The organism is Trichocoleus sp. FACHB-40 (assembly GCF_014695915.1).
Classification (GTDB): Bacteria; Cyanobacteriota; Cyanobacteriia; order Cyanobacteriales; family FACHB-T130; genus Funiculus; species Funiculus sociatus.
The window spans coordinates 57,158-160,891 of the sequence record NZ_JACJPF010000024.1; the positions used below are offsets into that span (position 1 = coordinate 57,158).

Here is a 103,734-nt window from a genome sequence, read left to right on the forward strand (position 1 = left end):
CCCGCCGTTCTTTGAGATAGTCTAGCTGTTCTGGGGTGTAGTAGTTTTCTACCATCATCGTGACCTCGATTAATTGAATAAATTCTTGGATAGAGATTGTTTCTGCGGATTGCAGATGAGCAGCGATCGCTTCCAGTCGCGCATAAAGCTGCTGCTGTAACTCCATCTGCTCCTTCAACCGGGAGAGGTGCAGTTGCACCACATGCTGAGGCGAAAACTGACTTTGCTCCAGACACTCTCGGATTTGTTCCAAGGAGAAGCCAATTTGCCGTAACGACACAATTTGCTGTAACCGGATGATGTCATCTTCGATATACAATCGGTAGCCTGTTTCCGTCCTTCGAGAAGGCGAGAGCAATCCAATCTCGTCGTAATAGTGCAATGTCCGAACGGAAACTCCTGTCTGTTTTGCCAGATCACCGACTTTCATTGCAACGGGTTGCATTTCTTTCCTCCTTGCCGCTCCGAGACAATTCCAATTGATAAATTCATGGTAAGAGCCTCACGTTGCGTGAGAGTCAAGGGGAAAAGCAAACAAATTAGCTATTGCATTCGTTACCCTGAAGAATGTACAGTGCCTCTTTATTCGTTAAGATGCCAAATTAGTGTGATTGGGGGTGTGAAACTTGGCTTTTCTAGCGTTTAACTCCAAGTGAGTACAGGTAACTTACAAGCAGAGCATCAACCTAAATTGCTGTAAGCGTGCAGCGATCCGGCTTGCGTGATGACACGAACTTGTCCCGATTTCATTTAATTCGGCACTGTACAGTCATGACTTATCTGCCGCTTCAAGATTATATTTTGCTCAACTATTACTAAGTTATAAATAAGTTTTGGATGTCAACCCTACAAATGTTTTAACGCTACTCTTTTAGGCTTTTATTCCCCTTCATCTACCTAGCGAACTACTTTTTATCATGCTAGGTACTGAAAAGCCATAATATAAATTTTAATTTTGGCAAAATATGCTTTAATTTGTAAAGGTTGCGCGAAACCGTTGCTCTATCAGTAGAACAAGCCTGGTAAGCTCATAGAGACAATGTTTAAGCTGCGGATCAAAAACCTGAAAGCGTTGTTAAAGGACAATTTTTTGACAAAATATGATGATGAAAGATAAACTCCTCAATTGGCTAAACCTGATTTTAGTAGCTGATGTATTCTTAGTATTCCTAAGCTTTGGATGGTTAGCGATCGCAGTCTTCGGTCACTCGGTCGGAGTTCCCCTTGGACTCGATTTATGGTACAAGCTTTGGCAACCATTGTTTACCCCAGCGCTTGGCGTTCTCATGGGAGGAGCAATTCTCAGTGCGTTGGTTAGCCAAATTTCCAAGCGACTGAACTCCAACTGAAGACGGGGAATGGGGAATGGGGAATAATTACCCATTATCAGATTAAAAAAATCACCCAATCGGGCGATCCTATCGTGCGAAGTCATCAAAAGGTCAGAGAAGCGAAGCTAGAGACAACAGAGGATTTACTTGTTTCTAGCCTCTAAAAGCCGCGAACTATGAAACGCGCAATTCTAGCGATCGCAACCTTGCTTCTGACCTCCAGTATTATCGCACCAGTGCAGGCGCAAACAGTTGAAACCCAATCTTCCAGGGAAATTGCTGCTGGTTTAACTCTAGCGCGTGCCGAAAGCGTACTGCAAAAATATTTTCAAGCGATCGCACTCCGAAACTATCAAGAAGCTTACAATCTGCTTTCTCCCCGCTATCGGGCGCAGATATCCTACGAGCAGTTCGTGAAGATGTATCGAGACTACATCATCAAAGGTGTCAGTATCAAGTCTGTGCAGCTAATGCCGGAGTTCTCGGCTAACAACGGCCACAAATTTGCTGTGGAGTACAGCGCCTCCTATATCCAGCCAGTTTTCTCTGCCAGTGATCAGGAGTTGCCCGAAGTTTACACCTTAGTTGCCCCGAACAGTTCAATTGGTGAATGGCTGATTGATGGTATTGGTACAGCCCCATAATCGATTTTAAATAAACGTAGGCTGGTTTGAGGGGAGTATTACTTGCTATATAACACTTAATACTCTTCATCAATTTGCATTTCTAAAACCCCCAGTTCGGCACGTCGCTGACTCAGTTCAAATTCCAAAGATTGAATTATTCTCAACAATTCCTGGCGACGAATTTCTGCACTTGTTTCCTGTATTTGCATATAAGCTTCAATATCAGGCCACAACTGCACTGCCCAATCTTTAGTAGCTGTTTTCAGTTCCCTAAAAACTTTAACTTCGGCATTCGGCTCAAGTGCAAAAAGGGCATATAATTGCACCTGATTTCCCTGCTTGCGTCCCTTCTTTTCGCAGAACAGATAAAGTCCTGGTTGTTGATAAGTTACCAAGTCGATTTGACTTACAAACGACCCTTCAATGGAATAGCCATCAGTCCGCGTCTTATCAATACCATCAATAATTTTGCACCAATTACCTTGGCGTGGCTTTAGGGTACTTTCCCATAAACCGGGCGCATTAAGAAAAGCACTTCTTATGCTAACTAGAACAGCTTCACTCATGGGGTTTGTATGTCAATACTTCTCGGTTAGAAAAAATTGTAGGTTGGACTCGTGTGCCAGCAAAACCCAACAAACCTAATATTAGTGTTGTGTTTCATTACCTCAATTCAACCTACTTGCTATTAGTTGAGATTTTCAATTTTATCAATAAATTTGAGAATCATAGATGCAAATTTTTCGGGGAAAAAGAGTACCCATTCGTGATATACTTCATCCACGACAATTAATTGCGAATCTTTGATATTTTGATAAAATTCGTGAGCAAATGAAACGGGAGTAAGCAAATCGTTCTTACCCCACAAAATTAGACAGGGTGATTCAATACTTGCCAACAGTGGTCTTAGGTCTTTTTCTATACCAATAAATCCCATATTTATAAGATTTTGAGTATTGGTAAAGCTGTTATAAAACAAGTTTTTAAAAACCTCAATCACAGGTTCAACCTTCATTTGCCACATTTGTGCAGGCATCTCAATTGCCCTTTTTGCAACAACTTCCAGCACGGAACCCAGAGGAATTCCCGTACTATCTGCTATTGTGAGACTGCGAACCATAGATGGCATTACGGCTGCCAATGCCATGCCTATTGCTCCGCCTTCGGAATGCCCAAGTACATGAACCTTTTTCAGATTCAGCGCCATTAAAAAATCAATTAATACCCGCCCATAATCTGTGTAATCTTGGATAATTTCAGGCGCGGTTGATTGTCCTAAACCTGGTAGTATAGGCGCGATAACGTGATAACGCTCCGATAAAATATTTAAGCTGGCTTGATAAGGTTCAACTAATAAACCCCAGCCGTGGATAAATAGTATAGGAGATAATCCTGATGCTACCCCTTTTTCAAAGTAGGTAATGCAACATTCCCCTAAATTAACTTGTTTTTCGATAAATTGTTGCTCCATTGAATTATCCTTTAACTTGTTGAGATGATTTTTAGGTAAATAGGTCGAGAAGCAATACTTCTCGGATAAGCGACAATTTGAGATCAAGTAGGTTGGGCCTGTGGGATAGCGAAACCCAACAAACCTAATATTATTTAGCATTGGGTAACTCTCACCTCAAACGCCACGCACCCCCGCGCACGGGGCTGGCTCCCCAACCTACAATTTTTCCTAACCGAGAAGTATTGGGTGAGAAGCAGATTTTATATAAGTTAACATAGTTGCCTAGATTTCTATTCTGTCTGAAGTTTGAATACCCAAGAATATGCAGTGTTCTCAATAAATGGAGGCACCTCTTTATCCTCATTCCCAGACCGCAGTCTGGGAATGAAAATAACATAACCATTTGTCGGGTGAGGTGCCTCAAACAAAGCTATAAACTACAAGTTCTTAAGTGACGGAAACGAGAACCCCTCCACTTTCATTTGCCATTTTGTCCACTGCGCTTAAGGCATATTTTCCTGGTTCCAGAGTGGCAAATGTGGTTCCTGCTGGAAGGATTCTTTGTAGCGTCCAGGTAGAACCATTCTGTTTATAAAGTGTCCAAGAACGAATATCGGCATTGGCAGCATTCCATGTTAGTTTGCCATCTTTCACCGCTACTCCGGCTGGGGGGGCTGGTGGTATTGTGTCTCGCCATGACATATTAGGAACGAGTGCTGGTTGGGTATAAGTTGAAGTTTTGAAGTTGTCGTAAATGCCCTGACGATTTTGGTTGAAAGCTTGCATACTGAAGAAGATATTCCCCAGTGACAAGTTATCACTCAAGTTGCGGGTAATTTGAACTTGCTTTTTAATCTCGTCAAGTGTCCAAGCTTTTCCGTCCAGCTGTCCTAAATTGTTACCTGCGTAAATGTGTCGGTCTTTGGGGTTGTTATCAGTCCACCACTTGAGTAAGACGGGGTAACTCTGGGCGGTTTGGTCGGTGCGCCAGTAGAGTTGTGGGGCTAGATAATCTATCCAACCTTGTTCTAGCCATTTTTTTGAGTCGGCATAAAGTACGCTGTAGGCATCTAGTCCTCTAATCTGCGGCGGTTGTCCGGGGCGATAAATACCAAAGGGACTAATACCAAATTTGACGTGGGATTTTGCTGCTTTAATGCCTGTGGAGAGGCGTTGAACCATTTGATTGACATTTTCTCGCCGCCAGTCGCCCAAGGATAGTTTTCCGCCACTCGCCTGATATGCGGCGTAGGTTTTGTTGTCGGGGAAGGATTTGCCTTCGATGGGATAGGGATAGAAGTAGTCATCTAAATGGACGCCATCTATGTCGTAGCGACGCACTACGTCGAGAATTACGTTGTATGCTCTGTCTTGAACTACTTTTAATCCGGGGTCCATCCACAGCTGATTTCCCCAGGGGTAAACGGCTTCGGGATTGGTGACAGAGATGTGAGGGCGGACGTTTGGCGGTAGCTTGGCGCTAACTTTGGCGCGGTAGGGGTTGAACCAAGCATGAAGTTCAATGTTGCGCTGGTGGCTTTGGGCGATCGCATACTCCAGAGGATCGTAAAATGGGTTTGGTGCCTTTCCCGGCGCTCCTGAGAGCCAATAGCTCCAAGGCTCTAATTGCGAAGCATAAAAGGCATCCCCTTCCGGTCGTACTTGCAAGATTAAAGCATTCAGCTTCATTGCTTGCATCCGGTCTAGAATTGCTCTTAATTCGGCTTTCTGTTGTTCAACGGGCAATCCCGGTTTGGAGGGCCAGTCACTGTTCCAGACTGTTGTTACCCACGCACCCCGAAATTCTCGCTGATGACTAACTTTAACTGTTTGCGGTAAAGTTCCCGGTCTTGGGGGAACGACGATATGGGGAGATGCAATTGCCGGAGCTTCATCTTGATACACTAAAGCTTGATAGATAAAAGCTGCAACATCAGCGCGAGTTGCTGCACCATTGGGATTTAGTAATTTTATATTCGGGTAGTTAACTACCATTCCCGCACTGGTAGCTACGGCTATATCATCTGTTGCATAGTTCGGAATTTGAGCAGCGTCTAAATATATTTGTGACAGTGATGTTTGGAGGTGAGGCTTTATATTGGCGGCAACTTCTAAGCCACTGGCTAGGGAAACTAAAACTTCTAGCTTGGAGATTCTGTTTGTCGGACGAAAGGTATTATTAGGAAAACCGCTGATAAATCCTCTTTCGTAAGCATTTACAATTGCCGCCCCTGCCCAGTAGCCAGAGGGAACATCGGCAAAGCGGACATATTTTCGCTTTACAGGTCTTACAAAGGCCTTGCTAATGGTAGTAGCAAATTCAGCGCGGGTCATTGATTGATTAGGGCGAAAAGTGCCATTGGGAAACCCGCTAATGATGCTACGTCTGGCGAGGGCTTCGATGAATAAACGCGCCCAATGATCTTGAATATCAGAGAATTGAGGAGGAGATGTAACCATAGTTTTTGCTAATTGCTAATGGCTAATTGCTAATTGTTTAAGATTTCTTAGCTGTTAGCTAGTTCAAAATTTGTTGCAATTCTTCGGAGATAACTTGCCGTTGTTCGGCATCATAACCCCATTTTGCTAAAAAAGGTTTGTATTCGCCTTCGCCAGTGATGGCACTTTCGAGCAAGCTTTGAGCCTGTTGGTACACTTGGGGAAGTTTAACCAGTTCTATGATACGGGCAGTACGCGATCGCACTCTATCGGAACCCTCAGCCATCTGGTGATTATCATTGCGACGATGGGTAATTGCCATCGTCGCAGACATTGCCAGATTTTTCACTAATAATTCGGAAACTGTGTCTGGATTTGATTGCAATGCCTGCACGACTTCCTGACTGGGATTGTCTGCAATTGTGCTTTCTGATGTTAGATAGTTGACAAAAAAGCCTCTGGCACCATTTTTAGTTTTCACTAATTCTGAGATTGCGGCGGCGATCGCGTCTGGCGATAATTCACCCGCTTGCATCCTATCGAGAATTGATTGGGTGAGGGCGATCGCTTCCTCAAATGTGACTGTTTCTGGAACTGTAAACGCAAATTCGCTCATCATCGTGCCTGAAACTCTTTCTCCTGCGATGATAGCCAATTTCGGGTAGTGCTAGAGTACCCATTCAGTAATTCTCAAAGAACTGCTCCCCAACCGGGTTGGTTCAGGGTGGTTTCATACAACCCTTAGAAAATATCGAAAATTGTGACATTTTGTAGGGGCATGGCAATGCCCCTACAAAATGTCAACTTAAGCCCTGGCGACTGGAAGTCACGGCTAAACAAACTCAGTGGGACTACCCTTTGGGAACGCTAAAGCGAACGCGGACTGACTACTTATCAAGGTTCTTTTAACCCGCGCAGGCGGGTTTTGTTTGTGTAGCTGCGGTTTCAACCGCCAAGCTAACTATAAATATGAGCTGGCTCATATTCGCACTCTTGAACCTCTGTCAGAGTGGAGATATCAGCAATCGGGAGGGTCAAGGATATGACCAATACTACTACCCTCAATTTTAAAACGGCTCCGGGGCATCAAGTTTTAGCAGCAGCTGGGAAGAAAATGTTGCGTCCGGGGGGAGGAATTGCCACAGAGAAACTGTTTCAATGGGCTGACTTCAAAGCAGGTGAGACAGTTCTAGAGTTAGCTTCTAGTTTTGGCTACAGCGCGATCGCATTAGCCCAAAGCTACGGCGTGCGAGTGGTCGGTGTGGAGAAAAACCCCGACAGCGTGGCGTGTGCGCGTGCCAACATTGCGGCGGCGGGTTTGGTGGGTCAGGTGGAGGTCATTGAGGGCGATATTTTCCGCCTGGATGCAATATCTGAGAAGTTTGATTACGTCTTAGCAGAAGCAATTCTGACGATGCAATCTCCATCAGGGAAGGCTAAAATTCTGCGTTCCATCCACGACCGCCTGAAGCCGGGAGGAAAATTTCTCTCTCATGAACTTTTAGCACGCGATCGCGAAGAACAAATTCACCGCGATTTAGCGCAGGTAATTCGCATGAATAGCACACCTTTATCAGAAACCAATTGGATAGCTGCTTTTTCCAGTGCTGGGTTAGAGGTACAGCAGCATCAAACTGGATCAATGGCATTGCTAAATCTGCGGCAAATGTTGCGGGATGAAGGGTTGCTAAATACGGCACGTATTTTGTGGAATGTGTTAACTAAACCTGCTATTCGCAGCCGAGTTCTGGAAATGCATCGCGTTTTCAGTCAATACCAGCAAGAGTTGGGATATATCGCTGTGTGCGCGCAGCCGGGGACTAGGGACTAGGGGCTGGGGACTAGGTAACATTCTTCCCAATCCCCAATTCCCAATCCCCAATCCCCAATCCCCATTCTTTGTTCATTAACCAAATCAACTATCAGGTGGAAAGTTAATTATGGCTTCTATAACAACAAACAGTACATCTTTCGTTAGTAATCTTCGAGAGCAGATTGAGTATCCAAAATCCGGAGTTTTGAGCAAGGTACTGATAAAAGACAACAACTGTCAACATACGCTTTTTTGTTTAGCAACCGGAACTGAGATTGCCGAACACACCTCAACTCGCAATGCCACAGTTACGGTTATCGAAGGACGAGGAATTCTAACTTTGGAAGGAAGAGAAATCCCCCTCCAAGCAGGTGTATTCGTCTTTATGCCTGCTAATGCCCCCCATGCTTTACAAGCTCAGGAAAATCTAGCGTTTTTGCTAACACTTTCTGAAAATCCTTCACATGAAAACTGAGGTAGCTCATAGTTGCCAAGTCTTCTCAAACACCATAATATCTGTAGTAGCAAACCAATAGACAATCATGCTTAACACTTTTACTGAACACCTCAATTTCTCCCAAGCCGAAATAGAAAAACTGCTTTCATTACGGTTGCAGGAGTTACTCAACACACCTAATTTTAAGGAGAAACTCGATAGTTTGAATATTGGGTTGCTGCAACAAACTTTACCCACCGCCGCCGCCGTTTTAGCCGATGAATTGCCACCCTTTTATAATTGGCTGAAAAACGAATTAGGACTAAAGCGCGTTCCAGATAGCCCTGACCATACTACCAAATGGGTTGTTAATTTTCTTAAACAGGAGGAAAGTCTGACGCGCTTGGTGGAACTGCATCGTCCAGTTCCGCGTCCAGCTTTGGAAGCCTCAATTCCTCGCTTAGTGGGGTTGTTTGACGATGTAGAAGATGCCCAAGTGCGTCAAGAATGGCAACAAGCGATCGCAGCCCTTTGTCTAGTTCTAGTTGTCGCCGCCCGTGAAGAGGCTCAGTCTCGTTTAGTTGCTGTCTAATTTTTGTTTAGGACTGTTGCACTGGTACTTTTTCCACCATTTTTCCCTCAATCTGCATCAGCCGAAATAGAGAGATACTATTAATTTAGTCTCTACAATCTTAGGGATGGTGTGTCGTGCGATCGCAAGTCTAATTACTATCGCCCTCTATTGTATAAAATGTACCATTTCAGGATTAGTTACTTCTGAAGAGGGAGGGCGATAGTAAATCCCAGGATTTCCATAAAGAAAAGAGTAAGAGGATACTAAAATGATCAGACTCCTCGTGAATTTCCTAGAAGCACTGTTGAACACTTTTTATCGCACTCGTGTATATCCGCGATTTTTTGTCTTAGAAACAGTTGCTCGCGTTCCCTACTTCGCCTACACCTCAGTTCTGCACCTGTATGAAACTATGGGTTGGTGGCGTAAGGCTGACTGGCTAAAAGTTCACTTTGCCGAATCTTGGAACGAATTACATCACCTACTAATTGCCGAGTCACTTGGCGGTAATCAATACTGGATTGATCGCTTTGTTGCTCATACGGGAGCCTTCGTTTACTACTGGATTATTGTCTTGGTATATATGGTGTCTCCCCGGTCTGCTTATAACTTCATGCAACAGGTGGAAGAACACGCCTACCACACTTATGACACTTTTCTGAAAGAGCATGGCGAGGAACTTAAAACTTTGCCAGCCCCAGAAGTAGCCATCGATTACTACCATAACGGCGACCTGTATCTATTTGATGAATTTCAAACTATGCGCGATCCCCAACAACGTCGTCCCCACATCGAAAATCTTTATGATGTGTTTTTTGCTATCCGAGATGACGAATTAGAACACGTCAAAACAATGATTGCTTGTCAGCAACCCGACGCTCAACAAACTTTCCAAAGTCCTCACAGCGCCAACAAACTACCTCTACCGGAATCAATTAGAGCTGCCATTGACGAGCGTACTGCTAACATTGCACAGCAGGCAGAAAAAGAGCGAGTAGAAATGTCGTAATTTTTGCGCTCAGAGCGATGACAATCTTTCTTTTTACGGTGAGGGCAATTATTGCTGTCTTTCCCTTTCCGGTTCCTACAACTAAAGCAGAATTAACTTGTAATGCTCACTCTAGCGGTACCAAGCCCTAACGCTAACTCCTTCTAATTCATCGGATGGCCCAACCTTAATTAAATAAGGTTGGGGATTTATATATATATCTGTTCAATTCTGCTGTGGATTTCACCAAAAACTTTGGTGGGCAGAATCCACTGTTTTCAGCTAGGCTAAAGAAATAGATTGAGAGATTAAAGTAGAATGTCTACAGATAACAAATTATACACTTTAAAGCTTTTGTTTGATAATTCGCAAGTTTCTTTGGAAGAACTTAAACAAAAGACCGAGGAGGTACTTCAAAAATTCCTCCCCAACGATATCAATTTATCAGTAGAAGCTAACTCCACGTCTTTGAAGTTGATAATAAAAGGAAAACTAGAAATTGTTGATGATTGTCATGACAAAATAAATAAGAAACTTATTGGAGAATCTCAACTTAAATGCAAGCGTTTACTTGATGAGGTAGGTGATGAGATACGACAGCAAGCATATCCCATCTTATCAGCTATAGAGCAACGCTTTCGAGTATTTGTTAGCCAAGCTCTCATAGAAGTTTCTGGATTTGATTGGTGGCATACTACAGCTCCTGCTAAGCTTCAGAGTAAAGTCCAGCCAATTCATGAGAAGCATCAGGAAGATGGTATACCCCTCGATCCTTTAGAATGTACTCAATTTGATGAATTAATTGAACTTATCACTGCTGAAACATCCGAATGGTCAGAAAGCAGAGGACTAACTGTAAGCGATCTTACCGAGCTACTTTTAGATTGTGAATCACTTGAAGAAGTCAGAGCTAAACTTATAAATAAAACTAAAAAAAATGTATTTTGGGATGCTTTTGCTCAGTATTTTGAAGATAAAAAACAATGGGAAAAACTTAAAAAATCCATCAATTATGTAATAAATGAGCGTCATAAAGTAATGCACCATCGACCGATACGTTTTGGTGCAATCAAGGCTTTACAGGCTAAAAAAAAAGAAATTTTTGCTTTACTTGATGGCGCTAAACCTGAGTTGTCTGAGACAGAGCGTATAGAAGCAAAACAGGATATTCAAGAAGCCTGCAAGAGAGGGCTAGGGTTGGGAGAATATATACAAGCATCTCCACTGCCAAAAAATATTATCGAACAAATCCAACAAGCTGTACTACCGTCCGCACTGCCAAAAAATATTATCGAACAAATCCAACAAGCTGTACTACCGTCCGCACTGCCAAAAAATATTATCGAACAAATCCAACAAGCTGTACTACCGTCTCCACTGCCAAAAAATATTATCGAACAAATCCAACAAGCTGCACTACCGTCCGCACTGCCAAAAAATATTATCGAACAAATCCAACAAGCTGCACTACCGTCTCCACTGCCAAAAAATATTATCGAACAAGCTGCACAACAGCAGCTCTCTGGGCAGGAAATTTTAGGATTACTGAAACCAAAAAATAAAAAATCAGAATTGAATGCTAAACCAGAAGTTGAACAGGAGGAATATCCTAACTTAGATATAAACAATGAGGATGATAATTCTAAGCATTGAATCATTGAATTATCATACCTAACATCAGCGGAGAGCGCGATCACGCTTCTCTGTTCAGGAATGATAAACGCGATCGCTCCCACCGTTTATTCAAAGTTGGGGAGTTTTTGGTAGGAGCCGAGCGCGTATAAACTGATATTTGAAAAAGAGCGATCGCTTATCACAAAGGGTCAAAATTTAAAATTGTTTCCTCAATGTTTTGGGTAAATTTTACCAGTTCTTCAGTAATTCCAAAAAGTTTATCAGCACGGATGAAGATTTCCCAGGCACGAACGCACATGAAGCCGATACCAATCACTGCAAGAGGAACGGCAGCGTAACCAAGTAGAGCAGCAATTGGTGGGAAAAGCATACAGAGGCACATCAAAATAGCTGTAATTACACCACCAGCCACTCCAGCTTCTGCTGTTGCAACTCCAACGTTACGAATTAGCTCTTCTTGCGTAATTTTTCCTTCAGCAAAGGACAGTGAATTTTCTAAAGTTGAGAATACAAGTTCAATAACCGCTGCTACCAAAGCACCTTGAACAGCAGCTCCAATCACTTGCTCTACACTTGCTTTGAAAGCTGCATCGCCAAGCACTTTACGTGCTGCTGCAAGTTCTTCAGAAGTCATATCAACTCCACCACGAGATCGGTTGATTCGGAAGTTCTCGAAGATGCCATTTGAAGCTTCTTTGCCTCCACCGTTAACGTGCGCTTTTATATGGCTCCAATCTTTATCGTTACAAAACTCGCGAATCGCTTCATATCCTTGAGCGCGAATTTGTGCTGGAATCGTCTCATACACTTTGGCAGCTTCTTGAACATTGCGAATGCCTTCGCGTACTCCAGCTCGCGCAAATTTCAGTTGCAAATTGCGAGGTAAGCTTTCAAATTTAATGTTGTGAGCAACTTTGAATGCCTCGTGTGCAGCAATTGTTGCAGCACCAGTGACTGAGCTAGAAGCCTTTTGAGCTTCAATAATTACATTACTCGCAGCTTCTTGGGTTGTTGAGACCGCCTCTGATACTGCATTTTGGGTAGCTGACGCAATCTCTGATGCGGTTTCTTGAAGTGTAGAAGCTATAGAAGTGACTGAGTTGGAAACCTGTTGAATTGCACTACTTGTAGCCTCTTGGGTTGTTGAGAGTGCTTCTGAGACTGCACTTTGAGTAGTGGATACAACCTCTGATGCGGTTTCTTGAAACGTTGAAGCTACAGCTTCTATTTCCTGAATGTTAATTTTGAACATCTGTTTGCTTAGTACAAAAATTCCCTAGATAACTACTAGCCATGACCAGGTTCCGTACAAAGCAGCTCAGATTTAATGGACGGGATCGCCTCTTAAATTCCCTGGAACTACTGTGCAATTACGCTCTAGCCTTGTAGCATTCAACATGAGTTAGCTCTATTTAAAGCTACTATTTCTGAAGTCGTCAATGACGGCAACCCAAACTTCATTAAAACTTCTAAAATATTGAATTTTGTAAGCAAATTTTTCACATAAATAGAATCTGCGTGAAGCGAAGCTATCCCGCAGGGAATCGCATCTTCCCTCTTGTGCAACGATAAACGCGATCACACTTTATCCAGCTCTCGACTGAAGGGGAGTACCCACGGTTGTTATAGTTATCTCAAAGCCTCAGAGAGATAATGATGCAAATTACGCTCGATCTCCCCGAAGAATTGGTATCGCAACTGAATTCGCTAGGAGACAAACTACCACAAATCCTGGAATTGGGACTGCATGAGTTGAACGCAAGTTCTCAAACGGGTTTTGCAGGTGTAGCCGAAATATTGAAATTTTTAGCAACACTTCCCACACCCGAAGAAATTATTGCCCTGCGTCCCTCCGAAGCACTGCAAGCTGAGATTAGTAGCCTGCTAGAGAAGAACCGCGCCCAAAGTCTAACGCTTGCTGAAGCACAGAGTTGGGAACAGTATCAGTACCTTGAACACCTAATTCGGATGGCGAAGGCGAAAGCATACCTAAAACTCAAGAAATTGAGTCAAGGATGAGCAGTACATATATCCCATCCGCACGACGACGCCTCATTTACGATCGTGGGAAAGGATGCTGCGAATATTGCCGGATTTCGGAAGGTGAGCATAACCGATCGCATCTTCCCTCCTCTGCAACCATAAATGCGATCGCACTTTTCCCTCTTCTACAACGCTTCCGCGCGATCGCATTTTCTCCTCTGCATTAAAGGAAAGCGATCGCTCTATGTCATTAGCCAGAGCATCAAATTACTATCAGAGGGTAGATAATTCCTTGGTGTTATTGAGTGTAAGTTAATTAAAAGATGTAAAAATATTAACTGAAACTATGCCAGTAAAGAACAAACAAGGTTCATCCACAGACCAAATGAGTGAAGCGATCGCTACAGCAACTCAAATGGCTGCTTGTGCGGCTAAGTGGGGTTCTAATGTAGCAATGGTTACAGCAGAAGAAATTACAAATACTACCACTGCTGTCAGCAAATCGGCGGTACCTGCGGCTGTGCAATTCGTGGAGCAGGGGACGGAAACGGTAGGCAGAATCGTTACTCCTATCGCTGAAAATCCGTTAATCAAATATGCTGCCAAAGTACCAGGCATTAATGTGTTAATGACTGCCCTCGGTCAAGTTGATGTCGAGAAGGCTCAGAATGAGGTAGACAAGCTGCGACAAGAATATCCTTTAGAAAAACCTGAGCAACTGGCTAACCGAATTATGGTCGATACTGCCCTAAAAGCGGGGGGAATTGGATTAGCTACTAACTTTTTGCCTCCTTTAGCGCTTGCTTTGTTCGGGATCGAGCTAGCTGCGATCGCAGCACTGCAATCTGAGATGATTTATCGCATTGCTGCGGCATACGGATTTCCGCTAAAAGATCCCACACGCCGGGGCGAAGTCTTGGTAATTTTCGGTTTGTCTGTGGGAAGTTCTGGAGTCCTCAAAGGCGGGCTGAGTTTTGTGGAACTCATCCCTGTAATCGGTGCTGTGGTTGGAGCGTCGAGTAACGCTAGTTTGATTTACTCTCTAGGATATGTTGCCAGCCGCTTCTATGAAGCAAAGAGAAATTCTGCTGCAAGTAGCGTAGGCTCTAGCAGTTAATCTCAGCAGTAATGTTGTTGCTTCCTATCGTACTGGTTTCTCTGGCGTGAGGCGATCGCAACAATAGGGACAGGAAATGTCTTCTTGATAATGAGGGGAAGTTTTTTCAGCTTCCGAGATGGGATACCCGCAACTGGGACACATTTGGTGAGTTCCTAGCGAATACCGCCAATGCAGAATAAAGTAACTCTCCCACTCTTACGGGCAATAACCTTTGCTCTCACTAAGCCCCAATCCTTGTACTTGCAAAGGAGCCAACGAGCCAATATGTCACCATTTCTCCCTTCCCTTTGACCTTGATAGCGCCTCGTTTCTGGAACACATACTTATCCTTGAGTCGCTCATAGGTGGCTTCCGTCACCTGAATGCTTCCTGCTTGGCCGGAAGACTCCATGCGCGAAGCAATATTGACGGCATCTCCCCACAAGTCATAGATAAATTTCTTCGTGCCAATGACTCCAGCGATGACAATGCCTGTATTAATGCCAATGCGGATTTGAACGTTCACACCTCCTTCAGTTCGCAAGCGCTCGATCGCAGCTTGCATTGCCAGTGCCATATCTGCGATCGCTTCGGCATGATCGGCTCTGGGAATTGGTAGCCCAGCGGCTACCATGTAGGCATCGCCAATCGTCTTGATTTTTTCTAATCCCAACTGTTGAGCCAGTGCGTCGAAGGTGCAAAAAATCTGATTAAGTAAATTAACCAGCTCAATCGGTTTTAAGCGAGCCGATAGGGGCGTAAACCCAACAAGATCGGCAAACATAATTGTCACCTCGTTGAATTGTTCAGCGATCGCACCTGGATTTTGTTTGAGCTGCTTAGCGATTGCCTCTGGCAAAATATTGAGCAATAACTGTTCTGACTTTTGCCCGGAGTCCGCCAGTTCCTCTATGGCTTGTTCGAGTCGATCGGATTGTACCAAGATCGATTTCTCAAAAACATCAAGCAACTGCGTCAAAGTCGCTACCTGGGATTTAAGCTGCGCTATCTCCCGCTCAGTGTTTCTTGTGAATATTTGCCCACAGGGCGTAGCAGATTCATCTTTTTGAGCGAAGACAGCTCCTCGATCGAAAGGCAGCAGTGCTGTCTTTACGTTCAGCGCCAGAGTGCTGAACATTTGAGCTGTGCTGTGAGGAATCTGGACTTTCAAGAACATGATGATTGCAAACAGATTGCCCGAAGGTAATAGACCACCAAACCCCAACACAGCCTTGATTCCGAATGGAATCACAAAGGAGTCCTGGGCGGGAATATAGGGGTTGCCAATCGCTTCAGGCACATAGAAAACGTTGTATTTCCTCTGCTCGATTTCTACTAAAAGATTCGGGTCAGGGTTGATAACTGTTTTTATATCTAAGCCAAGCTGTCTGATGAGTTGTGAGATCATCGGCATCTTTTCAACTACAGATTCGCTTGCCAGTGGAATAGCTTTGTGTCCAACGGATGTGTGTCTTGAGTTCCATTCCGTTTGTTCTCCTACCGTTGCCAGTGCAGTCATGCACTTCATGGCAGGCAAAGGGGGATAGTCGCCCAACATACTACGGGCATATTCGGCAAGTTCGGCTTCTAAGTCTTCATAAGGGTGAGTTTTGAACAAACGGACGAGGGCGCAAGATTTCTCACCAGTTGGCTTAGTACAGAAATTTTCGTAAAAATACCTAACAATTCTGTTACTCGCCTCTTCCATACTTTCAGCCCCCAAGCCGAACTGGCGTAGAGCCAACCCGCATTCCACCATGTCCCTTAAAGTGAATCTCGTCAAGTCGTACATCTGACTTCCTCGTCGATTTGGAAATTGGGGTGCTGTTGAATACCGCTCTTGTGTCAAACTGGGCGATCGCAACAGTAGGGACAAGAAACATTCTCTTGATAATGAGGTGAAGTTTTATCGGCTTCCGAGATAGGATGCCCGCAACTTTGGCACATTTCATGAGTTCCTATCTCCAAACCCTCACGTAAAGCAACACGTTGATCGAAGACAAAACATTCCCCTTGCCACAGACTTTCTTCTGGGGGAACTTCCTCTAAATACTTGAGAATACCGCCTTTGAGGTGATACACCTCTTGGAAGCCTTTAGCCATCATGAATGATGTCGCTTTTTCGCAGCGAATGCCGCCAGTGCAGAATAAAGCAACTTTTTTATGTTTGCTGGGATCGAGGTCGCTGCGAACATAGTCGGGAAATTGGCGGAATGAGGCAGTTTTGGGATTTTGCGCTCCTTGAAAAGTACCAATCGACACCTCATAATCGTTGCGGGTGTCTATAATCGTTACTTCTGGATCTGAAATCAGTTCGTTCCACTTCTTCGGACTGACATAGGTGCCGACGCGATCGCTTGGATCAATTTGAGGCAATCCCAAGGTGACAATTTCTTTCTTCAACCGCACCTTCATCCTGTCAAATGGTGGAGAATCGGCATAAGACTCTTTATGCTCTAAGTCAACCAGACGGGGATCTGAACGTAAAAACGATAGCACCGAGTCAATTGCCTGACGCGATCCTGCAATCGTCCCGTTAATGCCTTCTGCTGCAAGCAATATCGTCCCTCTAATACCCTGTGCTTCGCAGTGCAATAACAAGGGATATCGCTTCTCGGCAAAGTCCGGCAACTTGACGAATTTATAGAAAGTTACAACAACTTGGCTCATTTTCCCCCTCCACCCGAAGGAGTAGAAATATTTTCCTCTAGTTTCCCATCTAACCTAACAAAGGAAGCTTTACGATGGCTTGCGTCTAGATATTTTTTCCTTTACCCCCTTTACTCATCCAAAGATATGAGCTAATATAACAAAAGTGGGTTTAGTTCCTACTGAAATTTCGGGGGTTTAGCTCAGTTGGTAGAGCGCCTGCTTTGCAAGCAGGATGTCAGCGGTTCGAGTCCGCTAACCTCCATTAGTTTTACAAGAAAAATACAATTCTATGTACCAATTTTAGGCGCTTAGGATTCATTGTCTGGCTGTCGTACATAGATTGGTACACAAAATTGGTACGCGGGGCTAAAACATCTCTGGTAGCTTAGGGCTGCTCTGCAAGTGTCCCGCGTAATGTTCAAATAAAACTTTAGGGTTATGTCCCGTCTGTTGCGCGATAAGCATTGGGCTGATGCCCCGCTCTAGGGCATGACTAATGAAAGTGTGGCGGGTGCTATAGGGCTTCCGGTGGGGAATATTTTGATCTCTTAAGACTAAAGACCATCTTTTATAAAAACCGTGTTCGTCAATGGGCTTGCCGTTCCAAGTAAAAACAAGCTCACTAGCGCTTTGAAGCTTCAGGGATGTCAACATTTCGGATAAAGACTCTGGTAGCCAGAGGGTTCTGGTTTTCCTATTTTTAGGCGGTTTTCTCTTTCCCTCCCTGGTTAGCTGTGATGTGATTGCAGCCCGATCGCATTTTTCATTCAGATCGCTCCAACGCAGCCCTCTAGCCTCTCCGGTTCGACAACCTGTTGCAAAGAGAAACCGGACGAAAGGGAGGAGCTGAGGATACAGGTTTCTAAAACCCTCAAATATAAGCTCAACCTCATTACTGCTAAAAGGGGTAGGGCTTTCTTGCGCTGGTGGCTTAATTAACTTAGCTACTTCAGTCCAGGGATTCTCGGTTACATATCCATTGTCAATTGCCCAATCCCAGCAAGCCTTAATTGCCTCTAATTTACGCCGCTGGGTTTCTGATCCGGCTTGTGGTTTGAGCCATCCTGCAAATTGGATGGATTGATTTTTGGTGATACTACCAGCGGGGGTATCGCCAAAATACTCTAGTATCTTTTTCGTCGGTTTATACCATTTAATCGTTCTGGCATCGCAGAATCTAGATTTATATTCCAGCCAATCTGTAAACAATTCTGCACAGTTTAATTGAGCTAGTGGCTTTTTCAAGGAAGGGTGAGGCTTGTATCTAGAAAGTGAGGAATCAAAATTCCCATCCTGAATATCAGCTTCAATTTGCAAAAGTACCCGATCTGCTTTAATGCGGTTAGATTTGCTTTCTTTTAGCCCTAGCGAGAGGCAATGCCGTTTGCCTTGGTAAGTGAATCTAACTCGAAGCCATCCTGCGTTAGATTCAACCTTCATTGCCGACCCTCCAAACTTAGTGAATTTGTTCAACGTTGTAATAGAAATCTTTGTACAGCCACTCCTCACAAGTGTCTGGCTCAAACTCGTAAAACTCTGTGTAATTCATTGATTGAGCGGCAGCCCAAAGCAGATATTTATTTCCAAGTCGTTTGGGAATTATCCAGTCTCCTCTGGATCGGGTAACGTACAGAACCCGACATCCATCCGATGTCTTGAAATAAACGTAAGGCAATGGTTCTGAACTAGCCCACCCCGCTGCTTCCCACATTGGCCGGTGGAATGAATCCGCCCATTTCACAGATAGATAGGATAATCCCTCAAAATTAAGTAATCTAAATTCGTAGGGCAAGGGCCAGGGTTTAACCCACCAATTGCAGGTATCCCAATTAACACAAGCTTTCCCTCTTAAAGCCCCCATTGACGAGCAATCTAGAGATAAAGGGCATGGTCGTCTTTTAGCCATTTAATACCTCCTTTTCTTCCTCTGCTTTAAGGGCATGATTAACGAGTTCTTGTAGGGCGTAATGGCTAAGATGCAAGCCCCAAACATCTTTATCAGACCTGTAAAGTAATCTGGTTTGTACGTGATAGTGGCTAATAGATAAAAGCCTTAAAGGCCTTTCCCTTTCGCGCTTTGCCTCAACTAAATCAAAATATCGTTTGATTAGCACTAATCCGCTATCTGTTTGCATTGTCTTGAAAAGGCATTCAAATGGGTAATGAAAGTTGCCCTAGCCGCTCTCGTTTAAGGCGTTTTTTCAACGGCATTGCTTTAAGGTCATAGCGGCAATGGCATCCTGAACAGAGGGCTTTTAAATTGGATGGGTCACAGTTGGCGGGAATATGATCTAGGTGAGCCACTGTGAGAGTGAACCTTTGGGGATGTGCCATGACTTCATCCCAAGGCTGATTTCTGCGTTTACAAAACTCTACGAGGGTTTCTCCTGGGCGGCGGCATTGTCTACCGCATTCCCGACACAGCCAGTTAGCTGCTTGTTTAATTTGCGTGGCTATTTCGTCCCAATTCGGAGGGTAGAGGCTGCGATCCATTGGCATATCAATCCCCCTTAAATTCGCTATCAACTCCGGATTTAAACCAGCTGATAGCTACTTCAAAGAATGTGAAGGATAGCTGGATAGGCTCTGATTCAGCTCTATCTGGACGAATCACAACTACTTCTATTCCTTCGCGTGTTGCCCTGAATCGCCCCTCCCAGCCTTTGTATTTACAGATTGTTGGCTCGGCTATCTCAATCTTTTTGAGTTCACTTAAGCGCTGTCTCAAGCGGTCAATTCGCATTGAATTGCCGCGAGGTTTTGCCTCTACTTTCTGTAGCGCTAATCTCACATCGTCAGTAGATGCCTCGGCTAGAGCTGAATCAAACAATCTATTTTTAAGTGGGGTGTTGATTAGAGCGTGGAGGGGTGTGGGATTCTCGGCACCAGGAGCGGCGATCGCGTTCTCCCCCTCGGCACCAGGAGCGGCGATCGCTAACTCAGAATTAGAAACAGCCTTTTCAATTCCGTCTAATTGCGTATGGGTGTGGGTGCAACTCGTCACCGTGTACTCAGTACCCTCGAAGAAGACTTTCTGCCCAATAGCGAAGGGAGCCGGTGGCTGTTCGTAGGGTTTCTCTATCTTTTCGTGATACCAGGGTTGAGGAGGATGATCACCCATGATCACCTGATGATCACCCTCAATGATCACCCCTGGAACTTCCTGTTCACAGGGGTTCCCAGCATCGGCCGACATCTGATCATTAATGTCGGCCGATTTTTCTGTGGAAAAGTTTGAGCTTTCAATGATCGGAGGCCGGCCGATCCCCGAAAGTATTGTTAAGCCTTCATCTTGGGGGTGATCATCAAGGGTGATCATTGGGTGATCATCGGGGTGATCATCGGCATCGATGCTAGATGCTTTTAACTCAGCCTTAATCTTGGCGATCTTGTCTCTGTCGGGTGGTGTATGCGTCGGAAAACCATCACCGTCCAGAGCAATCCAGTATCCTTTAGCACCAGAGGGCAGACGCTTACAGCTAATTTCACCATCTCTGGCCAGCTGACTAGCGCAACGCCGGATGCTGTCGAGATGACCTCCGATTTCTTCCTGAATCTCTGCGGATTCATAGGTCACATTGGGATGGGATTGGAGGAAACCGACAATCTTATCCTTGATGGTTAAATTTGAGGTGTCTTCCTCTTCCCCCTGCTTGCCCAGTAGTAGCCAAGAGTTGTCCTCTGGGTCAAAGAGCAATTCATAAATCCCTGGCGCTCTTGACCTGGACTTCTCTACCTTTAGCAGTCGGTTGAGTGAGTCGGGGCGTTGAGCATCGCACTTGGCGGCAACGCAGAAAACATCGCTTACAGCATTAACGATCGCCGTGGTTCCCCTCGGCTTTGACCCGTCGCTTACGGCATGGTGAATAATGCTGATGTGAATGCCTAATTCTTGCGCCAAAGCCTTCAATAAGAGAATAGGACGGGCGTAGGGAACGTCATTTTCTGAGTAGATTGAGTTGGAGCTAACTGCTGTTAGGGAGTCGATAACTACCCAGTTGATGCCGAGTTCGATAATTTCTTTCTTTAGCTGTTGGATGTGATCAACTGTCCACCGTGACTTGCACATGATGGGCATATCGTCGGTGATGCCCCTGGCGTTGAAAGCTTCGAGCATATCCCCTTGGCTCTCGTCCGTCTGGACTAGCAAGATATTTCTACTTCTAGCTGTGACAGGGAAGCCATTCCACGATTGACCATTAGCGACGCTATGAATTAGGTCATAGATGAGTCTTGTTTTACCAACTCCTCCCTTCCCGTAGAAGAGAGAAACCTTACCTTCGGAGAGAAAGCCATGCAAGAACCAACGGTTTACAGATGCCCCGTATTTCTTGCGAAATTCCGCTAAAGGGATAGCGGGTTCGTTCTCGTCGTTAATGAGGTGCTTATAGTAAATTGTCTCCAACTGACCAACCGACAATCCAGAACTTTTAGCAATATCGATCAACTTGAAATAGCGAAGAGAAGGATTCTCTTCTTCTAATTCCAATTTTGATACTTGATCAATAATTTGTTGATGCTTGAATGCTTTAGCATCTCTTAGTCCGCCGTCTAAGGCTGTCTGGGTTGTGTAGTAAGCTTGTTCTTGTACCCAGCTAACTAATTCCTGCAAGTCTGTGGAAGTTTCGTAGCCAGCACTACTTATCTCACTTCCTAATTGGATTACTCTTCTTCTTAGGTATTTCTCAATAATTAGCTCAGCGTACTGGTCAATATTAATCGCTGAGATTGTGCAATCGACTAATTGAGCCAGTTTGCTTTGCCCACCTATTGAATCAAGTAATCCTCGGTCATAAAGATAAGTAGTAACTTGCATTAAATCGGGTTGTCTTCCGAGTCCAAAAACTGATAGAATGGCTCTATATATTTGTTGATGGCTCTTTAGGGCGAAGTGTTCTGAAAGGAGTTTATCCGCGACCATAGAGACTGATTGTGGATAGCTTAGGATTCCTCCCAAAACCATTTCCTCCGCCTCTACATTCATTGGAGGCAGTCTGTCGCTAGTTACAAAAGAATTTACAGCAATCATTGTTTATTACCTCTAGTTATTGGCGATCGCTTTCCTTCCTGGTTTAGGCGATCGCCTTTTCTTTGGGTCAAAATTCGTCGTCGTCTTCGTCACCGCTCTGGTCAAAAGGGATATCGTCCGCTTCCTCCTTTTTCTGATTTGAGTCGGCATACGATGCTTGGATTTGCCCCAGTTCAATCATTAGCTCTTGTTGGAGGGCGGTGCCGAGAACCTTCTCTTCATAAAGGACTGGTGATCGTGTCATCTTCCAGTAGCCATTGGGTTTCTCGTAGCCATTTTCGTAATCGGGATAGATGAAAATCTTTCTCTTTAGAAAGGTGATTTCACCTATTGCTGTAATTTTTTTGTAGCTGCGCTTGACCTCAATCTTTAGCGCTTCTTGAAGTTCTAAACTCAGAACCCAGCTAAGCTCCTGCCGGAATAAATCACAGGCTATTTGGTCTATTTGCTTTTGAGCTTCCAGGCGGAGAGCTGTCAGGTTTCTGACATGAGCCTGATGCTCTGGGTACATTCCGCCGATCATGCTTTCTAGATCAGTAATCTGCGTCATCTTCATTCTCATCCTTGTAAGAATATTCAGCCTCAACAGCTTTTGCTGCTGGTAGCTCCCAGCGCTGCACAGGTGTTGGCTGGTGGTTTGAGCCGTAGCCAATTGCTACTTGCTCGGTGACTGGTGTGATGCAGTAAACAGCCGAGGGAGCATAGAACTGGGTGGCAGCGGGTTTACCGTCTGTGGTTGGGATATCTAATCTCAGAAAGTTTGCCCCGGCGATCGCTTGTTCTTTTAAGTAGCCGCCTAACTTGCGATGCCCCAGGAGTTCGATAATCACCCAGCCTTCAAAAGTTCCTTCTGTAGTTTCCATGTGGTGTAGTAAACGTTAAATTTGATGAGCCTTAATCCAGTCGGAAAATCCGACAAGCATGGGCATAATTGTCCCGTCTGGGAAAACAAAGCAACGACCTGGTTGAAGCTTTGTTGCTTCACAGGCGATCGCACGAATAGCAAGCTTCAGTTCCAGGGGCTGATTGTTAATAGAGTCCAAATCGTTTAGCTGACTCATGAGGCGATCGCGTTCTCCTCTGGCATGACATCTAAAGCTGATTGCTCCAGCAGTTTCCATAGGCATTCAGCTTCATCATCGGAAAGCACTATAGAAGGAAGTATTTGAAAAAATATCTCCAAGGTTGAGCCGGTCGCATCGTACTCGGCATGGGCGATCGCATCCAAATTTATGATCCTGCCGCCAACACGGACGAGCGGTGACTCCATCCGTAAATTTGGAATAACGAATTTGTCTCCTATCCGTATCATGCTCATGGTTTCTCCTGTCGGTTGTGGTTGAGGGATGAGTTTTCGAGCTAGTTGTCATGGCGAGGGCTGGTGCTTATTTGCGGGGGGACAGACCTATCTTCCGCCTTGTACCAATTCGCTCTAAACTGCTTATCCCCTTGGTGGGAGGATTAAGGAGGGTAGTCCAGACCTGGAAATTCGGGACTGCCCTCTAATGTTGTATCTGCTGAGGACTCAGATTGACAAGTCAATTTGAGATGTTATGATGATATGTCAAGACCGACTGAAAGACAACCGTCTTCTGATAAGGATAAAAAAAGCGTGTTAAGGCAGCTGAGAGAAAGGGCAGGACTAACTAGAGAAGAACTGATCACACGGCTGGGAAACCGCGTCTCACTTGCAACTCTAGCCCGATGGGAAACGAAGCCATCAGAACCGTCAATGACTCGTCAAGAGTGGGCGGATTTTTGTGAAGCTATCGGCATTCGTTTTGAGGATCTGCCCAAAAATCTCGCTACCTGGGTTTCAACCGATACCAAGGATACGAACTAACGGTCGTTTCCATAGAAAAAGCCGGGGCAACAACCAAGCCCCGGCTCTCCAGACATCTACTAATCAGAGGAGGTATTTATTTATTTACTAATTAATTGACCTTGCAGCCGTTGAACTTCTAAGTTCGCCTTTCTAATGTAATCAACATTCCGCTCAACCTGTTTTTGCAATGCGTCCCGCTCATCCTGGCAGACTTTCAAATCTTTCTTTGCCTGACGCAGCTCAGCCCACACGGGCCAACGGCAGAAAACCAAAATCAGAAACGTAAATACGCTTGTATAAGGAAAACACGCCAAACCGTATATCACCCAACGACTTGCCCCTTTTTTAATCCCAACCTTTTTGACGAAGAACCACCATAAGAGGCACCAAACAACCAAAGCAATGATAGTGGCTAAAACATTGACAATAAATGTCCCTGAATCGTAAGAGGAATATCCAGAACTGTAAAAACGACTACTCATAACACTCACTGAGTAACGACTCTTTACCTAGTAATCCCAAAAACTGCTAATGACTAACGCCCAATAACCAAGAACTGATCCAATGGAACGGCTAATCAATCCCGGCTTTATCTTTAATCAGATCCGTAGATACAACCTGTCCCGTAAACAAACCTACAAAGATGCAGCTCTTGTTGCAGTTGGCATTCACGTAGGTCTACTGGAGAGGAAAAATATTGTATTGCGCCATTTGAGCGAAGAACAGCGCCGAATGATGATCTACTTCCTGCAACAGTTCTGCCGCAACGAAGGCGTTGACATCATCATCAAATAGCCCAGAATTAATTTAGTTGTGAACCGAAAAACCCAGTGAAGATACTAATCAACTCCACAAACCTAATCTATGCTTTGCATCGGGATAATTTTCAGAGTTCTCGCCTGAACGCAAACATTAGGGACGGCATTAAATTTGAAATTCATCCATTCCCCTTCAAAAATGCCCTTCTTTTGATCTACCGCTATTTAGAAGGAGGAGATATGGATTATGAGATTGTCAAAGTTGACGAGAGAGGAGTAGGTTGCTACGGGACTCAAACCACCTATTCGGCTGGATTCTATACTCCTGAAACGCTTTGTAAACGAGCGCAAGAAGATTTCAACTTAATTGAAGGTGATGAAGTTGATGCAGAATTTGAGCATTTGATACTCAATTGGCAAGGACTACAACGCTGACCTTGCCATCAAATAGTCAAATCAAAAGCCAGCAGTATTGCTCGAAAGGCTGCTGCTGGCTAACACCCCAAAACCCAGTGAAGGAAGGAGCTTTATTAATTATGCGCCTAATTTTTATTAATTCAAGCGTTACAGGCAATCGTGACCGAGCCGTGAGCGACTTATGACTGCCGCTCACAACTCGCTCATAAGTCGGTCACAGGTTGCTGCCTATGGATGAAATTATCCCGGAAGAAGTTTCTTGGGTAGCACGCTCACAAGCCAGAAAGCTGCTGAACATTTCTGATGCCCAACTACGGCGCGATCAGTCAGTCCTACTGGAATTAAAAACAACAGGATTCGACTATAAACGTTGTGACAAAGGGTTCACTAGAGATTCCCTTCTGGCTCTCTGGGAATTTCGCAAATTAATCCAGCTCAAAGGTCGCAGTCGTGCGATCGCAGAAATCAACTCAACAATGGAGCAATACTATGAACGCAGCTGATAAGAAAGCAATTGAACAAGCCAAGAAAAATAAGGATGCCGAGGATGGACGTAAACGCAGCCAAGCCAATGCCGATCAAGGTGTTGATAACATTCAATACAAATTAGATGAAGCACGTTCAGCCGTCCGCGATTCCACAAAAAGTTATATTGTCGGGGGCGGGATTTCGGACGCGCTTCAAGACATTGCTAACGGTGACTTTGGGGATATTAGCAACGAGATTTTTGATTCCCTCAATGCGTTTGTAGATGGTATCCACAACGTTCGCTTGACGTTGGAGGCAGCAGAAAGTGACCCAAAATACTTGCTGCCCTCCGAATCCAGCAATTTATCCTCCTTGCCCTCCTACTCCACCGCAAAAGCCAAGGGGAGATAGAGATGTTTAATTTCATCTATCAAAAGCTCTCGCAATGGTGGGCAGCATCCACCGCCACTCCAGGCTACTCTGCTTCCGTCCTTTGCGACGGCGTGCCATTCTTCTAAAAATTCAAATTTTGTCAGTAGCCAGGGGTCATAGTTTCCACGCTTCGCCCCCTGGCACTGGCTCCAAACCTACAGAAAGGAGACATTTTGATCATGGCAGATTTTGAAGTCGGTTTTCCCGATGGGCAATACATGGCCCACGGTGTCGATACCGCCACCGCACTGAAACTCGGCGATATCTTTCGCCGCGGCGATGACCCACAGCCAACCATTGATGCAATCGAAGACGAAGAAGTGCGGACGGTCGCACAGCGAATAAGCGATCGCCTTTCAACTCACTCAGCGCGGGGGAAAGGAGCATGAAATACGCGATCGCTTTTCTAATCGGAGGCGTGCTGGTAGCTCCTGGCTTTCATCCATGTAGCACCAGAATGTCTCCCCACCAACTCGCCAAGGGGATGCACCAGGAGGCAAGCGCAACATGAAAGACAGCAGCGATTTAACAGTCCCTCTGGCAATACTCACAGCATTCCTTGGGTGGCAGCTATACACCAATCACGCCCACACTCAGAAACTCCAACATACCCTCGGCATCTGCCAGCAACGGGAACAGCGCACAGACCAGATGATAGATAAACTTCGCGGATTCAACCAATAAAACAACGCCCTCAGCTATCGCCTGGGGGCTATTACCTTGTAAGGAAACATCATGGAATTTGGAAAAAAAGGCGGCGCAATCGTCAAATACGAAGGGAAGAAGTCAGGCATTCACAAAGTCCAAGCGCTAGATCCAACACTCGTTGGATTGACAAAAAACTACTTCAATATCGACCTGAAAGAGCTGCCAAACATGACCGATCAGCAGCTTGCGGAATATGCTGACAGGGCGCAAGCAATGGACAGGTTGCTTGAGGTATTGCCAATACTTGAAAAACATTTCAAAACTCTCATCGAAGGTCAGGTTAAATACGAGCAATTCGTAGCCGAGATTCAAAAGGATGCTGCTAAAGCTGCTAAACAAATCGATCAGCAGATATTGAATGTCTTTCTTGCGGGGAAGGGCTACCAAGACCATTTAAAACTCATGGGGGATAAAGCGCGTCACGGCGTGCTGAAGTTGCAGTCTGAGAGCCGCAGTGCCTTAAGCCTAGAGCGTCTGGACTTCCAAACCGCACTCCAATTAGTACAGCGGCGACATCAAACCGGAGCGCAACGGATTCAAGAAAGAATCCCTCTCATGGAACGGCGCGAAGCAAGTGCTGAACAGTCCAGAAAGGAATCCGAAGCACGAAAAGACCTGCTTAATAATGGCACCAGTTCCAACTCAAACAACAAAGGATTCTGGCAGGGAATAGGCGATTGGTTCTCAGGTAAATAACTAGAGGAAGCTGATGTTTAATCCTAATGATGATCATCAGCCTCCCTCCGAGGCTGATTTTGTTTCTGAAGAATCCACACACACCTTCTATAAAGCAGCTGGCAACCTGTCAGAATTTGGGCTTTACTTTTCCGGTGGATTGGCGCTGGCATTACTATCCAGGCTCATTCCTGGGATGTTGGTAGCCTATGCAATGCTGCTAGGACTCACCGCTGGGTACATTGCTCTGGCGCTAGGACGCGACAGACGAGAGAGCGCAGTTATCGGACTTGCAATCGGTGCTTCAGTTATCGCAGGCTTCTGGGATGCGATCGCCTCTCTGGTTGCCATAGCAAACCCAATCCTCCTGATATCCATCCCCACAGTTTTTGTGTGCCTAGCGACTTTGTGGAGGGTACGCAAATGAACCCAAAATTAATGATGCTCTCCGCTTTCGGAGTAGGAATATTAGGCGCGTCTATTGCGACAGCGGGCAATTTTGATGGGCGCTTGATTTATTGCCAGCCATCGCCGGCGGGATGCGCCGAACGTTCAGTACCCGACTGGGTGCGTTTAAACGTGCCGGCGGAAAATGTGCGACGGGAACCGGGCGCAGCGGGTTGGAAATTGAGCGGAGCATTACTTGCTATCTCTGGCTTTGGGGTGTCGATGACTTTAGCGCGATCGCTTGCGTCCCAAGAAGCCACAGCGCAAAAGTATCAGAGCGTCTGGGAAGGTGTCAGCCTCCAGAAACTAAGGATTCAATCACAGGCAGAACTGGAAGCCTTCAACCAGCAAGCAATGATTCAAGCAGCTGAAGCGTCTTATGCGGTTTTAGAACCCTACGACCAACCCCTGCTAGATGGGCGGGACTCACTCGACGTTACCAACCAAATTGAAGCCACCGTCACACCTGAACCACAGACCGAGACAGCTCCCAATCTTCTACCCTGGCTTAAAAGCTTCCTCTCTAGCACTTCTCTAGCGTGGGGGAATCAAGGTGGCGGCAAGAGTTGGTTTGTACGATTGTTAGCTCTTAAAAAAGTCCAGATGGGCTACAGATTAATGGTGTTCGACCCTAACAGCAACGCTACTGAGTGGCGAGGAGTGGAGCTGTACAACACCTATAGCGCGATAGAGGAGCAGATGAGATGGTATGTAAGAGAAGTCATGGGAAGGTACGAAGATTTTGGGAAATCAACTGTCACTGAGGAAGAGTGGCGATCGCAACTTTGGAAAGATGGGAAGGCCGTCTCTGTAATCTGCGAAGAGGCGACCACCTACGCCGATTTTATTGAAGACAAGGAACTCCTAACCAAGTTCGCCAAAGTCTCTGCCACCCTGTCACGGAAGCAAGAAATGCCCGTTACTTTCGTAGCGCACAATAACACCCAAAGCTGTCTAGGCGATATCAAGGGACTAGCTAATCTGATTGCCCGGATGCAGCAAATACAACTCCTGGCAACGACTGATCCGGAGACTTCCCAGCCCGTCGCCAGCGGTAAGGCACTAATTCGGCTTGACGGCTCAACTGAATGGGTAGAAGTGGACACGCCCAAAATTGAGCGAAAAATTACAAACTTCAAAGTAGAAAAGGAAAGTGATCGCCCTCCCCAACCCGTCCAAGACAGTTCCCCCGACAACCTCTGGGAAGCTGCACGGCAACGCCTGGAAGCGACGTATAAGCAAGATACGGCTGGGGATACGGTAGATACGAGCGTATCTAGCCAAGATGCTGACACAGTGGACGATTCAGGCGATGAGGATACGCCGGATACGTATCCAGAAGGGCATGGTTTCCCGCCCCAAAAGCAGCTCCTAACCATGCTGAAGGATACGGAGTTACCGCCTGGGAGATTTATCAAGGAAGCCTTGAAAGCGACCAAAACAGAAAGGTATAGGGCAGCTAAGAGAGCGATCGCATTCGTGCTGCGGCGGCATGGTGATTTTAAGTTGATGGAAAAATTCAAGGACTGTTTATGAACATAGAGCTAAGTAAACGAGACAAGCTGCTACTAGCGATCGCCGCCCTAGTCGAGGTAGATGACAGGCAGGGCGGACGCAGAAATGAGATAAATTTTTCAGGCTCACTGCTCACCAGTGAGAACATGAATTACCTGGCTGAGCAGTGCGAGGGAATGTGGGACTGGACAGAGCAGCAGTTGATAAACAGCGCTTCTGCCTGGCTCGAAAAATTAGGAGGTGATGATGAATAGCCTTGAATTTTGTGATCGCTTTCTCCGAGACGGATGGTGTGAGCGTGATTTGCAAATGCTTATTCAAAAACAACTCCGCCAGCGGGGAATGTTTTTAGCTCCCCACGAAGTACGAATCAAAACGCCCACTGCCACCAGGCGCATCGACTTAGCAACATGGCTCTGTAACTACGAGGTGAAGAAGTATCTTACCCGCGAGGCAATATTTCATGCCGCCGCTCAGACGGAACTCTACAACCACTATGTCCCTAAACTTTTGTGGATAATCCCCAAGCGCCGCGTAGTTATTGGGCTTGCACCCAGCGACCCCCGCGACTATGAAGCAGCCCGGAAAGTCGCGGAAGACTTCCGGGCTATGGGCGTGAATGTGATTTTTGTAAACGAGACGGGGCTAACCCTCAATTCCCCAGAACTAAAAACTCTGATAGGAATACTGGCGCTAATTTTTTGCTCTGTTGCGATACTTTCTTTTCTACTGGTTCAAGCCTTATGAACAAACCGGACTACGAATCAATGAGCGATTGGGAACTATTAGCCCATCTGTCATATTGCTATCAAGTACAAGCGAATGATGAAGGTAGAAAGTTAATAAGAGAAGCTGTAGAACCGGAAATCTTTGAGCTGATAACCCACCCTGACGTACAAAAAACCGCAGAACAGTATTCACAATCAAAGCACCAATGAGACATAGAACCCGCAGAAGAATCAAAAATATTGTGATAGGAACTATTGCAACCTCTTGCATATTTGGCTTTCTCACCCTATTAATCCAGCCCAAACAAATTAATAGAGGAATGCTTCTAGGATTTGGCTTTGGACTGTGTTGCGGGGTTCGCCTCACCGAAGATTAAAGGCTTCCCAAAATACGCCAAGTTTGCATCCCAACGACACCATCGCTTACCAAACCTCGTTCGCGTTGGAATTGAATCACAGCAGCAGCGGTTTTCTTCCCAAAAATTCCATCGGCAGGAACTATCTTTAGTTTTAACTGAATTTTACGGACATCTTCACCGCGGCTGCCTTCCCTTAAACTTCTGCCAGGAGTAGGGAGTTCTGAAATATTTTCCAACCTTTCAAAACCTGGCACCGCATAAAATCCATCGCATGAAGTGGATAGAAGCGCTATCTCAGTTTCTTTCCCCCACTGCCCATCTTCAATAATTCGCCGATCTGGATGGTTGTAGTTCCAAAGCTGTTGAAAAGCTTTAATAGAAAGCCACGCTAAATTCTTGCATTTTGTCCCCTCAAAATCAAAGTGCATTGGATCAAATGAGCCTATCCAATCCCAACCATACCGCTCTAAATAGGGCTTCCATCCCTGAGCATCTTCAATATCTAAAGCCAGTCCAGTATTATGATTACTTCGTCCTGGGACGGCTGCGGCAGTAATCCCACATCGTCGATTTTTGTAGTGAGTGTAAAGAATCGCTTGTTGCGCCAATGAGCGGTAGGCACTATTGACAATCATCTTCTTCCGACGAATAGCGATCGCCTTTTCTAGAGCCTCCACAGCTGGCGCTTGCAAAAATGGGTGGCACCCTGCGCCACAAGCCACATTCAAATGGGAAAAATCGACTAACAGACCTGGTGCAATGCGGTTGATTTGATGAATCAGCTGATAGTCCAACGGGCGAACACCCGATGTTGAACAAGAAGTATATTGAGCAATTGATGAAGTCATAGCTTAAATATGGTGAAGCTGCCCTAAGAAAGCCTTCGCCGCTTTGGTCATTGCGGAGAGCCACGCATCCGGATCTAAAACGTTGATAGAAAAATCCGGATCGGGCAAACTGGCAATTGATTTTACTACCCTCCGACAAATCGCTTGAGGATAGCGATCATGCCCTGTCCAACCTGAGAGAATCCCTTCCAAATCAAACGCCCAGATCCCAATACACTCCAATTTGATGCGCCCGTTAATCGGGAAGCGAGAGATTTTCTGAACCCAGAAAAGATGAGTAACAACTTTGTTAGGTTGCCAAAGTAGGAGGCGTTTGGCTTCGTCGGTAAGTGTGTGTCGCCCTGGCGAAGAGCCAGATTTTTTACCACGAAGCTTTTCCTCATTATCAATTTGGTGCTTAACTCGGCGGAATGAGTCAATGGCAACCAAAAAATCATTCTCCCCCTGTCGTGGAATGATTCTCCAGGTATCAACGCTTCCGATGGTATCTCGCTCCAAGCGGACAAGCCCGCAGGCTGGGAAGGAGAATCGCTCAAGGATAACTGGGGACGGGTGTTTGTGTCCTCGGCGGATGAGTCGGCGAATCCATCTTCTGATTCCATCTATCCAGCTCCTAGAGTTTGAAGCCACATTTTTAAATTATTTAAGTAAATTGCCGATTTTTTCAGCCAGTGTGTCTCGTGTTGCGTAGATTGCGAGTCCTGTTCCGAGGGCGGATGCGATCGCTTCCAACGGCACCCCCTGCCACCCCTGCCATTCAATTTTGCGGGTACAATCTCCCTTCTGACACTGATAGTCAACCCTCAAAGAAAATAGACACGCCACGACCAGCACAGAAGGGATGGTTGCCGCGAGAGCTAAAACTGAGTAGCCCCGCCCAACAGCGGATTTATTCCGATTCGGGCAATCTATCGGGCAATCAGATTTACTGCTTTCGATCTGCATAAATTAAAGTCCCGTGGTTCTATAGCGCCCGCTCATCGGCTCTTGTTCAATCAAATCGAGTAGTTCAAGCTCAAATAAAATCCCTAATACCTGACCAGAGGGCATATCTACATAAGTAAGAATTGTGTCCAGTGTCCGGTAGTCTGTGGACAAAGCATGATACACAAATCGCTGTTCTTGAGTCAAATTCGCTCTAGCTGAGGGCGGATTCGGCGCCGGCGGCGGCGCGATAGCCGAAACATTAACCAACTTATCTAAGGAGTAAATAAACAACTCAGCCAAAAAGTCTAAGTTTTTATCTCCATAAAGCCAGGGCTGGAAGTAGCCGCCAGAGGTGCCTTTCTTTTTAGGAACCGCCTTGTATCCAATCCGACGAACCAGATTTTCGTCTGGTCTGTAAGTCGCAGGGGAATCTGGCTGAGTTACGCGCAGATAGTGAAAGCCACCGGGCAAATCGTACTGTTTTAATCGGCGCGTGTTCGGGTCTTGGTTTGTCGCTAGTACAGTAGTACCCCCGACAACCGGGAAAGGATGTAATTCGCTACTAGATGCAATGGCAGAAAACCTGCTCATTTTCCCGATCCAAAAGTCAGAGGGACTGGAAGCATAGTAGTATATGTCCGCCAGTAGCCCGTAAACCTCCGGATAGTAAGTTCGGTCTTCAATGGTTTTAGTGACAACCGAGGCAATCTTAGAACGGATAGTCACAGCCTCGAAAGGGTTAATCGCTTCCCCTAACATCTGCCAATCATCACTCGTAGGCAAAACGCTAAACAAATGATTTCCGAGACTGACCCACGCCATTTAAAACCCTAAAATTTCTAGATTTGCATCAGCAGTGGCGAGGTAGAGATCCATATTCTGTTCCCAAAATTCGCAGATATCTAGATAAGTTTCTAAGTCCATCTCACCGCCAAGAAACATTGAAAGCGCTGTATTAATTTCATAAACCTTTTGAAATTCGCGCTCCAAATCAACTCCGTTACCGGGAATGAGAATCGTTTCCACGCTAAGAGCGCTTTCAATAGAATCTTGCATCATCTATCTCAGCCTAAAAGCTTCAGGACGGAATGAGACACGGCGAGAAATACCCGTCGCTGGAGCAACACCTGCAACTTGTCCAGCGAGGCGCTGAAATGCTTCGTATTGGCCCTCCGTTGCTGCATCAGCATCGGTCGCACCAAACGGGATTGTATAAGATTCCGTTGCTGCTTTCTTATACTCTAGTCCGGTGATCTGGCTGACCGGAGTAGTAGTAGAAGCATTATTGACCACAGCGACAATCAGTTTGGCTGAATTAAATCCAGCAGAAGGAGTGTTGGCGGTGTCGATGTCTCTATGTCCTAATGTCAGTGCAGTTAACCCGTTTGCGGTAATTTGGGCATTTGCTCGACCCGTTACCCCAGAGGCATAAATTGTTGCCGCAGCGGGAGTCGCAGCCAACACCCCAAAAGCACGAATGCCAATTTTAACCGTTCCTTGCCGCGCTTGAGATGTTGCGTTATAAGTCGCAGTCCCAGAACGGAATGCCTGATATTTAGTAATAACTGGGCCGGTAGCCTTTAGCGTTTTAGCTGCATATTGCAGCCTTGAAAATCGTTTCATTTTTGCCTCCCCTAATTAATTAATCGGTTTACTGTTTAGGGGCAATCGCTTCACCGACTTTGATCGGAAGCATCGCCGTAACGGAAGCCGTAGCCATGCTGTAAAGCTTCCCGTCCGGACTCAAGCGGGGTGGTTGCATAGCTGGTGCAGTAAAGGCAGCTATGCGCTCACCAGCTGGCAGGGGCGATCCATCTCCAGCATTAATTTCTTGCTGAGCAGCGGCAGCAACTTGAATCAGTTTGTAGATCAGCTCAACCACAGCAGATTCACTCAAGTCACCGACCGGGCGACCGATAAAAGCACTCACGTTCATCATCACTTGACCGCGATCGACTAGAAAACTATCAGCGGCAACATCAGGGGCGCTTGTCAGCGATTCAAAAGAAATCTCATGCATAAAAGTAAAAACTTAACTTAAGGGCTGCTCCAAAGATGGCATTTGATAATCAAAATCGTCAATACGGGTAAACCCTTAGCTGCCAAGGGTTTAAAAGATTTAGGAGTTTACTGGAGAGGTGCACCTCTCCGAGAATGATTATCAGAATATGTATAATAAGAAAAATATCTTGTGCAGGAGTTAACAAATTGAAACACATTCAGACTCGCTCAACTACCTTCAAAAACTTGTTAGACCTATCTACTAAATAAATCGGCTCAGACAATCCATCTAAAACTAAATAGGCATACTGAAACCGGACTGTCACTGAAGGACGAATTTGAGCCAACTTCACCGACTGACCTAAAATCGTTTCCCTGCCTGGATTTTGAGGAAATGCTTTAGCTGGATTAGCATTTTGAATAATATTCATATATTCCCACTCTGGAGAGAATTTACGAATATCTAAAATCTGTTCAATGATTCGCCTGGCCTCACCCTCCGAAGAACATAAAAGCTGCAATTGATACCCTAATTCCCAATCGGTATAAGAATACATTACTTTACCTTTACTCCAAGTAAATCCTCCCCCTGTAGCAAATTTTTGCCTAATAATTGATGCTAAAGATTTAATTTCTGCATCCGTGATTGTGGTAGTTTTTCTATCCATAATCCGAAAGCTTATCTCTCCCTCAATTGCTGTAGACCCATCCTGATTAAAATAAAGAAATACCTGGGGTCTATTACGGCGTTTTACACTATTCTTTCCTGTCGAAATTTGTCCACTTTTCTGACTTTCTAATAATTGATATTCCGCCAAAACTTGTGTTATTGTCGGTTTTAATAAAGAAGAAGGTCCTTTTAGAATAATTCTGTTCATGTTCAATTACAACTACGCACGTAACAAAATTATATCAATTCCAGCTAACGACGCAAGCATAATAACTGTATTTGAAAATCCCTCCCTTTCTACCTTTACTTCCCAAAATCCTACTAAATCAATCGTCTCAGTAAACTGCTTTTTAAAAAACTTTTGGGCATACGCTGAAATGAACAGCTTAGAACCCGCACCCTTTCCGGAGTTTGCACTTACCGACACCGAAAGTCAAAAGCGCCAAAAGACTCTAGACATTGAATGGGGAGCAAGCACCCCGAAAAAGCGACTCGATATACTAATAGCCGAAAGCGGTGGCCCTTGGCAGGTAGTAGGTGCGGTTTCCCTTTTAAAGTCTTACGGCTATCCAGGGCGTAACTACAGATTAATTGACACTTTCACTGACACCCTAGCTTTTGAGATGGGAAACGGGATGAAGTTAGGGGTGAGAGTTGTAAATATGGGTTATGGTCTATTGGCTAATACCGATGTACTGACTCTACACATGGGATGGATTGAGGAATATGTGGAGGACGAGGTATTAAATTATCAATTAGCCATTTCAGAACACATGATCAACGGGGTTTGTAATGGTCGGTTAGAACTACAACCGATATCAATTAATATTGGTAATATAACGGGTGCTAACGCTCTTTATTTTAATCCCCACGAGGGGAATAAAATAGGAATTTACAACGAGGGTAGTGACTCATTTAAAATAATGAGTTTTTCAACAGTTACAGCGAATTTAGCTAGTTTAGCTGTTAATACTATTTATGATGTATTCGCTTATGACGACGATGGCAGTTTAAATCTTCAATTAGTTGCCTGGACTAACGCCACAAATAGAGCAAGCGAAATTACTTTAATAAAAGGCGTTTGGTGTTGGGTATCAAATCCAGGTAGGAGGTATTTGGGAACAATCCGCACCTCTGGCGCGGGACAGTCCGAAGACTCTACCTTGCGCCGATTTGTGTGGAATATTCAGAATAGGAGGTTGAAAAAATTAAGCGCTTTAGAGGTTAGTGCATCATGGGGAGGAATAGCGGGATGGAGAGCAGCTAATGCGGGTACTACTGTAGGAGTACAAAGAGTAGAAGCGGTTTTTGGAATGGTAGAAAATAGTTTTCGCGCTACTCATATAGGGGCGTTTCGGGCGACAACTATTACAGACAATGCGGTTGGAATAGGAATAAATAGTACCTCTGTTAACTCTGCTGAATTAGGAGGGCGGCAAACTTCAACGGGTAACTATGTAGAACAATCAATAGCAGAATATAGCGGTATTCCACCGATAGGTTACGTCTATTTTCAGCGGTTAGAATTTGGCGGGGCTACGACTACGTGGTTTGGGAATAATAACCCAGGAATAATTAAAGCTGGAATGTTAGCAGAGGGTTTTTTCTAATGGATTTACGCGACCCGTTTTCACCAGAAAGAATGAGCGAGGTCAACGATTTAGGAGATTTCACAGTTCCTTATCGTTACTTTGGGAGAGAGGACTATAAAAACTTAAAATATAGATATCAAAGGCTGGACAATTACTCTAAGGGAATTATCATTAGATTACTTAATAATAATGGTTAGACAGACACGCAACAACGGATTGCATTCTGACACATTGCCGAGAAATACTATTATTGAAGTCCCCGATGATGAGAGCTGGGCCGACAAATACAACGACGATATCCGCGACACAATCCGCGACACGCCGAGAGATACTATCCGCGACACAATCCGCGACACGCCGAGAGATACAATTCGCGATACGCCGAGAGACACTATCCGCGACACAATCCGCGATACGCCGAGCGACACAATCCGGGATAGACCCCGGATTAGCTCCCAACCAACACGCATACAGGAAACAGTCAAACCCTGGATCGACACACCGAACCGGACAACTAGACCTAGATCGCTTCCTAATCTCCCTTGGGTTGAGATAGTAGAGCAACAAAAAGGTTTGACTCCAATTAGTAATACAGGATTTTATCGCTCTCCAGACGAACCCGCAGATCCCCGCGACTGTAACCGATACCCAGATTCGCCTTACTGCGGCGGGATACCTCTAGACTTTGCGCCAATATCGTTAGATCCTGCGGTCGTGGTTAATTCTTGCGGTCAAGTCGTGGGAATTCAAATTAACCCGGTTGTGGCTTTTGTGAAGTTGCCGCCAGTCCAGCTGATACGAGTTGATCCAAATTGCGATCCGATCCCAGAGCCACCGCCACCACCACCACCGCCACCGCCAACAAAACCAACAACAAAGCCGCCACCACCACCAGCGCCAACACCAATAAGCTTTGAGTGTTTTGAAGGGACTTACACCTTTGAAAATTCTAGTAACAATTATGCTTCTTACTATCTGCCAATGATAGAAGACATAGAAAACTTTATCAATAATAGCAATGAATTTGATTCAATAACGGAACATACTTTTGTTTATGATCCAGCTACAACACTACCAGACACATTAGGTAGAACTACTAGAATAGTAGATAAAGTAAATTTAATTTTTTATGATGATGTCCCTAATTTATTTGTTTCTGTAGATGGTTTTTTTCAAGCAAGAGATCCAGAGGAGGAAAGTGGCTTTAGATATGTATCAGTACATCCGTATGGATACACAATCCGAACCAATTATCTAAGCTACGATGGAAACACCCCCCGCGAATTTCCGCACATATTTGTAGATAAAGAATATTTTGTTAGTTTTTTCATTCCTAACTTTACCTGCGATAACGGGGAACCTCCAACCCCCTTAAATGAGCCACCACCACCGCCGCCGCCACCTGATAGAGGCAGACCGTCACCACCACCACCACCGAGGCCCTGTTGTATGAGTTGCTGCCCGTCTTCTCCTAATCCAACTTCTGACGCACTTCTGCGATTGATTTATATGGAAGTGCTTAATACTAAAGCTAAAGTTAATGCGCTAACAGAAAGAATTGAAACTATAGAAGAAAACGTTGGAGACTTCCCAAGAACAATTCAAGTATTTGATTATGATGAAACGACAAAAGGTGTACAGCCTGTAGCTTTACAAGTAGCTTCTATTGCTGAATCTATCCCGGTTCTAGCAGCTAGAACTGAGAAAGTAGCGAAGCTTATCGGAGTTGATGAATTCCCCGCTCAAATACCAGAAAGCTTAATTACAAAAGATGAAGGCTGGCTAGGGAATATGATTCCTAATCAGCCCGTGTACGAAAATAACATAGCTTCAGTTTTAGGAAGAGTTATCAAATATGTAGATGAAATTGCAGGTCAATTCGAAATACCAATTGAAATAAAAGACGCTGACCCGACAACGCCAGGGGCGCAACCAGTGGGATTAAAAATATCTAATATCGCTGAGGGATTGGGAGAATTAATTCTACTCGGCTTGCAAACTTCTATCAATTCCGAAACGCTCCTTAATATGGCGACTCGGAACCTATTAGAAACGGGGCAGATTAAACAAATGGGAGTTAAAATTCACGGACAAACGGAGGCGATAACATCATTTTTGGGCTTCAATACAAAGGATGACACTAGGCAGATGCCGCTACTGTTCACCATTGGGAAAACTTCAATGGATGAACTATTGCAAGAGAGTTACGTAAATGTAACTGTGCCTGAGTTTGACGAAAAATTAGATTTAAAGGACATCTTGGCAGATTTAACCCAATCCGCCGCCATTACTCGTGCTGTTCATTGGCGCAAAATTAATATGGGTGATGCTGTGAACATGAAAGACCAGATAATGAGTCTATGGCGCGGTCAGAAGAACACAGCGGATAAAATTAATGAAACCGCAGACGATTTAGATAGTTTTATTAATAGTGCTGAGATAGGATTTACAGATACACCCGGCATTACGGATAACATCAATCCCTACGGTAGACCTTACGACCAACGCCCACGTATCCGAGAAATCGGAGTCACTAGCGACACACAGACATAGATGCCACTATCATTTGACCTCGCACAACTAAAAAGCCGAGCTGCTAGAGCCGTCGCTACTGGTTCAAGTAATGGGGTGCGGCGGTTCGCTGTCTCTGGAATGCGAGATAGTGAGCCTGATTCAGGGGGACTCGTTCAAAAGCTTTGGAATGGGTTCTTAAGGTTTGGCGGGAGTTTACTAACTAAAGTCTGGGAATCTCTGAGCGTTGCCTTAAGTTTTAGTTTTACTTTGCTCTGGAGTGTCATCGTTAGCGTTTCACAATACATCTGGAATTTCAACTGGAACGTTACGGAGGCGCAAAACAACCAACAGATACAAAGTCTTTTCACTTCTCTGGCAGGGAGTGCGGGAACAACTTTAGGGAACGCTGTCGGCTGGCTTGCTTGCGGCGCCATCCCTGGAATGGTGATAGCAAGTTTCAATGAGCCGCTGGGGTTATATGTACTCAAAAACGTCGGAGAGGAAGCGGCGGAAGAAATCGCGGCGAACCTCGCTAACTTAATCAGGCAGACGGCGATTCAAGGTAGCCAAGTGCTGCTGAGTTGGATGTATACCCAGGTTAGAAAATTCTGGAGAAAAGAAGACAGCGTGTTTCGTCAGGAGCTAATGAAGACGGGAAAACTCAAAAAAGAAGATATAGATAAGGCGATAGCCGATAGAAATAAGCCTTGGAGTTTTGCAAGTGCGTCTGAAGAAGCGATAGAAGCTATCCCCAATGAAACCTTAAGAACATTTGTAGAAAATTTCTTTGAGGAAGCCGCCGACGCTTGCATCGAAGCGGGGTATGTTGTCGCCGGGGCGGTCGATTCTTATATGGCATCCGCCAAAGTTGCTAATCAAGGGCTGTTAGGGCCAGAACGTACAGTAGAAATTTTGTTAGATCGTTCTACTGAACCAGATCCACAGCCCACTACTTAATTACTTGCTCTAATTGTCAAATCAGCAAGTTATCTCTGCCCGACCAAAATATAAGGGTTTTAACGTTAGTGGTACAGCTTATTGGTACATAGAGTTTAATATTAACAGGTAGACACCTTAAGCAGCAATGCTCGGAGGGTTAAATGTTACCTGCTTTGCAAGCAGGATGTCAGCGGTTCGAGTCCGCTAACCTCCATTTCGCACTCTCTCAAGCATGGAGTTCTGAGGTGCCGGAAGCGATCGCTTCTAATTTTTCCGCATCCAATACTGTAATCTTACCACCGCGACTGTAAGTCACAACCGACTTCAAACTCTTGAACATTCGCACGCACTCCTCGTAAGTGATGCCAATACTCCGCGCTATTTGATAATAGGAAAGCTTCACCTTCAAAGATGCGCCAGTGGGGGTTGGTTCGGTTCCTTGAGATGCAAAATACTGAATAAACCGCGCTAAGCGTACAATTGCCCTTTCAGAAACCAATCCATGCACCGTGTCATGGAGTTGTTGCAATCGAGAATTGAAAACCATCAGCATTCGCAAGGAAATTTCTGGGGTTTGCCTAATTGCTTCTAAGAGGGCATCTCGTTGTACTGTAAGAATTATTGAATCACACTCAGCTGTCACCATCGCCGGAGAAATTCCATCACCCAATAAGGCGGGTGCAGCGAAAATTTCCCCCGGTGGTAGGGTACGCAGAATCGTTTCTTTGCCTGTTGTTGCAGTTTTGGTGATTTGCAAAGAGCCACCCAACAAGGCGTATAGTTTAGGAGGTAAGCGATCGCCTTCATGTAAGACTATCTCCCCTTTGCTATATTTCTGTACTTGGGTGTAAGGTTGTAAATGTTCTAATTCCGCAGGAGTTAGATCCACAAAAACCCGAATCTCAGAAAGTTGCTCGACTGTTGCCTGCATTATCTCTTAGTGTTACATTTAGCGGGCTAGGAAAATGTTACCAATTTGTGTCATATCCACATTTCCCCCAGTGATGATGACACCAATCTTTGCATCTGTAACAACTCCTGAAAGTAAAGCAGCTGCTGCTAAAGCGCCTGTGGGTTCTACGACAATCTTTAGGCGTTCCCCCAAGAAAAACATGGTGCTGCGGATGGCTTCTTCAGAAACTGTCACCATATCATCAACATAATGCAACACCAGGGGAAAGGTAATTTTCCCTAAACAGGGGGTGCGTGCGCCATCGGCGATGGTGTCAGGATTGGTAACAGTATGCAGCGTTTTGGTGTGAAACGATCGCGTAGCATCGTCGGCGCCTTCGGGTTCTACGCCGATGACTCGACAATTGGGTGAAAAAGCTTTGGTAGCGATCGCGCAGCCGGATAATAAACCACCGCCACCGCAACAAACTAGCACTAAGTCTAATTTTCCAACTTCCTGAATCAGTTCTAAAGCTGTTGTACCTTGTCCTGCTACCACATGAGGATGATCGTAGGGGGGAATTAGGGTGAGATGGCGATCGCTGACCATATCTTTCGCCAAAGCTTCCCGCGTCGTTTCCTGACGATTGTACAAAATTACTTCAGCACCATAACCGCGAGTTGCGGCTTGCTTCACTGCTGGTGCATCATCAGGGATGATGATGGTAGTGCGAATGCCTAGCAGTTGTCCAGCAAGCGCGATCGCTTGGGCATGATTTCCCGATGAATACGTCAAAACGCCGCTTTGCTTTTGTGCTTTTGATAACTGCACCATTGCATTGTACGCACCCCGAAACTTAAACGAACCTGTGCGTTGAAAATTCTCGCACTTGAAGAAGACTTGGGAGTTTGTGCGCTGATTGACAGTTTTTGAGGTCAACACAGGTGTACGGTGGGCAATACCGCTAAGGCGCACCGCAGCAGCTTCCACGTCGGCGATGGTAACGGATAATACCATTTTGGATTTTGGATTGGTAATTGGGGGTTCTTTGTCAGCAAAGGGTGCGATCGCGATCGCATCCTTGGTTGGCATTCCTGAGTAAAAATTATAAACTTACTCTAAGTAGAGATTTTTTCTTTTATCTTTTCCCGTAAGCTTACCAAAGGTAAGCCAAAAATATCTAATTTTCTACTGCTTTTTTTTTGCGGACAAAAGCTGTAAGTTTTTTTTATTTAGCAGCAAACACAAAAATTAGTTAATATCCACTACATTTTTTAATCTTATCTCCCCTCTCAACAAACTGAAGACACCCGAACAGGGCATTTTAATCTTTACTGTTATGCAACTTCACAACCAGCCCAATTGTTCTTTAGTTTTAGAACAAGCGATTGACCGTCACTTGTTAACTGTTGCTCGTGACAACCCTCTACCAGAAGTCATAGCTAGTCTTCAGTCTGGAGATTCGAGCAGGTGTGCTTTAGTGATGGAGGAGTCCCGGTTAGTTGGGTTGTTTAGCGAGCATAATATTATACCCCTTAACCTAGCACAAAGGTCTTTAGAAAAGGTTAAAGTTGCTGAGGTGATGACGACACCCGTTATTACCCTAAATATATCAAATTTACCAGATATTTTTATATTATCTTCATTATTGCAACAACATCAAATTCACCATCTGCCTGTAGTAGGCGATCGGGATCAAATATTGGGAGTAATCACCCCTCAAAGTATTTGCCGAGTGCTGGAAAAAGAAATTTCAAATCTTAATTCTGCATTTGCCAATTTGAAATCTGCGAAAGGGGAAAATTTGGGCAGCGTCACCCAGAATAGATCAAAAGGTAGCGATAAAATCGGACTTATAGCCCCAGACGCAAGCTGGCAACAGGCGCAGGAAAAATTAGCAATTCCACTAGAAGCACCTGCAACTTACCTAAAAGAACCTTATGAAACTCTATCAGTTAAAGTTACCGACGAGCAGCATAGTTTTAAGACTCTCTTAGCAAGAGAGAGACAGTATAAGTCGGTTGTTGACAACGTTAAAGAAGTATTTTTCCAGACAGATACAGCAGGTTTATGGACATTTTTAAATTCTGCATGGACAGAAATTACTGGATTCAGCATCGAAGAAAGCATCGATACAAATTTTCTAAATTATATCCATCCTGAAGATCGCCAACATAATCTAGAGCTATTTCAACTATTGATTAATCGAGAGAAAGACTATTGCAAACATGAGATTAGGTACTTGACAAAAGATGGTGATTACAGATGGATGGAGGTTCATGTAAGTCTGACATTGGCTGACGACAATGCGATATTGGGTACTTCCGGTAGGCTGAACGATATCACGGAGCGCAAGCAAGCTGAATTTGCTTTGCAGGAAAGCGAACTACGGTTCCGCTCCTTAGTTTCCAATATTCCCGGCGTAGTTTATCGCTCTGGCTACGATTCGGACTGGACAATGGAGTTTATCAGCGATGCGATCGCAGAAATTTCTGGCTATCCACCTAGTGACTTTATTCACAACAAAATTCGCACTTTCGCTAGTATTATTCATCCCGAAGACACAGCCAATTGTGAAAATTTAGTTTTGAAAGCCGTGAAAGAGAGACAACTGTTTCTCGCTGAATATCGGATTATTCGAGCAGATGGCAGCATCAGATGGGTCTATGATAGAGGTCAAGGATTCTTTGGTGATGATGGGAGCGTACTTTGGCTCGACGGGGCAATTTTTGATATCACTGAACGCAAGCGAGCCGAAGCAGAATTAGAAAAGTCAAATCAGCGGACTATTAAAATTTTAGAAAGTATCACAGATGCTTTTTTTGCCCTCGATAAATCGTGGTGCTTCACTTACTTAAACTCAAAAGCCGAGCAGTACTTATTAAAAACCAGAGACGAATTAATTGGCAAATGTATCTGGGACGAGTTGCCAGAGGTAGTTAATTCTAACTTGATAAAGCAATATCACAAAGCTGTATCCGAAAATATTACAATTCATTTTGAGACATTTTATGGGTCATCAAATACCTGGTATCAGTTACAAGTTTATCCTTATGAAGATGGCTTAAGCGTTTACTTCCATGACATTACTGAGCGTAAACAAGCAGAAGTTGCACTGCAAGAAAGTGAGGCGCGATATCGTGCAGTTGTTGAAGATCAAACGGAAATGATCTGTCGCTTTTTGCCTGACGGAACCCTGAGTTTCGTCAACGACGCTTACTGTCGTTTCTTCAACAAACAGCCCGAAGAGTTAGTCGGGCAAACTTTTGCTCCCTTCATGTTAGAAGAGAAGCAAGAATGGATAACACAGGAAATGGCTTTTCTTACCCCAGAAAAATCAGTACTGAGTTACGAACATCAGGTAGTAATGCCAAGCAAGGAGATTTGCATTCAGCAGTGGACAAACCGGGCAATATTTAACGAATTTGGTCAGTTTGTCGAATTCCAGGCAGTCGGTCGGGATATCACTCTACGCAAAGCCACTGAGAAAGCACTGGCAAAACGCGAACGCCACTGGGCAGCATTGGTTGCAATTGGGCGTCGGTTATTGGTTTCCAACAACCAAGAAAGCTGCTATAAACAGGTGTTGAAAACGCTGGGGGCGGTTTCGCGTGCCAGCCGGATTTACGTGTTCGAGAACCACACAGATGAATCGGGTTGTCTGCGGATGAGTCAGCGTGCCGAGTGGTGCGCCGAGGGTGTCAACCCCGAAATTGACAATCCTTTGCTGCAAAACCTCTCTTATGACAACTATTTTCCTCGCTGGGCTAACCTATTGGCGCGGGGGAAAATCGTTTCTGGGGTAGTGGCGAAATTTCCAGAGTCAGAGCGTCAGATTTTAGAACCGCAGGGGATTCTTTCGATTTTAGTTTTGCCGATGATTGTTAATGATAAGTTGTTTGGCTTTATGGGCTTTGATAATTGCCATGAAGCTCGCCCCTGGGCTTCATCAGATGTGGATATTCTCCGAGCGGCAGCAACGGCAATATCTATGTACCAACAACGCACACTTGCGGAGTTGGCGCTGCGGGAGAGTGAGGAACGGTTCCGGCAGCTGGCAGAAAATATTGATGAGGTGTTCTGGATGACTAACCCTGATAAAACCCAGATTATCTATATTAGTTCTGCATTTGAGAAGATTTGGGGGCGCACCTGCGAGAGTTTGTATAACAATCCTAAATCTTGGGTGGAATCAATCCATCCAGAGGATCGCGATCGCATCTTTGCTCTCATTCGTAACAATTCCCAAGGGACTTTAAACGAAGAATATCGAATTGTGCGCCCCGATGGTTCGGTTCGCTGGATCTGGGATCGCGCCTTTCCCATCCGGAACGCCGCCGGAGAAATCTGCCGCATCACCGGGCTTGCAGAAGATATCACCGAACGCAAGTCGGCACAGCAGACTCTTTTACGCATCAGCGCCGCTGTGGAAAAATCTAGCGATGCTATTGGGATATCTGGTGTAAATGCTGAACCCATCTATATTAATGAAGCTTTTCGCAACTTATTCGGCTACGCATTGGATGAATTGGACACCTCTGGAGGTCTAGCGCTACTGTTCACCCAAAAAGCAGTTAACCAAGAGGTGTTCGCCACCGTCAGGGGCGGCAAATCTTGGAGAGGTGAAGTAGAGATGCGATCGCGTAGCGGCTGCATCATCCAAATTTCCCTCCGTACAGATGCCATCAAAGATACTTCCGGTCAAGTTGTTGGGTCAATTGCCATCTTTACTGACATCACCGAACGCCTGCAAGCCGAGCAAGCACTACGGGAGAGTGAGGAGAAGTATCGCAATCTTGTCGAACAAACCAACGATTGGGTGTGGGAAATGGATAGCAATGGTGTCTTTACCTACGTCAGCCCAAAAGCCTCTGAAATTGCCGGCTATCAAGTTGGGGAAATTCTTGGTAAGACTACTTTCAATTTTATGTCGCCGGATGAGGCAAACCGATTTCAATCAGTTCTCAACTACTTTGTTGCTGCACAGCAACCCTTCTCCAACCTAGAAAAAACTGTAATTCACAAAAACGGTCAATCAATTGTTTTAGAAAGCAGCGGTTCGCCTGTTTTTGAAAGCCAAGGTGTACTGCAAGGTTATCGCGGCATAAGTCGCGACATCACTGAGCGCCAAAAAGCCGACTCAGAAATCCGTTCATCACTGGAAAAAGAAAAAGAACTCAACGAACTAAAATCTCGCTTCGTCTCAATGGTTTCCCATGAGTTCCGTACTCCCCTAAGCACTATTTTGCTTTATACCGAATTGTTAGAACACTATGACCATAAGTGGGATGAGGAGCAAAAACGCCAGTATTTTCTCCGCATTCAAACTGCTATCAAGAATATGACTAATCTGCTAAATGATGTTTTAATCATCGGGAAAGCCGAAATTGGAAAACTACAATTTAGTCCAACGTTTCTAAATATAGATGGTTTCTGCCGCGACTTAGTGAGCGAAATGCAACTTACAGTAGGTAGCCAACAGACTATTATGTTGCAAAGCTCTAGCTGCTTTCAACAAGTTTATGTAGATGAACAACTTTTGCGGCAAATTTTTACAAACTTACTTTCAAATGCTCTGAAATATTCTCCCCAAGGAGGTGTAATTAATTTTTCCTATTATTTTCAAAATGAAAAATTAGTTTTTGAAGTCCAAGATGAGGGCATCGGTATTCCCATAGAAGACCAACAACATTTATTTGAAAGCTTCCATCGGGCTACTAATGTAGGTACTATTCCCGGCACTGGATTGGGGCTGGCGATAGTTAAAGAATGTGTTCAATTACACCAAGGAGAAATTAGTGTAAACAGTAAAATAGGGCTAGGCACGAAGTTTGTAGTCAAGTTGCCATATCAATAAGAAATTAACAGGGGCAGGGAGGAATAAGCAAAAATGAACAAAATTTTAGTTATTGAAGATGAAGAACCAGTTTTAGCTGGAATGAGCGCCCTTTTAACATCTGAGAATTTCGATGTGATAGGCGCAGAAAATGGTAAAGTCGGGGTAAAATTGGCAATAAAAAACCAACCGGACTTAATTATTTGTGATGTCACAATGCCGGAACTGGATGGATACGGTGTATTGAGAGAACTGCGTCAAAATCCAGCCACGGCTATGATTCCTTTTATTTTTCTAACTGCCAAATCTACCAAATCCGATCTGCGTCAGGGTATGGAACTGGGGGCTGATGATTATCTTACCAAACCGTTTACCAGAGATGAATTATTGGGCGCGATCGCTGCTAGATTCAAAAAACAAACAGTAATGTTTGAACATTACTCAACTGAATTACAACATACAGAAGAAAAAGTCAATCACCTGGTATATTACAATAACTTGACCGGCCTGCCCAATCGCTTGTCACTACAAGAACAGTTCTATCAAGCGATTGCTCATATAGACAAGTTACCAAGCCAATCTTCTATTAGTATTCTCTCTATTAGTTTAGATAGATTTAGCCGCGTCAACGACTTTCTAGGCTATACACTAGGCGACTTGCTACTTAAGTCTGTAGCCGAACGCCTGACAATGTGTGTTAGTAGCGGCGACTTTGTTGCTCACTTGCAAGCCGATATATTTGCAATTATTCTTCTAACTGATGACACAAAATCAGTTGTTGGCGTTACCCACGACATTTTAAATACAATTTCTCAAGCTTTCATGCTGGAGGGTCACGAAGTCTTTATCACCGCCAGCATTGGCATCTCGCGCTATCCGTCGGATGGTGGTGACATTGACACTTTAATTAAAAATGCTTCTCTAGCAACATTCGGGGCTAAAAAGCAAGGGGGGAATACTTATCAGTTTTACACATCAGATATGCAGGCTGATTCTGTCGATCAATTGGCCCTAGAATCTAGCTTGCGCCGTGCCTTAGAACGAGAAGAATTTCAGGTATACTATCAACCGCAAGTCGAATTAAAAACCGGAAATATTGTTGGGGTAGAAGCGTTAATACGTTGGCAACATCCAGAATTAGGGCTAATTTGTCCGGCAACATTTATACCATTGGCAGAAGAAACAGGCTTGATTATGCCCATTGGCGAATGGGTTTTAAAAACTGCTTGCGCTCAAACTAAAGCATGGCAAACCGCTGGTTTTTCTTCTTTACGAGTGGCAGTTAATTTGTCATGCAGACAATTCAATCAAGCAAACTTGGGTGAGAGTATAGTCGAAATCTTAAATAACACAGGTCTGGCTCCGCAATTTTTGGAATTAGAAATTACTGAAAGCGTACTAACCCAAAATGAATCAGCAGCTATCAAGACATTAAATAAGTTGAAGCTTTTAGGAATCGAAATATCTATTGATGATTTCGGGACTGGATATTCTTCTTTAAGTTATCTCAAAAAATTTCCTTTTTCTACTCTAAAAATAGACCGGAGTTTCATCCGGAATATTAACACTGATGCTAGATGTAAAAACATCACTATGGCAATTATTCAAATGTCACAAAAATTGAATTTAAAAGTGATTGCTGAGGGAGTAGAAACGGCAGAAGAAGTATCTTTTCTTTGCCAACATGATTGTGATGAAGTCCAAGGATATTTGTTTTGTCGTCCTGTACCACCGGAAGAATTGGAAAACCTACTGTGGAAAGGTAAGAAACTGCCGATTCCTATTTTAATTTAAGGAGATTCCTAATAGCAATTAGCTATTAGGAATTAGCAATAACAACTTTATTTCGTCCGTGTCGTTTGGCTTCGTAGAGTGCTTTGTCTGCGGCTTCATTGAGTTGCGTCGCATCAACCACGCTGGGAAAAACAGCAACACCACAGCTAAAAGTGACGGAAAATTCAGCACCTTCAGACTGTTGCCGAACTTTGGCAAAGCCTTCCCGGATGCGATTGAGCACCTTGACTGCTGTTAGACCATCTGTATGCGGCAAGATGATAGCAAATTCTTCACCGCCGTAACGACCAGTAATGTCAGTTTTACGCAAACGCTGCTGCAATAGACGGGAGAGACTTTTCAAAACGCGATCGCCTGTCAAATGCCCATAGGTATCATTAACTGACTTAAAATCATCTATATCAATCATGGCAAAGGCGACTGTGGTATTTTCCCGGCTAGCCCGTTGCACTTCAATACTTAATTGCTCTTTGATAGTCGTATGATTAAGTAGCCCCGTCAAACTATCGCGCACCATCACAGAACGTAAAAGACGCGATCGCTGCACTCGCGGCATCACCGACGCCACCAGATGGTGTGGCAAAATCGGCTTAGTCAAAAAATCGTCCCCGCCTAGCTGAATCGCCGTCAGCTGCTTATTAAAATCAGTCTCTACCGAGAGAAACACAATCGGAATCCCCATATAAGCAGGTTGCTGACGGATCACCGATGCCAATTCCAAGCCATCGCAACCCGGCATATACATATCCATCAAAATCAAATCCGGTCTAAACTCAATCAAAGGCTGCATCACCTGCAAAGGATCAGCGATCGCTACCGTCATCATCCCCGCCTGCTCTAAAGTTAAGCTATAGAAAGTAGCCAAAGACGCATCATCGTCAACAATTAAAATTCGATACGGTTCTGGGGTTTGGGGTGCCGTCAGCGAATCCAAAGCATCAATCAACTCTCCGATATTAATCGGCTTAGGGAAATATGCCTTCCCACCTGCCCTCACTGCCTGCAAACGCGCTGTCAGATCGTTTCTGCAAGAGATAAATACAACTGGCAAAGGTTGTTCGCGCCCTTTCTGGATTTGGGTGATAGTTTTCGGGCCTGCCAAATTGTCTTCAGGGAACACCACATCCATGATGACTGCTGCTGGGGGTGTTTGAGCGATCGCGTCCTGAAGTTCAACAAACTCGTTAAAGGCACGAACATCATAACCAAAACAACCAATTTGCAACACTAAATCCTGTGACAAAAGTGGATCGTCTTCAACCAGAAAAATCAGCCGATTGTCTGACTCCGCTAGGGGAGGAAGTGTCAGCGGTAGGTTTACCGATAATTCTTGAGTGGACAGTAAACAAATTTCACTCGCCGCGTGTTTCAATACCCCTAGCAGCACCAAAATTTGTGCTTGCTGTTCCGAAGTTGGCAAATCCCCACATTCCAGCATCGCTTTGAAAACAAGTTCCAATGTTCGGGCGGCATTGCCTAACGTTAGAAAGCCAAATGTAGCGCCCGATCCAGCCAGACGGTGTGTTAAGTTGTGCAGCGTTACCAAAAGTGAGGAAGCTTCGGAGAGGGGCAGAGGCGGTGAGGCGGTGATGGGGTGATGAGGTGAGAAGAGGAATTTAGTATTATCTTTTCCCACTCTCCCACTCTCCCCCTCCCCCACTGCGATACTCTTTTCCAAACTTGCAAGCAGCTGATTCCATGTAGCTTCAATCTGCTCAACTCGACTTGGTAGTTGCTGCGTGTAAGCAATACGTAAGGCCTTTAGTTGTTCTTGTGGATTTTTCACAGAATTAAACATGGTACTCAGACCACAAGCGATTAAGAGTTGCAGAAAGAGTCATCGGGTCAAACGGCTTTGCAATTACATCCAAAACGCCGAGTTGTTTATAGGAAGCTACTTCGTGAGTTTGGACTTTGGCCGTCAAAAAAATCACAGGAGTAGTTAAAGTTTCTCTTAGTTCGCGCAGAGCCTTTAGCGTACTAATACCGTCCATACCCGGCATCATCACATCAAGCAGAATCAAATCTGGGGCAAAAGTTGGCGCGGCTTGAATTGCTTCACTGCCAGAACTACATATTTGCACAGTAAAACCGCCGACAGCCTGCAAACCCAAGCTGGCAACAGTTTGGATATCTGGGTCATCTTCCACAAACAAAATCCGGTTTAGAGGTGGGGTAGACAAAGCGTTTCTCTAAGTTGTACTTCCAAAAAAGAGTGTGCTGAAAAAAACAAATTAAAAATTTAAGAGTTTCTTGGCGATTTTTAATTTGCATTTCTAATGTGGCATTTTGTCAGCGTAACTGGCTACGGTTATTTAAGGGTATTTATCGAGTCACTGCGCCCAATTAAGGATTTGATGGTATCCAGCAGTTGCTGATTTGAGGTGCGGGATTTTACGAGTGCCGCAGCCACATGATTCGCGGCTTCAATACCAACTGTATTGGCAGAGAAAACCACTGCTGGAATTGGGACGCGAGCCTGATTGTTGAGGTAAGGTAGCAACTCCAGACCAGAACCATCAGGTAAACTTAGGTCTAGAATAACCAGGTCGTAAGTATTTGTCCGTAGCTTGTATTTTGCCTCCTGAAGATTCTTAGCTGAGTCAATTTCGGCTAGGGTCTGCAAAATTTTTGAGACGACTTGGGTTAAATCCGGATCGTCCTCTACATACAAAATTTGTAGCTGGGTGCCAGTTTGTTGTCGCACTGCTTGCCGGACTGCTGCCATCAATCGCTGTTGATCGATTGGTTTATCCAGCCAGTCTATCACCGCCAAGCCGCCGTTGAATTCCTGCCGCCCTTGCTGCGCCTTGGCAGAAACCACAACAATTGGCAGGCTGTGGGTGTTTTGCGCCTCCCGCAACTCGCGGATCAATGAAATACCGTCTTGACCGGGTAATGCCAGATCCACTGTCATTGCTGCATAGCGGTTTTGGCCCAGTAGCTGCTTGGCTTGTGCTGCACTATAAGCGATATCTGCGCTCAAACCCTCTTGCTTTAGCATTAGCCAGAGCAATTGGGCAATATCCGGGTCGTCTTCACACACTAAGATGCGGAGGCTGTCAGATGAATTTGAGCTGGATACAATTGGCACAAGTGCATCCTGCCATTCTGGTAAGTCAAAATAGAAGGTGCTGCCGACATTGGTAGTGGTGGTAAAGCCAATTTGTCCGCCGAGTTTTTCGACAATCGCTTTGCAAATGCTCAAACCCAAGCCGGTTCCGCCCTTTTGACGGGTATCTGAGGAATCAGCTTGGGCAAATTTCTTAAAGATCCGGGAACGAAATTCTTCGGGGATGCCCGTACCTTGGTCGGTGATGGCAACGCGAATGAAGGAGGAAGAAGGCAGGAGGCAATAGGTAGGATAAATATTATCAGTTGCCAATAAGTCTGGACTTCTATCTTCTGGGTTTAAGCGGGAGACACAGACTTTGACTTGGCCATTGCGGGGAGAGAATTTGGCGGCGTTGGAGAGCAGGTTAGTGATCACCTGCATCAAGCGATCGCGATCTACATTCACCATAGCATCCGTTAGTTGCGGCTCCAACACCAACTGCACGCCAAACTGTTCGCTATAGCCACGATTCACGTCTAGTGCTTGCTGCACTAATGGCATCAGCTCCAGCGGTGTGAGATGGAAATCCATTTTACCGGATTCAATCTTTTCGATATCCAAAATGTCATTAATCAGCAGGATCAGACGTTCGCTATTTTTATAAGCAATGTCTACTAAGGCTTTCGCCTGTGGGGGAATTTCACCTGCCACGCCGCCACTAATTAAACTCAAAGAACCGCGAACTGAAGTTAGCGGCGTTCTCAATTCATGGCTAACAATTGAGACAAATTCGTTTTTCAATCGCTCTACCTCCTTGCGCTCAGTAATATCGCGCACAATTGCCAGCACTTCATCCGGGCCATTGACTACAACTCTAGCCTCATAAGTCTCAATCTTTTTGCCTTTGGGCATTTGATATTCAAACACTTGTGCTTTGTTGGTGGAAAGAGCGATCGCGCTATAGTGTAAAGCAGCTTGAGCTACAGTCATGGGCAAAACATCATAAATATTTTTGCCAACAACAGCATCAGCACTCATCTCCATAGGGTCGTTCTTAGCGGCTTTGAAATCTAGAAAAATGCCCTCTTTGTTCATGCGATACATCGCATCTGGAATAGCGTCTAGAAGGGCGCGGGTTTTCGCCTCGCTTTCGCGTAACACTTCGCTTTGGCGCAAGGCTTCCTCAGCGGCTTTGCGTTCAGTGATGTCCTTCATAAAGCAGTGATGTCCGATAAAACGCCGTTGCGAATCGTAAGCACAGATCATCACTAATTGCTTATAAAAAATAGAGCCGTCTTTACGCACACCCCTGGCTTCAGCTTCTACCTTGCCATCTTTGAGCATTTGTTCATAGGCAGCTATCATCTTTTCTACATCTTCAGGATGTACAGTTAAGGGCCATTCCATACCAATCATTTCTTCTGGTTGGTATCCAGCAGCGCTGGCGTAGGCTCGGTTGACAGCCAGGTAGCGCCCTTGGGTGTCTAGGCGCGAGATCCCTTCAACGGCATTTTCCAGGGCAGATCCTAAATCGCGTAATTCTGCCTCAGCAGCTTTGCGCTCAGTGATATCAAAAATCGCCCCATCAAGGCGAATTAATTCTCCTTCCTTATTAAGGATACCCTGACCTTTTTCATAAACCCATCTGACAGTTTCATCAGCTCGAATAACCCGATACTCGATAATGTAAGGCTGTTTTGCTGACACGCCTTCTAAAATAGTTTTCTCCACCATCGCCGCGTCTTCGGGATAGATAATGCTGGCAAAGGTGCGTACTTGATTGTTAATAAAATCACTAGCCGAATAGCCTGAAATTTCTGCGATCGCATCACTGATAAACTCCATTGTCCAGTTAGCATCACAGGCGCAGCGGTAAACAGCACCAGGAATATTAGCAACTAGGGTTCGGAATCTTTCTTCCCTTTCTTGTATAGATGCGTTTAACTGTATCTGTACTGTCTCGGCTTGCTTGCGCTCGTTGATATCGTGGAAATAAACTGATAAACCATCGGCATAGGGATAAGTTCGCACCTGATACCAGGTGTTTAATGGTGAATAAAATTCCTCAAACTCAACCGTGACTTGCTCGGTAGCAGCTTTGTGATACTGCGAGTAGAACTTGGAGTTAACAGCCTCTGGAAATTCATCCCATATATTTTTGCCAATTAACTCATCCTTGGTTCTCAACAAAAGCTGCTCGGCTCGTGAATTTATGTAGGTGAACCGCCACTCCCGATCTAAGGAAAGAAAGGCATCGTTGATGCTTTCTAATATCTTGTTGATTTGCTGGTTAGACTTGTGCAAATCCTCTTCAGCTTGTTTACGTCTTGTGATATCTCGGAAGTACCAAATTCTGCCATAATTGTCTCCTTCTGGGGAAAGCACCGCTGATGAGTAACGGTCAAAAATGCGCTCATCATTTAAGGAAATTTCATCGCGGCTAGATTCAGTTGGATGAGCATATAAATACTCGACTTTGGCAATAAACTCTTGTGGCTGCACCAGGGTTGAGAGTACATAGCCTAGCAGTTGTCTGTCGTCCCCAGACTTCATCACCTCGTCGGGGATTTGCCACAATTCTTTGAAGCGACGATTGTAGGAGGCGACTTTTCTGTTCTCGTCTATCACCAAAATGCCATCGAGTGCTGCTTCTTGCTGCGCCTTCAAAAGCGAATTAGTGCGTCGCAAGCTTTCTTGAGCTTGCTGGCGTTCGGTGATGTCGGTGGAGATACCGCAGACTGCATAAGGGACACCAGTAGCATCCTGTAGAGGAAACTTGACTGAAAGGTAGCTGTGTAAAACACCTTCGACAGGTGCGACTTCTTCCAACTCTATCGGAGTTCCAGATGCGATTACTTGCTGGTCGGTGATATGAAAAGCGTCAGCTACTTCTTTGGGAAAAATTTCGTGGTTGGTTTTGCCGACTATCTGCTCTCGGTCGAGGTGGAATAGGGTTTGGAATAGACGGTTGACCAAAATAAATCTTCCTTCCCTATCCTTGACGTAGATCATGGCGGTGGAGTTATCTAAAATTGCTTGTAGTCGCTCCTCGCTAACGCGCAATGCTGTTTCGGCGGATTGAGTACGAGCGAGTTCAGCTTGCAGCTGCTCGAAAAGGTTAGCTTGCTGAATAGCGATCGCTAGTTGTACGGTCAGCTGCTTGAGAAATTGTATTTCCCAGTTTTGCCATTGTCTGGTTCCATGACAGTGATGGACAATTAGCAGTCCCCATAATTTGGAGTTTGAAGGTTTAACAGTTGCAAGGTTGGAAGTAGAACCATTTTCCCACCTTCCCTGATGCCAGCGAGAATCCCTGCTCAATGTGGCAACGCTTTCTTGGAAAATCGGCACTACCAGATTGGCTCTGACCTGAAACCGCTCTAGCAATTGAACATGAGGCTGTTCTAAACCCGCTGTGTAAATATCTTCAATAGCTTGAATCTCACCTGTGAGGTAAGGGGTGGCGAGAGGATCACTAAAATTGCATAAGCTGGTGCGATCGCATGAGTGGTAATTTTCCTGAATATTGATGCCTAATGTTGATGAAACACCAGTACCCAGCGATTCCACAACTACAGTCCCACTCCCATCTGGCTCAAAGCGGTAAATAGCTGCTCGGTCGGTATGAAGAGCTTGCCGCACTTCCGCTACAGTGGTGTTGAGGACATCTTCTAGTTTCAAGGATTGGCGAATTCGCTCTTGCATTGCTCCTAAAAGCAATTCCCGTTGCAAGAGTTGCCGTAAGGCTGCTTCAGCTTCCACCCTGTAGGTGATGTCTGTTTGGATACCAATAAAGTTTGTCAGTTTGCCTTGGGGATTGCGTACCGGGGAAATCCGGAGTTCGTTCCAGAAAAGGGTGCCATCTTTACGATAATTTCGCAAGACTACACTGCACTCTCTGCCCTCAGCAATTGCCATTCTAAGTTGAGCGATCGCTAGTTGATTTGTGTCTGTTCCCTGTAAGAAGCGGCAATTGCTACCAATGACTTCAGCCGCAGCATATCCAGTCATCTGCTCAAAACGGGGATTGACATAAATAATCGGGTTGTCTGGCTGGGTGGTGTCGGTGATGGCGATGCCATTGCTACTAGATGCGATCGCTCTCTCCAGCAACCGTAGGGATTCTTCTTGTTGTTTGCGCTCGGTGATGTCCTGCGTCACTTTCGAGAAGCCGCGCAGATTTCCCTCCCTGTCGTGCAAAGCTGTAATCACTACGTTTGCCCAAAACCGCGTACCATCCTTACGCACCCGCCAGCCTTCGTTTTCGCACCGACCAAGTTTTGCTGCTAGTTCTAAATTTTGCTCCGGCTTTCCCAGCTCAATCTCTTCAGGCGGGTAAAAGTAGGAAAAATGCTGTCCCACAATTTCTTCTAACTGATACCCTTTAATCCTTTCGGCTCCGGCGTTCCAGCTGACAACGTGTCCATTGGTATCCAGCTTAATAATTGCATAGTCTTTTACGCCTTCGACTAGCAACTGGAAGTTTTGCTCTCTCTGTCTGAGCGCCGATTTTGCCCATTTGCGCGAGCTGAGGATTTCTGTAAATATAATGATGCCGCCGATTTCACCTGCACTTGTCGTCCACGGTTGGGCTTCCCACTTTACCCAGTCCCCAGTCCCATCCAAACGCCTGATAAATTCTTCATCACCCTTTTCGATGGTTAAGAGTTGCTCGTTCCAGCTTTCAGGAACTTCCCTGAACGTCTCATAGAGCGATCGCTGGCTGATATCCCCGCTTAGTCTAAAATCTGTCCGCCAGCGATCGCTACAAAGCAGGTAACGCATTTCGTGGTCGAACATGGCGATCGCAGCAGGCGATCGCTGGATAAATTTTTGCAGTAGCTCTTGGTTATCTATGTGATTCATATATTAAAAGTGGATTGGTCGCTGTGAATTTAAACTCAAATTTAGCTAGATCGTCCTACCTACTTAGGATGCCCAAATTTCCAGGTTTAATTTTCACTGAGATAAATAAATACTCTTCCACCGAGAACTTTGCTCAAAGCTCTCTATCCTTTATGAATACTATTAAGCTGAAACTGTACTTCCTCCTTCCCTGCTCTGTCGCGCTAGAAGACGTATATTTTATAACATCTATCCTCAGCAGCACCCAGGAAAAACTGATGTCACAAGTAAATGAGATTTTAGATTTTTGGTTTGGTCGAGAAGATGAGCCGGGTTATGGCAAACCTCGTCAGGTCTGGTTTACAAAAAAACCGGAGTTTGACCAAGAGATACAAACTCGCTTCCGACAAGACTATGAACTAGCAGCTGCGGGTCAGTTGGATTACTGGAAGTCTTCACCCCATAGTTGCCTAGCTTTAATTATCTTGTTGGATCAATTTCCTCGCAACATCTTCAGAGGTACTGCCGAAGCCTTCGCCACAGACCCGCAAGCACTTGCAGCGGCAAAGTATGCTGTAGTTAATAATTTTGATAAACAACTTCTACCAGTACAGCGATGGTTTGTTTACTTACCTTTTGAACACAGCGAAGATTTGAATCATCAGCGTCAGTCGCTGGAGTTGTTTAAGCAACTGAGTGATGACCCTGATAGTGCTAACACTATCTCCTACGCAGTTCGACACTTGGAGGTAATTGAGCGTTTTGGGCGCTTTCCCCATCGAAATCTGATTTTGGGTCGAAAGTCAACACCCCAAGAGGCAGAATTTCTCACGCAGCCCGGATCATCTTTCTAACACCAAAAACCTCTCCCCCAACCCCGGCCCTACTAGCCTGTCTAGGCTGAGCAAGTTGGCTTGCGCTGCGCTCTTAGTAAGAAACGGTTTCAAAGAAGAAACCGGGTTTGGAGGAAACATTTAATTTGAACAAGAGGGCAACTATACTTGGCACGAGAGTAGTTGCGCCCTCTTGTTTTTATCATTAATAGGCGTTACTTTTGGGAATAATTTTGTTGATAACAGCAAACCAAAAAGCAGATGATTGTAGCTGAAACACCGCGATTGATTCTGCGACATTTAACCTTATATGACGCGGACGACTTAGCGACGATTTACGCCGATACTGTTGTTATGAACTTCTATCCCAGTACGCAGACATACGAAGAGACAAAGCAACGGGTTGAGCAGATAATCAATTGTTACGATAAAAACGGGTTCGGTTTGTGGGCAACCATTTACAAAGCCGATAATAAATTTATTGGTAGATGCGGATTAAGTCTCCATGGATGGACAGCAAGAAGTTGAAATTGGCTATCTACTTGCCAAAGAATACTGGGGGCAAGGTTTGGCAACAGAAGCGGCTTGTGCAATTCGAGATTATGGATTTGAAAAAGTTGGTTGTAACCGTCTTATATCGTTAATAGATCCGGGAAATATAGCATCTCAAAAAGTTGCCATTAAAGTTGGTTTAAATTACGAAAAAGAATCAACACTGTGGGGAAAAAATATTCGCGTTTATGCAATTGATATCTTAAAAAATTCGCAATACCTGGAGGCTTTGCCTCGCCTGAATCATTCCCAGGAGTAACGCTTCTTAACGAGGATAAAATATTTCAATTACCAAGCGTGGGAACTATGACGGTAAAGGCGTTGGAATCGGTAGCGGATGAAACTGGTTATCTAAGTGCGACAGATAGTTACACGCGGTTGCATATTACAAGCGATCGCAAGCCTAGAAGCGTGGATGGTTTATTACCTCGTTCCCAGTAGGGGATGGGAACGAGGATAAAGTTCCCAGTTCCAGCCCCTTATTCCGATTTAACACAGTTAAGCATTCGCAAAGTGGCGGCGGCGGCGTAGTTGCGACGAGTGGGAGAGTTTGGCTCAAACTTGCTGCCAGTTTCATTTACTGGGGAGGCAACATTACAATAAGAAGACATTTGGTTAACCAGTGATGCTGCCCAGTGTTTTTCTGTGTCTGAGAAGGTTTTGGCTGAGTTCTTGACACCAAGCTCTGGGGGGAGTCCGCGCATATTTTTCCCAAATTCCGCAGCACGTCGCAATACTGCTAATAGTTCGGCTCTGGTGACTGGTTGGGTGGGTTTAAATGAGCCGTCTTGATAGCCACTAACAATTTTGTTATCCCGCGCCCATTGAATTTTAGCAGCACTCCAGCGCGTAGCATCGACATCGGGATATGGTCGGGATGATGCTTGGGTGGGAATTGTGACGTTAGCACTCGGTAGCTTGGTTAATGATTCCAATACCATAGATACCAGTTGTTCTCTAGTTAAAGAGACTTGGGGACGGAAAGTATTGTCTTCTTTGAACCCGGCGACGAATCCAAGGGATACTGCTTGTTCAATTTCTCTAGCGTAGACATCTGTGGCGATGTCTCGGAAGGAAGAGGTTCCGCCTGGAGGTGTGGCAATATCGCCAAATCCGGGGGGTGGTGCTTGGTCGCTAGTAAGATAGACGTGACCTAGTGTTTTACCGTTGAAGCTTCTTTTGGCAAACCGCCAAGCCGGATCGAGATTGATTTTCACGAAGCCGTTGTTGATGCCGTTGGCTCTACCGATTTCGATGACGGGGGCGTTGCGATCGCTAAAATTTTTCCCAACTAGCACAAAGTCATTACCGCTTTTGACGATGTTGAAGCTGTACTTCAGTCCCAAATCTGTACCCGCCATCCGGATAGAATAGCCGTTGCTGTCCGTACTACGTCCGCAAATGCCACTGAAGTCAAAGTTCACCAGTAGCGGATCTACTATGACGGGGCTGGAGCCGTTTTCGCTCCAGCACTGCTGCTTGTCTGATATCTGTTCCAAAATCAATAGTTGATGACTATTTGTGCCATAAGGTGCGGCTACGGCAATAAATTTAGATTGTTCAACTTCTTTTTGATCAAAAGTGGCAGCGTGGCTGGGGTTTACGAAATTTAGTGTTGAGACTACGGTGGCTATGGCTGCAATTGACCGCCGAAGTAGACGCTTGGAGGAGCTTGAAGTCAAAGTCATGGTGAGGAGCTTAATGATTCAGATGGATTTATCTTATTTAGATATGTGATAAAATTATCCGCTCAAAAGTTCCCACATTTTTTGCCGTCAGAATCGATGACACAAAGCTGCTAGATGCCTTGTCGTTCTATGGTTGCCAAGGGTAAGGTGAACCAGAAAGTTGTCCCCCTATTGGGGCGACTGGTTACGCCAATTTGTCCACCGTGAGCAGTAATAATTTGCCGACACAGATGTAGTTTTAAACCAGTGCGTGTTGAGCAGCGAGATTGGGGATCGCGCACGTAGAGATCGAATAAGCGATCGCACTCTAGCTGACTCATCCCTACACCGTCATCTTCCAGGGTGCAGCGGATTGTCTGATGCTCTACTGTAGCTTTGAGAGTCAGATTCAGTCCCGGTGGGTTGTGTTTTAAGGTGGTAGTGAAGAGGGTTTCTAAAACTCGCTGTAGCTGAGTTGGATCTGCCATAACTAATGGTAAATCCGAATTTACCAAATTGGTCAGAGTTGCTTGGTTTTGCGCCAGCAGTGGTTCTAAGTCTATGAGAATTGCTGGTAAAATTGTATTTAACTGGACAAAATTTCGCTGAATTACAACTCCCTGAACTTCCGTAGAATTGCTTTCAAGCAAGGAGTTAATCATACATAGTTGGCGCTCGTTGCCTTGAATCATTCGTTCTACAATAGAGCGAGAAATGGTTAATTTCTCCCCTGGCGAACCAAGCAAGTTTTTAAAAACCATTATAGTTCCTTGGACGGATGTGCGGAGGTCGTGAGAAACTGTATGTAAAACAACATCTTTAATGCGGTTTAATTCTTGCAGCTCCTGCATTTTTTGCTGTAACTGAATAGTGCGTTCTTCTACTTGGCGTTCCAGATTGGTATTGAGGGTTTGTACCTGTTGGAAAAGAGAAGATTGCTGAATAGCGATCGCTACCTGAATTCCCAGTTGAGCTATCAAGTCAATTTCAAATTGCTGCCATTCACGAGGTGCAGAGCATTGATTGGCAATCAATAACCCAAACAGTTTTTCACCTAACATAATCGGTACGCCAACACCAGCCTTTACTTGACATCGGTGATAATATTCTGCTAAAAAAGGAGATTTTTTTATTGGGGTGGTATCGTTGATAACTCGAATGGAATTGCCACCAAAAATTTCCTTAACTTCCCTAAAAGCAATGTCATCCGTAACCCATCCCAAAATTGAATTAAAATTGGGATCTACAGATTCGGCTACGGCTCGTGCGTGTCCATTTCCATCAAAGTAACTAATGAAGACGCGATCGGCTTGCAAAAATTGCCGGACTTCCGCTACAGTAGTGTTCAGAATTTCATTTAGATCCAGCGATCGCCTAATTTTTAAAGCAATCTCATAAAGTAAGCGATCGCGCTCGGCTGCAACTCTTACCAGAGCTTCACCAGCTTTGCGCTCAGTTATATCAGTAACTACAGCAAGCACGGATGACTCGCCGTTAATATTAACAAGTTCTGCTGACAAGAGGGCTGCTACAACTTCGCCACACTTTTTGCGAAACTGACATTCTAGGTTGTGAACTGCACCTTGTTCTAGCAATATTTGTTGCATTTTTATACGTTCTTCTGGATTTACCCAGGCATTTATCTCAGTTACAGTATGTCCAATGACCTCTTCACGAAGATAACCGCTAAGATCCAGAAAGTTATCATTAACCTCCAGATAGCGTCCCTCTTGAAATGTAGTAATACTGATACAATCAGGACTATGACGAAAGGCTATAGAAAATTTTTGTTCTGAGAGCAAAAGCGCTTCCGCCGACGCTTTCCGCTCGGTAATATCTATCAGCAAACCATTCCAAAAAATATCGCCATTCGCCTGCACAATAGGGCGGGTAGCGCCTTGCAACCATTTCAGCTTACCTGATTTGGTAATTACCCGACCTTCCCAGATCCAAGGCTGTAAGTTAGCCGCCGAATCCATCAGCGATTGTTCATAAGATTCCCGATCTTCAGGGTGAACCAAATTCCTAAACAAAATTAGGTTAGAGTGAGCTGAATGGGACGTTAATTCTAATAATTCTTCACAGCTTGCATGGGCAAATAGTAACCATCGAGAGTTATCGTTACGCTCTATAAGCTTAAAAATTATTCCGAGCTTGTTGGCGGCAATTTTGTTTAATTCTGGGACAGATTGGGACATTGAGGCTTCTGTTGGGAGGAAATTTTCCCAAGAATGAGTGACTTGTGACTGAAAATCTGTGTTAATTTGTGTTGATGGCAAACTGATATCCAACCCGGTTAGCCCATCATTAAAACACCGCGCCCCCAGTCCCTCTGGACATGGACAAGCGGAGAGGGGAGCCGGAGGCGGGGTGAGGTTCTTCGCGGCTGGTTCATGAAGCTGATTTAGTATGGCTATTTCCTCAATACTTTGCCCAGCCAAACTTAAGAGATGTTTAAGTTCTTCAAAAGCGGCTTCATTTCGGCAACAATTCCGTAAAGCTTGTAAATACTCTAAATTAGAAATCATATTTTCTCGATAGCATTTAATGGGTGACAGATGAGCACCAAGCGGCGCAGTTTCATTAGTCACAACTTTTTTTTTAAACATGGAATTTTCCTGCACGTACACTTCTACTCTTCCAAGTTAAGAGAAGAGGTCGCGATCGCGCTTCGTGCTGCTGACTCACCCGATTGGGTGATTTTTAGCCAGTCACTCATAACCTGCAAGGCCAAAGCATTTGCGTATAACAATTTACAACTTACCGATAATCTATCTGCGCGAATGCTTCGCCCCTACTAATTACCTACTTCTTCAGTAGGAGACGCGAACAGGGGTAATGTGAACCAAAAAGTTGCTCCGGCTCCGGGGGCGCTAATAGCACCAATTTGTCCGCCATGAGCTGTGATGATTTGCCGACAAAGATATAACCCTAGACCGATGCCAGTTGAACGGGCGCGGGAACCGCGAACATAACGCTCGAACAGGTGATCGCACGCTTCGGGGTTCATTCCCACGCCGTTATCAGCAACGGTGCAATGAACCATTTCTTCCTCAACTGTGGCTTGCAGGGTGAGAATGAGTCCGGGTGGGTTATGATTTAGGGCATTGGTGAGCAGATTTTCAAATACCCGCCTCAGCTGCAATGGATCTGCTGTCACGCCTGGTAAAGAAGCTGGAACTAAGTTGTTCAGGGTAGCTTGATTTTTCAGGAGCAGTGGTTCCATATCTTGAGCGATCGCTGAAGTTAGCGTCCCCAGTTGTACTAGCTGGTAATTGAGGATAACGCCTCGAACTTCGCTGGAGTGGGTTTCGAGGAGAGAGTTAATCAAACTCAGTTGGCGATCGCTACTCTGGATCATTCGCTCTAAAATTGAGCGAGAAATCGGGATTGTTTCCCCTGATTTATTTAATAAATTATTTACGACTAAAGACATACCCATAATTGGTGTACGCAAATCGTGAGAAACTGCGTGTAAAAACTCATCTTTTAGTTCATTTAGCTCTTTGAGTTCCTGCATTTTTTGAGAAAGTTGAGCAGTACGTTCCTCCACTTTACGTTCTAACCGAGCATTTAGCTCCTGTACCTCTTGGTATAGTTTTGCTTGTTTAATAGCTATAGTTACTTGCGTTCCCAATGATGATAGCAAATCAATCTCAGATTGCTGCCAATCACGCGGTGACGTACATTGATCAACTATCAACAGTCCCCAAGGTTCCTCATCCAGAATAATTGGTACAGCCAAGAAAGCTCTGATTTGATAATTATTAAAATCCTCAGCAACGACTGAAGAAATCTCTATTTGAGAGGTATCTTTAACAACATGGACGGATTTATTTTCAAAAACTTTCCTAATTGCTTGATAATGTTCTTCATTTTTGGGAGTCCATTCTTGAATAGGTCGCCACGGCGGAATAACCGACTCAGCAACAACCTGAAAATCGTCATAGATGCGACTGATAAAAACCCGATCTGCTGAAAGAAAATTTCGGACTTCGCTGACAGTAGTATCTAAAATTTGCTGGAGATCGAGGGATTGACGAATCCGCAGAGCAATGACACCAAGTAAGCGATCGCGCTCTAAAGCGTCGCGTAGTTGCGCGTCCGCAGCTTTGCGCTCGGTGATGTCGTTAACAACAGCCAACACGCATAATTCATCGCCAAAATTAATAACTTCTGCTGAGAGTAATCCTATAGCCACCTCACCAGACTTCTTGCGAAACTCACATTCTAAATTGCGAATATTTCCCGCCTCTTGCAACATATCTATCATCTTCAGACGGTCTTCCGGATTGTTCCATATATTTAATTCAATTGCGGTATGTCCAATTATCTCTTCACGAGTGTAACCAGTTGTTCGTAAAAGACTTTCATTAATTTCTACATAGCGCCCATCTTTCACCGTACTGATAGCAATCGAATCCGGACTAGAAAGAAAAGCTTTAGAAAACTTTTCTTCTGAAAGTAACAACGCCTCTTCCGCTCGTTTACGTTCAGTAATGTCAATTCCGGTGCCAATCATATACTTAATTGAACCATCAGCATCGAGTAGAACAGTAGTTGACCAACTAATTAGCCGCCGCCTTCCATCCCTCGTAGTCCAATAATTATCGTAGGTTTTGGGAAAGTTACCCGTGTGCAACTGAGCGAAAATATCTTTAATAGATTTTGCTTCCTCTGGAATTAGAAATATATCCCAAAAAGGCTGATCTTTTACCTCTGCAAACGAGTAATCAGTTATTTCTTCACAAGCTGTATTAAACCGAATAATTCGCCCTTGTCTATCAACCACAATCACCAAAGCACCCGCTGTATCCAGAATTGCCGAAACAAAATTGCGCTCCTTACGCAACTCTTTAATCAGTCCGCGCAACTGAGCTGTCATTTCATTGAAAGTTGTTGCTAATACCCCCATTTCGTTGTGACGGTTAACTGTCACCTGGGTATCCAAATTTCCCGCGCTAATTTTGGCTGATGCCTGCGTCAAACGCTGCAAAGGTGATACAATTTGCCGAGAGAAGAACCAACCTAACTCAGCCGCAACCACCATCGCCACGCTCAAGGCTATACCCATCACGAAAAGCATTCTCTGCACAGGAGCGTAAGCTTCAGCCGTAGGAAGTTCTACCACCACCTTCCAGCGTACACTGCGAATGGGCGCGATCGCGCCCACCACTTCCACCCCTTTCAACCCCTGATAATTCTTTAGGGTTTTCGCACCCTTCAATTTTGTTAATTTTTTGATAAAAGCGTAGTTTGAAATATCGTGTAACTTATAATTTTTAGGTGATATCCCCTTTTCAGCAATTAAATACTTACGGTTATCAATTACATAAGTATAACCAGTTTTACCAACATCGATTTGAGATACAACGAACCAGAGAAAGTTTAAATTAATCCGCGCCATCAAAACGCCATCTACTACATCCTGCTGGTTGCGAATTGGTAACGCTAAGGTGACAACTGGAAGTTTTGTAGCAGCGTCCATTCTAACTGGACTAACAATGTCTTCTTTTTGTTTAAAAGCCCGCGAAAATGAGCGGTAATCATCCTGGTGAGAGAATTTTGAATCATCATAAGGAGAATACTCAGAAACAACCTCCCCATTTTTATTGAAAATCGCTACTTCTTCATAAGCACTATTATGGCGCGTCAGCGCTTCCAACAAAGTTTGCTGAATTTCCGGTGAAAAATCCGTCAACCCTTGCACTCTAGCAAGGTAACTCAGTTTACGCTGCAAGTCATCCAAGTAAGCATTAATCTCGCCAGCAGCAACCAAACTTCGCTCTTGCTGGGCGACTTCTACCTGTTCTATTTGAGCCTGGAAGCTCAAATAAATTAACATTCCCGATGTAATTAATAAAGCTAAAACTACTAGCAGTACCAAACCATATCTAAGTTGATTGGCAATAGAAAAAAAACCAGAGAGAGGCGAAGCCCTATCCATTCGTAGAGGCAATTCATGACTTGTCCCTAGCCGTGAACCACTGCCTTTATTTTGTTGGTTCATCGTGCCTCCTTTAGAAATCTCTTTCACCCACTAATTCCTTTAAATTTAAGTAATGGCTAATAACTAAGGTGTAGCATCGATTTTCCCAGTAATGATGTCTTCCTTGAGCGAGTTTATAAATTCTTCTTGTTCTGGAGTGAGGGAACCATAGAAAGGAGCCAAATCTTGGATTTCCTCTTGCAAACCGAATTTATACTGCTTGCCCTCCCAACGCCCTTGCTGTACCAAAGTTGCTCCTTCAAGCATTACCATAGGAACCTGCTGCATGGCATTGGTTAAAATCATTTTTGGGGGTGGTTTTTGTTGCTCTGGAAGCCCAGGAATGGCATGATTCCATCTAATAGCATAAACCCCTTTATTTTCAGCAACAACTTTTATAACACCTCTATAAGCAGTATCAGCATTGACCGTTATGATATCAACGCCTTTCACCACTAACTTTTGAGAAATTCGGCTGGCTTTGTCTGCATCTGTCCAACTTCCCACCCAATCAATGAATACTTGGGCTGAGGGGTTAATTTTCTTAACGCCTCGTTCAAATAAGGTAGCTTCCTCTTTCAAACCTTCATGTTTTTGACCGCCAATGTAAGCAACTTTATTAGTTTTTGTTTTCAGCGCTGCTACCACTCCTGTTAAATACCCCAATTCACCAGCCCGAAACGCCAAACCGCCAAAATTTTTATTGTTGCCTGCATAATTACTCATAACCGCAAATTTATTACGGGGAAATTCTGCGGATACGACTTTAGCGGCGGCGATATATTGCCAACCATGACCGATGATAAAATCAAAACCTTTTTTAGCATATTGACGAAAAAGTTTTTCAGCATCGGCTTCTGGCACACTGGCAGCATAAGCCACCTCAGCGCCAAGTTCTTTTTCAATTAACTTTAATCCTTCGTAACCTGATTGATTCCAAGTTTGGTCATCCACAGCTCCGGGAAAAATCGCCGCTACCTTAAAAGCACCCGGTTTCACTTGGGCGGTTCGTGTAATGTCACTGGCAGTTGTACCGCAGGCTACCAGCAGCAAGGTTAAAAGCAGACAAATAATTTTCTTAGTCATTAGTCATTGGTTATTAGCTATTAACCATCCATAATAGACAGCTGGCAACTTTGGATTTTATCTATTTTCACCCAGTTGGGCTATCCGGGTGCAGTGCTTTGTAATGGCTCAAATGCTATTATGCCTATGATTTCTTATATCGTCTATTTTTGTTCCTATACTGAGTCTGGAAACGCTATATATGAGGTTCTGCCTCATGTCTGTGTTTTTTGAAACGTTGTTGGAGGCTCTACCTCCATATCGGCGTTCCCAGGCTCAGTCTGGAAACGAGAATTCACTCTTTAAATGTGGTGTATTAAAATGCTAATTAACATTTCTTCTTGGTAATACTAATCTTGACAAGATAGTGGCTATATTCCAAGCATCATCGCCTCCTCTATGATGAGTTCCTTCAAGGGGTAATTTCAATATTTCTAAGGCCATGTCCATTCCTACTTCTTCAGGCAAGGTATGAATAAGGCTAAAAAGTGTTTTTACATTGATGTGTCTGGAGCCAAAAGGATATTTTATAGAATGAGATTGGCACTGTTTTTGAAATTGGTTTCTATCGTAGTCCCCGTAGCTTGCCCAAACTCGCTGCTGAGTTAGGTATTTTTTTTTAGAATTGAACAAGCCTCTGCAAAGGGTACTCCTTGATTAACTTGTTCTTGGGTTAAAGTTGTTAAATTGGTGCAAAATTCACTTATTTGGGAGCGTTCGGGTTTCACGAGTATACTTTCTTTTTTTAGTCTTTCTCCAGAAGGGACGTCAAGCGGACAAATACCAATTTCGATGATTTCGCTTTCTTGCCCTTCTGGTGGTTTTTTTTCCCAGCAAGTTGATTCAATATCAACCACAATGATTTGATCTAATTTCTTAGCCACTTTGGATTGACTCCTTGCTTGGGACGGATACCCCTTGTGGTGTCCTTACGGTATTTTGGTGGATGATATTAATTAGGCAGTAAATTCAGCACGAAACTGATTCACAACTCGATCGAGTGCTACGGAATGGGAGGCTTTGAAGAGGATGCGATCGCTTTCTTCTACCATTTCTTTCAAACGGTCTACAATAGCTTGATGTGTTGTAAAGCACTCTGCTGGTAAAGGTGCAGCACCAAGCGCGATCGCTTCTGCTTCTTTATCGTCTACCAAAATCAGCAAAGCGTCGAGATTGAGCTTTCGCGCCGCCTCTCCAACTGCGAAGTGAAATTCGGGACTTTGCTCTCCTAATTCCTTCATCGTCCCCAAAACTGCAATATGCCTTTTCCCCGGCGTCTCTGCTAACAATTGCAGCGCTGCCAGCATAGATTCTAAGCCAGCATTGTAAGTTTCATCAAGAATTACAACGTCGTTGGGCAAATTGTAGCGCTGCGCCCTCCCAGAAGGCAAATTAACCGCCAAACCAGCCTTAAACGGTGTCCAGTCAACTTGGAGAATTTTAGCCACCGCTAAGGCTGCTAGGAAATTAGACGCATTGTGTCGCCCCGGTAACGGTAAAGGTAGCCGCATCCCCTCAACCAATAATGTCTCGTTATCAATCAACTCGCCGCGCACGTCTCCGCCTTCCAAACCGTAGGTGATGGTTTGCCCTTGCCAAACCCCGGCGGCTGTTTCCATTAGGCGGCGGTCGTCGTGGTTAAGAACAGCGATGCTGCTGGAGGGCATTTCGGCGAGTAATTCACATTTTGCTTGTGCGATCGCTTCTTTTGAACCCAGCCGCCCAATATGCGCTGTACCCACATTAGTAATTACCCCAATTGTCGGACACGCAATCTGTGTTAACAGCGCAATTTCACCTTTTGCCCGCATCGCCATTTCAATTACGGCATAGTCATGAATCGGTGACATTTCTAACAAAGTTTTGGGAACGCCGATTTCATTGTTGTAATTGAATAAAGTTTTATGAATATTCCCTTTGGTAGAGGACAAAACTGCCGAGACTAATTCTTTAGTAGTAGTTTTACCGCAGGAGCCAGTTATGCCAATTACTGGTATTTTAAATTGCGAGCGCCACCACCGAGCGATCGCCTGATATGCTGTCAACGTGTCTTTTACGTGTAATTGCGGAATAGCCCCAGGCATTTTGTAGTCTGTAATGACAGCAATCGCACCTTTTCTCAAGGCAGTTTCCACAAATTCATGTCCATCAAACTTCTCTCCACGCAGTGCCACAAACACTTCTCCCGCCTTTAGAGTCCGTGTGTCGGTTGTAATCCCTGCAACAGCTGCCGCTAGGAGATCGTCAGATAAGTTTACAGACCCTGCCGCTATAATTTCAGCCAGTTGCGAGAGGAGGACGTGAAAAGACATACAGCTTAAATTCAAACTTCAATGAGATTAATCCTAATCATGCACCAATCCCAGCACCACAACAAAATAGGCATCTTTATGAGTGACTTACATCACATTCAGCCACTATTGGGTCTACCTACCGTAGATATAGATTTTTGAGAGGTTAACGTGATGCTTTGCCGAAACTATACACTTACTTCACAAAAAATTCACAATATTGCCGCAAATTTGCTGAGCCATTTAAAGAGTTAGTCAAGATATGCTCGAATTGGGCGAAAATCTCTTAGCTTATAGGAGTATAGAGTATAGCCCCCAAAATCAGGGTTTTGTCTAGAGTGCCTCTTGTTATCTAGCGTCTACTACATCACAGTTCAATTTGCAATTTACACTGACTTAACGGAACTAATATACACTTAGCCCTAACATTTGCACGTAGGGGGGCTTTCTTGACGTGACTACCTGGACAGACTGTTACCATCGACAAACTAGCATTGAAGAGCAGCAGCTTTACGAGCATCTGCTTCACTGGGTACAAGAAGAGTCACCCAGTCGGATGATCGAGCGATTTCGTCAGCTATTTATGGATGGAGTGGGATACTCTGAGCCAAAAATTTGGATGGCTCTGGAGAGGATTGCTAGTTCCAAGCAGGCTGAGCAGGAATTTCGGTTTATTATCAATCGCTGCTGCCACATTCTAATTAATCGCTGGCAGATGCACCCGCAACTCCAAGCGTCTATCCCCGATTTGGTAGATATATTTGAGCATCCTCCAAGCGTGGGAACGGTTCGCTCTCGCTCAGCAAGGCGCTTCCGAGAACTGGTGAGGATTTTTAACCAGACGGAGCAATATCTGACGCTGCGCCGCCTAGCTCAAGTTATGACTGAAGCGGCAGAGGCGAGTGGCAATGGCTCTAAGCCTTTAGGTAGCTTAATTCGCAGGTATCCCTACTTATACGAACATTGCCTGCTGAGTGAAGATAGTTCTTACGAACATCAGCAAACCGTCAGGGCAATTCAGTCTCGGATTCAGCGAGATTTTGAAGTTGATCTGTCTCAGTATGTGACTTATCAAGTGCGACGAGCGCAAATGTCACGTAAGACTTCCTCAGTCGGAGCTGAGCGAATTATACAGCCAGTACATAATCCCACGTTACTAAGCGATCGCGAACTGGGTGCTGCTCTCAAGCAATTTGTCGGCAAAGTCGAAGGCTCCCATACCTATCGGGATTTATCCCAAAGCTTCATTACCCACACTAGCCAGACACCCTCGTATAGAGCTTTTAAATGGGATTTATACGAATACTTGACATCTTCTATTGACCCTGAATATGGCAAACGTCAGTTTAATGACCGATTGTATGCCCAACTGAAGAACACTTTGCCAAGTAGCGATTGTCAAAGACCCAGCGAATTTCTGATCGTGCGTACTTGCAGCCAGATTTTGAACTTCTTAGTAGTGGAAAGTCCGCAGCGACCGAATCACTATGTGTTTGTGGATCTGATTACCAACTTGGGGGCAACTTGCACAATCGGTATGCTTTTGAAAATCGTGCTACTGTGCCGCAAAGTCAAGCCCTATTTAGAAAAGCGATTTTCAATTCTTTTTAACCACTATGAAGCTTACGCCAGGGATGGTGTACCGTGGTTAGTCAAATCTCTAGAAAATATGAATGTGGCTTTGAGTCTTCACTTTGGTGATGCTGATGTTTCCTGTCTGAGCCACATTATGTAATTTAAAATCAGATTTGTTATTTTTTTTATTCGGTCGGGCGCACGAAAGCGATCGCCACTTTTGTTAAATCCTGCAAAGTAGGCAGGTTAAGTTTATTGTAATAAAATAGTTTGTGTTATAATATGGCTCGTGAATCTGGATCGGCGGAAAGCTTTGTTTAATGCACAGCAAGTTTATTTATCTGTGTCGGCAGGCAAACCTCCGAAACTGAGTCTCTCAAAATATTGAATGTTGGAGTTATTTCCGTGTCGATATATGTAGGGAACCTATCCTACGAAGTTACGCAAGACGACCTCACATCTGTATTTACAGACTACGGAACCGTTAAACGGGTTCAATTGCCTACGGATCGCGAAACAGGGCGGATGCGTGGCTTTGGGTTTGTTGAAATGGCAACAGATGCTGAAGAAGCTGCGATTGAAGCTTTAGATGGAGCAGAATGGATGGGCCGCACCCTGAAAGTGAATAAAGCCAAACCCCGTGAAGATGGGGGCGGGGATCGTCCGGCGGGAAGCCGGGGCGGCCCGGAGGGCCCAAAATTCTCTTCCCGGCGTTGACTCAAAATTGTGTAAAGATATGCCCGCCATTGGCCGACAACACCAGATGTGGTGTGAAATGGGATGCTGGGCGCTCGTGGTAAAATTAATGCAATTCAGGGCGGATTGGATTAAAGTGCGATCGCCCTTTGGGGGGTGGAGATATCTTAGGATAAAACCGACTGAATAAGGTAGGGCTGCTCCTGTAAGTCCTAGACCCGCTACAAAGCTAGAGCTAAACGCTTTGTGGGGTAAAAGAAAAAGTAGGCAAAAAGCTTCAAATCAATACCTACACTACAGAAATGGTCTGCAAGTATGTAGGAAAGTCGGGAGACGGCACTGCCGGATTTACCCGAAGAATGCAAGACTTTGGCTACTAAGAGCAGCTTCGCTAAGCTTCTCTAGGGAGCAAAAACCGCGACCCAGGTATTAAAACATAGAACAAGTGGTCGTGGGTGACACTCACACTAACAGTCAATCAATCAACATTAGCGAGGAATCAACAATAATGACCCAAGTGGTTTTAGGTGAAAGTGAAGGAATAGAATCAGCACTGCGGCGCTTTAAGCGGCAAGTCTCCAAAGCGGGGATATTAGCAGATGCAAGGTATCGGCGGCACTTTGAAACTCCCCTAGAGAAGCGTAAGCGCAAGGCAACTGCTGCGCGCCGCAAAACAAGACGTTTTCGTTAAGGCGACTTCTTTTAAGGCAAAAAGCAATACGGTTCATTGAAGAATAGTTACAGGTTTTGGATTTTAACTTCTTCGTGAACCGTATTCTTTTCTAAGGCGAATTGGGGATAACAGAGCGGTTATTGAAAAGACTCATAGCCTTCTCAACCCCTTGCTTGAGGCTTACTTCCACTGACTGAGTTACCAGTTGCAGGACATCAGACAAAACTTGATTTTCAGTAGAGGAAAATTTACCCAGGACGTGAGCAACCGTGTCCTGTTCTGCTTTGGTTTTGCCAATACCGATCCGCAGACGGGGGAAATCTTGACTACCGAGATGGGCGATCGCTGACTTCATCCCGTTGTGTCCGCCCGCCGAACCCGAAAGGCGCAGGCGAATCTTCCCCAGAGGTAAATCCATATCGTCGTAAATCACCAGCACCGACTCTGGGGGAATCTTATACCAATCAACACAAGCGCGAATTGCCTGTCCTGAGAGATTCATGTAAGTGAGGGGCTTAAGTAATCTTATCTTGTCTCCGTGTAATCCACGCCCTTCGCCAAACTGCGCCTGGAACTTGCGATTTTCACTCAAAGGAATTTGCCAAGAACGGGCCAGGACATCAACCGCATCAAAACCAATGTTGTGCCGCGTTTTGTCATACTTAGGTTCTGGATTCCCCAAACCAACAATTAACTGGGGAATTACTAAAGCGGGTGTTGCATCTGGGTTATCAGCGGTCATTTGTCTATTGTTCATTGTCAATTGCTAGTAATCACTAAACGGTAGCGATCGCACCCTCGTTTTATATTGTTTGTTGCGCCTCTTGTTGGGGAACCTCATTCTGGAGTTTTTCTTGATCCCGCTTACGCTTTTTCGCATACAACTGAATAGTAGCTGCCATAGTAATAATTAAACCCACGACCGTCCAAGTGGTGATATCTAAAGGCAGACTATTTTTAAACACAGCCAGCAAAACAATTACAACTAGCAGTAAAGTAGGGGCTTCATTCAAAGCCCGTAACTGCTGACTACTCCAAGTGCATCGATCTTCGGCTAACTGTTTGAGGAGACGACCACAATAATGATGGTAGCCAATTAAAACAACCACCAAACCGAGTTTGATATGCAACCAAGTTTGCTTGAGAACTTCAGGTTCAGTAGTAACGATACCAATCGCCATCGCTACCGTCACTATCATTCCTGGTGTCGTGATGATTTTGTAAAGGCGTTTTTCCATAATCTGATACTGATTCTTCAGAATCGTTTGGGCAGGTTCTGGCTGCTCACTCGCCTCTACGTGATAGATAAAGAGACGTACCAGGTAAAACAAGCCTGCAAACCAGACCACAAAGCCGACAATGTGAAAAGCCTTATACCAGAAATAAGCCATTTATCGTGTCCTCTACAGTCAAATCCGACAATATCAACAAGTTTTTGTTAGATCCAGCGCTATTTGTCAAACTGTATGCTGGAAAAGGGTTTCCAGATAAACCCGTGCTGCTTTGCGATAACTTTGCGAAGCTTCTGGGCTGTTGCCATTACCATTTTGCAGCAAGAATAGGGACAGCGCTGCGGCAAAAACGCGATCGTGATCCCAATCAGGATGAGTTTCTAGGTAGTTTTTGAGAGATTCGTGTAGTTCTTCAGGGATTTCTGCCAGGATACTGATTGTTGCGTTCATAGAACTCCTTTCTGTGGTCTGTGGCCTGTGGTCAGCTAAGAGTTGGAAAGTTGAAACGTTTCAACGCTTACGGACAACTGACTGTCGCATCATTGTCGGCTTCTCTTCCCCACCCTGTCAATGCTGCGAAATGTTACACTCACCTGTACGCAAAAAAAATATTCACGAGAGAATCAGCTTTTTCGGTCGCTTTTTGTTACCTATCTTTACTAAAACTCAGTCCATCCCAGGCGAGTCAGTATCTTTTTAAAAATCCCCACTAGAACAGCAAGACCCGATCCGACCGTTAAACCCTGTGGAAAACTTCTCTTAACCTGTGGAAAAAGTTGAACGGCTTTGTGGAAACGTTGGGGAATAGGTGGGGAAAATTTGGGTTAAAGATAAGAATTGCAAAGTCATCAATTATTATTAGTCTGTAGCACAGGCGCGATGTCTGTGGCATTAGTTATTAACAAGTTTTCGGTAATTAGGGCGAAAATGTGACAAAAATTGCCAAATGGCGATTTGGGGCGTGGGAGCCATATTCAGGCTGAATACCGCCGTGTTCGCCCCTAAGCTGCTGAATGAGCTTCAATTGAGAGGGTGTGACCCAAAGCAGCAAAAACATGGCGTTGCTCGAACAGGGTGACTAGATCGGTGTTGATTTTGCTTTGAGCTGCTTCTGCTCTGAGAATGGCGATCGCGTTTTCAACAGGCAATCGACGTTTATAAGGGCGATCGCTTGCTGTGAGTGCATCGTAAATATCTGCAATCGTCAAAATTTGAGTTTGAATCGGAATTTCTGCCTGTGTCAAGGCTTGGGGATAGCCACTACCATCGAGTTTTTCGTGATGTAAAGCAGCAATCAGGGGAACATTTTTTAGATGCTTTGTCCAGGGAATCCGCTTAAGAAATTCGTAGGTGTGGGTGACGTGGGCTTCGATTATCGATCGCTCTGCGGTTGTCAAATTACCTCTAGGCACCATAAGTTGAGACAATTCTTGAGATGACATCAGCGGCTTCATCTCACCATCTACATCTTGATAGGTGTATTCAGACAACTCTCTGAGTCGTTCTGGAAGCTCTTGGGCTAGAATATGGGGTTCGTTTGCCTCTAGTAATAGCTGCCAATATTCATTGAGTTTAGCGATCGCATCTTCAACTTGGCTATCTAATTGTTGCAGTTGTTGGCAGTGGGAACAGACGTTTTCCGAATCATTGTGGCGGTGGCTGGGATGCTCAATTAAATATTTAAACTTACTCTGGGCGCATTCCATTTCCAAGGTGCGCTGCGCTACAGCAAAGCGGTTACGAATCACCTCCAGCTGCGCTGGATAAAGTTTTTTCTGCTTGCCTAAAATAGCTTCTGGTGTACTTACTTTGCCAAAGTCATGCAACAGTGCTGCATAACGAATTTCTTGGATTTGGCGATCGCTAAAATAAATCAACCGCAATGACCCTGTGGTTACTGTACTCGCTTCTTGAGCCAGACGCACCACCAAGTCTGCAACTCGCTCAGAATGCCCCGATGTTGTGGGATCTCGCGCTTCAATAATCTGAACAGAAGCTCTGACAAAGCCCTCGAAGAGATTTTCAATACTCTTTTGTAATTGATTGCGTTCAATAGAGATCGCCGCCTGAGAAGCAAGACTTCGCACAACGTATTCTTCCCACGCCGAATAAGGTTGAGTAACATCCCGCACATTTTCCGGAGTTACAACCGCGTTAATATTAATCTTGCGATTGATCAGCTGAAGCACCCCTATAATTTCTCCTTCAGCGTCTTGCATTGGCAGCACCAAAACTGAGCGCGTGTGGTAGGGAATGCTCAGGTCAAAACTGCGATCCAGCTGGTAGGGAACATCTGGAGGTAAATTATAAGCATCTGGCAAATTTAAGCTTTCACCCGTCAGCGCCACGTACCCTGCCAAACTTTTTGGAGTTAACGGCACGCAGAACTCTCGAAAGGAATCGCTCGATCGAGAATCATTCTGTGCTACTTTAAATACCAACTTGGGAGTGTCTTCAGTTCGATCTATTAAATAAACACTTCCCGCATCGCTACAAGTAATCTCGCGACTCTTAGATAAAATCAGATTTAGTAATTCTCCTAAATCTTGACTGCCCGAAAGTGCTGTCCCTATCGCCAAAAGTTGCTCGATTAGTTCTGCTGGTTGCTCTATTTGGGGCAGATACATCTGGTTTTTAGCTGTCGTCTGGCAATGGGAAACTATCATAATTATTGCACCCTTTGATTACAGTCAAGTTATTTTACTTATAAAAATTTTCCCCTGCTCAACTTCTAGCTAAGCGATGGGCAAAGATCGGTTTATTTTTGCCGTCTTTGATTTCATCTGTTAACCTACTAATATCTCAGCTTGATTTTCCGCGTTAAGCACTCAATGCTTCTTATATTACTATCATCTGCTATTAGCCATCATCTGTTAGCATAATTTTTAAAGAAATGATGAAACATTAACAATTAATTATAAAGAATAAATATTTTTTTAAGGGGCGCAAAAAAGAACAAGTAAAATTAGGGAAAGGAAAACTTTATCCTCTCAGGATATTTCAATATATGAAAATTGTAAATTACTTAACTGTCTTCCTTTCCTGAGCCGCCGGGGCGCGAATATTAGTTGGAGGACGTTTCGTAATTTACGCGCAATGCCTCCCTCCACCAATCCGAGTACAGATATGGTAGGGGACTCCTTGCTATTCAAGTTGAATTATGTCTACCTACTTATACTATTGAGTTGGTGGTGGTGTGCGGTTTGTCAGGCGTTGAAACGTAATTTGAATAGCTAAGGCAAGAAGACCAAGAGTTACTAAACCAAAGATACATGTTCCCAATGCGCTCATACCAACAACGAGAGTACGAACAGCGATCGCAATATTGATCGCAGTAACGTTATCCGATGAAATAGGCTTAGCGGCAAACGTTTGAGAAATTGAGACGGTGAGCAAGTAGAGGCAATATGCCATTCCTCCTGCAATCAACGCCCCAGTCAAACAGCGTAGAGGACTCGTTGGCGTTTCGGTTGGTTGGACAGCTGGATTTTGTGTAGGAGTAGGGTCAGTCATAAATTTTAAGTTGAAACATGAATACCGTTAGTTGTTACCCCAGTTACCCACAAGTCTAAATTGGGGTCAAGAATTGACTGTCTAACTTGCTGCTGTACCTGTTGTGCTTGGGCTTCTGTTTCGCAGAGTGCAAATACTGTTGGCCCGGAACCCGACATCATGGTTCCCAAGACACCAGCACTGATGAAAGCTTCCCGCAGTCGCAATACTTGGGGATACTCTGGCAATACGACTTTCTCTAAGTCATTGTGCAGCAGTTGACCGATTTTTGATCCATCTTTATTGTAGATAGCTCTTACCATTGGCCCAGAATGTACTCGTTCCCTGCGTGCTTCCAAACTATCAGCATCCCTAACGTAGGAACTGAGATATTGCTGTCGGTAAGTTTGGTAAGCCCAAGGCGTGTAAACCGCCAGATTGCGGTATTTGCCCAAGACGACATAGAGACGATCCAAATTTGGCAGAGGAGAAAGTTCCTCACCCCGCCCAGTTGCCAGTGCTGTGCCGCCTGCGATACAAAAAGGAACATCTGAGCCAATTTTTGCAGCCAGTTCTTGCAATTCCGACTGAGTGAGTCCCAGATGCCACAGCAAATCTATCCCGACGATAACAGCTGCGGCATTGCTAGATCCGCCAGCGAGTCCAGCCCCTACGGGGATTTGTTTTTCTATGGCAATTTCAACGCCGCCATACTGGGCAAAGGCTTCGGGAAATTTTACTGCCATCAATTCTGCCGCGCGGTAAGCAAGATTACTTTTGTCTTGCGGCACTTCGGGATGATCGCATTGGACGCGGATGATTTCGGTGCTAAGCGATCGCAAATTTATGCGATCGCTTAAGCCGATGCTTTGCAGCACCATTACCAGTTCGTGATAACCATCCGGGCGATCGCCGATAATTTCCAGGTAGAGATTAATTTTGGCTGGGGAAATCAGGGAGTAGGAACGCATAGTGTAGTCGGTAAGGGATGCCCGCACCCTGGAAGGATGGCGGCGACTTTAGTCGTTAGGCAAGATCCAAGTTACTCAAGGCTACCCATTGAGCAACGCTTAAGTCTTCGGCGCGGGCTTGGGGATTTACTTCTAATTGTTCCAGTAATTGGGTGAGGCGATCGCGTTCTACTATCCCTTTCAAATTATTTCGCAACATTTTGCGCTTTTCGGCAAAGCCTAACTTTAACAAAGTCTCTAGGTGCTTGGGGTCATCGGCTGGTGGTTCCGTCATTCGCGGACGCAGACGCACCACCGCTGAATCAACCTTAGGCGGCGGATGAAACGCTCCTGCTGGCACAATACAAATTAACTCGCACTCTGCTAGATATTGCACCCGCACCGATAAAGCTCCAAATGCTTTCGAGCCTGGTTTAGCATACAGCCTTTGTGCTACTTCCTTCTGTACCAGCAGCACAATTGAATCAAACGGTTTGGCTGCGGGTTGGGAAATTGTACCTAACAATTTTTCCAAAATTGGGCCAGTGATGTTGTAGGGGATATTGGCAACAACTTTATTTGGATTTTGGAAGGCTAGGAATGAAGTTAAAGAAGCGTCTAAATCGAGAGAAAGAAAATCGCCTTGTAGAAGGAGAAAATTTTCCACCTTACCCAGTTGTTTAGCCAGCAGTTGACACAAATCGCGGTCAATTTCGACAGCGACGACCGATTCAGCCAGGGGCAATAAGCGACGAGTCAGGATACCAGTACCGGGGCCGATTTCCAGAACGCGATCGCATTTCGATAAAGCAGCTGCGGCGACAATTTGATTCAGAGCCTTGTCGCTTCGCAGCCAGTGTTGAGCAAATTGTTTTCTAGGTTGAGGGGTCATAACTTGATTGTACTGGGGAGCGATACCAGCTACACGTTTAACCTGTTTTAAGATGTATCTATTTTCCTTAATAATTCTGGATACCGGAAAAACTTCTGTCAAGCTTGTATATATCTGCATCCACCAAAAGCAGGAGATTTATCGGTGAAGTACGAAATTCGTTACAAACCAGCCTTTGCCTCTGTTTTTGTCACCTTGAATCCGGGTGATAGCCTCACCGCTGAGGCGGGAGCTATGACCAGTATGAATGCTCAACTGTCCATAAAAACAGAGTTTTCCGGTGGTTTCATCTCAGGACTGTTAAAGAAATTCTTTGGTGGAGAATCATTATTTGTTAATGTTTTTACTAACAATTCACAGCAACCATTGCAGTTAGTTTTAACTCAATCCACCATTGGCGATATAGTTTGTATTGATTTACGGGGTGGGCGGGAAATTTGCTTCCAACCCGGTGCTTATATTGCCCATACTCCAGGCGTAAATATGGGAGTACAGTGGGCAGGTTTCAAGAGCTGGGTATCAGGAGAAGGACTGTTTAAGCTGAAGCTAAACGGTCAGGGACAAGTGTTTTTTGGTGCTTATGGTGGCATTACTCAAAAACGTATTTCTGGCGAATTTGTGGTGGATAGCGGTCATTTAGTTGCTTATGAACCAGGAATCAAAATGAATATTGGGTTGGCTGGCGGATTGCTTGGTTCTGTCACGTCGGGGGAAGGATTAGTAAACCGTCTGACTGGTCAAGGGGAGATTTATTTACAGTCTCGCAGTGTTGGGGGATTAGTTAGGTATTTAAGCCCTAAATTACGGTAATAAAGTTTTGAATTTTGAAGGCTATTTGAGTTTTTAAAAAATAAAATTCAACCTTCAAAACTATTTTAGGAGATTTTGTCCAAATGAATGTGGAAATTTTACATCAACCAGACAGCGCGATCGCTCGCGTTACTTTAAGTGCTGGTGAAGAATTAGTTGCAGAAGCTGGCAGAATGATTGCCATGAGTGGTTACATCAATGCCAGCACCACTTTACGTCAAGGAAAAGGCGGCGGAATATTAGGCGGACTCAAGCGCATGGTGGCTGGTGAGTCGTTATTTTTAAGTGTCTTCCGTTCTCCCACTGCTGGGGGTGAAATATTTCTGGCTCCAAAATTGATGGGCGATATTTTGCCCTATAAAATGGCTGGCGATGGTTTAGTTGTGCAGTCTGCTTCTTACCTAGCCAGTGAATCAGATGTTGATATTAACTTGGGATTTCAAGGCTTTAAATCTTTATTTTCTGGAGAATCAATCTTTTGGTTAGATGTCACTGGCAAGGGTTCTGTTCTTCTCAGTTCCTTTGGGGCAATTTATGAAATATCAGTAAACGGTGAATATATTGTTGATACCGGACATATTGTTGCCTTTGAAAAAAGCCTGACATTTGAAATAAAAAAAGCAAGTTCTAGTTTGATCGGTTCTTTCTTAGGCGGTGAAGGTTTCATTTGTCGGTTTAAAGGACAAGGTAAGGTGTTTTGCCAAACTCACAATCCTGGTGCCTTTGGTATGCTGGTTGGCGCTCAGCTTCCGGCACGATAAGCATTAGCCATTCTTCACGGAGAACAAATAATTAACAATTTAAAAATATGAATGAAATAAAATACGAAATCGAACATTCTCCTGCATATGCTTCCCTACGGTTCGACTTGAGGGCAAATCAAACAGTGTTAGTTGAATCAGGAGCAATGGCGGCGATGGACTCTTGCATCAAAATGAAATCTAAGGTGCAAGGTGGTTTAATGAAAGGTCTTGGTAGAATGCTGGGTGGTGAATCTTTATTTATCAGTGAATTCACCGCTGAAGGTAGAGCAGGAGAACTGTATGTTTCACCTGGAGTCCCTGGAGAGATTCAGCATTACTACCTGAATGGTAATGGTTTAATGGTGCAATCTTCTGGATTTGTTGCTGCTAGTCCCACAGTTCAACTCGATACTAAGTTTCAAGGTTTTAAAGGCTTCTTTAGTGGAGAGTCCTTGTTTTTACTTCGCGCAGCTGGACAAGGTGATATCTGGTTTAGTTCTTATGGAGCAATTGTAGAAATTCCGGTGGCGGGTGATTATGTAGTAGATACTGGCTACATTGTAGCGTTTGAAGATTCGTTACAATACAAAGTTGAGATGTTAGGGGGTTTGTCATTTAAAGGGCTGAGAACTGGAATTTTAGGTGGTGAAGGATTAGTATGTCGCTTTCAGGGTAACGGACGTTTATGGATTCAGTCGCGGGAGCTTTATGCGTTGATTAATTTCTTGAATCCGTTTCGTCCAGTTAAGAGTAGTAATTGATAAAAAAATACTGTGTGGATGCAGAACTTACTTAAAAACGTAGGTTGCGCTCTTGGAGCCTCACCCAACATCTAGCTAATCTAAGAGAGTTGTAGGGTTCACTATCGTTCAACCCGACCTAAAAGTTAATTTTCGGCTTTTGTAAGTGCCATTCCACCGTACTAATAATTAATATCATGTCTTCTGAAATCCCTTCAACAGCAACACCTATTAATCGCAATCCGCCCCCAAGTAACCGCCAACTGCTCATAATTCTGGGGCTATTTATTGGCTTTATTGTCAGTGTTATTTGGCTGTTTGGTTTGCTGATTAATAGCCTGGTATGGGTGATTCCTCCCAGTGTGGAAAAACAACTGGGTGCTGTAATTGTTCCGGCTTACGAACAGTTGGCTAAACCGTCACCTACTCAAGAGACATTGAATCAGCTGCTAGACAAACTGGAAACAAAATTGCCGCAGCAGGTGAGACAAGAGCGGGATTACGGAGTGCTATATTTGCCAGGTGATACGGTGAATGCTCTAGCTTTACCAGGCGATCGCATAATCATCTACGCGGGGTTGCTCAAACAAATCAAATCTGAAAATGAGCTGATGATGGTGTTGGGACATGAGTTGGGACATTTTGCCCATCGTGATCATTTACGCAGTTTAGTGCGCCAGCTGATTTTCCCGATCGCGATCGCTACCATTTTTGGCGATGCGGGTGGACTATCATCAGTTGCTGCTTCTGGAGTTGAAGCTGTCAGCAATTCCCAATTTTCTCAGTCTCAAGAATCTCAAGCCGATGAGTTTGGACTTACTTTACTACAAAATACTTACGGTCATGTAGCAGGAGCAACCGACTTTTTTGCCCGAATGAGTCGTCAAAAAGGTGTGAATTTTGATTTCTTAACTACCCATCCAGCACCCGGTAGGCGTGTTAAAGAATTGCAGCGCTTGATCGAGCAGAAAAATTATCCTGTAAAAGAGCGATCGCCCCTTCCAGAAACGCTCTCCAACTTGAAAGAATAGCCATTAAACTTAAGCCCTCCCCGTCAACGGGCAGAGGTTGGGGAGGGATTCTCAAACAACTTTATTCACAATCGTCCAAACAACCCCATCTGAACGGACGTGGGGAACCGTCACCCTGCTGAACCCAGTAATAAAAGGCTTCCCGTGTAACTGCCAATAATCCGTACTAATTTCGTCAGCGATCGCTTTGAGCGCCTGTACTTCTTCCGCCAGCTCTGCGGCGAGGTCGTTAATGCGTTCAGCATGACCCTGAGCGCGTTGTTTGTCCTCATCTAACTGCTGCTCCAGAGAGTTTTGTTTGCGCTGCCTTTGTAACAATTCTAGAGGTTGCCCGACCAGCTGCTTTAATTTAGCTTCCAGAGCAGCGATCGCATCATCTATCCCCTTGATTTCAGCAGACATTTGTGATGTCTCTCTAGCATGACGACGATAAGCCTCAACAATCGCCTCTGGTGAGTCATAGCTTGGCAATACTGGATCTACTTTCAATGACTCGCGTTCTTGCTTTAAAGCTTCAAGTTGAGAGCGAATCGCGTCAATTTCTGCCTGCAATGGCTCCATAATTACTTAAGTTGATTATCTATTCATGGTAATGCTTCTGTGGAGCTGCTTGCGCCGTGCAAATCAATTTGCAGCGATCGCACTTGAGCCTTAATTCCTTCCTGCTGCCAAGTTGTAGCGATCGCTTCTTCCACAGACACACACAGATCACGGCGTACAAGAGCCAAAAGAGTTGGCCCCGCACCACTAATCACCATACCTAAAGCACCCGCCGCCATTGCAGCCTCGCGTACAGCATCATAACCGGGAATCAAAGCTTTCCGATAAGGCTGATGAATGCGGTCTTGCAGCGCCGCCCTTAACCAATCGTCCCGTCCAGTTTCCAACCCCCGCAACAGCAAACCCAGATGCGCCGTATTAAAAATCGCATCAGCACGACTGTACTGATTTGGCAAAACCCGTCGCGCCTCAGAAGTCGAAAGCTCAAAATCCGGAATCGCCACCACCGGAACAACATCAGAATGCCAGGGAACCTCACAAATCTCCCATCCCTCTTCTCTGGGTTCTGGGTGCTGCGGTTCGTTTAAACCCGTAGCCGCCAGACGACAACCCCCCAACAACGCCGGAACCACATTATCAGGATGTCCTTCCATAGCGATCGCTAATTCCATCACCTCAGCCTGACTCAAAGGCGAACCAGCCAACAGATTAGCACCAACTAACCCACCCGCGATCGCTGTCGCCGAACTACCCAAACCCCGCGCCAGAGGAACACCCAAATCAATCTCAATCTCCACTGACGGCGGCGTTTCACCGATATGCTGATACAACTTCACAAACGACTGGTAAACCAGATTATCAGCACTGGTGTTAACCCGTTCGGCTTCCGCACCAGTGACAGTTATTTTCAATTCCGGTTTAGCTGAGTTGAGCCGGGTGAACTTGAACTGATTGTACAGCGTCAAAGCTGCCCCAATGCAATCAAATCCAGGTCCCAAATTCGCAGTCGTAGCGGGAACGGTAACGGTTACGCAAGAAACAGAGGGCATCTTTAAATTAGGCGTTGGTAGCAGCAAATTCCCCGCACCGTTTATAGAGTGAGGGTTACAAATTATCTTCGATCGTACAAGTAAAGCAGCGCTTCAGCGTAAGTTTTCCCATTTGGCTGCGTCACCTCTAGATATGCGTTCGAGCCTTCGGGACGCGAACCATCTGCATAAATCAAGTAGGTGTAGCCGCGATTGTGAAAAATCAGTTGATTAGCTTCATCTGCATCATTATTCACAATCTTCAGACTGCTGCCACTTTTCTTGTCGCGTCCAAAGTAATACTTAGGAAGTGATAAATCATATTCTTTAGAACAGATTTGCGTCAAGTAATTTGTACTTTCTGCAAATGCAACTACCACCGTATTAGCAGGGCAACGAGTAAACAGCCGATTTGAATTTAGTTGTTTAATATTGCCACGAACCGTTACTTTACCGGTTTTTGGTAGCCGCGTAGTCCAACCATAGTCGCGAAGGACATTCGGATAATCTGGATCTGGGCGGAATCTAGAGTTACTTTGGGCTAGTTCAATTGTGTTGGATTTGGCTGTCAAAATATTTTCACTTTTTACAGCAGCTTGAGACGTACTAAATCCAATAGATGCTACTAGAAAAATGCTTGTTCCTAAAACGTGTAATTTCTCCATTTTGGCTGGTGTTTAGGATAAAAGTTTGTATACTTACCCTTCACCAGAAATGTTATGGATTCCGTATTGCTTAGGAAAAGAGCTTAAAAATGGAAAAAGGAAGCGATCGCTCCCTTCATCCTCTGGAATAATCAGTAAGGTGGGAAAAAACCCACCCTACACTTTAAAAGCTGCCGTAGTTGAGCTTAGCGTCTTTGATTCTCTCAATTACCTCACTAACAGGCATCGCTCCTAACTCTTGAGTTGGCTTACCCGAAGCGCGGAGGCGAATACTCAAACTATTAGCTTCCACCTCTTTCGCTCCCACAACTGCCATAACTGGGATTTTCTCCTTTTCACCATTGCGAATCTGTTTCTTGAGGTGTTCGCCACTGGTGTCAACTTCGGCGCGAATACCGCAGCGTAGCATTTGGTTTACCACTTCCTGAGCAAACGGCAACTGATCGTCGCTTACTGTCAGCAGTCGCGCTTGTACTGGCGCTAACCACAACGGGAAATCCCCAGCATACTCCTCAATTAAAATCCCAATCAGCCTTTCTAAAGATCCAAAAGGAGCGCGGTGAATCATCACAGGACGTTGGCGGGAACCATCCGGCGCAACGTACTCCAAATCAAAACGTTCTGGCAAATTGTAGTCTACTTGCACAGTACCCAGCTGCCACTCCCGCTCTAGAGCATCGCTGAAGATAAAATCCAGTTTAGGGCCATAAAACGCTGCTTCCCCAATTCCCTCAAAGTAATTCATTCCCAGCGTTTCCACGGCGCGACGAATCGCACCTTGAGCTTTTTCCCAAGCTTCATCAGAACCGATGTACTTGTCTGAATTTGGATCGCGGAAACTCAGACGCGCCTTAAAGTTCTTCAGTTGCAGACTCTTAAACACCGACAGAATCAAATCCACCACGTTGAGAAATTCGCTCTCAAGTTGTTCTGGCGTTACAAATAAGTGAGAATCATCCACGGTGAAACCGCGCACTCGCGTTAATCCACCGAGTTCCCCAGATTGTTCGTAACGGTAGACGGTGCCAAACTCCGCCAGTCGCATCGGTAGTTCCCGGTAAGAGCGCAACTGGCTCTTATAGATTTGGATGTGGAAAGGGCAATTCATCGGCTTGAGTGCGAACCCTTGTTCCATCGCCGCCGCTTGCTCATCCTCCGCCATCATCGGGAACATATCTTCTTTGTATTTCTGCCAGTGTCCAGAGGTTTTAAATAAATCGACTCTGGCGATGTGGGGCGTTACTACCTGCTGGTATCCGCGTTTGAGCTGTTCCTGCTTGAGGAAATCTTCCAGAACGCTCCGCAACACCGTTCCTTTTGGTGTCCATAGGGGCAACCCTGGCCCCACCTGATCGGCAAAAATAAACAATCCCAGTTCTTTGCCTAGCTTGCGGTGATCTCGCCGCAGCGCTTCTTCCTTGCGTCGCTTGTACTCAGCCAGCTGTTCCGGCGATTCCCAAGCCGTGGCATAAATTCGCTGTAGCTGTGCTTTGGTTTCATCGCCGCGCCAGTAAGCTCCAGCGACGCTTTCCAATTCAAAAGCTTTTGGATTCAACTCGCTGGTGTTTTCTACGTGAGGCCCAGCACACAAATCCCACCACTGATCTCCCAAATGATAGATGGTAATGGGTTCTTGTAGGTCTTCTAATATTTCTAGTTTGTAAGGCTCATTAATTGCCTTAATTCGGCTTTCGGCTTCCTCGCGGCTGACTTCTTCCCGAATTACTGGCAATTTGCGATTGACAATCTTGACCATCTCTTTCTGGATGGTTTTTAAGTCTTTGTCTGTAAATGGCTCTGGATTGTCAAAGTCATAGTAAAATCCGTTTTCAATCCACGGGCCGATAGTCACCTGTGCCTTAGGAAACAGCTTTTGCACCGCCATCGCCATAACGTGGGATGCCGTGTGACGGATTTTCTTCAAGGATTCAGATTCACTGGTACGGGGCAAATTTATCTTTGCTGGCACATCCTGGGAAGCTGAAGATTCTTCGGGGGGCATTGGCTGCTGAACCATAAGAGCGAAAATAGACAGAATTGTTGTGATAGCACTGCTTCTATGATACCCAGGTTGTTGAAAGACAAAGGATCAGTCAATTTTGAATTTTGGATTGGCGGCTGGGGAGGAGGGAAAAAGGGAATAATTTTCCCCTGCCTCTAGTCCCCTGGATCTAGACATTATTAAAAAAGTTTTAAATAACATTAAGAATTGTAAAGTAAGTTAAGATTAGAGTAGGATAGTATTCGGCTTTTATCATGCCCCTTTCCAACCTGCCGGAAAACGAATTGCTCAAAACGGTATTACAACCGTTGTTAGAAGATTTTCAGTATTGGTTTGCGCGATCGCGCCTGCTCTTAGAAACTGAAGAAATTCCCTTTTTAAGTGAAAATCAGCAATCAGACCTGCTCGAACGGGTAAAGCAAGCTCAAGCTGAAGTCAGCACAGCTCAGATGCTTTTCTTAGCAACTGGCGCTCAAGTCGGTATCGAAACGTCTGCTTTGGTGCCGTGGCACCAGCTAGTAACGGAGTGCTGGCAGGTGGGGATGCGGTTCCGTACCGAGCAAGCGACTAGCAATAACAAATAAAAACTAACAACTACTTAGACTGTGTGGCCTGGAGGAAAATCGTATGTTACACCTGCTTTATCTTGTTGTCTTTACCATTTTGGCATTTTTAGCGATCGCGAATATGATCCGCAGCTTGTTGACTATCAGCAGTATGGATACTCCACGGCGTTACCCACCATCAAGTCCCTACATGGCTTCCGCCACTGGTTATCGAACCGTACCGCACCCGGAACTGTTAGATGATGCCGGGAACCCAATTAATGAGCCGCTGCTGGTGATGCGTTCTATGTCCGTAGAAGATGCCCGCGAACAATTGGATGCGCTTTACAAATCGTCTCCCGGCAACAGCAGCGAACCTCAAGAAGATTAATTCTCTAATTCCCAGGCGACGCCTGGGAATGAGGAAATCAGGCTTCAATCACGACTCGGAGGTTCCCCCGCTTCTTGGCGACCCGACAAGCGGTGGTACTGCCAGAACGCTCAAATTCCAGATCCAGCAGCGTTGCTCCAACTCTCAAGTTGTGTAACGCCAGACGATTAATCGACTCAGGCAAAGCTGGGTCAATAATCCGCAAGCAGTTATTAGGAGCATCTGGCACCAAATTAACCATCATTTGCAGCAGCTGAAAGATGCTGCCAGTTGCCCAAGCTTGCGGAGAACAAGCTACGGGATATTTGACTGGTGCGTTATCCTCTGTTCGGTCGTAACCGCAAAATAGTTCTGGCGGTCGCTGATAAGGCTGCTGTATGGTCATATCAAACAAAGCTTTGGCAAGTTCCAGAGCTTGATCGATAAGCCCTAGCGATCGCACTCCCATCGCAATCAGAGCATTATCGTGAGGCCAAACCGACCCTACATGGTAGCCCATCGGATTGTATGCTGGGGACAAACTGCTCAAAGTGCGAATCCCCCAGCCGTTGAACATATCCGGCGCTTGCAGCCGTTCCGCCACACTATAAGCTTTTTCCGGCAAGAGGATGCCTAGATTCAGACAGTGACCGGGATTAGAAGTAATACTATCAACCTGATTGCCGTCGCCATCCAAAGCCAGAGCGCAGAAGCCTTCCTCTGCCATCCAAAAATCGCGATTAAAGCGGTTCTTCAAGTCTCTGGCCTCGTCTTGCCATCGATCCGACAGGTCTAACCGCTTCTTCATCCGGGCGATTTCTGCAAGGCGGAGTTTAGCAGAATAGACATAAGCCTGCACTTCCGACAAAGCGATCGCGCCCATCGCTAGCTGCCCCTTGCGATTCACAATACAATCACCAGAATCTTTCCACCCCTGATTCGCCAAACCCCGCTTCGATTGACGTTGGTAACTCAGATAGCCCGTTTCCTGGCAGTTGCGGTCAATCCAATCCATCGCCGCCAAAGCATTAGGCCAAAGTAGTTCAAGAGTTTCCCGATCCGCTGTCCAGGCAAAATATTCCGCATACAGCATTAACCACAGCGGCGTAGCATCCACCGTCCCGTAATAAGGCGTATGAGGAATTTCTTGACAACGAGCCATTTCCCCCATTCGCAACTCGTGCAAAATCTTCCCAGGCTGCTCGTCGCGCCAATCATCCTCATTCTTACCTTGGTAGTCAGCTAAAATAGTTAGCGTTTCGCGGGCAATTGTCGCATCGAGCATCAAGGTTTGCGATGCTGCAATGATCGAGTCGCGTCCAAACAGCGTGGAAAACCACGGCACCCCAGCTGAGAGTACCTTGCCCTTACCGAAAGATTGCCGCAGCAAATAAACATCCTGTTCAGCCCGTTCAATCACCCGATTAAAGGTGTTTTTGTCCGAACGAATCTGCGTAACGTGATTGCGCCAATCTTGCTGCTCGGATAACTCTGCGGCTCTCGCTTGTACTAGAGTTACTGGCGCAGGTACACTCGAAGCAGGCCGATTTTTTATCCGCATTTGCAGCCGATAGCCCAGCTTCTGGGTTTCGTGGGAATCCAGCTCTAGCTGCCAAACTGCCGTGTAACCTCTCAGCGCGTCTGGTTGGAGATGAACAAACTCAATGTGAGATTCCATCAAAGAGCCATCCAGCCCTTGGTAAGCTAATTTCAGTTCAAAATTTTCTTTTTCTGCGGTTTCACCTTTTGGCACTGCTCTTAAGAGCTGCCCTTTATGTTTTCGAGCGTAGCCCCGGACTACAAATAAGTCCACAAAATCCGCATCAAAGCTGAGACTGAGTTGAAAGCTAATTGAATGGGTGCTGTAGTTGGAGACTGTTAATTCTTCAAACAACGCTCCATTGAGAACAATTTCCCGCGCAATTCCTATGGTATCGGCGCGTAGGGGAGCAAAATCAAACATTGCCCCGCCATCTATTTGCCCCTCTGGCTCTAATTTATCTCCTCCTTCTAATCGCACTCCTCCGTCCATACTCGGATTGGTACACAAAACTGAAAGGGCAAACCCTTTATCAGCGGTGCTGCTGAGCAATACCGGGGGACGTTCGTTAATTTGCAACTCCAGGCGGCTGAGGAAGCGGGTATCAGCGCAGAACAACCCCATGCTGGAGTTCATGTCATCGCCTAAACACCCAGAAATGTTGCCCAGCGTGTCGGTAACTAAAAATAGGTCATTATCTTTAATGGTAAGAGTCGGCTGGGGGCGATCGCCCAAAACGCAAGGCCATTCCGGGATGGGTAGTTCGTCAGCCCGAATATAGGCTTTTCCTTCCAGTTCAAGAGTATCTGGTGCCATGAATCAGGTTTCTGCTCAAGAATACAGCTTGTTTGTGAGGGCTTTATTTGGGTCGCACTATCATCATGGTAGAAGTTTGACCCACAAAACTCCCTGACATCCTAATAGATGTCAAGGTTGCAAGATATGCGCCTTTTTCACACTTCTACAAATTTAATCAACTATTGGCCGAACTATTCCCACCCAACAAAATTTTCCGTTTTGTCATGCGGGGAGAGCAAGCGATCGCTTGCTCTCCCCTTGCTCCCTAAGTCCCTCATGCCGTTTGTTGCCTGGGAGCATTATAAAAATTTTTAATTATACACCCACTTTCTATCCTACGCTCTATTTTAAAGTTGTTGCCCAATTCTCCTCATTACGAGCGGCGAAGAGAAAGCTGCATCTTGCTATAGTTGATATGAAAATTGCAGAGGTTTGCGTCCTATGGAAGAAAATGCACTGGAAATAGAAGCAATGAGGATACTTGTTGAGTCGCTAATTTCCTATAAAGGAAGTTTAGTTGGCACCCCAGCCGCCTATACTGCTAAAAAAAATCGCAAAGAAAATGAGCGTACCAAAGTTAGTAAGGAAATGCTCAATTATGATCAAGTTTTTATTCGGGATTTTATTCCTGTAGCACTTCTGTTTCTTATAAAAGGTGACTTTGAAATTACTATTAATGGAAAATTAGAGTTAATTAAGGGTAAAGAAATTGTCAAAAACTTTCTTGAAGTAACATTAGAACTGCATCAGCAAGAAAGGTCAAGCACTTTTTTAAACACCGGGCGAGTTTTGATGCCTGCAAGCTTCAAAATTATTAAAAAGCAGGGGAAAGAAAAGCTGGAACCTGATTTTGGTCAACACGCGATCGCTAGAGTCACGCCTGTTGATTCTAGCCTCTGGTGGATTATCCTGTTGCGAGCGTATTGGAAAGCAACCGGAAAGACTGCTTTAGTCCATCGAATTGACTTCCAAGAAGGCATCAGGTTAATTTTGGAACTTTGCTTTAGCGATCGCTTCGATCGAGAACCCACTATCTTAGTACCCGATGGCGCTTGTATGATTGACCGTCGGATGGGTATCTATGGTTATCCTTTAGAAATCCAAGTGCTATTTTATGCTGCCTTGCGTGCTGCTGATGAGCTACTAGATCGGAAAAATCACAGCAATAAAGAACTTATTCCAGAAATCAAGAAACGATTAATCGATCTCGCTAACCATATGCGGGATGAATATTGGATGGATATGGAAGAATTGAATAAAACCTATCAGTACAATGTTGAGGAATATGGAGAAACAGCTATCAATAAGTACAATATATATGCTAACTCCATTCCCTATGCTAATTTAGATGATTGGATACCAGAAGATGGCGGTTATCTAATTGGTAATATCGGCCCTTCGCAAATGGATTTCCGTTTCTTTTCTCTAGGCAACTTGATGGCAATTGTATCTTCTCTAGCCACCAAGGATATGTCTGAAAAAATTATGAAGCTGATCAAAGAACGCAAAAAAGAGCTTCTTGGACAGATGCCCTTTAAAATCTGTTATGCAGCTATAGACGGTCAAGAGTGGAAAATTGTCACGGGCTGCGATCCAAAAAATAGTCCTTGGTCTTATCATAATGGTGGCAGCTGGCCTGTTTTGATGTGGATGTGGGCAGCAGCAGCTCAAAAAGTTGGCGAAAAGGAATATTTAAACTTTGCAAGTTCAGCCATTGAACTTGCTGGAAAACGTTTGCAAAAAGATGAATGGCCAGAATACTACGATGGGCATACTGGACATTTAATTGGCAGAGAAGCTAGAAGAAATCAAACTTGGACTTGTGCTGGTTACTTATTAGCAAAAGAACTGATTGGTAAGGATGGTTCAAAGCATTTAAAGTTAATTGGCTTTGATGACTATATAGAGCCTAAGAGCAAGGCGTTATCATCAAAATTGTAGGGTTTCCAGTTGGAAAGACACATTTAGAGGTTCTGCCTCATCTTAAATATTTTGAAGAAAAAGAGTGCTAGAAGTGTTAAGGAGAGTGTAAAGAAATTGCTGATGAGTTAGCAGTATACCCGGAGGCAGAGCCACGTATTGTAGCATTCCCATGCTGGGCCTGGGAACGAGAAGTTATCACTTCAAGCGAGGACTTGTTGATAAGCAGCTTTGTATGGAGCTAAGCGCACTACCGGGTAAACTGGCTCTAACTGAGCCAAAGTTTGAGAATCTCTACAGGCAAATAAGGTGACATCATGACCTCGACGCACCAACTCATCTGCCAGATAGCTAACTATTAACTCAATACCACCCTAATCCTACGATCGAACTCGTTCCCACACTGGGGAAATTTGTGCAATCCATAATTTTATCAGCCATTCCCCAGCAGTGCCATCTGGTAAGTTTTTTCGTACTCGTCAACCATTTTTTGAACGCTAAAACGGCTTAAAACGTAGTCTCGACAAGCCTGCCGATTTAACTTCATCGCCTCTGGAATCGCTGCAATCATGTCTTCTATGGAGTGGCAGACAAACCCAGTCTTACCATGCGCGATGACTTCTGGCACCGAACCCATTGCTATACCAATCACAGGCGTACCAGTTGCCATCGATTCAATCATCACTAAGCCAAATGGTTCCCGCCAAGTAATCGGGAATAGCGTCACTGTAGCGCCTCGCAGCAGCTGCACCTTTTCCTCGTGGGACACTTCCCCTAAATACTGGATTTGTTCGCCGTCAATCAGCGGTTCTAGAATTTCCTTATAATATTCCCTATCGACTACATCAATTTTGCCAGCCATTTTCAGAGGTAAGCCGATGGCACGCGCAATTTTAATCGCTCCTTCTGGCCCTTTTTCCGGTGAGAGGCGACCAACAAAGGCTAGATAAGTTGGTTGAGAAGGCTTTTCTTGGAAGGAATAGACATCTGGGTCAATGCCGTTGTAGACCGTGTGGATGTAATTTAAACCTAGTTTGGGTTCTCGCTGCGCTTCGCTGATGCTGATATAAGGCTGCCATCTAAATTGCCGGAATATTTTCTCGTTATCCGGCGTAAAGATGCCGTGGGTAGTGTGTACGGTTGGTGTTGTTACAAAAGCAGTATAAGGTAGGGCTGCACAACCGACGTGGGAATGAATAATATCAAAGTGATGCGCCTGTTGATAGACCTGAGAAAGTATCATTTGCTCATAAAGTCCATGCTCCTTAATTTTGGGATCTAACCGCAGCGCCTGCTCATGCACTGATTTAAGCTGAGCAGTTGTGAGGGAATCTCCAGAGGCAAATAATGTGACTTCATGACCGCGTTGAACTAATTCATCTGTCAATAAACTGACAATTAGCTCAATTCCTCCATAGCGAAAGGGTGGTACTCGTTCCCACAGTGGAGCAATTTGGGCAATTCTCATAATACAAACAGGAAGTTGGCGATCTCCAATCTTAGCTTAAATTGCTTATCTTTAGAAACGCCAGAAGCGATGAGTGCAAGCAGCTTCTATCGCCGCTGGCGATAGGTGTTGCGTCTGGCATTCCGAATACTCCAATACAAGTTACTCCACTCTTCTACCAAAGCTTTGATCATCCACACTGAAAAAGAGCCTGATGCTACTGCAACAGCAACTTGCCATACCACCTTCATTGGAGCGCCAGAAATATGAAATATTGCAGAAAAAATTATACCGCCTACTGCTCCAATTATTGCTCCGGTTAGGGCATGACGTAACAATTGGAAAATTACAATTAATATTGATTGGAATCCTGAAAATAAGAAACTCATAGCCCTAATTACTTCATCAGCAAATTTTCCCCAAAACAAACTTATAAAAGCTATCACTACAAAAATTAAAACTGCATTAATTATCCACATCACCCTTTACCTGTTACTCCTACATTAAACATACTGTGCTTGACTAGGGGGAAAAATGAAGAAGATACAAAGAATTTGCAAAGTTACGGTAAAACTTTAGCCAAAACTTAGATCGGGAGCAAGGCGCAATTTCAAGTTTGGCTAGGGAAAAGTCAGTAGAAGACTTGAGGTAAATCGCCGTCTCTACAACAGAGGGTTGAAAAGCGGATGCGATCGCGCTGTAGTTTATGCAGAAGTAGCGCCATTATGAAAAGTTGGGGATTTGTCATAACGTTTGGAAGTCACAACCATTAGCATACTGGCTAGGGGCGCTAAGGCCACACCACAGGGTAGAGGCTTTACTGGACTATCCCTAAGAGCCAATTGATAAAGCGACCCAATTGTAACGAGAATCAGTTTTATTTCCAAGATGGCAAATGCCATGTTAATACAGCAGTGGTTGCTGCGACCCAAAGGCAAATATTTATTAGGAGAAAATTGTCTTTTTAGAAAACCCTCTAGTTTGAAACGCTTCGGTTATGCGTATATATCTTCCCGATGGGGGAAAAGATAAATACAGGGAGAAAGCCATGTATCCACATCAAACTGATCGCCAATTAAGCTAAGGGGCGATTTTACACTTTGAGCCAGAGCCAGCATCGCTACGGGATAAATCCGCAACGTTTCCGAGAAAACTGCATTGCACACCCGACGACTATAACTACAAGTATCGTGAGTGCATTTATGGATAGCGATCGCTCTTTTTTGCTCAAATACAAATTGCTTTCACAAGCTTATACGCTACTAGAAGTTAATTGGGGCGTTGGAGAATGGCGACCTTCGCCCGTGACCATCATCCGCACACTGCCACCGGGAGCTGAAACTAAACCACGGCGTACAGGTTTCACCTCACGATGATCTGCCAGTGCCAGATCAAAGCGTGAAAGCATCTCGGCGAGTACCACTTTCATTTCAAACTGGGCAAAGGCTAAACCAATACAGCGCCGACTGCCTCCGCCAAAGGGCAGATATTCATAAGGTGAAAATTGACGTTCCAGAAAGCGTTCTGGCTTAAACTGCTCTGGTTCCGGGTATAAATCCTCGCGGCGGTGCGTCAGATAAATAGAACCGACTATCACTGTACCCGGATCGAGTTCGTAACCCATAAGAGTTCGCGCTGCTTTCACCACCCGTGGGAAGAGCAGCATCCCAACCGGGTAAATTCGCAGATCACAGCAGACAGCGTTGAGATAGGGCAGTTTAAAAATAGCGCTGGGGTCTGGGTCATCACCAAGGCTATCGATTTCCTGTAGTAGCTTCTGGCGGACGGATGGCAGCTTGTGAATCCAGTACAACGCCCAAGCCAAGGCAGTTGCTGTAGTTTCGTGACCTACCACTAACAAGGTCATCAATTCATCGCGTAACTCCACATCCGTCATCGCCTCCCCCGCTTCGTCACGAGCAGACATTAGCAAGGTGAGAATATCTGTGCGAGATGGGTCAGGGTGCGCTCGATGTTCCTGAATCTGATCGTAGATGAGTTTGTCAACTTGCTGTCTGCGGCGCACAAACTTTCCCCACGGACTCCAGGCACCTAAATCCTTTTGCAGAGCCGTAAAATAAAGAAAAGCGACACTAAGGGGAGAACTCATGTCATCTAGCATGGCGCTAAGGAGTTGCTCTAGCTGACGGGAGCGTGATCCTTCATTTATACCAAACACTGCCTTCAAAATCACCCGCATAGCGATCGCTTGCGTGGATGAACGGACGCAGAACAGTTGACCAATTTTCCACTGGTTAATTACTTGCTTTGTGACATTGCCCATCACCTGTCCGTAGGTTCGCATCGGTTCCCCATGAAAGGGAGGCATTAACAGCTGGCGCTAACGCTGGTGGCGCGTACCACTTACCGTAATCACGGAACGATCTCCTAGAAAAGGCTGGAGAAGCTGGTTAGTCTCACCTGGGGCTTCAAAATGCTTTGAATCTGTCAAAATCTCTTGAAGCGCTTGGGGATTGCTTGTGAACACCCCTGGGGAAAATTTCGCGCCTAATGGCAAGGTGAAAATATCCCCGTAACGTGCGGCGCAAGCATCCATAAATGTCATCGGGCTTGCCAGCCACTGGAGCATCGGTAGTATTTTTGGAGTCGTCGGACTAGGAGGCATCATAATAGTTTGTAAAAATACTAAGTTGGCATAAGTACAACGGTATACACAACCTGGATAACAAATAATCACACAGGATGATTTAGAGCGGGGAGACTTCGCAGTAAGCTCAGATGTTTGTTGCCAATCGTGCGATCGCTAACTGTATGCTCCAAGCGCTCTTCCCTCCTGTAGATATATATATTCTTGACCTGCTGGTTATTGGTCTACTCCTGCTTATGGTGACGTTGGGTTCGGGCTGGATTGCCCGTTTACCTCTCTCTTATGCCATCATTTACCTGATTGTAGGTATTTTGTTGGGGCCATACGGGACTAAGTTGGTTCAGATCCGACCAGATGCCGAGTTTCTGGAACGACTGGCGGAATTTGTGGTGATTGTCTCAGTATTTAGCTGCGGGCTGAAGATGAATCGTCCGCTGAATTTGTGGTCTTGGAATATCACGGCGCGGCTAATTGGTTTGCTGATGCCGATTTCAATTTTTGCGATCGCTGCGGTCGGTCATTGGCTGTTAGGAATGGCCTGGGGGCCCGCTATTTTATTGGGAGGAATTCTCGCCCCCACCGATCCAGTATTAGCCTCAGAAGTCCAGATGGAAAATATGGACGATCGGGATGAGTTGCGCTTTGGTTTGACTTCTGAAGGTGGGTTGAATGATGCCTTAGCTTTTCCCTTTGTTTATTTCGGCATTCACTCCTTAAAAGATAACAACTGGGAAAACTGGTTTAAAGAGTGGGTAGTTGTTGATTTACTTTGGGCGATCGCCGCCGCCATCGTGATGGGAATTGTTGTAGCAAAAAGCGTTGGCTGGATTGACAAGCGACTGCAAAAATTCCGCCCTGTCGATAACTTGATGGAAGATTTCGTGGCGCTGAGTACAATTTTGCTGACCTATTCCTTCACAGAAGTTGTTAACGGTTATGGCTTTCTCGCGGTTTTTGTTGCTGGAGTGGTGGTTCAGCGCACTTACGAAGATTCAGAAAAGCAAAAATCTCGATTTGAATTTACCGAGCAAATTGAAAAACTGCTGGAGGTAGCAACAATTTTGATATTGGGGACAATACTAAGATATGCACCGATGCGCGAGTACGCGGGTCAAGGAATCTTAGTAGCACTATTGTTATTATTTGCAATTCGTCCTTTGGGAATTTGGATTAGCCTGCTCGGTCGTAACTTTGGCCCTGCAACCAGCTCGCTATTTGGGTGGTTTGGCATTCGCGGTGTCGGCTCTTTGTATTATCTTTCCTATGCCTTTGGCGAAGGATTAAAAGACAAATTGGGCGAACAAATCGCCTGGATTACTTACATTGTTATCGTGATTTCTGTACTTCTACATGGGATTAGCGCAACTCCTTTGATGAACTGGTATGAGCGGAAAATCAAGAAAGTAGAGAATAATGAGGAGGTAGAAGCTAACAGTTAAAGCTTTTAAATACCGTGACTTTTGCCAATTACCCAATGACGGCGGAAGAAACGAGCGAGGGCTGATTCATTTAGTGATAAATAAATTGGTCGCCCGTGGGGACAGGTGCGAGGATGGCGTGTTTGCTGCCATTGTTCTAACAGGGTTTGCATCTCAAGCAAGCTGAGAGTTGTACCGTTGCGGATAGCACTACGGCAGGCAATGCTCACTTGTGCAGCTTCCAAATCCCCTCCCAGACTGAGTTCCAAGAGAGCATCTGCACAATCTGAGCGCGATCGCAAGGGTGCGGGTGCGGTGCGTACCGCCCAAAGTTGTTCGCCAAAAGGTTCTACATCTAAACCGATGCGTTCAAGTTGATCGATCTGAGCGGGTGAAAGTTGATTTAAAATCGCTGGTAGTTCTAGGGGTACGAGTTGCCAAGTTTGGCACAATTGCTCGTATAAAACCCGTTCGTGGGCGATGTGCTGCTCTACCAACCACACCCCAGCCGGATGCTCTGCCACAATATAGGTGTTGTGAATTTGGGCAACGGCTTTTAGTGGCAATAACCCTATTTCACTAGCTTGGGTTGGTGTCGGTTGAATGGAACGGCTTGCATTGTAGCTACTATGCGCTTCCGACGCTTTGAGCAATTTTCCCACCCGTTGCGTGAGAGTTTTTTCAGGAATTGTCTCGACGTTGAGGCGTAAGGCTTGCTCAATTATCAATTTCACCTGATCTTGCCAGTAAGAAAGCTGGTGTAAATAAATTTCTGACTTGGCGGGGTGACGGTTCCAGTCAATTTGACTGGCACAAATCTGGAGATGGAGAAAACAAATCGGGTAGCGATCGCGTGGCACAATTCGCACCAACGCCCCCAATATAGTTTGCTCTAGTTCCTGGGATTTCACCAAGCGTCCATTCATCCCCACCCGCACCCAGTCTGGACGACGGCGATGGCATCTGTCTGGCAATCCTAGCACCAAGTCAATTTTAGATTGGGGATTGGGGATTGGGGATTGGGGATTGGTTTTCTCCCCCTCCGCACTACTTTCTGGGTGACTAGGAACTTCAACCGAGAGTTGCTGTAAGTCGTTCAAACGCACTTCTCGGAGAATTTGGGGCAGAATATGTTTTGCGCTGGTTCCTGGGCTGAGAGTGAACCAAGGGCGATCGCTTTGTTGTATTTGCCAGGTGACGTAGGGATGACAAATGGCGATTTGTTGAATTGTAGCTTGTACTATTCTTAGCTGTTGTGTTTGTGTTGGCATTGCCTGACGACGCGCCAACCAGTTGCCAAACAGATTTGCTACGGTGACAACTGTACCGGGAGCGATCGCAACTGTCTCCACCTGCACCGCTTCCCCCTGCGAGTTATAAACCACTCGCCAACCTTCAGTGCTTCCCGCACAACGGCTGTAAATCTCCAATTCTGCCAAAGCTGCCAAACTGTGCAACGCTTCCCCGCGAAACCCCAGACTGGTAATCTTCCAGAGGTCTTCGCAGTCGCGGATTTTACTGGTACTATGGGCAGCTGCCGCTTGTTTCAAGTCTACCAAGTTCATGCCGCAGCCATTGTCTGCCACCCGTACTCGCCACTGTTCCGGTGACAGGGAAACACTGATGCGCGTTGCACCAGCATCTAAAGAATTTTCCACCAGTTCCCGCACTACAGCCGCCAGAGAGTCAATTACCTCTCCAGCTGCTATCAAATGGACTACTTCTGTGGGTAAAGGTTGAATAACAGACACCGGACAACTTGGGAATGCGCCATGACGTAAGTAGTTAGCACCCAATACAGCATAGCGCGATGTCTAGCGAGTTATTAGAATCATTTCGCGCAGCTTAGAGAAATTTAGATTTTTTCCTGCCTTTTGTCGTCTTCTCTACTCAGGCAAGACCGATCCGTTTAAAAATAGAATTAGCCTCCAGTCTGGATAATCTAGCAAATCTCTACCTTTCTCAACGAGACTACACCCAAGGGAAACCGCTGTATCTGCAAGTTTAAGAACTGAGCGATCCCATCCTTGGAACACATTATCCCCAAACTGTTACAATTCGTAAAAATATAGACCAAATGCGTCAGGCAAGATTAACAAAACTAAAGATTTGGTAGGTTACAACAACGGAGAAATTAATAGCCAACTCTGTCTAAAGAAAGATTATTTTAACCTTCTTTCTGGAGAAGGATAAATAAAAAGTTAACTTCCTATTACATTTCTATTGATGTCATTGGTTAAATTTTCTCATGGACAATATTCAAAATAAAATTGAAGATGCTTCAAAAAAAGTTGCAGATAGTGTGGAAAGTGCTTCCAACAAGGTTGAAGAAACCCTTTTAAAAGCAAAAGATGCCATACCAGATATTACGCCCACCCCACCGGGACTGAAACCCCAATCGAGCGTAAGCGACCTGAAAGCCCGTTTGGAATGGGGCGAACCTGCTCTAACAATTTTAGATGTGCGCGATCGCGATACTTTTAACAACGGTCACATCATGGGAGCCATGCCTATGCCCCTAGAGGAATTGGTAGACCGCGCCAAAACAAGTCTTCAGCCCACTCGCGATATTTATGTCTATGGCGAATCTGACGAGCAAACCGCTCAAGCAGCTTCCCAAATGCGCTCTGCTGGGTTCCAGTGCGTGTCTGAACTCAAAGGCGGTTTTCCTGGATGGAAAGCAGTCGGCGGCCCTACAGAAGGCGTTGCTGAAGCTACAAATCCTCCAGGGCCAGAAGGATACAATGTTCTATCTGAAGTAAAAAATGAGGCAAATAAGCCGAAAGCAAATATGTAAGTTTAGCTGGTTGGATTGATTGGTCTTTGAAAGTTTGTAGCCCAAAGGGTAAGTTAGAGGCGTTGTTAGAACCTGAAAACGTTTCAGCTTTCCAACTTGGCAATTCCCTGACTACCGACTGACCAATACCGAGTAGCTTCCCACGGATTAAACCGGAGTAGTTTAGTGTTCCCTAATTCTATAGGCTCTTTTGGCTTGGGTGGGATAATGCCCAGCGAGGCAATAACTTGACGACCCACAGCCCTTGCCAACAATGGTGGCACGGAGTTCCCAATTTGTCGGAACCCGTGCCATTTTGTTGTGTGGAAGCGAAACCAGTCTGGAAAAGAATGCAATCTCGCCGCTTCACGTACAGAAATAACTCTGTGGTAATCCGGATGAATCGGACGGGGAGAGGTGTAGCGACCGCCTCCAGAGCCAGTTCCAGCTCTTAAAGTATGTGAAAGTTTATCCCAATGCAAGCGTCTAAATCTGCTTACAGATTCCAACTCACCAGGTTGAGTTTTCTGGAAACGCTCAATTGAGGTAGTAGAGTGCTGAGTTCGCAGAGATCCCGTCAACAGATTCTCACAATTTAGCCGAGGATAGGCAAAATTATTCAGGTCGGGGGAAGCTTCCATTAGCTGGAGTGCATAGAGGCTGGCTAGGGAGCGCATTTTTTTTAGCTGTCGCCGTTCCAGCAAGACTTCATCGCTTGTCAGGAGTTCGGGAAAGTCATCCAGGTTGGGCAAGTCTGCGATCGCATCCCTGACTGTGGTAAATAGAGATTGGGGATTAGGAATTAGGGGTTTAGGATACTCTAGCTGGCGTTCTCCAGCACGAGAACCCAATAAAATCAAACGTTTCCGATTCTGCGGTACTCCAAACTCTGCCGTTTTTAACACCTTCACAGGTTGCGTGATGTAGTATCCCGCGGCTTCCAACTCACTATTAATCAAATCCAGATAAATCGCGTGTTCCTTCTGAGCAATCCCCGGTACATTCTCCATGACAAAATAGCGGGGTTGCAGTTCTACTACTAATCTACAGAACTCAAATACCAAGTCGTTGCGCTCATCTTCCAGACACCGCTTCCCCATCAAAGAGAAACCTTGGCAAGGTGGCCCCCCGATTACTAAGTCAATCTCCCCACCAGCTTGTATCGCCGCTTCTTTAATTGCCTTACCTGATAACTTCCTCGCGTCTGCACACAAAACTTTGGTGTGGGGAAAGTTATAAGCATGAGTTGCGGCGTGAATCGGGTCAACCTCAACCGCCACCGCCACATCAAACCCAGCCTGCTCAATTCCCAGTGAAAATCCCCCCGCACCAGCAAATAAATCGACGGCAACTGGGCGGCGACAGAAATCAAGCATACTATTCCCCTGAAGGAGTTCTGGCAAAGCCAGGGAATTTGTATTTTACCGCCTGTCTATATATATATTCTGACTTGGGACTTTTTTTGCCGACGAGAGCGAAAATTATTTTTTCCAGTCCCTTGACGATGTTGTAGTATTTATGTAGTATAAAAAAGTAGTTTAATTTGAACTGTGCTGCGAGTAGCCGCATAAAAGCGACATCAGCTAATTCGCAGCTTATAATTTACCGCTTTGCGCCCTAACGAGTGAAGCATACACACATAGGGTTCTGGTTGTCATGGGTTCAAATCCCATTATCTCCAATTGGAGATGTAGCTCAGTGGTAGAGCATCAGAGAAAGTGAAACGGCTTTGCCGACTTGCGCGGAGCATATAATTTCCAATTCTTCAAGCGTTCACCCCGTATCCAAACCGAGAAAGCTTACATACTTATTTACAAAGTAGCCAAGAGCTTTCTCAACTTGTACGGGGTGACTTATATAGAGGTGATTCCTGTGCAAGCAACAGAGCGCGACGTGCGTTTAGATATGCTAAATAGTCTGCTCACGACACCCCACCGGGAGTTAGAGAAAGTAGCTGAAGTTCACTCCTCAATGGTGGTAAGCGACCCGATTTTTTATGGACATTTAGCAGTATGGTATCAACGCCAAGGTGATGTCCGTGACCACAAAGAGGTATTTGTTGGCAATTTACTCACCAGCAAGTTGACCGAACACCGGGATGCAGGGTTTGTGCTGTTGCAAGAGTTTCCGCCTTATCAGGTAGCGCGGATTGTAGACTTTTTGAAGCAGTATCGGGGTAAATTGCCGCGTTCTACTCGTACTGCTGTGCGACGCTATTTGAAGGAACGGGAAAAAAATCCTGCGTTCTTTGACCGTGCGGCACTACGAGCGCGTCAGGCGATGAAGCATCTTTATGCTAGCTTGCATATACGCCCTAGCGATCGCGCTGATGCGGTGTTGTTCAAAGACAACCCGCCAGAAGATAGTTTAGCGTTTGCGCTGAAACTAATGGCGATCGCATCCTCACCCTTAGAGCAAGCGCAACTGATTGTAGAACACAAAATCCCCTACACAGTTGCAGTGGGAGCCATCAAACAGATGACACCCACAGTGCTAGTAGCGCTGATTAACTCTATGACACCCCAAGAGGTAATTAACAACCTCAAGTCACTCCAAACTCGCGGTGCGATGGAAAACCCCCAGGTAAAAGCACTCATCGACGAGAAACTGGAGAAAGCGCAAACTGATGGGCGAGTAGCTGCCTTAAAAGGGCGAGTTGCGGCAGATGTCGCCAACCTAGACGCAGATACAGCCGCTAAGTTAGAGCGCGTCATGGACGAACAGGTAAACAAGCGCAGCAAAATTTCCCAGCCAACCGCTCTGTTAGTCGATAAATCTAGCTCAATGGAAAATGCTATCGAAGTTGGTAAGCGCATCGCCGCTCTAATTTCCGGCATTGCTGCGGCAGATTTGTTCGTCTACGCCTTTGACACCATGCCATACCCCATCAAGGCTGCGGGGAAGCAGTTAAGCGACTGGGAACGTGCCTTCCAGCACATCAAAGCCAGCGGTGCTACCAGCATCGGTTGCGCGTTGGAAGCGATGCGCCTGAGAAAGCAACGTGTGGAGCAAATCATCCTAGTTACAGACGAAGGGGAAAACAAAGCGCCCCACTTTGTGGAAACTTATGAAGCTTACAAGCGCGACCTGAAAGTAGAGCCAAGCGTCCTCATCATCAAAGTAGGTTATCCCTATGACTGGATGGAACGCAGATTGCAGGAAAGACACGCGCAAGTAGATACTTTCACCTTTGCGGGTGACTACTACTCGCTCCCAAATCTTATCCCGCTTTTGTCTCGTCCTTCGCGGCTAGAATTACTGATGGAAATTCTGGAGACACCGTTGCCAGTCCGGGATGATAAGTAGGGTGAGAATGTAGCATTGCTTGTCAGTAAACCTGGCGGGCAGTGCCTACCATATAGCTTCTATACCTTCATGATGTATACATAACCTTCTCGAAACATCTTTTTGTTCGTTCGATTTTCTATGAATCTAATTAGATAGTTTCGTAACTCAGTAACTTCTCTGAGACCGGCAAAGTGTGTATTAAGTTCACTTGAGAGAAAGTTTTCCCCAGAAATTTTTGATAACGCTGTAGTAACATAAGCTGCAATTTTAGAACACAGGCGCTCAAGCAAAGATTTGTCAAGGGCTTTAACTTTACAGATATAAGCTTCAGCTGCCACTTGTCTCAAAGAACCAAAAGGTTTACCTGCTTTCTCTTTAGAAGATGCATTATCGTCAGATAGATCGGCACTTTTGCTGGCAACCTTGACTGCTTTCGTAGGTCGAGCATTGCTTGGTGTGTCTTTTTCAACTATGGCAACTGGTTCTAGTTCTTTAATAAAATCCTTGAGCAGCTCAGTGACTTCTGGAACGGATATGATAACAGCGTCATCCTCAAATGCTTCAGGATCGTGGAAGACTTGAGTTCCTTCCCGTTCCAACTTGGATGCAAAAAGGACATGATAACTCATGATTCGTAAGGAGTAGTGTCTCTAGCAACTATAGTTATTCTGATGTTTTTAGCTTTATATTCTTCAACTGCTTGGTAAACAGTTTTGGTTGCACTGAGGCATCGAATAATTAGCTCCTCTCCACCCTTTCGTATATGGGTTCCCACAATTTGATCCAAAATTGGACGGGTTATACGACGGTGTTTAATCTCTAAGTTGATGTCGTAGGTAGCCATTAGTAATCTCCTTTGATAAGAATATTTCTTATACGTCCAGCTACATTACGCGCTCCTGCTTCAGTGGGAGCCACAATACGAATCACGCAATCAATTCCTCCATCCCGACCAAAGCGCTGGTCTATTGTTTCAGGACTGAGTGGTATACCAGAGAGATCCATAAACTCAACTGTTTCATACCTACATAACCTCTTCATCAGTCGCTTCAGTTCTTCATGCTCGAAATGATAACCCTTTTCAGCAGGTGTTAGCTGAGCGGGTGTTATTTGCTCCACCTGCTTGAAAAAGGTTCTCTGCATCCATCCCACTAAAAGTTGAATCATTTCCAATTACCTTCGGGAGCATCCCGGTTTTGTAAAACTACTATCAAGAGAGGATAATAGGTAGAGCGTCAACAGAAGTGTGAACTGCATTCGTAGGAGGAGCGGCTATGACCCCTGAACAAAAGGA

At 45.1% G+C, this 103,734-nt stretch carries 101 protein-coding genes, 2 tRNA genes and 3 pseudogenes (1 of these 106 running past the window's edge); 46 read left to right on the forward strand and 60 right to left on the reverse strand.

Features of this window, described 5'->3' with window-relative positions; genetic code table 11:
* Positions 1-445: the 5' portion of a MerR family transcriptional regulator gene (locus tag H6F63_RS01310; RefSeq protein ID WP_190634212.1), read on the reverse strand. 296 nt of this gene lie to the left of the window's left edge; only the first 445 of its 741 coding nucleotides appear in the window; it begins with the start codon at positions 443-445; the stop codon falls past the left edge of the window.
* A 661-nt stretch (positions 446-1,106) separates the two neighbouring features.
* Between H6F63_RS01310 and H6F63_RS01315 the strand changes: the two genes are divergently transcribed.
* On the forward strand, positions 1,107-1,349 hold the full coding sequence (locus H6F63_RS01315; RefSeq protein WP_190428018.1) for a hypothetical protein: 243 nt from the start codon (positions 1,107-1,109) through the stop codon (positions 1,347-1,349).
* 158 nt (positions 1,350-1,507) lie between these two features.
* The gene (locus tag H6F63_RS01320; RefSeq protein ID WP_190634214.1) at positions 1,508-1,975 is read left to right on the forward strand and encodes a DUF4829 domain-containing protein; all 468 of its coding nucleotides are present in this window, start codon (positions 1,508-1,510) and stop codon (positions 1,973-1,975) included.
* Positions 1,976-2,031: 56 nt separating this feature from the next.
* On the opposite strand, the gene H6F63_RS01325 is transcribed toward H6F63_RS01320, so the two are convergent.
* The 4 genes from H6F63_RS01325 to H6F63_RS01340 all read right to left on the reverse strand — a co-directional run bounded on the left by H6F63_RS01325 (position 2,032) and on the right by H6F63_RS01340 (position 6,504).
* Positions 2,032-2,523 carry a hypothetical protein gene (locus tag H6F63_RS01325; protein WP_190427808.1) on the reverse strand — a complete coding sequence of 164 codons (492 nt, stop codon included), beginning with the start codon at positions 2,521-2,523 and terminating at the stop codon, positions 2,032-2,034.
* A gap of 122 nt (positions 2,524-2,645) precedes the next feature.
* Positions 2,646-3,428: an alpha/beta hydrolase gene (locus H6F63_RS01330; protein ID WP_190634216.1), complete on the reverse strand. Its 783-nt coding sequence runs from the start codon at positions 3,426-3,428 to the stop codon at positions 2,646-2,648.
* A gap of 429 nt (positions 3,429-3,857) precedes the next feature.
* Entirely contained in the window at positions 3,858-5,870 is a 2,013-nt protein-coding gene (locus tag H6F63_RS01335; RefSeq protein WP_190634218.1) for a family 10 glycosylhydrolase, read from the reverse strand.
* 58 nt (positions 5,871-5,928) lie between these two features.
* A complete protein-coding gene (locus H6F63_RS01340) occupies positions 5,929-6,504 on the reverse strand; it encodes a hypothetical protein (RefSeq protein ID WP_242019456.1) in 576 nt (191 codons plus the stop codon).
* A 387-nt stretch (positions 6,505-6,891) separates the two neighbouring features.
* Here H6F63_RS01340 and H6F63_RS01345 point away from each other — a divergent pair, with 387 nt between their 5' ends.
* The 5 genes from H6F63_RS01345 to H6F63_RS01365 all read left to right on the forward strand — a co-directional run bounded on the left by H6F63_RS01345 (position 6,892) and on the right by H6F63_RS01365 (position 11,313).
* Complete coding sequence (locus H6F63_RS01345; RefSeq protein WP_190634220.1) at positions 6,892-7,680, forward strand: class I SAM-dependent methyltransferase; 789 nt, start codon at positions 6,892-6,894, stop codon at positions 7,678-7,680.
* Between the two features lie 109 nt (positions 7,681-7,789).
* Complete coding sequence (locus H6F63_RS01350; RefSeq protein WP_190634223.1) at positions 7,790-8,137, forward strand: cupin domain-containing protein; 348 nt, start codon at positions 7,790-7,792, stop codon at positions 8,135-8,137.
* A gap of 67 nt (positions 8,138-8,204) precedes the next feature.
* Positions 8,205-8,690 carry a hypothetical protein gene (locus tag H6F63_RS01355; protein ID WP_190634225.1) on the forward strand — a complete coding sequence of 162 codons (486 nt, stop codon included), beginning with the start codon at positions 8,205-8,207 and terminating at the stop codon, positions 8,688-8,690.
* A 250-nt stretch (positions 8,691-8,940) separates the two neighbouring features.
* Entirely contained in the window at positions 8,941-9,681 is a 741-nt protein-coding gene (locus H6F63_RS01360) for an alternative oxidase (protein WP_190634227.1), read from the forward strand.
* Between the two features lie 297 nt (positions 9,682-9,978).
* Positions 9,979-11,313, forward strand: a complete 1,335-nt coding sequence (locus H6F63_RS01365) for a hypothetical protein (RefSeq protein ID WP_190634229.1) — start codon at positions 9,979-9,981, stop codon at positions 11,311-11,313.
* A 160-nt stretch (positions 11,314-11,473) separates the two neighbouring features.
* On the opposite strand, the gene H6F63_RS01370 is transcribed toward H6F63_RS01365, so the two are convergent.
* Positions 11,474-12,547, reverse strand: a complete 1,074-nt coding sequence (locus tag H6F63_RS01370; protein WP_199297519.1) for a hypothetical protein — start codon at positions 12,545-12,547, stop codon at positions 11,474-11,476.
* A 404-nt stretch (positions 12,548-12,951) separates the two neighbouring features.
* Between H6F63_RS01370 and H6F63_RS01375 the strand changes: the two genes are divergently transcribed.
* On the forward strand, positions 12,952-13,314 hold the full coding sequence (locus tag H6F63_RS01375; protein ID WP_190634386.1) for a hypothetical protein: 363 nt from the start codon (positions 12,952-12,954) through the stop codon (positions 13,312-13,314).
* Between the two features lie 33 nt (positions 13,315-13,347).
* Here the strand turns inward: H6F63_RS01375 and H6F63_RS01380 are convergent, their stop codons facing one another.
* Positions 13,348-13,488, reverse strand: a complete 141-nt coding sequence (locus tag H6F63_RS01380) for a hypothetical protein (RefSeq protein WP_190634232.1) — start codon at positions 13,486-13,488, stop codon at positions 13,348-13,350.
* Between the two features lie 136 nt (positions 13,489-13,624).
* Between H6F63_RS01380 and H6F63_RS01385 the strand changes: the two genes are divergently transcribed.
* A complete protein-coding gene (locus tag H6F63_RS01385; RefSeq protein ID WP_190634234.1) occupies positions 13,625-14,395 on the forward strand; it encodes an EcsC family protein in 771 nt (256 codons plus the stop codon).
* A gap of 223 nt (positions 14,396-14,618) precedes the next feature.
* Here H6F63_RS01385 and H6F63_RS29740 read toward each other — a convergent pair whose 3' ends face one another.
* Together H6F63_RS29740 and H6F63_RS01395 are read right to left on the reverse strand one after the other, a co-directional pair.
* Entirely contained in the window at positions 14,619-16,253 is a 1,635-nt protein-coding gene (locus H6F63_RS29740; RefSeq protein ID WP_242019458.1) for an adenylate/guanylate cyclase domain-containing protein, read from the reverse strand.
* The gene (locus H6F63_RS01395) at positions 16,223-17,047 is read right to left on the reverse strand and encodes a rhodanese-related sulfurtransferase (protein ID WP_190634235.1); all 825 of its coding nucleotides are present in this window, start codon (positions 17,045-17,047) and stop codon (positions 16,223-16,225) included. Before H6F63_RS01395 ends, H6F63_RS29740 begins: the two co-directional genes overlap by 31 nt.
* A 171-nt stretch (positions 17,048-17,218) precedes the next feature.
* Here H6F63_RS01395 and H6F63_RS01400 point away from each other — a divergent pair.
* Positions 17,219-17,291: transfer RNA gene (locus H6F63_RS01400), tRNA-Ala, on the forward strand.
* 104 nt (positions 17,292-17,395) lie between these two features.
* Here H6F63_RS01400 and H6F63_RS01405 read toward each other — a convergent pair.
* The 9 genes from H6F63_RS01405 to H6F63_RS01445 all read right to left on the reverse strand — a co-directional run bounded on the left by H6F63_RS01405 (position 17,396) and on the right by H6F63_RS01445 (position 23,376).
* Positions 17,396-18,469, reverse strand: a complete 1,074-nt coding sequence (locus tag H6F63_RS01405; protein ID WP_190634237.1) for a site-specific integrase — start codon at positions 18,467-18,469, stop codon at positions 17,396-17,398.
* 16 nt (positions 18,470-18,485) lie between these two features.
* Positions 18,486-18,740 (reverse strand): hypothetical protein, encoded by a 255-nt coding sequence (locus H6F63_RS01410; protein ID WP_190634240.1) that lies wholly within the window; start codon positions 18,738-18,740, stop codon positions 18,486-18,488.
* Positions 18,741-18,927: 187 nt separating this feature from the next.
* Complete coding sequence (locus H6F63_RS01415) at positions 18,928-19,164, reverse strand: hypothetical protein (RefSeq protein WP_190634241.1); 237 nt, start codon at positions 19,162-19,164, stop codon at positions 18,928-18,930.
* 16 nt (positions 19,165-19,180) lie between these two features.
* Positions 19,181-19,528 carry an HNH endonuclease gene (locus H6F63_RS01420; protein ID WP_190634244.1) on the reverse strand — a complete coding sequence of 116 codons (348 nt, stop codon included), beginning with the start codon at positions 19,526-19,528 and terminating at the stop codon, positions 19,181-19,183.
* A 1-nt stretch (position 19,529) separates the two neighbouring features.
* Complete coding sequence (locus H6F63_RS01425) at positions 19,530-22,058, reverse strand: DnaB-like helicase N-terminal domain-containing protein (RefSeq protein WP_190634245.1); 2,529 nt, start codon at positions 22,056-22,058, stop codon at positions 19,530-19,532.
* A gap of 67 nt (positions 22,059-22,125) precedes the next feature.
* Positions 22,126-22,608, reverse strand: a complete 483-nt coding sequence (locus tag H6F63_RS01430; RefSeq protein ID WP_190634248.1) for a hypothetical protein — start codon at positions 22,606-22,608, stop codon at positions 22,126-22,128.
* Positions 22,592-22,921 (reverse strand): acetyltransferase, encoded by a 330-nt coding sequence (locus tag H6F63_RS01435; protein ID WP_190634250.1) that lies wholly within the window; start codon positions 22,919-22,921, stop codon positions 22,592-22,594. The genes H6F63_RS01430 and H6F63_RS01435 overlap by 17 nt, the downstream gene beginning before the upstream one ends.
* 15 nt (positions 22,922-22,936) lie before the next feature.
* Positions 22,937-23,119, reverse strand: a complete 183-nt coding sequence (locus tag H6F63_RS01440) for a hypothetical protein (protein ID WP_190634252.1) — start codon at positions 23,117-23,119, stop codon at positions 22,937-22,939.
* Entirely contained in the window at positions 23,116-23,376 is a 261-nt protein-coding gene (locus H6F63_RS01445; RefSeq protein ID WP_190634254.1) for a hypothetical protein, read from the reverse strand. Before H6F63_RS01445 ends, H6F63_RS01440 begins: the two co-directional genes overlap by 4 nt.
* 243 nt (positions 23,377-23,619) lie before the next feature.
* Between H6F63_RS01445 and H6F63_RS01450 the strand changes: the two genes are divergently transcribed.
* Complete coding sequence (locus H6F63_RS01450) at positions 23,620-23,901, forward strand: helix-turn-helix transcriptional regulator (RefSeq protein ID WP_190634256.1); 282 nt, start codon at positions 23,620-23,622, stop codon at positions 23,899-23,901.
* 80 nt (positions 23,902-23,981) lie between these two features.
* On the opposite strand, the gene H6F63_RS01455 is transcribed toward H6F63_RS01450, so the two are convergent.
* Positions 23,982-24,365 (reverse strand): hypothetical protein, encoded by a 384-nt coding sequence (locus H6F63_RS01455; protein ID WP_190634258.1) that lies wholly within the window; start codon positions 24,363-24,365, stop codon positions 23,982-23,984.
* A gap of 82 nt (positions 24,366-24,447) precedes the next feature.
* Between H6F63_RS01455 and H6F63_RS01460 the strand changes: the two genes are divergently transcribed.
* The 12 genes from H6F63_RS01460 (at position 24,448) to H6F63_RS01515 (ending at position 30,241) form a co-directional block, all read left to right on the forward strand.
* Positions 24,448-24,678 carry a hypothetical protein gene (locus tag H6F63_RS01460; RefSeq protein ID WP_190634260.1) on the forward strand — a complete coding sequence of 77 codons (231 nt, stop codon included), beginning with the start codon at positions 24,448-24,450 and terminating at the stop codon, positions 24,676-24,678.
* A 35-nt stretch (positions 24,679-24,713) separates the two neighbouring features.
* Positions 24,714-25,076 carry a hypothetical protein gene (locus tag H6F63_RS01465; RefSeq protein WP_190634263.1) on the forward strand — a complete coding sequence of 121 codons (363 nt, stop codon included), beginning with the start codon at positions 24,714-24,716 and terminating at the stop codon, positions 25,074-25,076.
* Positions 25,077-25,288: 212 nt separating this feature from the next.
* Positions 25,289-25,561 carry a hypothetical protein gene (locus H6F63_RS01470; protein WP_190634264.1) on the forward strand — a complete coding sequence of 91 codons (273 nt, stop codon included), beginning with the start codon at positions 25,289-25,291 and terminating at the stop codon, positions 25,559-25,561.
* Positions 25,548-25,937, forward strand: coding sequence for a hypothetical protein (locus H6F63_RS01475; RefSeq protein ID WP_190634266.1), 390 nt, complete (start codon positions 25,548-25,550; stop codon positions 25,935-25,937). The genes H6F63_RS01470 and H6F63_RS01475 overlap by 14 nt, the downstream gene beginning before the upstream one ends.
* 200 nt (positions 25,938-26,137) lie before the next feature.
* Positions 26,138-26,347: a hypothetical protein gene (locus tag H6F63_RS01480; RefSeq protein ID WP_190634268.1), complete on the forward strand. Its 210-nt coding sequence runs from the start codon at positions 26,138-26,140 to the stop codon at positions 26,345-26,347.
* Positions 26,348-26,465: 118 nt separating this feature from the next.
* A complete protein-coding gene (locus H6F63_RS01485; protein WP_190634269.1) occupies positions 26,466-26,642 on the forward strand; it encodes a hypothetical protein in 177 nt (58 codons plus the stop codon).
* Positions 26,643-26,693: 51 nt separating this feature from the next.
* Positions 26,694-27,362, forward strand: a complete 669-nt coding sequence (locus H6F63_RS01490) for a hypothetical protein (RefSeq protein WP_190634272.1) — start codon at positions 26,694-26,696, stop codon at positions 27,360-27,362.
* Positions 27,363-27,375: 13 nt separating this feature from the next.
* The gene (locus tag H6F63_RS01495; protein WP_190634274.1) at positions 27,376-27,768 is read left to right on the forward strand and encodes a hypothetical protein; all 393 of its coding nucleotides are present in this window, start codon (positions 27,376-27,378) and stop codon (positions 27,766-27,768) included.
* Complete coding sequence (locus H6F63_RS01500; protein ID WP_190634276.1) at positions 27,765-29,324, forward strand: hypothetical protein; 1,560 nt, start codon at positions 27,765-27,767, stop codon at positions 29,322-29,324. Before H6F63_RS01495 ends, H6F63_RS01500 begins: the two co-directional genes overlap by 4 nt.
* Positions 29,321-29,557, forward strand: a complete 237-nt coding sequence (locus H6F63_RS01505) for a hypothetical protein (RefSeq protein WP_190634278.1) — start codon at positions 29,321-29,323, stop codon at positions 29,555-29,557. The genes H6F63_RS01500 and H6F63_RS01505 overlap by 4 nt, the downstream gene beginning before the upstream one ends.
* Positions 29,547-30,050 (forward strand): hypothetical protein, encoded by a 504-nt coding sequence (locus tag H6F63_RS01510; protein ID WP_190634279.1) that lies wholly within the window; start codon positions 29,547-29,549, stop codon positions 30,048-30,050. Before H6F63_RS01505 ends, H6F63_RS01510 begins: the two co-directional genes overlap by 11 nt.
* On the forward strand, positions 30,047-30,241 hold the full coding sequence (locus tag H6F63_RS01515; protein WP_190634283.1) for a hypothetical protein: 195 nt from the start codon (positions 30,047-30,049) through the stop codon (positions 30,239-30,241). Before H6F63_RS01510 ends, H6F63_RS01515 begins: the two co-directional genes overlap by 4 nt.
* Before the next feature lie 163 nt (positions 30,242-30,404).
* Here the strand turns inward: H6F63_RS01515 and H6F63_RS01520 are convergent, their stop codons facing one another.
* The 8 genes from H6F63_RS01520 to H6F63_RS01555 form a co-directional block, all read right to left on the reverse strand.
* Positions 30,405-31,238, reverse strand: coding sequence for a peptidoglycan-binding protein (locus H6F63_RS01520; RefSeq protein ID WP_190634285.1), 834 nt, complete (start codon positions 31,236-31,238; stop codon positions 30,405-30,407).
* A 3-nt stretch (positions 31,239-31,241) separates the two neighbouring features.
* The gene (locus tag H6F63_RS01525; RefSeq protein ID WP_190634287.1) at positions 31,242-31,868 is read right to left on the reverse strand and encodes a hypothetical protein; all 627 of its coding nucleotides are present in this window, start codon (positions 31,866-31,868) and stop codon (positions 31,242-31,244) included.
* Between the two features lie 9 nt (positions 31,869-31,877).
* On the reverse strand, positions 31,878-32,183 hold the full coding sequence (locus tag H6F63_RS01530; RefSeq protein ID WP_190634289.1) for a hypothetical protein: 306 nt from the start codon (positions 32,181-32,183) through the stop codon (positions 31,878-31,880).
* 3 nt (positions 32,184-32,186) lie between these two features.
* Complete coding sequence (locus H6F63_RS01535; protein ID WP_190634291.1) at positions 32,187-32,987, reverse strand: hypothetical protein; 801 nt, start codon at positions 32,985-32,987, stop codon at positions 32,187-32,189.
* Complete coding sequence (locus tag H6F63_RS01540) at positions 32,988-33,224, reverse strand: hypothetical protein (protein WP_190634293.1); 237 nt, start codon at positions 33,222-33,224, stop codon at positions 32,988-32,990.
* Positions 33,225-33,788, reverse strand: a complete 564-nt coding sequence (locus tag H6F63_RS01545) for a hypothetical protein (protein WP_190634295.1) — start codon at positions 33,786-33,788, stop codon at positions 33,225-33,227.
* A gap of 28 nt (positions 33,789-33,816) precedes the next feature.
* Positions 33,817-34,185 carry a hypothetical protein gene (locus tag H6F63_RS01550; protein ID WP_190634297.1) on the reverse strand — a complete coding sequence of 123 codons (369 nt, stop codon included), beginning with the start codon at positions 34,183-34,185 and terminating at the stop codon, positions 33,817-33,819.
* Between the two features lie 199 nt (positions 34,186-34,384).
* Positions 34,385-35,044, reverse strand: a complete 660-nt coding sequence (locus tag H6F63_RS01555; RefSeq protein ID WP_190634298.1) for a hypothetical protein — start codon at positions 35,042-35,044, stop codon at positions 34,385-34,387.
* 169 nt (positions 35,045-35,213) lie between these two features.
* On the opposite strand from H6F63_RS01555, the gene H6F63_RS01560 reads away from it, so the two are divergent.
* From H6F63_RS01560 to H6F63_RS01575, 4 genes are all read left to right on the forward strand, one after another.
* Complete coding sequence (locus H6F63_RS01560; protein WP_190634300.1) at positions 35,214-36,446, forward strand: hypothetical protein; 1,233 nt, start codon at positions 35,214-35,216, stop codon at positions 36,444-36,446.
* A 171-nt stretch (positions 36,447-36,617) separates the two neighbouring features.
* Positions 36,618-38,981, forward strand: coding sequence for a hypothetical protein (locus H6F63_RS01565; RefSeq protein WP_190634302.1), 2,364 nt, complete (start codon positions 36,618-36,620; stop codon positions 38,979-38,981).
* Positions 38,982-39,899, forward strand: coding sequence for a hypothetical protein (locus H6F63_RS01570; RefSeq protein WP_190634304.1), 918 nt, complete (start codon positions 38,982-38,984; stop codon positions 39,897-39,899).
* A gap of 133 nt (positions 39,900-40,032) precedes the next feature.
* Positions 40,033-40,095, forward strand: a tRNA-Ser gene (locus tag H6F63_RS01575).
* A 12-nt stretch (positions 40,096-40,107) separates the two neighbouring features.
* Here the strand turns inward: H6F63_RS01575 and H6F63_RS01580 are convergent.
* Together H6F63_RS01580 and H6F63_RS01585 are read right to left on the reverse strand one after the other, a co-directional pair.
* Entirely contained in the window at positions 40,108-40,812 is a 705-nt protein-coding gene (locus tag H6F63_RS01580) for a Crp/Fnr family transcriptional regulator (protein WP_190634306.1), read from the reverse strand.
* Positions 40,813-40,830: 18 nt separating this feature from the next.
* A complete protein-coding gene (locus H6F63_RS01585; RefSeq protein ID WP_190634390.1) occupies positions 40,831-41,790 on the reverse strand; it encodes a threo-3-hydroxy-L-aspartate ammonia-lyase in 960 nt (319 codons plus the stop codon).
* 322 nt (positions 41,791-42,112) lie between these two features.
* Between H6F63_RS01585 and H6F63_RS01590 the strand changes: the two genes are divergently transcribed.
* Together H6F63_RS01590 and H6F63_RS01595 are read left to right on the forward strand one after the other, a co-directional pair.
* Positions 42,113-46,630 (forward strand): PAS domain S-box protein, encoded by a 4,518-nt coding sequence (locus H6F63_RS01590; RefSeq protein ID WP_190634308.1) that lies wholly within the window; start codon positions 42,113-42,115, stop codon positions 46,628-46,630.
* Between the two features lie 33 nt (positions 46,631-46,663).
* A complete protein-coding gene (locus tag H6F63_RS01595; protein WP_190634310.1) occupies positions 46,664-48,403 on the forward strand; it encodes an EAL domain-containing response regulator in 1,740 nt (579 codons plus the stop codon).
* 25 nt (positions 48,404-48,428) lie between these two features.
* On the opposite strand, the gene H6F63_RS01600 is transcribed toward H6F63_RS01595, so the two are convergent.
* From H6F63_RS01600 to H6F63_RS01610, 3 genes are all read right to left on the reverse strand, one after another.
* A complete protein-coding gene (locus tag H6F63_RS01600) occupies positions 48,429-50,189 on the reverse strand; it encodes a diguanylate cyclase (protein WP_190634312.1) in 1,761 nt (586 codons plus the stop codon).
* Between the two features lie 4 nt (positions 50,190-50,193).
* Positions 50,194-50,586, reverse strand: coding sequence for a response regulator (locus tag H6F63_RS01605; RefSeq protein ID WP_190634314.1), 393 nt, complete (start codon positions 50,584-50,586; stop codon positions 50,194-50,196).
* Between the two features lie 128 nt (positions 50,587-50,714).
* Positions 50,715-56,324: a PAS domain S-box protein gene (locus H6F63_RS01610; RefSeq protein ID WP_190634316.1), complete on the reverse strand. Its 5,610-nt coding sequence runs from the start codon at positions 56,322-56,324 to the stop codon at positions 50,715-50,717.
* A gap of 257 nt (positions 56,325-56,581) precedes the next feature.
* On the opposite strand from H6F63_RS01610, the gene H6F63_RS01615 reads away from it, so the two are divergent.
* The 4 genes from H6F63_RS01615 (at position 56,582) to H6F63_RS30340 (ending at position 58,129) form a co-directional block, all read left to right on the forward strand.
* Positions 56,582-57,157, forward strand: coding sequence for a DUF924 family protein (locus tag H6F63_RS01615; protein ID WP_190634318.1), 576 nt, complete (start codon positions 56,582-56,584; stop codon positions 57,155-57,157).
* A gap of 240 nt (positions 57,158-57,397) precedes the next feature.
* Positions 57,398-57,664: a GNAT family N-acetyltransferase gene (locus tag H6F63_RS30820; protein WP_199297521.1), complete on the forward strand. Its 267-nt coding sequence runs from the start codon at positions 57,398-57,400 to the stop codon at positions 57,662-57,664.
* Positions 57,642-57,947, forward strand: coding sequence for a GNAT family N-acetyltransferase (locus H6F63_RS30335; RefSeq protein ID WP_199297523.1), 306 nt, complete (start codon positions 57,642-57,644; stop codon positions 57,945-57,947). The genes H6F63_RS30820 and H6F63_RS30335 overlap by 23 nt, the downstream gene beginning before the upstream one ends.
* Before the next feature lie 47 nt (positions 57,948-57,994).
* Positions 57,995-58,129 (forward strand): hypothetical protein, encoded by a 135-nt coding sequence (locus tag H6F63_RS30340; RefSeq protein ID WP_277876321.1) that lies wholly within the window; start codon positions 57,995-57,997, stop codon positions 58,127-58,129.
* A gap of 38 nt (positions 58,130-58,167) precedes the next feature.
* On the opposite strand, the gene H6F63_RS01625 is transcribed toward H6F63_RS30340, so the two are convergent.
* The 6 genes and pseudogenes from H6F63_RS01625 to murF form a co-directional block, all read right to left on the reverse strand.
* Positions 58,168-59,376: a DUF3747 domain-containing protein gene (locus H6F63_RS01625; protein WP_190634320.1), complete on the reverse strand. Its 1,209-nt coding sequence runs from the start codon at positions 59,374-59,376 to the stop codon at positions 58,168-58,170.
* A 110-nt stretch (positions 59,377-59,486) separates the two neighbouring features.
* On the reverse strand, positions 59,487-61,964 hold the full coding sequence (locus tag H6F63_RS01630) for a PAS domain S-box protein (protein WP_199297526.1): 2,478 nt from the start codon (positions 61,962-61,964) through the stop codon (positions 59,487-59,489).
* Between the two features lie 188 nt (positions 61,965-62,152).
* Complete coding sequence (locus H6F63_RS01635; protein ID WP_190634322.1) at positions 62,153-65,392, reverse strand: PAS domain S-box protein; 3,240 nt, start codon at positions 65,390-65,392, stop codon at positions 62,153-62,155.
* Positions 65,393-65,428: 36 nt separating this feature from the next.
* A complete protein-coding gene (locus H6F63_RS01640) occupies positions 65,429-66,430 on the reverse strand; it encodes a BMP family protein (protein ID WP_190634324.1) in 1,002 nt (333 codons plus the stop codon).
* A gap of 303 nt (positions 66,431-66,733) precedes the next feature.
* Positions 66,734-67,293: pseudogene (locus H6F63_RS30825) on the reverse strand (3'-5' exonuclease).
* 72 nt (positions 67,294-67,365) lie between these two features.
* Positions 67,366-68,721 (reverse strand): UDP-N-acetylmuramoyl-tripeptide--D-alanyl-D-alanine ligase, encoded by a 1,356-nt coding sequence (murF, locus tag H6F63_RS01650; RefSeq protein WP_190634326.1) that lies wholly within the window; start codon positions 68,719-68,721, stop codon positions 67,366-67,368.
* Between the two features lie 433 nt (positions 68,722-69,154).
* On the opposite strand from murF, the gene H6F63_RS01655 reads away from it, so the two are divergent.
* From H6F63_RS01655 to rpsU, 3 genes are all read left to right on the forward strand, one after another.
* Positions 69,155-70,435 carry a hypothetical protein gene (locus H6F63_RS01655; RefSeq protein ID WP_190427850.1) on the forward strand — a complete coding sequence of 427 codons (1,281 nt, stop codon included), beginning with the start codon at positions 69,155-69,157 and terminating at the stop codon, positions 70,433-70,435.
* A gap of 245 nt (positions 70,436-70,680) precedes the next feature.
* Positions 70,681-70,992 (forward strand): RNA-binding protein, encoded by a 312-nt coding sequence (locus H6F63_RS01660; protein ID WP_190634328.1) that lies wholly within the window; start codon positions 70,681-70,683, stop codon positions 70,990-70,992.
* 487 nt (positions 70,993-71,479) lie between these two features.
* Positions 71,480-71,662 carry a 30S ribosomal protein S21 gene (gene rpsU, locus H6F63_RS01665; RefSeq protein ID WP_190437439.1) on the forward strand — a complete coding sequence of 61 codons (183 nt, stop codon included), beginning with the start codon at positions 71,480-71,482 and terminating at the stop codon, positions 71,660-71,662.
* 91 nt (positions 71,663-71,753) lie between these two features.
* Here rpsU and pth read toward each other — a convergent pair whose 3' ends face one another.
* From pth to rsmA, 7 genes are all read right to left on the reverse strand, one after another.
* Positions 71,754-72,401, reverse strand: coding sequence for an aminoacyl-tRNA hydrolase (gene pth / locus H6F63_RS01670; protein ID WP_242019461.1), 648 nt, complete (start codon positions 72,399-72,401; stop codon positions 71,754-71,756).
* Positions 72,402-72,447: 46 nt separating this feature from the next.
* Positions 72,448-73,035, reverse strand: a complete 588-nt coding sequence (hemJ, locus tag H6F63_RS01675; protein ID WP_190634330.1) for a protoporphyrinogen oxidase HemJ — start codon at positions 73,033-73,035, stop codon at positions 72,448-72,450.
* 66 nt (positions 73,036-73,101) lie between these two features.
* Positions 73,102-73,326, reverse strand: a complete 225-nt coding sequence (locus tag H6F63_RS01680; RefSeq protein ID WP_190427856.1) for a DUF2811 domain-containing protein — start codon at positions 73,324-73,326, stop codon at positions 73,102-73,104.
* Between the two features lie 551 nt (positions 73,327-73,877).
* Positions 73,878-75,503, reverse strand: coding sequence for an HD domain-containing phosphohydrolase (locus H6F63_RS01685; protein WP_347276757.1), 1,626 nt, complete (start codon positions 75,501-75,503; stop codon positions 73,878-73,880).
* 550 nt (positions 75,504-76,053) lie between these two features.
* Complete coding sequence (locus H6F63_RS01690) at positions 76,054-76,389, reverse strand: DUF3082 domain-containing protein (RefSeq protein WP_190634335.1); 336 nt, start codon at positions 76,387-76,389, stop codon at positions 76,054-76,056.
* A 5-nt stretch (positions 76,390-76,394) separates the two neighbouring features.
* On the reverse strand, positions 76,395-77,339 hold the full coding sequence (ispE, locus tag H6F63_RS01695; protein ID WP_190634336.1) for a 4-(cytidine 5'-diphospho)-2-C-methyl-D-erythritol kinase: 945 nt from the start codon (positions 77,337-77,339) through the stop codon (positions 76,395-76,397).
* Positions 77,340-77,394: 55 nt separating this feature from the next.
* The gene (rsmA, locus tag H6F63_RS01700) at positions 77,395-78,210 is read right to left on the reverse strand and encodes a 16S rRNA (adenine(1518)-N(6)/adenine(1519)-N(6))-dimethyltransferase RsmA (protein ID WP_190437561.1); all 816 of its coding nucleotides are present in this window, start codon (positions 78,208-78,210) and stop codon (positions 77,395-77,397) included.
* 144 nt (positions 78,211-78,354) lie between these two features.
* Here rsmA and H6F63_RS01705 point away from each other — a divergent pair, with 144 nt between their 5' ends.
* The 4 genes from H6F63_RS01705 (at position 78,355) to H6F63_RS01720 (ending at position 81,534) form a co-directional block, all read left to right on the forward strand.
* Positions 78,355-79,020, forward strand: a complete 666-nt coding sequence (locus H6F63_RS01705) for a TIGR00266 family protein (protein ID WP_190634339.1) — start codon at positions 78,355-78,357, stop codon at positions 79,018-79,020.
* Positions 79,021-79,103: 83 nt separating this feature from the next.
* Positions 79,104-79,781: a TIGR00266 family protein gene (locus tag H6F63_RS01710; protein ID WP_190634340.1), complete on the forward strand. Its 678-nt coding sequence runs from the start codon at positions 79,104-79,106 to the stop codon at positions 79,779-79,781.
* 47 nt (positions 79,782-79,828) lie between these two features.
* The gene (locus H6F63_RS01715) at positions 79,829-80,524 is read left to right on the forward strand and encodes a TIGR00266 family protein (RefSeq protein ID WP_190634342.1); all 696 of its coding nucleotides are present in this window, start codon (positions 79,829-79,831) and stop codon (positions 80,522-80,524) included.
* Between the two features lie 176 nt (positions 80,525-80,700).
* Positions 80,701-81,534 (forward strand): M48 family metallopeptidase, encoded by an 834-nt coding sequence (locus H6F63_RS01720; RefSeq protein ID WP_190634343.1) that lies wholly within the window; start codon positions 80,701-80,703, stop codon positions 81,532-81,534.
* 51 nt (positions 81,535-81,585) lie between these two features.
* On the opposite strand, the gene H6F63_RS01725 is transcribed toward H6F63_RS01720, so the two are convergent.
* The 4 genes from H6F63_RS01725 to thrS all read right to left on the reverse strand — a co-directional run bounded on the left by H6F63_RS01725 (position 81,586) and on the right by thrS (position 85,745).
* Positions 81,586-82,095: a hypothetical protein gene (locus H6F63_RS01725; RefSeq protein WP_190634345.1), complete on the reverse strand. Its 510-nt coding sequence runs from the start codon at positions 82,093-82,095 to the stop codon at positions 81,586-81,588.
* Positions 82,096-82,118: 23 nt separating this feature from the next.
* Complete coding sequence (gene thrB, locus H6F63_RS01730) at positions 82,119-83,084, reverse strand: homoserine kinase (protein ID WP_190634348.1); 966 nt, start codon at positions 83,082-83,084, stop codon at positions 82,119-82,121.
* A gap of 62 nt (positions 83,085-83,146) precedes the next feature.
* Positions 83,147-83,728, reverse strand: coding sequence for a hypothetical protein (locus tag H6F63_RS01735; protein WP_190634349.1), 582 nt, complete (start codon positions 83,726-83,728; stop codon positions 83,147-83,149).
* 163 nt (positions 83,729-83,891) lie between these two features.
* Positions 83,892-85,745 carry a threonine--tRNA ligase gene (gene thrS / locus H6F63_RS01740; RefSeq protein WP_190634351.1) on the reverse strand — a complete coding sequence of 618 codons (1,854 nt, stop codon included), beginning with the start codon at positions 85,743-85,745 and terminating at the stop codon, positions 83,892-83,894.
* A 239-nt stretch (positions 85,746-85,984) separates the two neighbouring features.
* On the opposite strand from thrS, the gene H6F63_RS01745 reads away from it, so the two are divergent.
* Together H6F63_RS01745 and H6F63_RS01750 are read left to right on the forward strand one after the other, a co-directional pair.
* On the forward strand, positions 85,985-86,314 hold the full coding sequence (locus H6F63_RS01745) for a DUF2605 domain-containing protein (RefSeq protein ID WP_190427890.1): 330 nt from the start codon (positions 85,985-85,987) through the stop codon (positions 86,312-86,314).
* A gap of 43 nt (positions 86,315-86,357) precedes the next feature.
* Positions 86,358-86,666 (forward strand): DUF2973 domain-containing protein, encoded by a 309-nt coding sequence (locus H6F63_RS01750; RefSeq protein WP_190634353.1) that lies wholly within the window; start codon positions 86,358-86,360, stop codon positions 86,664-86,666.
* Between the two features lie 37 nt (positions 86,667-86,703).
* Here H6F63_RS01750 and H6F63_RS01755 read toward each other — a convergent pair whose 3' ends face one another.
* Positions 86,704-89,001 carry an amylo-alpha-1,6-glucosidase gene (locus H6F63_RS01755; RefSeq protein WP_190634356.1) on the reverse strand — a complete coding sequence of 766 codons (2,298 nt, stop codon included), beginning with the start codon at positions 88,999-89,001 and terminating at the stop codon, positions 86,704-86,706.
* Positions 89,002-89,424: 423 nt separating this feature from the next.
* Here H6F63_RS01755 and H6F63_RS01760 point away from each other — a divergent pair, with 423 nt between their 5' ends.
* The gene (locus tag H6F63_RS01760; RefSeq protein WP_190634357.1) at positions 89,425-90,924 is read left to right on the forward strand and encodes a glycoside hydrolase 100 family protein; all 1,500 of its coding nucleotides are present in this window, start codon (positions 89,425-89,427) and stop codon (positions 90,922-90,924) included.
* 215 nt (positions 90,925-91,139) lie between these two features.
* Here H6F63_RS01760 and H6F63_RS30345 read toward each other — a convergent pair.
* The 5 genes and pseudogenes from H6F63_RS30345 to H6F63_RS01780 all read right to left on the reverse strand — a co-directional run.
* Positions 91,140-91,271: pseudogene (locus tag H6F63_RS30345) on the reverse strand (glycosyltransferase family 4 protein); the annotation flags it as partial.
* Between the two features lie 65 nt (positions 91,272-91,336).
* Entirely contained in the window at positions 91,337-92,371 is a 1,035-nt protein-coding gene (locus H6F63_RS01765; protein ID WP_190634359.1) for a glycosyltransferase family 4 protein, read from the reverse strand.
* An 86-nt stretch (positions 92,372-92,457) separates the two neighbouring features.
* The gene (locus H6F63_RS01770) at positions 92,458-92,829 is read right to left on the reverse strand and encodes a hypothetical protein (RefSeq protein ID WP_190437361.1); all 372 of its coding nucleotides are present in this window, start codon (positions 92,827-92,829) and stop codon (positions 92,458-92,460) included.
* A 516-nt stretch (positions 92,830-93,345) separates the two neighbouring features.
* Positions 93,346-93,516, reverse strand: a complete 171-nt coding sequence (locus H6F63_RS01775) for a hypothetical protein (protein ID WP_347276755.1) — start codon at positions 93,514-93,516, stop codon at positions 93,346-93,348.
* A gap of 86 nt (positions 93,517-93,602) precedes the next feature.
* Positions 93,603-94,982: pseudogene (locus H6F63_RS01780) on the reverse strand (cytochrome P450).
* 107 nt (positions 94,983-95,089) lie between these two features.
* Between H6F63_RS01780 and H6F63_RS01785 the strand changes: the two are divergent.
* Positions 95,090-96,397, forward strand: a complete 1,308-nt coding sequence (locus H6F63_RS01785) for a sodium:proton antiporter (RefSeq protein WP_242019464.1) — start codon at positions 95,090-95,092, stop codon at positions 96,395-96,397.
* Between the two features lie 5 nt (positions 96,398-96,402).
* Here H6F63_RS01785 and mutL read toward each other — a convergent pair whose 3' ends face one another.
* Complete coding sequence (gene mutL, locus H6F63_RS01790) at positions 96,403-98,127, reverse strand: DNA mismatch repair endonuclease MutL (RefSeq protein ID WP_190634361.1); 1,725 nt, start codon at positions 98,125-98,127, stop codon at positions 96,403-96,405.
* 497 nt (positions 98,128-98,624) lie between these two features.
* Between mutL and H6F63_RS01795 the strand changes: the two genes are divergently transcribed.
* Positions 98,625-99,173, forward strand: coding sequence for a rhodanese-like domain-containing protein (locus tag H6F63_RS01795; RefSeq protein ID WP_190634363.1), 549 nt, complete (start codon positions 98,625-98,627; stop codon positions 99,171-99,173).
* An 83-nt stretch (positions 99,174-99,256) separates the two neighbouring features.
* Here the strand turns inward: H6F63_RS01795 and H6F63_RS01800 are convergent, their stop codons facing one another.
* Positions 99,257-100,528: a DNA cytosine methyltransferase gene (locus H6F63_RS01800; RefSeq protein ID WP_190634365.1), complete on the reverse strand. Its 1,272-nt coding sequence runs from the start codon at positions 100,526-100,528 to the stop codon at positions 99,257-99,259.
* A gap of 496 nt (positions 100,529-101,024) precedes the next feature.
* Here H6F63_RS01800 and H6F63_RS01805 point away from each other — a divergent pair, with 496 nt between their 5' ends.
* Positions 101,025-102,458 (forward strand): hypothetical protein, encoded by a 1,434-nt coding sequence (locus H6F63_RS01805; protein ID WP_190634367.1) that lies wholly within the window; start codon positions 101,025-101,027, stop codon positions 102,456-102,458.
* A 59-nt stretch (positions 102,459-102,517) separates the two neighbouring features.
* Here the strand turns inward: H6F63_RS01805 and H6F63_RS01810 are convergent, their stop codons facing one another.
* From H6F63_RS01810 to H6F63_RS01820, 3 genes are read right to left on the reverse strand one after another with little or no spacing between them, the layout of a single operon-like run.
* Entirely contained in the window at positions 102,518-103,069 is a 552-nt protein-coding gene (locus H6F63_RS01810) for a hypothetical protein (protein WP_190634369.1), read from the reverse strand.
* Positions 103,066-103,284 (reverse strand): hypothetical protein, encoded by a 219-nt coding sequence (locus H6F63_RS01815; protein WP_190634371.1) that lies wholly within the window; start codon positions 103,282-103,284, stop codon positions 103,066-103,068. Before H6F63_RS01815 ends, H6F63_RS01810 begins: the two co-directional genes overlap by 4 nt.
* Positions 103,284-103,607 (reverse strand): hypothetical protein, encoded by a 324-nt coding sequence (locus H6F63_RS01820; protein WP_190634373.1) that lies wholly within the window; start codon positions 103,605-103,607, stop codon positions 103,284-103,286. Before H6F63_RS01820 ends, H6F63_RS01815 begins: the two co-directional genes overlap by 1 nt.
* Positions 103,608-103,734: the final 127 nt, after the last annotated feature.

Bases quoted from the DNA above. Each gene is read 5' to 3' on its own strand.
- H6F63_RS01750 (WP_190634353.1), top strand. From the start codon at position 86,358: ATGTTACACCTGCTTTATCTTGTTGTCTTTACCATTTTGGCATTTTTA.
- H6F63_RS01585 (WP_190634390.1), bottom strand. From the start codon at position 41,790: ATGGTATTATCCGTTACCATCGCCGACGTGGAAGCTGCTGCGGTGCGC.
- hemJ (WP_190634330.1), bottom strand. From the start codon at position 73,035: ATGGCTTATTTCTGGTATAAGGCTTTTCACATTGTCGGCTTTGTGGTC.
- H6F63_RS01515 (WP_190634283.1), top strand. From the start codon at position 30,047: ATGAACAAACCGGACTACGAATCAATGAGCGATTGGGAACTATTAGCC.
- pth (WP_242019461.1), bottom strand. From the start codon at position 72,401: ATGAACAATAGACAAATGACCGCTGATAACCCAGATGCAACACCCGCT.
- H6F63_RS01345 (WP_190634220.1), top strand. From the start codon at position 6,892: ATGACCAATACTACTACCCTCAATTTTAAAACGGCTCCGGGGCATCAA.
- H6F63_RS30820 (WP_199297521.1), top strand. From the start codon at position 57,398: ATGATTGTAGCTGAAACACCGCGATTGATTCTGCGACATTTAACCTTA.
- H6F63_RS01630 (WP_199297526.1), bottom strand. From the start codon at position 61,964: ATGTTTAAAAAAAAAGTTGTGACTAATGAAACTGCGCCGCTTGGTGCT.
- H6F63_RS01430 (WP_190634248.1), bottom strand. From the start codon at position 22,608: ATGACGCAGATTACTGATCTAGAAAGCATGATCGGCGGAATGTACCCA.
- H6F63_RS01350 (WP_190634223.1), top strand. From the start codon at position 7,790: ATGGCTTCTATAACAACAAACAGTACATCTTTCGTTAGTAATCTTCGA.
- H6F63_RS01765 (WP_190634359.1), bottom strand. From the start codon at position 92,371: ATGAGAATTGCCCAAATTGCTCCACTGTGGGAACGAGTACCACCCTTT.
- H6F63_RS01505 (WP_190634278.1), top strand. From the start codon at position 29,321: ATGAACATAGAGCTAAGTAAACGAGACAAGCTGCTACTAGCGATCGCC.
- H6F63_RS01800 (WP_190634365.1), bottom strand. From the start codon at position 100,528: ATGCTTGATTTCTGTCGCCGCCCAGTTGCCGTCGATTTATTTGCTGGT.
- H6F63_RS01475 (WP_190634266.1), top strand. From the start codon at position 25,548: ATGAACGCAGCTGATAAGAAAGCAATTGAACAAGCCAAGAAAAATAAG.
- H6F63_RS01450 (WP_190634256.1), top strand. From the start codon at position 23,620: ATGTCAAGACCGACTGAAAGACAACCGTCTTCTGATAAGGATAAAAAA.
- H6F63_RS01395 (WP_190634235.1), bottom strand. From the start codon at position 17,047: ATGAGCCAAGTTGTTGTAACTTTCTATAAATTCGTCAAGTTGCCGGAC.
- H6F63_RS01415 (WP_190634241.1), bottom strand. From the start codon at position 19,164: ATGCAAACAGATAGCGGATTAGTGCTAATCAAACGATATTTTGATTTA.
- H6F63_RS01755 (WP_190634356.1), bottom strand. From the start codon at position 89,001: ATGGCACCAGATACTCTTGAACTGGAAGGAAAAGCCTATATTCGGGCT.
- H6F63_RS01325 (WP_190427808.1), bottom strand. From the start codon at position 2,523: ATGAGTGAAGCTGTTCTAGTTAGCATAAGAAGTGCTTTTCTTAATGCG.
- H6F63_RS01410 (WP_190634240.1), bottom strand. From the start codon at position 18,740: ATGTGGGAAGCAGCGGGGTGGGCTAGTTCAGAACCATTGCCTTACGTT.
- H6F63_RS01485 (WP_190634269.1), top strand. From the start codon at position 26,466: ATGAAAGACAGCAGCGATTTAACAGTCCCTCTGGCAATACTCACAGCA.
- H6F63_RS01530 (WP_190634289.1), bottom strand. From the start codon at position 32,183: ATGCAGATCGAAAGCAGTAAATCTGATTGCCCGATAGATTGCCCGAAT.
- H6F63_RS01435 (WP_190634250.1), bottom strand. From the start codon at position 22,921: ATGGAAACTACAGAAGGAACTTTTGAAGGCTGGGTGATTATCGAACTC.
- H6F63_RS01520 (WP_190634285.1), bottom strand. From the start codon at position 31,238: ATGACTTCATCAATTGCTCAATATACTTCTTGTTCAACATCGGGTGTT.
- H6F63_RS01315 (WP_190428018.1), top strand. From the start codon at position 1,107: ATGAAAGATAAACTCCTCAATTGGCTAAACCTGATTTTAGTAGCTGAT.
- H6F63_RS01355 (WP_190634225.1), top strand. From the start codon at position 8,205: ATGCTTAACACTTTTACTGAACACCTCAATTTCTCCCAAGCCGAAATA.
- H6F63_RS01490 (WP_190634272.1), top strand. From the start codon at position 26,694: ATGGAATTTGGAAAAAAAGGCGGCGCAATCGTCAAATACGAAGGGAAG.
- H6F63_RS01770 (WP_190437361.1), bottom strand. From the start codon at position 92,829: ATGTGGATAATTAATGCAGTTTTAATTTTTGTAGTGATAGCTTTTATA.
- H6F63_RS01715 (WP_190634342.1), top strand. From the start codon at position 79,829: ATGAATGAAATAAAATACGAAATCGAACATTCTCCTGCATATGCTTCC.
- thrS (WP_190634351.1), bottom strand. From the start codon at position 85,745: ATGGTTCAGCAGCCAATGCCCCCCGAAGAATCTTCAGCTTCCCAGGAT.
- H6F63_RS01470 (WP_190634264.1), top strand. From the start codon at position 25,289: ATGGATGAAATTATCCCGGAAGAAGTTTCTTGGGTAGCACGCTCACAA.
- H6F63_RS01560 (WP_190634300.1), top strand. From the start codon at position 35,214: ATGAACAGCTTAGAACCCGCACCCTTTCCGGAGTTTGCACTTACCGAC.
- H6F63_RS01365 (WP_190634229.1), top strand. From the start codon at position 9,979: ATGTCTACAGATAACAAATTATACACTTTAAAGCTTTTGTTTGATAAT.
- H6F63_RS01440 (WP_190634252.1), bottom strand. From the start codon at position 23,119: ATGAGTCAGCTAAACGATTTGGACTCTATTAACAATCAGCCCCTGGAA.
- H6F63_RS01330 (WP_190634216.1), bottom strand. From the start codon at position 3,428: ATGGAGCAACAATTTATCGAAAAACAAGTTAATTTAGGGGAATGTTGC.
- H6F63_RS30335 (WP_199297523.1), top strand. From the start codon at position 57,642: ATGGATGGACAGCAAGAAGTTGAAATTGGCTATCTACTTGCCAAAGAA.
- H6F63_RS01760 (WP_190634357.1), top strand. From the start codon at position 89,425: ATGGAAGAAAATGCACTGGAAATAGAAGCAATGAGGATACTTGTTGAG.
- H6F63_RS01320 (WP_190634214.1), top strand. From the start codon at position 1,508: ATGAAACGCGCAATTCTAGCGATCGCAACCTTGCTTCTGACCTCCAGT.
- H6F63_RS01565 (WP_190634302.1), top strand. From the start codon at position 36,618: ATGGTTAGACAGACACGCAACAACGGATTGCATTCTGACACATTGCCG.
- H6F63_RS01590 (WP_190634308.1), top strand. From the start codon at position 42,113: ATGCAACTTCACAACCAGCCCAATTGTTCTTTAGTTTTAGAACAAGCG.
- H6F63_RS01385 (WP_190634234.1), top strand. From the start codon at position 13,625: ATGCCAGTAAAGAACAAACAAGGTTCATCCACAGACCAAATGAGTGAA.
- H6F63_RS01405 (WP_190634237.1), bottom strand. From the start codon at position 18,469: ATGAAGGTTGAATCTAACGCAGGATGGCTTCGAGTTAGATTCACTTAC.
- H6F63_RS30340 (WP_277876321.1), top strand. From the start codon at position 57,995: ATGACGGTAAAGGCGTTGGAATCGGTAGCGGATGAAACTGGTTATCTA.
- H6F63_RS01595 (WP_190634310.1), top strand. From the start codon at position 46,664: ATGAACAAAATTTTAGTTATTGAAGATGAAGAACCAGTTTTAGCTGGA.
- ispE (WP_190634336.1), bottom strand. From the start codon at position 77,339: ATGCGTTCCTACTCCCTGATTTCCCCAGCCAAAATTAATCTCTACCTG.
- H6F63_RS01745 (WP_190427890.1), top strand. From the start codon at position 85,985: ATGCCCCTTTCCAACCTGCCGGAAAACGAATTGCTCAAAACGGTATTA.
- H6F63_RS01480 (WP_190634268.1), top strand. From the start codon at position 26,138: ATGGCAGATTTTGAAGTCGGTTTTCCCGATGGGCAATACATGGCCCAC.
- H6F63_RS01725 (WP_190634345.1), bottom strand. From the start codon at position 82,095: ATGGAGCCATTGCAGGCAGAAATTGACGCGATTCGCTCTCAACTTGAA.
- H6F63_RS01425 (WP_190634245.1), bottom strand. From the start codon at position 22,058: ATGATTGCTGTAAATTCTTTTGTAACTAGCGACAGACTGCCTCCAATG.
- H6F63_RS01370 (WP_199297519.1), bottom strand. From the start codon at position 12,547: ATGTTCAAAATTAACATTCAGGAAATAGAAGCTGTAGCTTCAACGTTT.
- H6F63_RS01335 (WP_190634218.1), bottom strand. From the start codon at position 5,870: ATGGTTACATCTCCTCCTCAATTCTCTGATATTCAAGATCATTGGGCG.
- H6F63_RS01545 (WP_190634295.1), bottom strand. From the start codon at position 33,788: ATGAAACGATTTTCAAGGCTGCAATATGCAGCTAAAACGCTAAAGGCT.
- rsmA (WP_190437561.1), bottom strand. From the start codon at position 78,210: ATGACCCCTCAACCTAGAAAACAATTTGCTCAACACTGGCTGCGAAGC.
- H6F63_RS01815 (WP_190634371.1), bottom strand. From the start codon at position 103,284: ATGGCTACCTACGACATCAACTTAGAGATTAAACACCGTCGTATAACC.
- H6F63_RS01785 (WP_242019464.1), top strand. From the start codon at position 95,090: ATGTTTGTTGCCAATCGTGCGATCGCTAACTGTATGCTCCAAGCGCTC.
- H6F63_RS01375 (WP_190634386.1), top strand. From the start codon at position 12,952: ATGCAAATTACGCTCGATCTCCCCGAAGAATTGGTATCGCAACTGAAT.
- H6F63_RS01795 (WP_190634363.1), top strand. From the start codon at position 98,625: ATGGACAATATTCAAAATAAAATTGAAGATGCTTCAAAAAAAGTTGCA.
- H6F63_RS01360 (WP_190634227.1), top strand. From the start codon at position 8,941: ATGATCAGACTCCTCGTGAATTTCCTAGAAGCACTGTTGAACACTTTT.
- H6F63_RS01500 (WP_190634276.1), top strand. From the start codon at position 27,765: ATGAACCCAAAATTAATGATGCTCTCCGCTTTCGGAGTAGGAATATTA.
- H6F63_RS01720 (WP_190634343.1), top strand. From the start codon at position 80,701: ATGTCTTCTGAAATCCCTTCAACAGCAACACCTATTAATCGCAATCCG.
- H6F63_RS01455 (WP_190634258.1), bottom strand. From the start codon at position 24,365: ATGAGTAGTCGTTTTTACAGTTCTGGATATTCCTCTTACGATTCAGGG.
- H6F63_RS01495 (WP_190634274.1), top strand. From the start codon at position 27,376: ATGTTTAATCCTAATGATGATCATCAGCCTCCCTCCGAGGCTGATTTT.
- thrB (WP_190634348.1), bottom strand. From the start codon at position 83,084: ATGCCCTCTGTTTCTTGCGTAACCGTTACCGTTCCCGCTACGACTGCG.
- H6F63_RS01535 (WP_190634291.1), bottom strand. From the start codon at position 32,987: ATGGCGTGGGTCAGTCTCGGAAATCATTTGTTTAGCGTTTTGCCTACG.
- H6F63_RS01580 (WP_190634306.1), bottom strand. From the start codon at position 40,812: ATGCAGGCAACAGTCGAGCAACTTTCTGAGATTCGGGTTTTTGTGGAT.
- H6F63_RS01570 (WP_190634304.1), top strand. From the start codon at position 38,982: ATGCCACTATCATTTGACCTCGCACAACTAAAAAGCCGAGCTGCTAGA.
- H6F63_RS01820 (WP_190634373.1), bottom strand. From the start codon at position 103,607: ATGATTCAACTTTTAGTGGGATGGATGCAGAGAACCTTTTTCAAGCAG.
- rpsU (WP_190437439.1), top strand. From the start codon at position 71,480: ATGACCCAAGTGGTTTTAGGTGAAAGTGAAGGAATAGAATCAGCACTG.
- H6F63_RS01510 (WP_190634279.1), top strand. From the start codon at position 29,547: ATGATGAATAGCCTTGAATTTTGTGATCGCTTTCTCCGAGACGGATGG.
- murF (WP_190634326.1), bottom strand. From the start codon at position 68,721: ATGTCTTTTCACGTCCTCCTCTCGCAACTGGCTGAAATTATAGCGGCA.
- H6F63_RS01550 (WP_190634297.1), bottom strand. From the start codon at position 34,185: ATGCATGAGATTTCTTTTGAATCGCTGACAAGCGCCCCTGATGTTGCC.
- H6F63_RS01615 (WP_190634318.1), top strand. From the start codon at position 56,582: ATGTCACAAGTAAATGAGATTTTAGATTTTTGGTTTGGTCGAGAAGAT.
- H6F63_RS01420 (WP_190634244.1), bottom strand. From the start codon at position 19,528: ATGCCAATGGATCGCAGCCTCTACCCTCCGAATTGGGACGAAATAGCC.
- H6F63_RS01555 (WP_190634298.1), bottom strand. From the start codon at position 35,044: ATGAACAGAATTATTCTAAAAGGACCTTCTTCTTTATTAAAACCGACA.
- H6F63_RS01445 (WP_190634254.1), bottom strand. From the start codon at position 23,376: ATGAGCATGATACGGATAGGAGACAAATTCGTTATTCCAAATTTACGG.
- H6F63_RS01625 (WP_190634320.1), bottom strand. From the start codon at position 59,376: ATGACTTTGACTTCAAGCTCCTCCAAGCGTCTACTTCGGCGGTCAATT.
- H6F63_RS01640 (WP_190634324.1), bottom strand. From the start codon at position 66,430: ATGACTAAGAAAATTATTTGTCTGCTTTTAACCTTGCTGCTGGTAGCC.
- H6F63_RS01460 (WP_190634260.1), top strand. From the start codon at position 24,448: ATGGAACGGCTAATCAATCCCGGCTTTATCTTTAATCAGATCCGTAGA.
- H6F63_RS01690 (WP_190634335.1), bottom strand. From the start codon at position 76,389: ATGACTGACCCTACTCCTACACAAAATCCAGCTGTCCAACCAACCGAA.
- H6F63_RS01735 (WP_190634349.1), bottom strand. From the start codon at position 83,728: ATGGAGAAATTACACGTTTTAGGAACAAGCATTTTTCTAGTAGCATCT.
- H6F63_RS01380 (WP_190634232.1), bottom strand. From the start codon at position 13,488: ATGCGATCGCGCGGAAGCGTTGTAGAAGAGGGAAAAGTGCGATCGCAT.
- H6F63_RS01540 (WP_190634293.1), bottom strand. From the start codon at position 33,224: ATGATGCAAGATTCTATTGAAAGCGCTCTTAGCGTGGAAACGATTCTC.
- H6F63_RS01685 (WP_347276757.1), bottom strand. From the start codon at position 75,503: ATGTATCTGCCCCAAATAGAGCAACCAGCAGAACTAATCGAGCAACTT.
- H6F63_RS01680 (WP_190427856.1), bottom strand. From the start codon at position 73,326: ATGAACGCAACAATCAGTATCCTGGCAGAAATCCCTGAAGAACTACAC.
- H6F63_RS01810 (WP_190634369.1), bottom strand. From the start codon at position 103,069: ATGAGTTATCATGTCCTTTTTGCATCCAAGTTGGAACGGGAAGGAACT.
- H6F63_RS01610 (WP_190634316.1), bottom strand. From the start codon at position 56,324: ATGAATCACATAGATAACCAAGAGCTACTGCAAAAATTTATCCAGCGA.
- H6F63_RS01710 (WP_190634340.1), top strand. From the start codon at position 79,104: ATGAATGTGGAAATTTTACATCAACCAGACAGCGCGATCGCTCGCGTT.